The sequence below is a fragment of the Nocardia jiangxiensis NBRC 101359 genome, from assembly GCF_000308615.1.
Classification (GTDB): domain Bacteria; phylum Actinomycetota; class Actinomycetes; order Mycobacteriales; family Mycobacteriaceae; genus Nocardia; species Nocardia jiangxiensis.
In genome coordinates, this window is the sequence record NZ_BAGB01000046.1 from 57,672 (window position 1) to 173,014 (window position 115,343).

General features: G+C 67.9%; 102 protein-coding genes (1 of these 102 only partly in view). 39 read left to right on the forward strand and 63 right to left on the reverse strand.

Annotated elements, in window-relative coordinates; all coding sequences use genetic code 11:
• Window positions 1-38 precede the first annotated feature (38 nt).
• From ON40_RS54700 to ON40_RS19850, 9 genes are all read right to left on the reverse strand, one after another.
• On the reverse strand, window positions 39-2,834 hold the full coding sequence (locus tag ON40_RS54700; RefSeq protein ID WP_245567902.1) for a hypothetical protein: 2,796 nt from the start codon (window positions 2,832-2,834) through the stop codon (window positions 39-41).
• A 6-nt stretch (window positions 2,835-2,840) separates the two neighbouring features.
• Window positions 2,841-4,331, reverse strand: coding sequence for an SCO6880 family protein (locus ON40_RS19815; RefSeq protein WP_040825044.1), 1,491 nt, complete (start codon window positions 4,329-4,331; stop codon window positions 2,841-2,843).
• Complete coding sequence (locus ON40_RS19820; protein ID WP_245567903.1) at window positions 4,328-5,803, reverse strand: conjugal transfer protein TraG N-terminal domain-containing protein; 1,476 nt, start codon at window positions 5,801-5,803, stop codon at window positions 4,328-4,330. The genes ON40_RS19815 and ON40_RS19820 overlap by 4 nt, the downstream gene beginning before the upstream one ends.
• 95 nt (window positions 5,804-5,898) lie before the next feature.
• Complete coding sequence (locus ON40_RS19825) at window positions 5,899-6,738, reverse strand: DUF8175 domain-containg protein (RefSeq protein WP_040825045.1); 840 nt, start codon at window positions 6,736-6,738, stop codon at window positions 5,899-5,901.
• Entirely contained in the window at window positions 6,735-6,989 is a 255-nt protein-coding gene (locus ON40_RS19830) for a hypothetical protein (RefSeq protein ID WP_245567904.1), read from the reverse strand. The genes ON40_RS19825 and ON40_RS19830 overlap by 4 nt, the downstream gene beginning before the upstream one ends.
• Before the next feature lie 4 nt (window positions 6,990-6,993).
• On the reverse strand, window positions 6,994-7,290 hold the full coding sequence (locus ON40_RS19835) for a hypothetical protein (RefSeq protein WP_040825046.1): 297 nt from the start codon (window positions 7,288-7,290) through the stop codon (window positions 6,994-6,996).
• Between the two features lie 106 nt (window positions 7,291-7,396).
• Window positions 7,397-8,071, reverse strand: a complete 675-nt coding sequence (locus ON40_RS19840; protein ID WP_040825048.1) for a hypothetical protein — start codon at window positions 8,069-8,071, stop codon at window positions 7,397-7,399.
• Window positions 8,068-8,943, reverse strand: a complete 876-nt coding sequence (locus ON40_RS19845; protein ID WP_040825049.1) for a MinD/ParA family ATP-binding protein — start codon at window positions 8,941-8,943, stop codon at window positions 8,068-8,070. The genes ON40_RS19840 and ON40_RS19845 overlap by 4 nt, the downstream gene beginning before the upstream one ends.
• Before the next feature lie 16 nt (window positions 8,944-8,959).
• Complete coding sequence (locus ON40_RS19850) at window positions 8,960-10,141, reverse strand: DUF8176 domain-containing protein (RefSeq protein ID WP_040825050.1); 1,182 nt, start codon at window positions 10,139-10,141, stop codon at window positions 8,960-8,962.
• Window positions 10,142-11,294: 1,153 nt separating this feature from the next.
• Here ON40_RS19850 and ON40_RS19860 point away from each other — a divergent pair.
• A complete protein-coding gene (locus ON40_RS19860; protein ID WP_040825053.1) occupies window positions 11,295-12,164 on the forward strand; it encodes a DMT family transporter in 870 nt (289 codons plus the stop codon).
• A gap of 42 nt (window positions 12,165-12,206) precedes the next feature.
• On the opposite strand, the gene ON40_RS19865 is transcribed toward ON40_RS19860, so the two are convergent.
• Window positions 12,207-14,498 (reverse strand): RelA/SpoT family protein, encoded by a 2,292-nt coding sequence (locus ON40_RS19865; RefSeq protein ID WP_235747711.1) that lies wholly within the window; start codon window positions 14,496-14,498, stop codon window positions 12,207-12,209.
• 382 nt (window positions 14,499-14,880) lie between these two features.
• A complete protein-coding gene (locus ON40_RS19870) occupies window positions 14,881-16,467 on the reverse strand; it encodes an ABC-F family ATP-binding cassette domain-containing protein (protein WP_040825181.1) in 1,587 nt (528 codons plus the stop codon).
• A 261-nt stretch (window positions 16,468-16,728) separates the two neighbouring features.
• Between ON40_RS19870 and ON40_RS19875 the strand changes: the two genes are divergently transcribed.
• Window positions 16,729-17,025 carry a hypothetical protein gene (locus ON40_RS19875; protein ID WP_051193321.1) on the forward strand — a complete coding sequence of 99 codons (297 nt, stop codon included), beginning with the start codon at window positions 16,729-16,731 and terminating at the stop codon, window positions 17,023-17,025.
• 27 nt (window positions 17,026-17,052) lie between these two features.
• On the opposite strand, the gene ON40_RS19880 is transcribed toward ON40_RS19875, so the two are convergent.
• The 7 genes from ON40_RS19880 to ON40_RS19910 form a co-directional block, all read right to left on the reverse strand.
• Window positions 17,053-17,466 carry a hypothetical protein gene (locus tag ON40_RS19880; RefSeq protein ID WP_040825056.1) on the reverse strand — a complete coding sequence of 138 codons (414 nt, stop codon included), beginning with the start codon at window positions 17,464-17,466 and terminating at the stop codon, window positions 17,053-17,055.
• A gap of 145 nt (window positions 17,467-17,611) precedes the next feature.
• Complete coding sequence (locus ON40_RS19885; protein WP_051193322.1) at window positions 17,612-18,184, reverse strand: adenine phosphoribosyltransferase; 573 nt, start codon at window positions 18,182-18,184, stop codon at window positions 17,612-17,614.
• A gap of 60 nt (window positions 18,185-18,244) precedes the next feature.
• The gene (locus ON40_RS19890; protein ID WP_040825058.1) at window positions 18,245-19,942 is read right to left on the reverse strand and encodes an ABC transporter substrate-binding protein; all 1,698 of its coding nucleotides are present in this window, start codon (window positions 19,940-19,942) and stop codon (window positions 18,245-18,247) included.
• Window positions 19,943-20,053: 111 nt separating this feature from the next.
• Window positions 20,054-21,268: a protein translocase subunit SecF gene (gene secF / locus ON40_RS19895; RefSeq protein WP_040825059.1), complete on the reverse strand. Its 1,215-nt coding sequence runs from the start codon at window positions 21,266-21,268 to the stop codon at window positions 20,054-20,056.
• Window positions 21,268-23,103: a protein translocase subunit SecD gene (gene secD / locus ON40_RS19900; RefSeq protein WP_040825184.1), complete on the reverse strand. Its 1,836-nt coding sequence runs from the start codon at window positions 23,101-23,103 to the stop codon at window positions 21,268-21,270. The genes secF and secD overlap by 1 nt, the downstream gene beginning before the upstream one ends.
• 136 nt (window positions 23,104-23,239) lie before the next feature.
• Window positions 23,240-23,659, reverse strand: coding sequence for a preprotein translocase subunit YajC (gene yajC, locus ON40_RS19905; protein WP_040825061.1), 420 nt, complete (start codon window positions 23,657-23,659; stop codon window positions 23,240-23,242).
• A 243-nt stretch (window positions 23,660-23,902) separates the two neighbouring features.
• Window positions 23,903-25,390 (reverse strand): flavin-containing monooxygenase, encoded by a 1,488-nt coding sequence (locus tag ON40_RS19910; RefSeq protein ID WP_040825063.1) that lies wholly within the window; start codon window positions 25,388-25,390, stop codon window positions 23,903-23,905.
• A gap of 149 nt (window positions 25,391-25,539) precedes the next feature.
• On the opposite strand from ON40_RS19910, the gene ON40_RS19915 reads away from it, so the two are divergent.
• Together ON40_RS19915 and ON40_RS19920 are read left to right on the forward strand one after the other, a co-directional pair.
• Window positions 25,540-26,097 (forward strand): DivIVA domain-containing protein, encoded by a 558-nt coding sequence (locus ON40_RS19915; RefSeq protein ID WP_083895798.1) that lies wholly within the window; start codon window positions 25,540-25,542, stop codon window positions 26,095-26,097.
• A gap of 44 nt (window positions 26,098-26,141) precedes the next feature.
• Entirely contained in the window at window positions 26,142-27,194 is a 1,053-nt protein-coding gene (locus ON40_RS19920) for a hypothetical protein (RefSeq protein ID WP_040825064.1), read from the forward strand.
• A 257-nt stretch (window positions 27,195-27,451) separates the two neighbouring features.
• Here ON40_RS19920 and ON40_RS19925 read toward each other — a convergent pair whose 3' ends face one another.
• Window positions 27,452-27,997 (reverse strand): DUF8020 domain-containing protein, encoded by a 546-nt coding sequence (locus ON40_RS19925; RefSeq protein WP_040825066.1) that lies wholly within the window; start codon window positions 27,995-27,997, stop codon window positions 27,452-27,454.
• Window positions 27,998-28,293: 296 nt separating this feature from the next.
• Window positions 28,294-28,725 (reverse strand): DUF1707 SHOCT-like domain-containing protein, encoded by a 432-nt coding sequence (locus tag ON40_RS19930; protein WP_063713050.1) that lies wholly within the window; start codon window positions 28,723-28,725, stop codon window positions 28,294-28,296.
• A 405-nt stretch (window positions 28,726-29,130) separates the two neighbouring features.
• Here ON40_RS19930 and ON40_RS19935 point away from each other — a divergent pair, with 405 nt between their 5' ends.
• From ON40_RS19935 to ON40_RS19945, 3 genes are all read left to right on the forward strand, one after another.
• Window positions 29,131-30,525, forward strand: a complete 1,395-nt coding sequence (locus ON40_RS19935; RefSeq protein WP_040825067.1) for an ATP-binding protein — start codon at window positions 29,131-29,133, stop codon at window positions 30,523-30,525.
• A gap of 28 nt (window positions 30,526-30,553) precedes the next feature.
• Window positions 30,554-32,506: a vWA domain-containing protein gene (locus ON40_RS19940; RefSeq protein WP_040825069.1), complete on the forward strand. Its 1,953-nt coding sequence runs from the start codon at window positions 30,554-30,556 to the stop codon at window positions 32,504-32,506.
• Window positions 32,507-32,740: 234 nt separating this feature from the next.
• Window positions 32,741-33,370 carry a DUF4352 domain-containing protein gene (locus ON40_RS19945; protein WP_083895799.1) on the forward strand — a complete coding sequence of 210 codons (630 nt, stop codon included), beginning with the start codon at window positions 32,741-32,743 and terminating at the stop codon, window positions 33,368-33,370.
• 34 nt (window positions 33,371-33,404) lie between these two features.
• Here ON40_RS19945 and ruvB read toward each other — a convergent pair whose 3' ends face one another.
• The 4 genes from ruvB to ON40_RS19965 form a co-directional block, all read right to left on the reverse strand.
• Window positions 33,405-34,490, reverse strand: coding sequence for a Holliday junction branch migration DNA helicase RuvB (gene ruvB / locus ON40_RS19950; protein ID WP_040825071.1), 1,086 nt, complete (start codon window positions 34,488-34,490; stop codon window positions 33,405-33,407).
• A gap of 6 nt (window positions 34,491-34,496) precedes the next feature.
• A complete protein-coding gene (gene ruvA / locus ON40_RS19955; RefSeq protein ID WP_040825073.1) occupies window positions 34,497-35,102 on the reverse strand; it encodes a Holliday junction branch migration protein RuvA in 606 nt (201 codons plus the stop codon).
• Entirely contained in the window at window positions 35,099-35,668 is a 570-nt protein-coding gene (gene ruvC, locus ON40_RS19960; protein WP_040825074.1) for a crossover junction endodeoxyribonuclease RuvC, read from the reverse strand. The genes ruvA and ruvC overlap by 4 nt, the downstream gene beginning before the upstream one ends.
• 170 nt (window positions 35,669-35,838) lie before the next feature.
• Window positions 35,839-36,348 (reverse strand): O-acetyl-ADP-ribose deacetylase, encoded by a 510-nt coding sequence (locus ON40_RS19965; RefSeq protein ID WP_040825076.1) that lies wholly within the window; start codon window positions 36,346-36,348, stop codon window positions 35,839-35,841.
• Between the two features lie 75 nt (window positions 36,349-36,423).
• On the opposite strand from ON40_RS19965, the gene ON40_RS19970 reads away from it, so the two are divergent.
• A complete protein-coding gene (locus tag ON40_RS19970) occupies window positions 36,424-36,738 on the forward strand; it encodes a DMT family transporter (protein WP_040825188.1) in 315 nt (104 codons plus the stop codon).
• 61 nt (window positions 36,739-36,799) lie between these two features.
• On the opposite strand, the gene ON40_RS19975 is transcribed toward ON40_RS19970, so the two are convergent.
• Both ON40_RS19975 and ON40_RS19980 read right to left on the reverse strand, forming a co-directional pair.
• The gene (locus ON40_RS19975) at window positions 36,800-37,387 is read right to left on the reverse strand and encodes a hypothetical protein (RefSeq protein ID WP_245567905.1); all 588 of its coding nucleotides are present in this window, start codon (window positions 37,385-37,387) and stop codon (window positions 36,800-36,802) included.
• A gap of 76 nt (window positions 37,388-37,463) precedes the next feature.
• Window positions 37,464-38,921, reverse strand: a complete 1,458-nt coding sequence (locus tag ON40_RS19980) for a mannitol dehydrogenase family protein (protein WP_051193345.1) — start codon at window positions 38,919-38,921, stop codon at window positions 37,464-37,466.
• 49 nt (window positions 38,922-38,970) lie between these two features.
• Here ON40_RS19980 and ON40_RS19985 point away from each other — a divergent pair, with 49 nt between their 5' ends.
• The 6 genes from ON40_RS19985 to ON40_RS20010 all read left to right on the forward strand — a co-directional run bounded on the left by ON40_RS19985 (window position 38,971) and on the right by ON40_RS20010 (window position 46,006).
• On the forward strand, window positions 38,971-39,972 hold the full coding sequence (locus ON40_RS19985; RefSeq protein WP_040825077.1) for a sugar-binding transcriptional regulator: 1,002 nt from the start codon (window positions 38,971-38,973) through the stop codon (window positions 39,970-39,972).
• Entirely contained in the window at window positions 39,969-41,357 is a 1,389-nt protein-coding gene (locus tag ON40_RS19990) for an ABC transporter substrate-binding protein (RefSeq protein ID WP_245567906.1), read from the forward strand. The genes ON40_RS19985 and ON40_RS19990 overlap by 4 nt, the downstream gene beginning before the upstream one ends.
• 2 nt (window positions 41,358-41,359) lie before the next feature.
• Window positions 41,360-42,310 carry a carbohydrate ABC transporter permease gene (locus ON40_RS19995; protein WP_040825078.1) on the forward strand — a complete coding sequence of 317 codons (951 nt, stop codon included), beginning with the start codon at window positions 41,360-41,362 and terminating at the stop codon, window positions 42,308-42,310.
• A complete protein-coding gene (locus ON40_RS20000; RefSeq protein ID WP_040825080.1) occupies window positions 42,307-43,182 on the forward strand; it encodes a carbohydrate ABC transporter permease in 876 nt (291 codons plus the stop codon). The genes ON40_RS19995 and ON40_RS20000 overlap by 4 nt, the downstream gene beginning before the upstream one ends.
• 23 nt (window positions 43,183-43,205) lie before the next feature.
• Complete coding sequence (locus ON40_RS20005) at window positions 43,206-44,318, forward strand: ABC transporter ATP-binding protein (RefSeq protein ID WP_040825082.1); 1,113 nt, start codon at window positions 43,206-43,208, stop codon at window positions 44,316-44,318.
• 284 nt (window positions 44,319-44,602) lie between these two features.
• Complete coding sequence (locus ON40_RS20010) at window positions 44,603-46,006, forward strand: alpha/beta hydrolase-fold protein (protein ID WP_176572811.1); 1,404 nt, start codon at window positions 44,603-44,605, stop codon at window positions 46,004-46,006.
• 61 nt (window positions 46,007-46,067) lie between these two features.
• On the opposite strand, the gene ON40_RS20015 is transcribed toward ON40_RS20010, so the two are convergent.
• A complete protein-coding gene (locus ON40_RS20015; RefSeq protein ID WP_040825084.1) occupies window positions 46,068-46,349 on the reverse strand; it encodes a hypothetical protein in 282 nt (93 codons plus the stop codon).
• Between the two features lie 151 nt (window positions 46,350-46,500).
• On the opposite strand from ON40_RS20015, the gene ON40_RS20020 reads away from it, so the two are divergent.
• Window positions 46,501-48,018 (forward strand): MutS-related protein, encoded by a 1,518-nt coding sequence (locus tag ON40_RS20020; RefSeq protein WP_051193325.1) that lies wholly within the window; start codon window positions 46,501-46,503, stop codon window positions 48,016-48,018.
• The gene (locus ON40_RS20025; protein WP_040825086.1) at window positions 48,015-49,526 is read left to right on the forward strand and encodes a MutS-related protein; all 1,512 of its coding nucleotides are present in this window, start codon (window positions 48,015-48,017) and stop codon (window positions 49,524-49,526) included. Before ON40_RS20020 ends, ON40_RS20025 begins: the two co-directional genes overlap by 4 nt.
• A gap of 331 nt (window positions 49,527-49,857) precedes the next feature.
• Here the strand turns inward: ON40_RS20025 and ON40_RS51935 are convergent, their stop codons facing one another.
• Window positions 49,858-50,622 carry a hypothetical protein gene (locus ON40_RS51935; protein WP_157186350.1) on the reverse strand — a complete coding sequence of 255 codons (765 nt, stop codon included), beginning with the start codon at window positions 50,620-50,622 and terminating at the stop codon, window positions 49,858-49,860.
• Window positions 50,623-51,051: 429 nt separating this feature from the next.
• Here ON40_RS51935 and ON40_RS20035 point away from each other — a divergent pair, with 429 nt between their 5' ends.
• The gene (locus tag ON40_RS20035) at window positions 51,052-51,702 is read left to right on the forward strand and encodes a TMEM175 family protein (RefSeq protein WP_063713053.1); all 651 of its coding nucleotides are present in this window, start codon (window positions 51,052-51,054) and stop codon (window positions 51,700-51,702) included.
• Between the two features lie 58 nt (window positions 51,703-51,760).
• On the opposite strand, the gene ON40_RS20040 is transcribed toward ON40_RS20035, so the two are convergent.
• Entirely contained in the window at window positions 51,761-52,513 is a 753-nt protein-coding gene (locus tag ON40_RS20040) for a YebC/PmpR family DNA-binding transcriptional regulator (protein WP_040825091.1), read from the reverse strand.
• A 135-nt stretch (window positions 52,514-52,648) separates the two neighbouring features.
• On the reverse strand, window positions 52,649-53,269 hold the full coding sequence (gene pdxT / locus ON40_RS20045; protein WP_040825196.1) for a pyridoxal 5'-phosphate synthase glutaminase subunit PdxT: 621 nt from the start codon (window positions 53,267-53,269) through the stop codon (window positions 52,649-52,651).
• Between the two features lie 127 nt (window positions 53,270-53,396).
• Between pdxT and ON40_RS20050 the strand changes: the two genes are divergently transcribed.
• Window positions 53,397-55,202, forward strand: coding sequence for an APC family permease (locus tag ON40_RS20050; RefSeq protein ID WP_373281943.1), 1,806 nt, complete (start codon window positions 53,397-53,399; stop codon window positions 55,200-55,202).
• 19 nt (window positions 55,203-55,221) lie between these two features.
• Here ON40_RS20050 and ON40_RS20055 read toward each other — a convergent pair whose 3' ends face one another.
• The gene (locus tag ON40_RS20055; protein ID WP_040825094.1) at window positions 55,222-56,043 is read right to left on the reverse strand and encodes an acyl-CoA thioesterase; all 822 of its coding nucleotides are present in this window, start codon (window positions 56,041-56,043) and stop codon (window positions 55,222-55,224) included.
• 100 nt (window positions 56,044-56,143) lie between these two features.
• Here ON40_RS20055 and ON40_RS20060 point away from each other — a divergent pair, with 100 nt between their 5' ends.
• Entirely contained in the window at window positions 56,144-56,761 is a 618-nt protein-coding gene (locus tag ON40_RS20060; RefSeq protein ID WP_040825095.1) for a nucleoside/nucleotide kinase family protein, read from the forward strand.
• 37 nt (window positions 56,762-56,798) lie between these two features.
• Here the strand turns inward: ON40_RS20060 and ON40_RS20065 are convergent, their stop codons facing one another.
• Window positions 56,799-57,698: an LLM class flavin-dependent oxidoreductase gene (locus tag ON40_RS20065; protein WP_040825096.1), complete on the reverse strand. Its 900-nt coding sequence runs from the start codon at window positions 57,696-57,698 to the stop codon at window positions 56,799-56,801.
• A 179-nt stretch (window positions 57,699-57,877) separates the two neighbouring features.
• Window positions 57,878-58,780: a pyridoxal 5'-phosphate synthase lyase subunit PdxS gene (pdxS, locus tag ON40_RS20070; protein WP_040825198.1), complete on the reverse strand. Its 903-nt coding sequence runs from the start codon at window positions 58,778-58,780 to the stop codon at window positions 57,878-57,880.
• A 524-nt stretch (window positions 58,781-59,304) separates the two neighbouring features.
• On the opposite strand from pdxS, the gene ON40_RS49980 reads away from it, so the two are divergent.
• Window positions 59,305-60,432, forward strand: coding sequence for an MspA family porin (locus ON40_RS49980; RefSeq protein WP_083895791.1), 1,128 nt, complete (start codon window positions 59,305-59,307; stop codon window positions 60,430-60,432).
• Here the strand turns inward: ON40_RS49980 and trpB are convergent.
• From trpB to ON40_RS20140, 12 genes are all read right to left on the reverse strand, one after another.
• Window positions 60,422-61,675 (reverse strand): tryptophan synthase subunit beta, encoded by a 1,254-nt coding sequence (gene trpB, locus ON40_RS20085; protein ID WP_051193347.1) that lies wholly within the window; start codon window positions 61,673-61,675, stop codon window positions 60,422-60,424. The two genes, ON40_RS49980 and trpB, sit on opposite strands and share 11 nt — an antisense overlap.
• Window positions 61,676-61,822: 147 nt before the next feature.
• Entirely contained in the window at window positions 61,823-62,866 is a 1,044-nt protein-coding gene (locus ON40_RS20090) for an NUDIX hydrolase (RefSeq protein ID WP_040825201.1), read from the reverse strand.
• On the reverse strand, window positions 62,866-63,990 hold the full coding sequence (locus ON40_RS20095; RefSeq protein ID WP_040825098.1) for a glycosyltransferase family 4 protein: 1,125 nt from the start codon (window positions 63,988-63,990) through the stop codon (window positions 62,866-62,868). The genes ON40_RS20090 and ON40_RS20095 overlap by 1 nt, the downstream gene beginning before the upstream one ends.
• The gene (locus ON40_RS20100; RefSeq protein WP_051193328.1) at window positions 63,987-65,003 is read right to left on the reverse strand and encodes a phosphatidylinositol mannoside acyltransferase; all 1,017 of its coding nucleotides are present in this window, start codon (window positions 65,001-65,003) and stop codon (window positions 63,987-63,989) included. Before ON40_RS20100 ends, ON40_RS20095 begins: the two co-directional genes overlap by 4 nt.
• A gap of 8 nt (window positions 65,004-65,011) precedes the next feature.
• Window positions 65,012-65,704 (reverse strand): phosphatidylinositol phosphate synthase, encoded by a 693-nt coding sequence (gene pgsA / locus ON40_RS20105; protein WP_040825100.1) that lies wholly within the window; start codon window positions 65,702-65,704, stop codon window positions 65,012-65,014.
• A 1-nt stretch (window position 65,705) separates the two neighbouring features.
• Window positions 65,706-66,287, reverse strand: coding sequence for an ATP adenylyltransferase (locus ON40_RS20110; RefSeq protein ID WP_040825203.1), 582 nt, complete (start codon window positions 66,285-66,287; stop codon window positions 65,706-65,708).
• An 11-nt stretch (window positions 66,288-66,298) separates the two neighbouring features.
• The gene (thrS, locus tag ON40_RS20115) at window positions 66,299-68,356 is read right to left on the reverse strand and encodes a threonine--tRNA ligase (RefSeq protein ID WP_040825204.1); all 2,058 of its coding nucleotides are present in this window, start codon (window positions 68,354-68,356) and stop codon (window positions 66,299-66,301) included.
• 189 nt (window positions 68,357-68,545) lie between these two features.
• Complete coding sequence (locus tag ON40_RS20120; protein ID WP_040825205.1) at window positions 68,546-69,259, reverse strand: (2Fe-2S)-binding protein; 714 nt, start codon at window positions 69,257-69,259, stop codon at window positions 68,546-68,548.
• 408 nt (window positions 69,260-69,667) lie between these two features.
• Entirely contained in the window at window positions 69,668-71,899 is a 2,232-nt protein-coding gene (locus ON40_RS20125) for a SulP family inorganic anion transporter (RefSeq protein ID WP_040825206.1), read from the reverse strand.
• A gap of 191 nt (window positions 71,900-72,090) precedes the next feature.
• The gene (locus ON40_RS20130; protein WP_051193329.1) at window positions 72,091-74,319 is read right to left on the reverse strand and encodes a SulP family inorganic anion transporter; all 2,229 of its coding nucleotides are present in this window, start codon (window positions 74,317-74,319) and stop codon (window positions 72,091-72,093) included.
• A 371-nt stretch (window positions 74,320-74,690) separates the two neighbouring features.
• Entirely contained in the window at window positions 74,691-76,406 is a 1,716-nt protein-coding gene (locus ON40_RS20135) for a DUF3556 domain-containing protein (protein WP_040825101.1), read from the reverse strand.
• Window positions 76,407-76,527: 121 nt separating this feature from the next.
• The gene (locus ON40_RS20140) at window positions 76,528-77,562 is read right to left on the reverse strand and encodes a LysR family transcriptional regulator (RefSeq protein WP_245567907.1); all 1,035 of its coding nucleotides are present in this window, start codon (window positions 77,560-77,562) and stop codon (window positions 76,528-76,530) included.
• A gap of 291 nt (window positions 77,563-77,853) precedes the next feature.
• On the opposite strand from ON40_RS20140, the gene ON40_RS20145 reads away from it, so the two are divergent.
• Together ON40_RS20145 and ON40_RS20150 are read left to right on the forward strand one after the other, a co-directional pair.
• Complete coding sequence (locus tag ON40_RS20145; protein ID WP_040825209.1) at window positions 77,854-78,987, forward strand: 3-ketosteroid-9-alpha-monooxygenase, oxygenase component; 1,134 nt, start codon at window positions 77,854-77,856, stop codon at window positions 78,985-78,987.
• A gap of 35 nt (window positions 78,988-79,022) precedes the next feature.
• Window positions 79,023-79,271, forward strand: coding sequence for a hypothetical protein (locus ON40_RS20150; RefSeq protein ID WP_051193348.1), 249 nt, complete (start codon window positions 79,023-79,025; stop codon window positions 79,269-79,271).
• Between the two features lie 38 nt (window positions 79,272-79,309).
• On the opposite strand, the gene ON40_RS20155 is transcribed toward ON40_RS20150, so the two are convergent.
• Window positions 79,310-79,801 carry a DUF6508 domain-containing protein gene (locus ON40_RS20155; protein ID WP_157186351.1) on the reverse strand — a complete coding sequence of 164 codons (492 nt, stop codon included), beginning with the start codon at window positions 79,799-79,801 and terminating at the stop codon, window positions 79,310-79,312.
• Between the two features lie 201 nt (window positions 79,802-80,002).
• A complete protein-coding gene (locus tag ON40_RS20160; RefSeq protein WP_305082377.1) occupies window positions 80,003-81,148 on the reverse strand; it encodes an FAD-dependent monooxygenase in 1,146 nt (381 codons plus the stop codon).
• A gap of 58 nt (window positions 81,149-81,206) precedes the next feature.
• Here ON40_RS20160 and ON40_RS20165 point away from each other — a divergent pair, with 58 nt between their 5' ends.
• Window positions 81,207-82,112 (forward strand): LysR family transcriptional regulator, encoded by a 906-nt coding sequence (locus ON40_RS20165; protein ID WP_040825108.1) that lies wholly within the window; start codon window positions 81,207-81,209, stop codon window positions 82,110-82,112.
• 48 nt (window positions 82,113-82,160) lie between these two features.
• On the opposite strand, the gene proS is transcribed toward ON40_RS20165, so the two are convergent.
• Complete coding sequence (gene proS / locus ON40_RS20170) at window positions 82,161-83,600, reverse strand: proline--tRNA ligase (protein WP_040825110.1); 1,440 nt, start codon at window positions 83,598-83,600, stop codon at window positions 82,161-82,163.
• A 246-nt stretch (window positions 83,601-83,846) separates the two neighbouring features.
• Between proS and hpnE the strand changes: the two genes are divergently transcribed.
• Window positions 83,847-85,193 (forward strand): hydroxysqualene dehydroxylase HpnE, encoded by a 1,347-nt coding sequence (gene hpnE, locus ON40_RS20175; RefSeq protein WP_040825112.1) that lies wholly within the window; start codon window positions 83,847-83,849, stop codon window positions 85,191-85,193.
• A 26-nt stretch (window positions 85,194-85,219) separates the two neighbouring features.
• On the opposite strand, the gene ON40_RS20180 is transcribed toward hpnE, so the two are convergent.
• Window positions 85,220-87,415, reverse strand: coding sequence for a molybdopterin oxidoreductase family protein (locus tag ON40_RS20180; RefSeq protein ID WP_040825114.1), 2,196 nt, complete (start codon window positions 87,413-87,415; stop codon window positions 85,220-85,222).
• A gap of 2 nt (window positions 87,416-87,417) precedes the next feature.
• A complete protein-coding gene (locus ON40_RS20185; RefSeq protein WP_051193331.1) occupies window positions 87,418-88,236 on the reverse strand; it encodes an NAD(P)/FAD-dependent oxidoreductase in 819 nt (272 codons plus the stop codon).
• Window positions 88,237-88,559: 323 nt separating this feature from the next.
• Between ON40_RS20185 and ON40_RS54705 the strand changes: the two genes are divergently transcribed.
• The 3 genes from ON40_RS54705 to ON40_RS20195 all read left to right on the forward strand — a co-directional run bounded on the left by ON40_RS54705 (window position 88,560) and on the right by ON40_RS20195 (window position 90,082).
• Window positions 88,560-88,835, forward strand: coding sequence for a helix-turn-helix domain-containing protein (locus ON40_RS54705; RefSeq protein ID WP_245567908.1), 276 nt, complete (start codon window positions 88,560-88,562; stop codon window positions 88,833-88,835).
• Window positions 88,796-89,209, forward strand: a complete 414-nt coding sequence (locus tag ON40_RS54710) for a hypothetical protein (protein WP_245567909.1) — start codon at window positions 88,796-88,798, stop codon at window positions 89,207-89,209. The genes ON40_RS54705 and ON40_RS54710 overlap by 40 nt, the downstream gene beginning before the upstream one ends.
• A gap of 150 nt (window positions 89,210-89,359) precedes the next feature.
• Window positions 89,360-90,082, forward strand: coding sequence for an SDR family oxidoreductase (locus tag ON40_RS20195; protein ID WP_245567910.1), 723 nt, complete (start codon window positions 89,360-89,362; stop codon window positions 90,080-90,082).
• 73 nt (window positions 90,083-90,155) lie between these two features.
• Here ON40_RS20195 and ON40_RS20200 read toward each other — a convergent pair whose 3' ends face one another.
• On the reverse strand, window positions 90,156-91,781 hold the full coding sequence (locus ON40_RS20200; protein ID WP_051193334.1) for an acyl-CoA synthetase: 1,626 nt from the start codon (window positions 91,779-91,781) through the stop codon (window positions 90,156-90,158).
• Window positions 91,782-91,919: 138 nt separating this feature from the next.
• On the opposite strand from ON40_RS20200, the gene ON40_RS20205 reads away from it, so the two are divergent.
• Entirely contained in the window at window positions 91,920-92,702 is a 783-nt protein-coding gene (locus ON40_RS20205; RefSeq protein WP_040825115.1) for a tyrosine-protein phosphatase, read from the forward strand.
• A 24-nt stretch (window positions 92,703-92,726) separates the two neighbouring features.
• Here ON40_RS20205 and ON40_RS20210 read toward each other — a convergent pair whose 3' ends face one another.
• Both ON40_RS20210 and ON40_RS20215 read right to left on the reverse strand, forming a co-directional pair.
• Complete coding sequence (locus tag ON40_RS20210; RefSeq protein ID WP_051193335.1) at window positions 92,727-93,128, reverse strand: hypothetical protein; 402 nt, start codon at window positions 93,126-93,128, stop codon at window positions 92,727-92,729.
• Window positions 93,125-93,688 carry a peroxiredoxin-like family protein gene (locus ON40_RS20215; protein ID WP_040825117.1) on the reverse strand — a complete coding sequence of 188 codons (564 nt, stop codon included), beginning with the start codon at window positions 93,686-93,688 and terminating at the stop codon, window positions 93,125-93,127. The genes ON40_RS20210 and ON40_RS20215 overlap by 4 nt, the downstream gene beginning before the upstream one ends.
• Before the next feature lie 71 nt (window positions 93,689-93,759).
• Between ON40_RS20215 and ON40_RS20220 the strand changes: the two genes are divergently transcribed.
• Window positions 93,760-94,386: a TetR/AcrR family transcriptional regulator gene (locus tag ON40_RS20220; protein WP_040825119.1), complete on the forward strand. Its 627-nt coding sequence runs from the start codon at window positions 93,760-93,762 to the stop codon at window positions 94,384-94,386.
• 136 nt (window positions 94,387-94,522) lie between these two features.
• On the opposite strand, the gene ON40_RS20225 is transcribed toward ON40_RS20220, so the two are convergent.
• From ON40_RS20225 to ON40_RS20245, 5 genes are all read right to left on the reverse strand, one after another.
• Window positions 94,523-95,665: a thiolase family protein gene (locus tag ON40_RS20225; protein WP_040825121.1), complete on the reverse strand. Its 1,143-nt coding sequence runs from the start codon at window positions 95,663-95,665 to the stop codon at window positions 94,523-94,525.
• A gap of 11 nt (window positions 95,666-95,676) precedes the next feature.
• Window positions 95,677-96,093 (reverse strand): Zn-ribbon domain-containing OB-fold protein, encoded by a 417-nt coding sequence (locus ON40_RS20230; protein WP_040825122.1) that lies wholly within the window; start codon window positions 96,091-96,093, stop codon window positions 95,677-95,679.
• Between the two features lie 87 nt (window positions 96,094-96,180).
• Window positions 96,181-97,095: a methylmalonyl Co-A mutase-associated GTPase MeaB gene (gene meaB / locus ON40_RS20235; protein ID WP_051193336.1), complete on the reverse strand. Its 915-nt coding sequence runs from the start codon at window positions 97,093-97,095 to the stop codon at window positions 96,181-96,183.
• Window positions 97,096-97,109: 14 nt separating this feature from the next.
• The gene (locus ON40_RS20240) at window positions 97,110-98,255 is read right to left on the reverse strand and encodes a thiolase family protein (protein ID WP_040825124.1); all 1,146 of its coding nucleotides are present in this window, start codon (window positions 98,253-98,255) and stop codon (window positions 97,110-97,112) included.
• Window positions 98,248-99,702, reverse strand: a complete 1,455-nt coding sequence (locus tag ON40_RS20245) for a class I adenylate-forming enzyme family protein (protein ID WP_040825125.1) — start codon at window positions 99,700-99,702, stop codon at window positions 98,248-98,250. The genes ON40_RS20240 and ON40_RS20245 overlap by 8 nt, the downstream gene beginning before the upstream one ends.
• A gap of 53 nt (window positions 99,703-99,755) precedes the next feature.
• Here ON40_RS20245 and ON40_RS20250 point away from each other — a divergent pair, with 53 nt between their 5' ends.
• Window positions 99,756-100,520, forward strand: coding sequence for an SDR family NAD(P)-dependent oxidoreductase (locus ON40_RS20250; protein ID WP_040825127.1), 765 nt, complete (start codon window positions 99,756-99,758; stop codon window positions 100,518-100,520).
• The gene (locus ON40_RS20255) at window positions 100,517-101,317 is read left to right on the forward strand and encodes an SDR family NAD(P)-dependent oxidoreductase (RefSeq protein WP_051193337.1); all 801 of its coding nucleotides are present in this window, start codon (window positions 100,517-100,519) and stop codon (window positions 101,315-101,317) included. Before ON40_RS20250 ends, ON40_RS20255 begins: the two co-directional genes overlap by 4 nt.
• Before the next feature lie 156 nt (window positions 101,318-101,473).
• On the opposite strand, the gene ON40_RS20260 is transcribed toward ON40_RS20255, so the two are convergent.
• The 3 genes from ON40_RS20260 to ON40_RS20270 all read right to left on the reverse strand — a co-directional run bounded on the left by ON40_RS20260 (window position 101,474) and on the right by ON40_RS20270 (window position 104,422).
• Complete coding sequence (locus tag ON40_RS20260; RefSeq protein WP_040825129.1) at window positions 101,474-102,952, reverse strand: acyl-CoA synthetase; 1,479 nt, start codon at window positions 102,950-102,952, stop codon at window positions 101,474-101,476.
• Window positions 102,953-102,993: 41 nt separating this feature from the next.
• Window positions 102,994-103,839 carry a p-hydroxycinnamoyl CoA hydratase/lyase gene (locus ON40_RS20265; protein ID WP_040825131.1) on the reverse strand — a complete coding sequence of 282 codons (846 nt, stop codon included), beginning with the start codon at window positions 103,837-103,839 and terminating at the stop codon, window positions 102,994-102,996.
• A gap of 79 nt (window positions 103,840-103,918) precedes the next feature.
• On the reverse strand, window positions 103,919-104,422 hold the full coding sequence (locus ON40_RS20270) for a MarR family winged helix-turn-helix transcriptional regulator (RefSeq protein ID WP_040825132.1): 504 nt from the start codon (window positions 104,420-104,422) through the stop codon (window positions 103,919-103,921).
• 72 nt (window positions 104,423-104,494) lie between these two features.
• On the opposite strand from ON40_RS20270, the gene ON40_RS20275 reads away from it, so the two are divergent.
• From ON40_RS20275 to pcaG, 5 genes are all read left to right on the forward strand, one after another.
• Complete coding sequence (locus ON40_RS20275) at window positions 104,495-105,247, forward strand: IclR family transcriptional regulator (RefSeq protein WP_040825134.1); 753 nt, start codon at window positions 104,495-104,497, stop codon at window positions 105,245-105,247.
• 135 nt (window positions 105,248-105,382) lie between these two features.
• A complete protein-coding gene (locus ON40_RS20280) occupies window positions 105,383-106,843 on the forward strand; it encodes an aldehyde dehydrogenase family protein (RefSeq protein ID WP_040825216.1) in 1,461 nt (486 codons plus the stop codon).
• 29 nt (window positions 106,844-106,872) lie between these two features.
• Complete coding sequence (locus tag ON40_RS20285) at window positions 106,873-108,048, forward strand: 4-hydroxybenzoate 3-monooxygenase (RefSeq protein WP_040825135.1); 1,176 nt, start codon at window positions 106,873-106,875, stop codon at window positions 108,046-108,048.
• Entirely contained in the window at window positions 108,045-108,755 is a 711-nt protein-coding gene (gene pcaH / locus ON40_RS20290; protein ID WP_040825138.1) for a protocatechuate 3,4-dioxygenase subunit beta, read from the forward strand. Before ON40_RS20285 ends, pcaH begins: the two co-directional genes overlap by 4 nt.
• The gene (gene pcaG / locus ON40_RS20295) at window positions 108,752-109,342 is read left to right on the forward strand and encodes a protocatechuate 3,4-dioxygenase subunit alpha (RefSeq protein WP_051193338.1); all 591 of its coding nucleotides are present in this window, start codon (window positions 108,752-108,754) and stop codon (window positions 109,340-109,342) included. Before pcaH ends, pcaG begins: the two co-directional genes overlap by 4 nt.
• A gap of 29 nt (window positions 109,343-109,371) precedes the next feature.
• Here pcaG and ON40_RS20300 read toward each other — a convergent pair whose 3' ends face one another.
• Window positions 109,372-110,115: an SDR family oxidoreductase gene (locus ON40_RS20300; protein WP_040825218.1), complete on the reverse strand. Its 744-nt coding sequence runs from the start codon at window positions 110,113-110,115 to the stop codon at window positions 109,372-109,374.
• A gap of 127 nt (window positions 110,116-110,242) precedes the next feature.
• Here ON40_RS20300 and ON40_RS20305 point away from each other — a divergent pair, with 127 nt between their 5' ends.
• Complete coding sequence (locus ON40_RS20305) at window positions 110,243-110,857, forward strand: TetR/AcrR family transcriptional regulator (protein WP_040825140.1); 615 nt, start codon at window positions 110,243-110,245, stop codon at window positions 110,855-110,857.
• Between the two features lie 9 nt (window positions 110,858-110,866).
• Window positions 110,867-112,417, forward strand: a complete 1,551-nt coding sequence (locus ON40_RS20310; protein WP_040825141.1) for a mucoidy inhibitor MuiA family protein — start codon at window positions 110,867-110,869, stop codon at window positions 112,415-112,417.
• Window positions 112,418-112,439: 22 nt separating this feature from the next.
• On the opposite strand, the gene ON40_RS20315 is transcribed toward ON40_RS20310, so the two are convergent.
• Window positions 112,440-113,966: an amidase gene (locus ON40_RS20315; protein ID WP_051193349.1), complete on the reverse strand. Its 1,527-nt coding sequence runs from the start codon at window positions 113,964-113,966 to the stop codon at window positions 112,440-112,442.
• Between the two features lie 432 nt (window positions 113,967-114,398).
• On the opposite strand from ON40_RS20315, the gene ON40_RS20320 reads away from it, so the two are divergent.
• On the forward strand, window positions 114,399-115,343 hold the 5' end (the start) of the coding sequence (locus ON40_RS20320) for an FHA domain-containing protein (RefSeq protein ID WP_063713051.1). Its footprint extends 1,512 nt past the window's final position; only the first 945 of its 2,457 coding nucleotides appear in the window; it begins with the start codon at window positions 114,399-114,401; its stop codon lies beyond the right edge, outside the window.

Below are 115,343 nucleotides of genomic sequence, written 5' to 3' on the forward strand. Positions count from 1 at the left end.
AATCCGCGAAGGCGCCTGCGCCACCGCCCGGTTCGCTCTCACGCAGCACTCCCCTCGTCGCCGCTCGGCGCGGCGTCCTCACCGCGGCGCGCGGTGGATTCGGTGAATTCGCTGAAACGCTGGTTGGTTTCGTGGATTCCGCTTTCCCTCTCCGAGATCGTGAATTCCATGTGGAACGGTATGCCGGGACGGCGATCCTCGCCGATCTTCAGCAGGAATTTACCGGTACCGGGTGCGGGTGGTCGGGCCTGTCCGGGCTTGAGCGCCTCACCGGTCAACGCCTGCGGCGCAGACCATCCGGTCACCATCTCCTCCTCGGCGGCGGTGAACGGAATCGTGGAATCCAGACGTTTGATCTCCTCCGGCGGCAGTGCGCCGAAGATCTTCGCGCGGGCGCGCTCGAGGAAACCGATCGCCTTCGCGATCGCGGCCTCCGAACCGAGCGACTGCAGATCCTTGATGGTGTGGCTGATCATGATCAGCGAGGTGGCCAGACCACGCTGCAGACGGGTCAGCTCGTCGACGCGATCGACCATGAAGTCGCCCAGGCCCAGCACCTGCCACAGCTCGTCCATGACCACCTGGAAGTAGCGCTGCGCGCCCATTTCGGCGTCGGCGAGCACGTGGGCGGCCTCGACGGAGGCGAATCCGTCTGCCCAGCAGGCCAACATGACCGCGGCCTTGAGCTTCTTGTCGCCGGTCGGGATGTGCGAGACATCGATGCAGACCGCGACCGAGGTGGTGTCGATCGGTGTGGTGGTCTGCCCGTTGAACACCGCGCCGAACGGCCCCTGGGTCAGCGCGCGCAGCGAGCGGCGCAGGCCCTTGATGGATTCGTGGTACTCCTCGGGGCTGTCCGCGCCTGCGTCCAGCATCAGCTGATCGCCGCCCTCGACGATGACCTCGAGCAGATTCTCCATGATCGGCGGATTCTCCGGGGCGAAGCCGCTGCCCTCGCGGTACAGGATGCTCAGCCCGGTCGAGATGAGCGTCTCCTCGTAGTCGCGCACGCGCGCGCCGCGCACCAGTTCGACCAGACCTGCGATCAGGGTGACCTGGCGGGCCCGCAACTCCTGCGTCACCTGGATCTGCAGGGCGGGTAGACCGTTCAGCAGCGGCACGACCGCGCCCAGGACGCCACCGGCCAGCGGGTTGACCTTGCCGTGGCCGTACCCCAGGTCGATGACCTGCCCGCCGACCATCTCCACGAGTTTGCGGTAGTCGGGTTTGACGTCGGCCAGGATCAGCGGCGTGATGCCCTGCGCGACACCGCCCAGCACGATCCGCCGCACCAGCGAGGACTTACCGAATCCGTTGAGCCCCAGCACGAACAGGCTGGGCGCGGTGATGAAACTGCCGCGCATGAACCAGTTCATCGGGTCGAAGCAGACCGGCGCACCGGTGTGCAGATGCGAACCCAGCGGGGTGCCGATCAGCGGCGCGCCCGCACCGACCGACCACGGCCACAGGCCCGCGACCTGCGCTGTGGTGGCCCGGTATTCGACCGGACGCCCGATGACGTTCATCCGGCCGCCGCCCGCGCCGAGATAGCCGCGATCGGTCAATTGCGCTGTGGTGCGGTCGAATCCGTCCTCCTGCGCGGTATCCAGGCGGGCCGCGGCGTTCATCCGGCGCAGATCGTCGGTGCGGATGCGGAAGGCCGCCCAGGCCGCGCGCAGACCGGCGCCCTCGCGCACGGTCATCTCCAGCCGGGCCCGGGTCAGCTCGTCCAGCAGCGGCGGGCCCTGTTTGGTCTGCTTGCCGCCCTTACCCTTTCGGGCCGAGGACTTCGACCTGGCCACCGGCGCCGTTCGCTCCGGGCGCCGGGGTGTGGTGCGGGCGGTGTCACCACCGTTGCGATCGGTCACCCGGCGGCGGTTGCGTTCGGACATCGGGGCGCGACTGCGGGTCAGGTGTCCCGCGTCCGCGCGCTGCGGGTCCGGATGGGAGCCGTTGCCGGACAACGCATCCGGTTCCGGATGCGACCGCGTGGCACGGGGGTCGGGCGGACCGACTTGCTTGGGTAACTCCTGCGGCGGGCGCTGACGCCGACCGCCCTGCCCGTATCGCATGTCCTCACGACCTCTCGTGCGCTGTTCGGTCCCCCGGGCCGCACCGCCCGACCGGTCGGCTGTCTGCTGCTGGTCACGTTCCCGGGCCGTCGGCGGACGGGAAGTGGTGTTGCGCGTACTCGAATCGGCTGTCGCTTCGGCCGCCCCGCGGCCCGTGGCGACCTGACCCGAATCATCGGCGACGGGCGTCCGCGCCGCAGCGGATTCGGTCTGGTTCGATGCCGAGGTGCCGTTCGCCGATGTCGTGCCGTTCGCGGCGGGCGCATCCAGCGCGGGAATGGCACCGGCGCGCGAGGTGGAATGCTCCCGCGTGGTGACCGATTGCTCACGGGCAGTGGTGGATTCGATCGCGAGACGATCGGAGGTGGTGTCCTCGCGCACCGGACGGCGATCGCGCGGCGGCGCGACGTCCCGGGAACGCGAGCGCGCTTCGGTGTCGGCCGCGCGTCCGGCCCGAGCCGCCGCGCCCCGATCCTCTTCGGTACGACGGGGCCGACGTTCCGGGGGCGTGCTCGAACGGTCACGCCCGGAACCGAGTCCGGGCGTGCCGCGGCGGGCGGGACGAACGGGGGCGTCGTCCCAGTCGGCAGGCATGGCGGTACGCGGCTGGCCGGGCGTGTACGCCTCGATGTTCCAGTCGTCCTCACGGCGCAACCCGCGCCCACCGCCGGGCAGCGGATTGCTCGTGTCCACCACGCGCTCGCGGTACCGCGGTGGCTCGCCGCGGGAGCGGATCGGCGCGTCGCCGTCATCACCTGCCATGAAGGATCACCCCGCCAATGCTTTCGGAATGCTCGCGTGCTCCGGCAGAATCACCCCGCACCCGAGCGAGGCCGCGAAGCCCGCCGCCTGATAGCGGTAACACCGCCGGATCTTCAAGCGCGCCTGCGTGGACAGATCGCGCGTAATGGCCTCGATACGCGGCAGATCGCCGCGCAGGGGCTCGGTGATCGTCACCAGCGCCCCGAAGCGGGTCACGCCGTGACCGCGCGCCTGCTCCTCGCGGGCCTGCTGCGTCGCGCCCACCCGCAGGGTGGCCGCCGCCGAGACGACACCGCGCTCGCTCTGCTGTGCCACCAGCGCGTTCTTGTAGTCGTCGTCGACGATCTCGGCGGCGTCGGCCGCCGAGTGCGGACGGTACACGATCGCCACACGTTTGCGCGGCACTTCGGGATTCGGTGCGAGCAGCCGCTGCAGCACCCGCTCGTCCACCGCGCCCTCCGGGGCGGTGTCCATCTCCCAGGTCACCGAGCGACCGCCGTCGTGCAGGAAGTGATCCCAGCGCTCCTCGTGCGAGACCGGCCCGGCATCGGCCCAGTCCAGACCGTGGCCGCCGGGTTCACCGACCGCGACCTCGAGATCGGCCTGCGCGGCCGGATCGTAGCTGCGCCGGATGAACGCGATCACCTCGTCCGCGGACATCGGCTGAGCCCGCACACCCGCCTCGGCCAGGGCCGCACAGATGCCCGGCAGCCGACGGCCGATCTCCACCGCCTCCTCCGCGGGATTCTTGCGGCGCTCGGCAGTGGTCGCCTTGAACGTGATCGCCACGCGCGGCAGCAATTGCACACGCTCCTGGGGCAATTCGGTGGCCAGCTCGTACATCACCTGCTGCGCCAGATCCGGCGCCTGCGGATGGGTGATCGTGGAGACCTCGGTCAGCAGGCGGTTACCGGTCTCGGGAACGGTATCGATGACCGGCACCACCGCGATGATGTCGGAGGTCTGCCCCAGCGAGGCCAGGAAGGTGCCCCAGGCCGCGACCCAGCGATCGATCACCGGCTGATCCACCGCCTCGTGGCCCTGCGGCCAGGCCCGCAGCACGACCGTGTACTGGCCGAACTGCGGTAGGTGGATCATGCCGAAGCTGTAGCCTCCGGCGTCGATCCCCTCGTACAACTTGGACGGCGCCATCAGCCCGGGCAGCCGGGCGACCCCGCCGGGGATCCGGGAGAACCGCCCGCCCCGGTAGACGTGCTCGCCCCGGTTTCGACCGCGTAGCCAATGGAACATCATCAATCCCGTCTCGTAGCCGGAGCGGCCCCCCGACCGCCACACCAGTGGAACCATCACCACGACGCCGATCCCGGCGACGAAGAACGCCGGTTTCGGACCGGCCACCAGCGCTGTCAGCAGCGCACCGATGACCACGACGAAGCCGAGCACCGTCTCGCCCCAGCGCAGGCCGAAAAGACCTGCGCTGCGCGGCTTCTGCCAGAGCCCGTACGAGCGCCGCTCATAGGATTCGGTCGTCGTCATCGTGGAATGGTGCTCCTGCCGAGGTCGGGTGAACGGTTGCCCCAGCCGTCGCCGGCGATGTCGCCCATCGCCGACTCACCGCGGTTGAGACTGGCCGCGGCCGCGCGGGCGTTGGCGATTCGGTTCATCGCGCGGGCCGGGCCGGACGGCGTCGTGGCCGATCCGCTGGCCGTCGGCGGACTCGCGGCCGCCGAGGCGCCGCTACCGCCGCCGCGCGGCGGGGGCACGGGACGGTTACCGCCGCTACCGCGACCACCGGCGCCGCCCGGCGGACGCGGCCCGCGCCCGCCGACGAATCCGGGCGCGCCCGAGGCCGCGGTACCGCGCATGGCGACCGCCTTGGTACCGACCGCGCCCAGGGCCATCGCGCCCAGGACCACGCCACCGGTGGCAGCCAGACCCGAACCGCCGTTGCCGACCATGCCGACCGCCGGAGCCACCAGGCGCATCAGCACCGGCAGAACGAAGGCGACACTGCCAAGCAGCACGATCGCGACCAGCATCCGCTGTGCCTGATCCGCGTCGGGAAGTCCTGCGGTGGAGGTACTTTCGTCGGTGTTCCCGGCGGCCAGGAAGGCGATCATGTAGACGATCGCCGCCACCGGTTTCCACAGCATGAACGCGATGATCCAGCTCAACAGCTTCGAGTAGGACTGCTTGCCGATACTCGTGCCCGACGCCGCGGCGGCCAACGGCAGCACACCCGCGGCGACGACCAGCATGCCCTGACGCACGATGGCGAGCACGATCTGCGCCAGCGCGCCGAGTAGACCTACGATCGCGATGATCAGCACCAGACCCGGCGAGAACGCCTGCAACTTACTGGTTTTCACCATCAACTCGGCGATGTTCTTCGCCTGGCCGTTGGTGGCGTCCTGAATCACCCACGCGGAGAAGCGATCCGAAGCCTGCGTGCCCGCGACGATCACCGCGCCGAGCATCCAGGAACTGAATATCACCCGCGCGAACATCCGGAACGATTCGGCCGCTTCGGATATCAGCGCACCGCGTCTGGCCTCGGCGAGTCTGACCCCGGACAGGATGATCGACACGATCAGCAGCAGGATCTGCGCCTGATAGGTGTAGTCGTTGATCTTCTGGAACAGCTGGCCGCCGTTGCTGAGCCGCTCGTTGGGCACCTTCATCCAGAAGGTGAGCGCCATGATCAGCGCCTGCCCCAAACCGCTCATCAGCGAGTCGACCACCTTGCCGAAGGTGGAATCCCATGCCTTGTCGCGCACCGCGTTGCCGGCGCTGTCGGGATGGGTCGCGGCATTGGCGCCCTTACAGGCCGCCGAGGCGGCATCGCCCAGGGACACCCCGGGCAGTCCCATGTTGTCGAGGTCGTCGTGAATCTGGTTGCAGGTCTGGTCGAATCCGTAGGTCTGGCCGTATGCCACGGTCGGCGTGGCGATCACGACGGTGAAGACCACCGCGAGAATCGTGACCAAGCGCCTGATCAAATGGCTCACCCCTCGATCCGTCGAAGTGCCGCGATGGAATTCGGCCCTGTCGGCCCGAAGCACTGTGGTCAACGTCCCATCACATCCCCTGCTCGCCGCTGCGCTCACCATTTCGTCCACCCATCCAGCGAGTCCACATACTCGGTCTGCGACCCCGAGGCGTCGGTCGGCTTCAGCCGCCAATCCCCGTTGTCCCACACCATGACCAGGCGGACCGCCGCCCAGAGTTGTTTGCCGTCGTTCGTCGGACCGCGCGCGGCCAGCCGCACGATGGCCATGTCGTCGGCATAGTTCTCGATCTGAAATGCGTCCGGCGCCACCAGATATCGGGTCACCTGCTCGGGCTGCTGCTGGGGCAGCCGTCCCGCCGAACGCGCCTTGTCGTAGGCGGCGAGCTGCTGAGCACTGGCCTTGACCTGATGGACGTACAGATCCCGATCGGCCGGACGCGCGTTGAGCCGGTAGGTGATCTGCGCCGCCGCCAGCACCGCGCCTTGCGGGGTGTGCGAATACCCGGTGGCCAGGCCGTCGGCGATCCGGGTCGGACCGTCGCTGGTGGAGAACGGCACCGAGGCGCCGAACACCCGCTGCCAGCCGTGCTGTGCGGTGATACCGGTCGGAGCCGCGGTCAGCCAGTCCTGATCGCTCGCCCTGTGTTCCTTGCCCGGATCCTGCGGAAGTACCTGTCCGGCAGGGTTGTTCGGTACATCCACCCGGCGGCCGAACACGTCCACCGCGGGCGCGGCGAAACCTGTCGCATCCGAGGACCCCGCCGCCGGGGACGGTGCACCGGGAGCAGCGGTCCCACCGCCGCCACCACTGTGCGAACCGCCGTGATTGACGTACATGAACACCCCGACGACCACGATCAGCGCCAGCACCGCCGCGGAGGCGATGCCGCCGAAGGAGATTCCGCGGTCCGAGTCCGCATCCTTGTCCTTCATGTCGGCAGGAAGGCCAGGGCGATCGCGCTTGCGGACGATGCCACGATCGCACCGACCAGGCTCATCACGATGCCGTGCGAAGCGTCGTTGATCGCCATGTCGTCGCGAATCGCGGACCAGAAGCGCCCGGCCGAGATGATCAGCCAGGCAAGGCAGAACAACAGCACCACCCAGAGCAGCCAATCGATCAGCTGCATCAGCGGCGCGAGGACGTCGGCCGGCATCTGTTTATAGGCAAGCACGGGCGCCACGCCCCTATGATCCGATGGCGGCGTTCATGATGGTCCCGGCGCTGGTGGCGATGATTCCGCCGATCATGGCGCCGGCCACCATCTTCGGCGACTCGAGACCCCCGCCGGTCCACTTCTCCCACGCGAAGCGGCCGCCCGCATAGGTGATGCCCATGATGCCGGACAGCAACACGAACCAGGTGAAGTAGCGGACCAGTTTCAACAATTTGTCCGAGGCGGGCGGGGCCTCCGGGGTCGGATTCCCGACCTGGGCGAGCACAGCGCTGTACGTCTCGTGCACAGCGAGCAGGATGGTACTCATCGAGCGTCCTTCTCAATAGGTGAACCGAAAACAAAGCCGTGTACCGGGAGTACACCGTCAGTTACGCCAGGTCGCCGCCCGCCCAGCGGCGGTCGAGAGTGCACGGTCATCGCATGCCCTCTTCCTCGAAATGTGAAGCGTTGCTTACCTTTTCACGAATCAGAGCCACTATACCCGCACCGAGCTGGTCCACGTCGTGCGGAACCTCCTGCAGCGGATCGAGTTTGCGTTTGCGCTGCTGCGGCGGCGGATCGTTGGGCGACCACACCGGCAGTTGCTCGGGTTCGACCAGAGTCCACTCCTCGTACCACGGCACCTGCCAGACCGGTCCGGCCAGCGAGCCCACCAGATCGCGATAGCGGCGGATCTCCGCCGGGATGCGGCCCGGCCGCGCGGCCACCGTGATCAATCCGAGCACCTCGCACGATCCGGCCAGGCCCGCATGATGCTGGCGCAGCAGGTCGTGCGCCCGAGTCAGTCCCGAAATAGTCTCGCGCGCAAGCAGAACCACATAGGGGGATTCGCGCTCGAAAACGCCCGGCCAGCGTCGATGCGAGTCCGCGGCGGGCGCGAGCACATGCGCGAGAGTACTGGCGCCGGCGCCGCCGTGCACACCGAGCAACCACACCAGCGGCGCGCGTCCGGCGCCGGGCACGGGCCGGTCCCAGATGGGTGCGCGACGATTCTCCGGCGGTGCGACGACGCCCGCAGCCCCCGTCGGCTGGTCCGCCGGTTCGGGGTTTTCCGATGGGTTGCGATTTTCCTTCATGGCCGCGGTCATGATGCCACCCCCGCCAGCAGGGTGCGATAAGCCTTGCGCGTTTCGGCGGCAAGTGTGTTGTGTCGCACCAGTTCTCCGCGTGCCAGATGCTGGTCGTAGGGAATCTCGCGGATGTCCCGGACCCACCCGTTGAGATGTTCGCGCAGATGTTTCGCGACCGGAGCACTGTCACCGGGCAGCTGATGGGACACCACGATCGTGGTGTCCCCGACGATCCCGCCGCCCTGCCCCTCGGTCTGCCCGCCGAATTCGTCGTCCAGCCATTCCAGCGTCACCCGCAGCCGGTTGGCCGCGTCGGCGCGCGCCGGAATCGCCAGCACCAGCGCGATATCGGCGTCCTCGAGCAGCGGCCGCAGATGACGCGCGCCGATCGGGCTGCCGCCGTCGTAGACCGGAGTGTGACCGGCGTCGGCGATCGCCCGCGCGACGGTCAGGTAGGTGGCCCGGCGGCGCAGCGGCGCGGAGTCGCGCCACAGCAGCCCGATGCCCGAACTCGCCTGGGACAGACACTCCTTCAGCGGTGCGGGCTCGTCGTCGCCGCGGCCGTACAGCCAGGACTGCAGGCTGATCGGGCTCAGATGTTCGTCCGCGCCGCGCAGGGCCAGATCGCTGCCCGATGCCGTCGCGTCCACCGCGACCGTCGGCAGACCGCCCGATCCCAGTTCCGCGGCCAGACCCAGAGCCGTCGTCGTGGTACCCGCTCCGCCGCAGCCGCCGACCACCAGAATCGGCCGCGGCAGCAGATCACCCTCACCGTTCTCGCGCCGGCTCCGGCGTAACCGCACCACCGGAGCCCTGTCGCGCGTGCGCGAACCCGCCGGGTCGCCCGTCTCGGGCGTCTCGTCGAGCCACTGGCTCCAGTCCTGTCCCATCGTCTCAGCTCTCCTCTTAACCGGCCGTGATTCCCGTGATCAGGGTGCGGCCGCCGACGACCTCGGTGGTCACCGTCTGCCGGCCGTAGGTCGCGGGCGCGCCCCCTGGCCGTTGTTCGGTGACCTCCACCGAATACCTGGAATCCCCGGACGGCGCCACTCGCACGCAGTACAGGGTCCCCACGGGTACCGAGTCGATGCCGCGCTGAATCACTTCCGCCGCAGGCAGACTCGCGTCGGGTGCGACGACCTCGCGGGCGCGCTCGGCGGAACGGTCGACGTAATAGGCGTGCTGGAACCACATGATCGCGTCGGGCCCGGAGCCGGTGCCGCCCGGCTCCGCCCCGCGCACCACATCACCGATGCGCTCGGTCGGACAGGTCAGGACGGTGCCGGTGGTCGCCCCGGTGAGCCGAATCTCCGAAATCACCGGACGCGCCGAATGTGCGGCACCGCCACGAGCATGAAGCAAATACACAGCGAACATCGCGGCACCGGCCAGCAGCAGCACCGCAACCGCCAGGACGATCGCGACGCGCAGACTCCCGGCCCCGGCCTGCTGACGCAGACTGCGCGGCGCGGTCGCCGCGCCGGGACCGCCCCGCCGACGGCCGGTGCGACGCCGCGGAATCCAGCTCCGGCGCGCACTCTCCCCGCGCCCGCCGCCGCTCGAATCGGGCCAGTCGTCGAGCCAGTCGGCGGAGTTGCCCGGCCAGTCGTCCTCGTCGTGCGGGGCGGGAGAGCGGCGCGCACGCGGATCCTCGTCCTGGCGCGCGGACTCCTCGGTGGCGGAACCACTCCGCGAACCGCGCTCCCGCGGTCCTACGGCGTCAGCCGCATCGTCGGCCCGCGATCGACGGGGGCGGCGGGCCGGGGCCTGCGCCTCCTCGTCCCACGGGAACTGCACCAGCTCGGCGTCGCGCACGGGATAGTCGTCGTCCGGGCCGGGAGCGTGATCACCCGCGACCCAATCCGACCAGCCGCCGACGAATTCGGCGCGACGCGTACCGGCCTCCCCGGCGAACGGGACCTCGAACGGTTCGGGCTCGGTCTCCCGGATGTAGTGCGGGTACTGACCCGCACCCCCTTCGCTCAGCGCCTGCTCGATCTCGGGATCGGCGGCCTTCGGCGATGCCGCGGCGTCCCGCGGCTCGAGGGCCGGGAACCAGTGCTGCACATCTTTGTACGAGTTCAACATTCCCCCATCCCCGCAGAGCCAGGCACCTCGTGCGACATCGTCGGACCCTCTCGGCGATCAGTTCGTGGTGAACGGGTAGTCGGTGTCGAAATCGTCGATGGGCACGACCGTCGCCACGCCACCAGGGGCGGCACAGCCGCGGTCTGTCCCGAACGGAAATTCTCCCGTACCCGACGAATTCGGCGAACTCGACGCGCCGCATGCGGCGGCCGAGATTCCGCCGACCAGGCTTTTCACATTCTCACACCGGCCCCGAACGTGGCGATTCACGCAGGTCGCGCCCGTGCAGCGGGACGCGGATTCACCGGGCAGGAAGACCCGATGCCGCACCTCGCACCGGAGGGCCGAAAAGTGAAACGATGACGGACCAACAACCACGGCGGTAACGCGAGGTAGATCCGGTCGAATGTCCAAGGCGGACAACGTCGCAGCGACACCGTTGCCGAGGGGGTTCGGGAGGGTTGGCACCAGCTGCGGATACGCCTGCGCTCGCGTGGTGCTCGCCGAAGCGTCACCCGCGATCGCGACCAGCCTGCTCGAGGTTGTGCGCGCGGTCAGCATCGTCCGACCCCCTTAACCAGCTGTGTGCAAGGCGTTCGGAGGGCCGAGAGCCGCGGCGAGCGAGAGCAGTCGGTGATCGGTTCGAGTTGCCGCCGTTGCCGTGTGAGCCCCGAAACGCAATAGACCGTAACAGAATCCGGCGAACTCTGCAGTGCATCCTGCGGGATGCGACCTCGAGACGGGAAGGATCCTCGCGTCGGACATCGCCGCACCGGAAGAATTTTCGAGGTCGCGCCCACGAGACGCCGACATTGGCAACAGCTCAGCTATCGAAGCCCGCTACCGAACGAAGCGAATCGGACAGCAAAGAACCCGCGCCGCAACCGAATTGCACGCCGGAAAATTGCCAGCATTCGCACGTTCATGCACAAACTCTCGAATTGCCGCGTAGACAACGCTAATTCGCATTCGCGAAAGTTTCGCCGGTTGTGATTTCGGCGTGCGAACCGGCGGGCACTCGCGGGCCACACCCGATCCACAGCGGACGTGGACAGCGACCCTCACGATGTCGCGGACGCACACCGTCCGCCCCCGAAGGCGCTCGCCGGGGGGCTCGAGCGAGTTGCCAGGATGGTCCGGGCAGACTGAGCACGTGGCTCAACTACCCCTGGCAGCCGTGGGCTGCGCATTCATCGGCGCGGTGATGTTCGCCGTGTCCGCAGTGGCGCAGCAGCGGGCGGCGGCCGACGTGCCCGAGGGCGACGCCCTGCTCGCCCGATTGATCCGCAATCCGCGCTGGTGGGCGGGGATCGTCGGCGATGCGGGCGGATTCGGTTTCCAGGTGGCGGCCCTGGCCATGGGTTCGGTGCTGGTCGTCCAGCCGATCCTGGTGACCTCCCTGGTCTTCGCACTTCCGCTCGCCGCGCACTACAGCGGGCGGCGAGTGACGCCGATGATGTGGGCGCAGGCCGCCGCGCTGTCGGCCGCGCTGGCGGTCTTCCTCGTCGTCGGAGATCCGACCGAGGGCCACACCGACGCACCCTGGCATCGCTGGATCGGCCCGCTGGGTCTGCTGGGCGGACTGATCGTGGTAGGCATCGTGGTCGCCACCGCGGTCCGCATTCCCGCCTTGCAGGCGCTGCTGCTCGGCACCGCCGCCGGTCTGCTGTTCGGCATCTCCGCCGCCCTGACCGAACATGTCACCGAGCTGTTCGGCCAGGGGCTGGGCCCGGTGCTGACCAGCTGGCAGCCCTACACGCTGGTCGCCGCCGGAATCGCGGGACTCTACCTGCAACAACGCGGCTACCAGGTCGGGCCGCTGTCCGCCTCACTCCCCGCGTTCACCGTGGCCGAACCGCTCGGGGCGGCGTTCATCGGACTCACCGTCCTGGACGAACGCCTGCGCAGCGGTCCGGTCGGCACGGGTTTCGTGTTGGTCTCGGTGATCGTGATGTGCGTGGGCGCGGTCCTGCTGTCCCGGGCACAGGCGGCCGGCACGGTCTCGGAGGCCGTGGCCGGGTGACCACCGCTCCCCCGCGACCGTCACCGGCCGCCGGGAGCCCGATCACGCCGCCGAGGTCACCCGGTACACGTCGTAGACGCCCTCGACATTGCGCACCACGTTCAGCAGGTGGCCGAGGTGTTTGGGATCGCCCATCTCGAAGGTGAACTTGCTGATCGCGACGCGGTCGCCCGAGGTCATCACCGAGGCCGAGAGGATGTTCACCTTCTCGTCGGCGAGCACCTTGGTCACATCCGAGAGCAGGCGGGTGCGGTCCAGCGCCTCGATCTGGATGGCGACCAGGAATACCGAGGACGGCGACGGCGCCCAGGTGACCTCGATGATCCGTTCCTGTTGTGCCTGAAGCGAATCGGCGTTCGTGCAGTCGGTGCGATGCACGCTCACCGCGCCGCCGCGGGTGACGAAACCCATGATCTCGTCACCGGGAACCGGGGTGCAGCACTTCGCGAGTTTCGCGACAGTGCCCGGCGCACCGGGGATCTCGACCCCGGCGTCGCCACCGGACCGCTGACGCAGCGGCAGTGTGGAGGGCGTACTGCGTTCGGCCAGTTCGTTTTCCACGTCACCGACGCCGCCGAGTTGCGCCATCAGACGCTGCACGACGTGATGCGCGGACACCTGGTTCTCACCCACCGCCGCGTACAGCGCGGAGATGTCCGAGTAGTGCAGCTCATGGGCCAGCGCGGTCATCGCGTCGACGCTCATCAAACGCTGGAGCGGCAGGCCGGACCGGCGGACCTCCTTGGAGATCTGCTCCTTCCCCGCTTCGAGCGCCTCCTCACGACGTTCCTTGGCGAACCACTGGCGGATCTTGGCCTTCGCGCGCGGCGAGACGACGAAGTTCTGCCAGTCGCGGCTGGGCCCGGCGTTCTGTGCCTTGGAGGTGAAGATCTCGACGACCTCGCCGTTCTCCAGCTGCCGTTCCAGCGCGACCAGACGCCCGTTCACCCGCGCGCCGATGCATTTGTGCCCGACCTCGGTGTGCACCGCGTACGCGAAATCGACCGGAGTCGACTTCTGCGGCAACGTGATCACATCCCCCTTCGGGGTGAACACGAAGATCTCCGGCGACTTCAGGTCGAAGCGCAGCGACTCGAGGAACTCCGCCGGATCCGCGGCCTCCCGCTGCCAGTCCAGCAGCTGGCGCATCCAGGCCATATCGTCGACCTCGCCGAGATCGCCGGAGTGCTTACCCTTGGTCTCCTTGTAGCGCCAGTGCGCCGCGATGCCGAATTCGGCGGTGCGGTGCATGTCGCGGGTACGGATCTGCACCTCGAGCGGTTTACCGTCCGGACCCACGACGGTGGTGTGCAGCGACTGGTACACCCCGTAGCGCGGCTGGGCGATGTAGTCCTTGAACCGGCCCGCCATCGGCTGCCACAGCGAGTGCACCACACCGACCGCGGCGTAGCAGTCGCGCACCTCCTCGCACAGGATGCGGATGCCGACCAGGTCGTGGATGTCGTCGAAGTCCTTACCCTTGACGATCATCTTCTGATAGATCGACCAGTAGTGCTTCGGACGACCCTCGACACTGGCGTTGATCCGGCTCGCGGCCAGAGTGTTCACGATCTCGGCCCGAACCCTGGCCAGGTAGGTGTCGCGCGAGGGTGCGCGGTCGGCGACCAGACGCACGATCTCGTCGTACTTCTTCGGGTGCAGGATCGCGAACGCGAGATCCTCCAGCTCCCACTTGACCGTGGCCATACCCAGTCGATGGGCCAGCGGCGCAATGACTTCCAGCGTTTCGCGCGCCTTCTTGGCCTGCTTCTCCGGCGGCAGGAAGCGCATCGTGCGCATATTGTGCAGGCGGTCGGCGACCTTGATGACCAGCACGCGCGGATCGCGCGCCATCGCGATGATCATCTTGCGGATGGTCTCGGCCTCGGCGGCCGCACCCAGGTTGACCTTGTCGAGTTTGGTGACGCCGTCGACCAGGTGGGCGACCTCCTGGCCGAATTCCTCGGTCAGCTCGTCCAGGGAGTAGCCGGTGTCCTCGACCGTGTCGTGCAGCAGTGCGGCGACCAGGGTGGTGGTATCCATCCCGAGCTCGGCCAGGATATTGGCCACGGCCAGCGGGTGGGTGATGTACGGATCACCGGACTTGCGGAACTGGTGCGAATGCTTCTCGTCGGCGACGTCGAACGCGCGCTGCAACAGTTGCAGATTGGCCTTCGGATACAGCTCGCGATGCACCGTGGCCAGCGGCTCGAGCACCGGCTTGACCGCCGCGATACCGCGCTGACCGGTCATCCGGCGGGCCAGCCGGGCACGCACCCGGCGCGAGGCCGAGGTCGACACGACCGCCGGACTGCCCGGCTGACGTGGCGGCATGGCGCGCGGCGTCGGCGCAGGTGCGGGTGGCTCGGGAGAAGGCGCTACGCGATCGCCAGCGATCGTTTGCTCGGCATTCGCCTTTTCCAGATGCTGAGTCATGCCACCACCTCTCCCGCCTCGACCGGAACACCATATCCGATGCGCCGGTGGGGCTCAGACCACCAACTTTAATCCCCGTCGCCGACGACCGCCGCTTCCTGGGAAATGCGCCCGATTCCGGGGCGCACACGGCATCGGTGGACCGTCCGGCGGCCGGTCGAAACAGGCGTTCTATCTAGAACGCGAAGCGAGACCGGACAGTTCCCGCGCGATGCCACGAGTTCGCGGACGACCTGGCGGTGATCACGCACGCGCCGCGGCGCTGACCACCGCCCGCCCGTCACGGATCCTCCAGCAGTCCCTCCTCGGTGAGTTCCAGCCGACGGGTCACCCCGATCTCGTCGAGGAATCGCTGATCGTGGCTGACCACGATCAGCGCGCCCTCGAATCCGGTGAGCGCCTCGGTGAGATGGGCCAGGCTGGGCAGGTCCAGGTTGTTGGTCGGCTCGTCCAGGAGCAGCAGCCGGGGTGCGGGATCGGCCAACAGCAGCATCGCCAGCGCCGCACGCAGACGTTCCCCGCCCGAGAGCGCACCCGCCGCGACGTCGGCGTCCGCGCCGCGGAACAGGAAGCGGGCCAGCTGAGCACGCACCCGCTCGGCGGTGGCGTGCGGCGTTGCCGCCGAGACGTTCTCGAACACCGACCGCTGCTCGTCGAACACATCGAGCCGCTGCGGCAGCATTCGCCACGGCACCTTCGGCGGTTCCGCGGCGATCCGGCGCAGCAGCGTGGTCTTGCCCGCACCGTTGCGTCCCGTCAGAGCAATCCGCTCCGGGCCGTTCACCCGCAGGGAGACCACCGGGCCGTTGGCCAGCCGCACCTGGTCCAGCTCGATGACGTCCTGTCCCGGATACAGCCGCGTCCCGGGCAGATCCACCCGGATCTCCCGATCGTCGCGCAACTGATCCTGCGCCCGGTCCAGGCTCTGCCGCGCCTGCTCCACCTTGGCGATGTGGTTGTTGCGCAACTTGCCCGCGGAGACCTGGGCCTGCCGTTTGCGTTCGCCCATCACGATTTTCGGCTCGCGCTTCTGCTCGAACATCTTCTGCCCGTACCGCTGACGCCGATCCAGTTTGATCCGGGCCTCCACCAACTCGCGCGATTGTTTGCGAACATCGCTGCGCGCGTCGCGAATCGCCGCGCGGGCGGTCTCCTGCTCGGCCTCGATGATCTCCTCGTAGGCCGCGAAATTCCCGCCGAACAAACGGATCTCACCGCGCCGCAGTTCGGCGATGCCGCCCATCCGGTCGAGCAGTTCGCGATCGTGGCTGACGATCAGCACGGTGCCGGAGAACTGGTCGACGACCTCGTAGAGCCGTTGGCGCGCATGGCGATCCAGGTTGTTGGTGGGTTCGTCCAGCAGCAGGACCTCGGGTTCGCGCAACAGTTCGGCGACCAGGCCGAGCAGAATCGTCTCCCCACCCGACAGCGTGTCCAGGCGGCGATCCAGCTGCACGACGTCCCCGGCCAGGTAGTCCAGACCCAGGCGGCCCAGCAGCGCGACCGCGGACTCCTCGACATCCCAGCGGCCGCCGACGGCGTCGAAGTCCGCCTCGGTCCCCTCCCCCGATTCGATCCGGTGCAGCGCCCGCCGCACCCGATCGATACCGAGCACCTCATCCACCCGTTGACCTGCGGCCAGGCCGAGATCCTGGTGGAGATATCCGAGCCTGCCGCCGACGGTGATCGAACCGCGCGCGGGGCGCAGTTCACCGGCGATCAAGCGGAGCAGAGTGGACTTCCCGACGCCGTTGCTGCCGACCAGGCCGAGGTGACCGGGCCCGAGGACGGTATCCACACCGTCGAACACCGGGGTGCCGTCGGGCCAGGAGAAAGCGAGATCGGACAGCGAAACAGAAGTAGACATGTGCACGCTCCTGAGAGGTCGCGAGAATGCGGCGCGCGGGATGCGGGCCACTCGACGGCTACCTCAGAAGAGCAACGGCACGACTCCGATCAACGGAAACAAGACCCGGCTACGTTAGCCGACCGGCCCGATCCGCGCAAGGGATTCTTCGCCGACCCCTGCGTGCACAGCAACACGCCTCGACGCCGCACGGATCGATGTAGACTCGACTTATCAAGGGGCCTAACGGTTTCAGCGATTCGGCGATGGGATTCGCGCAGTATGAACAGCTATCGCAGACCCCATCGCCGTGGTCCGGTGGGCGCACTGGTCAGCGCCATCGGCAGCATCTTCGCTCTCATCGAGATCGTGCACATGCTGATGCTGCTGTTCGGGGTGAATTCGATGAACCGACTCGTCTCCGTCATCACATCCCTGGCCGAATCGCTGGCGCTGTTCTTCCCGGGCCTGTTCGACACCGGCAATCACGAGCTCAACATCGTCGTGGGTTACGGTCTGGCCGCGGCGTTCTGGCTGCTCGTGGCCGGGATCGTCGCCCGCGTACTGGGCCGATTCTGAGCTGTGCGCGCCGAGCGGCGCGCGTGATCAGTGCTCGCGCGGGGTGAGGAATTCGAGCCGGTGATGCTGGAGGAATTCGAAGGCCGGCGCCCACTGCCCGGTGAAGACGTCCTGCTCGTGCCCGACCGTATGCACCGAGGCTGCGCCGACCCGCGGGTTCTCACACACCACCCGCGCATCGTGCCGCCCGTGCCGCACCGGCCCGCTGTCCAGGCGCACCGTGCCGTCGCCGTTGACCGGCCGCCAGGGCGTCTCGACACCCGTGGCCGCGATCCGGCAGGAGTGTCCCGGCTTCTCGCCGGAGACCTGTGCGGTGATGGTGTTCCCGCCGTGCACGTCCACCGACGGTGCGGCCGAGGCGGTCGCGGCACCGACCGCGAAGACGACCCCCACCGCGCCCACGGCGGCGACGCTGATTCTGGTGTGCTGCGCTCGGCTCATGAGTCTGATTGTGAATCCGGATCCCTGTGAAATCGCTGAAGGTCAGCGACGATGTCGGCGTGTCCGCGAACGACCCGGCATCCGGCCGCGCCGCCGCGGCACGAGCATAACCACCCACCCGGCAACTCACAACCGCAGCCGGGAACTACAGGCGCACAATCGAAGTCAGCGGATAGTCGCCCTGATGCTTGCGGCCGTCCAGGAAACCGAGTTCGAGTACCACCGCGGCGGCCGTCACCTCCGCACCGGCCTCGGCGAACAGGCCCGCCGCCGCGGCCAGGGTGCCGCCGGTGGCCAGCACGTCGTCCAGCAACAGGACCTTGCGACCCTTCAGATCGATGCCGTCGGCGGGGATCTCCAGTGCGGCCGAACCGTATTCGAGGGTGTACTCGCGCGAGAGCACCGGCGGCGGGAGCTTACCGGCCTTGCGGACCGCGACGACGCCGGTACCCAGTGCCGCCGCGACGCCAGCGCCCAGCAGGAAGCCGCGCGCGTCCACCCCGGCCACCAGATCCGCGTCCGGTGCGCACGCGCCCAGGCAATCGATCACCGCGTGGAATCCGTCGGCGTCCGCGAACACCGGGGTCAGATCGGCGAAACGCACACCGGGAGTGGGGAAGTCGTCATGCCATCGGGTCAACCGCTGCACCGCTTCGGCGGCCCGCGCGACGCGCTCCCCCACCGTGTCGGCCGACTCGGCCATGCCGTGTTTACTCATCCACACCCACTCCACTCATCCGACGCCCGGCATCCCGGGGCCGCGCCACACCGGCCACGCTCACCGCCGCAACACCCAGCGATCCATATTCCATCCCGCACCGGACTCGGTGGGGTTCACGACTCCGCTCTGCATACCGTTGCCGAAGGCGATCGTCCGCGGTGTGTCGAACAGCGGAATCGTCGGCATCTCGTTCCACAGCAGATTCTCGCCCTCGGTGTCCAGATTCAGCACGTTGGTCGAATCGTCGTCCGCCGCAAGCTGATCGGTGATCGCATCGTAACGGCCGTTGCCGTAGTGACCGAAATTCAGGCCCTGGCCGGTGTACAGCGCCGCGGCGGCGCCGATGCCGGACAGCGACCCGGCCGGACCGGGCGCACCGGCGGTACTGCCCAGCACCGCGTCCACGCCGGCGCCGAGCTGAGTCGGCACGAAGGTCGGCGAACCCGCGTCCACCACCGTGATCCCGGCCGCCCGGCAGGCGTCGGCGATCATCGCGACGGTCTGCGCCCGCCGATCGTCCGGTGCGCGATAGCCGACGCGCACGGTCGGATTGCTCACCCCCGCCGAACTCAGGGCCGGCTGCGCCCCGGCGGTGTCACCGCCGGGGTACTTGCCCGCAGCACCGGTACTCGGTGCGTAGTACAGCGAATCCGCCTGTGTCGTACGGGAATTCAACGGACCCGAGCCCAGGCCCGATTTCTGGTCGAATCCCGGATGTCCCAGCTTGTCGAACAACGTCTTGCGCGGAACGCACAGCGCGAAAGCACGGCGCGCGTCGGACGAGGCGAAAACTCCCGACGTGGCCAGCACCAGCTGCTCCGCGCCCCGACCGGGCACCTGGTTCACCGAGAATCCGCTCAGATCCAGATCCTTGACCGAACCCGCGCCGATGTCGACGACGCCGACCGCCTTGTCGGACATCTTCTGCTTCAGGTCGGTGTTCTTGGGCCACACCACGATTCGCGGCGTGCGCGGCGGCAGACCCCACCACTTCTCGTTCTTGACCAGGACCAGACCATCGGTGGCGCTGTAGGAATCGATCCGGTACGGCCCCGAGGACGGGAAGAGTTTGGTGTCGAGCTTGTCGGGCGTGAGATTCCAGCCGGTATTCCAGAACTGCGCCAGTTTGTCCATCACGGTGGGATCGGCGGTCTGCACCGCCGAGACCACACTCGGCACCCCCGCGGACTGCGCCGCGATGTGCGCGGGCATCAGATTCGCGGCGCCGAAAAGGGTCTGCCAGGGCAGGAAGTGCCGCCCCGGGCGGAAGACCACCGTCGCATCCTTCGAACCGGGCTGGCATTCGACCTTCTCGATATCGCGATAGCCCGCGGTGGAGGCCGCATCGAACATCGGCACCTGACCACCGGCCCCGGCCTTGGTGAACCGGCCGCTGCGTGCGGCCCACTCCAACACCAGATCGTCACAGGAGGTGGGCACCCCGTCGGAGTACACGCCGTCCGGATTCAGCCGGTACTGGATGGTCTGCACATCACCCGGCACCTGCTTGGCGGTGCCGTAGTCGGTGTCCGCGACCGGCTGACCGTCCGGACCGGTGTAGAAGAATCCGGTCGACACCCGCGAGAAGATCGCTGCCGCACCGCCGTTCGCACCCGACGTGGTGCCGCCGTTGTAGCTCAGCGGTACCGCGTCGACCGCATAGCCGATGGACGGCACCTGATTCTTCGCCGAACATCCGGCCAGAGCGCCACCGACGAGCGCACCCGCCGACAGCACCCCGATCGTTTGCCGCATCCACCGACGGCGCGTGCCGACCCCTCCGTGGTTACGCACGCTGCCCTCCGTCGTTACGCAAGCTTCCTCCGCTGAATTCGCTGCGACTGCGCGAGGGCAGCGCCCGCATGATCAGTGCCTGTTCTTCTGCCGCTTTCCGGTCGGCCGCGCACCCGGCCTCGGCGCGGCGGACCGGGGCGCATCGCCCGACGGTTCACGACGGCGGGGTGCGGTGCCCGCGGGCGCCGCGCGACGCGGAGCCGCCGCCTCGTCTTCGGCGGCCCGAGCAGCCCGGCCCGCCCGCTTGTCGAGCACCTTCTTCGTGTGCGCGGCCACCGGCCCCCAGCGCTCCTTGATCGAGACCAGCAGCGGCACCGCGAAGAAGATCGAGGAGTACGCGCCGACGACCATACCGATGAGCTGCACCAGCGCCAGATCCTTCAGCGTGCCGACGCCCAGCAGCCACACCGCGATGACCAGCATGCCGATGATCGGCAGAATGCCGATGATGGTGGTGTTGATCGAACGCATCAGCGTCTGGTTGGCCGCGAGGTTCGCGAATTCGGCATACGTGCGGTTGGTGCGGTGCAGCACACCCCGGGTGTTCTCCTCGACCTTGTCGAAGACGACGACGTTGTCGTAGAGCACGTATCCGAGGATGGTCAGCAGGCCGATCACCGCGGCCGGGGTCACCTCGAAGCCGACGATCGAGTAGAGCCCGGCGGTCACGATCAGGTTGAAGAACAGCGAGGCGATCGCGGCGATGGACATATCGCGTTCGAACCGGATCGCGATGTAGATCATCGTCAGCAGGACGAACACGCCCAGCGCGATGAGCGCCTTGCGGGTGACCTGGCCACCCCAGGTCGAACTGATCTCCGCGATGCTGATCGCGTTGCGACTGACCGTTCCGGTCGAATCCTTCGGATGGAAGGCGTCGAACAGCGCGGTCTGCACCTTGTCCTGCTGCGTGGCATCCAGTGTGTCCGAACGGATCTCGTACGAGGCCGCGGCGCCGGAGCCGACCTTCTGCACGGTGACCGGATCGTGCCCGAGCGCCTTGGCATAGGCATCGGTGACCTGCGAGGTGCCGGTCCCGGCGACGGCGGGCAGCTGGATCCGGGTGCCCCCGGCGAAGTCGATGCCGAGGGTGAACCCGCGCAGCCCGATACTCAGCAGCGCGATCAGGATCAGCAGCGCGGCGATCACGTAGTACATCCGGCGTCGCCCGACGATCCGGAATCCACCGGTACCGGTGTACAGCCGTTCGAAGAATCCGTGTTTGGGCGCGGCAGCGGCCTGATCGTTCACGGTGTCGGTCTCCATGACGGAACTCGGGTTGCTCATCACGCCTCCTTACCGGCCGGGACGCCGGCGGCGGCCTTGCGTTCACGGGCGTACTGCGCCACCGCGCCCAGGCCGTTCACCGAGGGCTTGGCCCAGAACGGCGAGCGCGAGGCCAGCATCATCAGCGGCGAGGTGACCAGGTACAGCACGATGACGTCGAGCACGGTGGTCAGACCGAGGGTGAAGGCGAAGCCCTTCACCTGACCGGCGGCCAGGATGTACAGCACCGCCGAGGCGATCAGGCTGACCGTCTTACCCGACAGGTTCGTACGCTGGGCTCGCGACCAGCCGCGTGGCACCGCCGAACGGAAACTTCGGCCCTCGCGCATCTCGTCCTTGATGCGTTCGAAGAACACCACGAACGAGTCCGCGGTCATACCGATACCGATGATCAGACCCGCGATACCGGCCAGGTCCAGGGTGAAATTGATCCACCGGCCCAGCAGCACGATGATCCCGTACACCGCGAAACCCGAAGCGACGAGCGAGAATCCGGCGAGGAAGCCGAGCATCCGGTAGTAGAGCAGGCAGTACAGCAGCACCGCGATCAGACCGATCGCACCGGCGATCAGACCCGCGTGCAGCGAGGACAGGCCCAGCGTCGCGGAGACCGTCTCGGCCTCCGAGGTGGCGAAGGACAGCGGCAGCGAACCGTACTTCAGCTGGTTCGCCAGATCCTTGGCGGTGGTGGCGTTGAAGTGCCCGGTGATCGAGGTGGTGCCGCCCTCCTGCGGGCCCTGCTGCACCACCGGTGCGCTGACGACCTTCGAGTCGAGGACGAATGCGACCTGCTGGTTCACGTAGTCGCCGGTGAGCTTGGCCCACGGATCGGAGTGCTTGAAGGTCAGGTCCACCGACCACTGCGACTGCTGCTGGTTGAACGAGGCGCTGGCGTCCTTGATGTCCTGGCCGTCGATGCGGCTCTTGTCCAGCAGGTAGGTGCCGGTGCCGTCGGTCGCACAGGTGACCAGCGGCAGATTCGGGTCGTCGTTACCGGCCAGCGGATCGGGCTTGCTGCAATCCAGGGTCGCCAGCGCGTACTGCTGGATCTGCTGGTCGGTGCTCTGCCGGATCAGCTTGGCTTCGGCGATGGCCTTCTTGGTCTGCTCGGCCGGGCTGAGCGTATTCGCCGGGGCCGGGGCCGAGGTGGTCGGAGCCGGAGTGCCGGGCTTCGGTGTCGTCGACGGCGTGGGCTTCTTCGGCGTGGCCGGCGGCGTGGTCGGGGCCTGCTGGTGGTTCAGATCCTGCGCCAGCGGCACCTGGTAATCCGCCGGGAAAACGCGGTTCTGCGGCGCGTGGTTGGCCGTCGCGGGCTTCTGCGCACCCGGCGCGGGTGTGGCCTTACCCGGTGTCGCATTGCCCGGCTGCTGCGTGCCCGGCGGCGTCACGCCCGGCAGCGGCAGTCCGGGAGTGACGTTGCCGGTGGGGCCGCCCGGAAGTCCGCCCGCGGCGTTCTGCTGACCGGACTGCAGGACCGGACGGATGTAGAGCTTGGCGGTGGTGGCCAGCGACTTGGCCTGCTGACCGTTCTGTCCGGGCACCGTGATCACCAGGTTGTCACCGTCGATGACGACCTCCGACCCGGCGACACCGAGGCCGTTCACTCGGGACTCGATGATCTGCTGGGCCTGTTTGAGGCTGTCCTGACTCGGCTTGTTGCCATCCGGCGTGCGCGCGCTCAGCGTCACGCGCGTGCCGCCTTGCAGGTCGATACCGAGTTTGGCCGCTGCGGTCTTCGCATCGGTGAAGAACACCAGGCCGTAGATCACGATCAGCAGCAGCGCATAGACGCCGAGCAGCCGCAGCGGATGCCCCGTTCCCTTGGAAGGTGGCACAGTTCTTATCTCCTGGACGGTGTTGGGCCGGGCAGTGGACAGGGTGAGCAGGCGGATGCCGGTCGAGCGGTCGACTGCGGACATGCCGCAGCGCCGTCGCACACGGCCGGTGCGGCCGGGCGACGACGCGGGTGGGTCATTCCTTGGTCAGCCGGGCGTTGGTGTCCTCGACGGACTCCTCCACGGTGGCGCCGTCGACCGCGGTGTGCGGCGGCTGCGCCTCGGTAGTGGCGGAGCCCTCCGGCTCGGTCGCCTCGACCTCGGAGTCGTGCGGCTCGAACTCGGCCGACCCCGGGGCATCGTCGGTGCGCACCTCGCGCACGGCGGCACGCAGCCAGGTGGTCACGACGTCCTCGGCGATCTCCAGGTCGATGGTCGTCTCGTCGAGATCGACCACGGTGCCGAGCAGGCCCGAGGTGGTGGTGACCCGATCGCCGACCTTCAGGTTCTCCTGCATGGAGGTAGTGTTGGCGGCCTCGCGCTTCTGTCGGCGGACGCCGAGGAACATCGGCACCAGCAGGGCTACCAGCAGCAGGGGAAACAGCAGTTGAGCCATCGTTGTCGTCGGTCCTAGGTCTGTCGATGGAAGCGGTCCGGCGGACGCCGAACTGCCAGCGTAGTACCCCAGTCTGCCATCAGCTCGCCGTTACCGCCCACGGCGGTCGCTTCGAGCACCCGTACCGACGCCGACGCCGTCGCGACCGGGCGGCCGTCCCCGGGGTCGGGCGAACACTACCCCACCACGCGACCCGCGGGCCGCGCGGCCACCGAGCGAACGCGGCGAGGGCGACGAAGCGGACTACGCGTGTTCGTAGAGGTAGTCGTCCAGCGGGAAGCTGACCGCCTCACGATGAGCGTTCAGGGTGCTTGTCGGACGCAGCAGTGCGGCCTCGCCGTGCTGGTTGAAGTAGTAGCTGCGCGCGGTCGAGCAGTGCCCGTCGTAGAACACCGAGGACTCCAGCTTCTCGGTGACCCGGTCCAGGAATTCGGTGTTGGCCCGCTCGGTCACCTCGAACACCTGGGCGTCGCGCCGGAACATCTCCCCGAACAACCGGCCCATATGTTTCATCTGCGCCTCGATGGTGGTGAAGTACGACAGGCCGCTGTAGGAGTACGGGCTGTTCAGGCTCAGGAAGTTCGGGAACTTCGGCACCGTGATGCCCTCGTACGCCTGGAATCGGTTGTCCCGCCAGAACTTTCCGAGATCCACTCCGTCGCGGCCGATGATCTCGATGGCCGGGAAGTTCACGTCCCACAGATTGAAGCCGGTGGCCAGGATCAACGTATCGATCTCGGTGGTGTGGCCGTCGGCGGTGACGATGCCGCCCGGCTCGACGCGTTCGATCGAGTTCGTCTCCAGATGCACGTGCGGTTCGTTGAACGTCCGGAAATAGCTGTTCGAGAACGTCGGCCGCTTACAGCCGAAGTCGTAGTGCGGGGTGAGCTCACGCCGGGTCTCCGCATCGCGCACCTGGGTCCGCAGATGCGCCTTCGCCAGCAGGCCCGCGCCCCGGTTCAGCAGTTTCGCCTGCCGGAAGTGCAGGACGCCGATCACCATCAGCGCCTCGAGCGCGGTGGTATTGGCCAGGCGGGCGGCCTGCTGGGTGAGCGGCACCCGATCGAAGAGGTTCTGCACCACCGGCGGGATCGGCATATCGATCTTGGGCACGACCCAGATCGGGGTGCGCTGGAACACCGTCAGCTCGTTCACCACGCGCGCGACTTCGGGCACCAGTTGCACCGCGGTCGCGCCGGTGCCGATGATCGCGGCCCGGCGGCCGGTCAGGTCGTAGTCCTGATCCCAGGCGGTGGTGTGAATGATCTTGCCCGCGAAGGTCTCGATGCCCGGGAATGGCGGGGTGTACGGCTGGGACAGGAAACCGGTCGCGGTGAGCAGATACCGGGCGGTCAGCGGTTGACCGCCCTCGATGTTCACCACCCACTGGTTGTGTTCGGCGTCCCAGCGGGCGCCAGAGACGACGGTGTCGAACCGCATCCGCCGACGCAGATCGTATTTGTCCGCGACGTGTTCGGCGTACCGCTTCAGCTCCGCACCCGGCGCGAACAGTCGCGACCAGTGCGGATTGGGTTCGAAGGAGTACGAGTAGGTGACCGAGGCGATGTCCACCGCGAGTCCGGGATAGCGGTTCACATGCCAGGTCCCGCCCAGATCGCTCTCGCGCTCCAGGATCACGAAATCACCGAGTCCGAGCCGGTCGAGCTCGATGCCCGCACCCATGCCACCGAACCCGGCTCCGACCACGATCGCATCGAATCGAGGCGCCACGACGAACCTCCCGTTACGCAAAGTATCTGATACAGAATGACACATTATTCACCGCAGGCACACCCACCATCGAACCCCTTGCACGAGACCCGATCGAATTATTGTGACCCGCACTACATTCGCGTCGATCCGTAGTAAGAATGTTCGGTGTGACGACCGAGGACGAGCGGATGGCCCGCTTCGCCAGAACCCCCGCGGGCCAGCGCGGCTACGACGCGGCCGAGGTGGACGCCTTCTGCGAGCGGATCGCCGCGGCGTTCCAGGGCTCCACGATGCTCACCGCCGCGCAGATCCGCGAACACGAATTCGCCGCTGCCGCATTCGGGCACCATGGCTACGATCGCGACCAGGTGGACGATTATTTGGATCGCGCCTGCGTGGATCTCGAATACGCGCGCCGCGGGGACTCACCGCACCCCGGCCCCGAGCGGCTGAGCCCGCGCGATGTCCAGCGGCTGCGGTTCTCCGCGCCACCGCCCGGACGTGACGGCTATGCCGCCGCCGAGGTCGACACCTTCCTCGACGTCGTCGCCGCCACTCTCGCGCATGCCGGACCCACCGGCCTGAGCAGCCAGGACGCACGGGCGATCGACTTCTGCCCGGCCGAACCCGGCGGCCCGTCCTATTACGCCGACGAGGTGGACGCCTTTCTGGACGTCGTCGTGCGGACGCTGACCGAGCAGGAGCAGAAGCACACCGCATCGTGAGTAGTGTGGGCACCCGATCCGGCCTGCCGAGCGGAAGGTGATGCATGCACTGGGATCAGATGACGGCTACACCGAACGACCTGCGCAAGCGGGCAACTCGCCTGCGACGGGGCGTCGGGCAACTCGGCGTCATCGAGTCGATCCTCGACGCCGCGGACGGGCCGTGGCTGGGCGTGATGGACGCCGACGGCCGCGGCACCGCGGAACTGCGCATGCATCTGGCGGGCCGCTACCGCCTGACCGCGGTGGTGACCAGCGCCGGAAAATTGAGCATGGTGCAGATGCACGCGCCCGAGGTCGGCGAACGGGTGATCTCGGGTAAACCCGCACTGCGGCAGGGCTGGGACGAGACCGTGACCATGCCCAAACAACCCGACTGGCTGGACTACGTCATCGATTGGGTAGGCGCGGCCAGCGCCGACGTGGACCGCCGCACCGTCATCGCCTGGCAACTCCAGGGCGCCGACCGCCGCCTGGCCGCCATGGACGACACCCTCGAGGGTATGCGCGCCAGCCTCGCCGAACGCGAACAACTCCGCGACGAACTCGCCGCCGAGATCGACCTTCTCCGTAGCGAGTTCGACTCCCTGCCCGAACGTCCGGGCGACACAACCAACCTCCCTGCCGGACCCGGCACGGACGTGCCCGAAATCCCCCGCAGCAATCGCCCCGCCGAACCTGACACGGCTGCACCCGGAACTCCCGGCAGCAATCTCCCCACCGAATCCCACACAGTCGCACCCGAATTCTCCACCGACAATCGCCCCACCGAACTCGGCACGAGCACACCCGATCTGCCCGGCGGCAATTCCCCCACCGAATCCCACACAGTCGCACCCGAATTCTCCACCGACAATCGCCCCACCGAACTCGGCACGAGCACACCCGATCTGCCCGGCGACGATCTCCCCGCAGACGATCGCCTCCCCGAACTCGGCGCAGGCGTGCATGACATCCCCGGCGCGCCCGGAGCTTGCGAACCAGGCAATCCCGCGGATGATCAAATCCCCCGGCCGAACACGCTCCCACAGGAGAATCCGGCCGTCATGTCCGCCCCGACCGATATTTCACGAGTCGACGCGAACACACAGATCTGAGTTTCAGCGCGAGTCAAGCAGATTCGAAAGCTCGGTGATATATCCGCATGATGCGTTCGTCGCGGCGACATCTTCGCGATGACAGGCGTATCCGCCCGTGCCGATGTCGTCCATGACGCTCCGACAGCGGCGCTCCGACTGTGGGCACATCCCGGATCGGGCCCGTAACACAACGCAGCGTCGTCCGGGGCGGATGCCCGAACGACGCTGCGCGAGGAGAGATCTCGTCCGGTGAATACCGGCCGGGTGATTTCGAACTACGGGGTGGAGTAACCGATCAGGGCGCCGATGCCGGCACCGAGCGGGATGGTCACCAGGGCGCCGACGCCGCCGAGGAAGAAGCCGATCACCGCACCGATACCGGCACCGATCAGGGCGCCCACACCAGCGTTGTACTGCTTGCGCGCGGTCGTGTCCGCCTCGTCGATCGACTGCACGACGTTCGACGACGCGGATTGCGGTGTGAGGGTGAGGGTTCGGCCGTCGTTGGCGATGCGCGGGGTCAGGCCGACGATTCCGGCGGCGGACTGCAGGCCCAGCGGAACCGTGGCCACGACCGCGCCCGAGGCATTGGTGAGCGTGACCGACCGGGCATCGGGCGCCAGGGCGAACCGGCCCGCCGCGACGGTCGTGGCCACACCGGTGTCGTCCGCGGTCGGCGCGACCGAATACTGCACGCCGTGATCGGCCCCCTGAATGGCGGTGGCGGCGGGCGTGACAGGCCGTGCTTGCACGACACCCGCGGTGACGCCGGTGGCGCCGATCGCGAGTAGCGCGGTAGCAGCGAACTTCTTGGCTCTCATATGCATTCCCCTCAAATCCGTCGGTTGTTTCACCGACACGTCCGACCCCCGACGTTTCGACCGCATCCATTCTGGCGGAAGCCTCGCGGGGGCGGTCGCTTTTGGATCACATTGCCTGACAAGGTTTCCCCCGATGAGAGTGCCCGGAACCGCTGCGGTGCGCCACCCCTGCCGGGTGCATACCGCCAGTACTGCGGACAACCAGCAGGTGAACCACTTCGGTGAGATGGATCACGATATCGCCGAGGTGTGGGAAACCGTTGTGCGCCAGGTGGATAGCCCGTCCGGCGAACGGATCACATCCGGGAGTACCGCCGCGGCCCGCGATACTGCTGCGCCCAGCCCCGACGGCCACGCAGGAAGATGAAGAACAGCACCGGGAACACGAAGAACGGGACGACGTGGATCGTCACAGCGAGGACGACGGCGAGTATCAGCACGGCGAACACGACCACCGGGATCAACGACCTGGGCGCCCGAGCAGGCGCGGGCTGTGCCGACTGCGGCACCACCGGGCTCGGCAGATCACTGAACAGCACCGCGAGGTCCGCGGCCGTCTTCGCGGCATACGCCCGCGCCACCCGATCGTCGTATTCGTCGACCTCCAGCCGGCCCGCCGCGAAATGTTCGCCCAGCGATGCGGCCGCCTGCTCACGTTCCGCCGTGCCGATCCGCACGGTGCGCGATGTCGGGGACGCCCCGAAGCCCACGGAGTCTGATTCGGCCATCTCTACCGCCTCACCGGAAAATACGACAATCGAGCTGCCACCAGGGTAGATCGCACTCGGTCCGGCGCGCCTGCGCCGTGCTGCGTATTCGCGGCTACGCCCGGCGACGCAGTCCGCGGCATTCGGTGCGCGTATCCCCGGGCCGGTCGAATGCCGGTGCGCGCCCGCCATTTCCACATATCCGGCCGCATTGTGCGACACAGTCGGGCGAGCAGATGTTCGCGCAGAGCCGAATTCGCTGGCCGCAGGGCACAGAAACCGGCCTTGGCCAGCCATTTCCCGAAATGCCACGAAAGCGGCAGTTCGTACGATATCCGAGGATGCACACCTGTCAACTTGTTTTCCGGCCGACATCGCAGGTCGGTTGCGTCGACGGGACCGCAAGATCGTCGTAGCGTCGATACGGTGACCGCACCGGAGAACCTCCCCACCACCGCGGGCGAACTGCGCGACGCCGGATATCTGCCGCGCAGCGTCAAGTCCGAGATCCGCGAGAATCTGCTGGCCCTGCTCAGCTCCGGCGGCGACGCGTGGCCCGGCATCGTCGGCTTCGACCGAACCGTCCTGCCGCAACTCGAGCGCGCGCTGCTGGCCGGACACGACGTCGTCCTGCTCGGTGAGCGCGGCCAGGGCAAGACCCGGCTGCTGCGTACGCTGATCGGCCTGCTCGACGAGTGGACGCCCGTCATCGCGGGCGCCGAACTCGGCGAACATCCGCTCGACCCGATCAGTCCGGCCGGACGACGCCTGGCCGCCGAACTCGGCGATGATCTGCCGGTCGCCTGGCGGCACCGCTCCGAGCGCTATGCCGAGAAGCTGGCCACCCCCGACACCTCGGTCGGTGACCTGATCGGTGACGTCGACCCGGTCAAGGTCGCGGAGGGCCGCAGCCTGGGCGATCCGGAGACCATCCACTTCGGGCTCGTCCCGCGCGCGCATCGCGGCATCGTCGCGGTGAACGAGCTGCCCGATCTGGCCGAACGCATCCAGGTCGCGTTGCTGAACGTCATGGAGGAGCGCGATATCCAGGTCCGCGGCTACACGCTGCGCCTGCCGCTGGACGTGCTGCTCGTCGCGACGGCCAATCCGGAGGACTACACCAACCGCGGCCGCATCATCACCCCGCTCAAGGACCGCTTCGGCGCGGAGATCCGCACCCACTACCCGCTCGACGTGGAAGCCGAGGTGGACCTGGTCCGCCAGGAGGCCGAACTGGTCGCGGAGGTCGGCGATCCGCTGATCGAGGTGCTCGCCCGGTTCGTGCGGCAACTGCGCGAATCGCCCGCGATCGACCAGCGTTCGGGTGTGTCGGCGCGCTTCGCCGTCGCCGCGGCCGAAACCGTGGCCGCGGCGGCCCTGCGCCGGTCCGCGATCACCGGGGAGAGCCCCGCGGTCGCGCGTCCGGTCGATCTCGAGTCGGTGCCCGCGGTGTTGCGCGGCAAGCTGGAGTTCGAATCCGGTGAGGAGGGCCGCGAACAGGAACATCTCACCCATCTGATGCGCCGCGCGTTCTCCGAGACCGCCCGCGCCCGCCTGGGCGGGGTGAACCTGCGACCGCTGGCCACGGCGGTCGGCGACGGCAACATGGTCACCACCGGTGAACGCATCCCCGGCAAGGACGTGCTGTCCGCACTGCCGGAACTGCCGGTCCTGCACGAGGTCGCCGAACGCCTCGGCGTCGACCCCACCGAACCGCCCACCCGGATCGCGGCCGCCGTGGAATTCGCCCTCGAGGCGCTGTTCCTGGCCCGGCAGGTCGCCAAGGACACCGACGACGGCATGGCGGTCTACGGTTCGTGACCGCCGTCGAACCCTCTTGTGAGAGACCATGACTGCCCCTGATCGCTACTCCTACGGCCCCTATCACGACGGCCCCGATCCGCTCGCGCCGCCACTGGATCTGCGCGATGCCCTGGATCAGATCGGGCGCGAGGTGATGGAGGGCAGCTCGCCCCGGCGCGCGCTGGAGGAGCTGCTGCGCCGCGGCATGCGCGATATGCGCGGCCTGGACGAGCTGACCCGGCAGGTCTGGCAGCGCCGCGCCGACATCACTCGCCGCAACCGGCTCGACGGCACCCTGCAAGAGGTGCGCAGGCTGCTGGACGAGGCGCTCGACGCCGAACGCCGGGCACTGTTCCCCGATCCCTCCGACGACGCCCGCTTCGCCGAGGCCCAGCTCGACGCGTTGCCGCCGAGCACCGCGGCCGCGGTGGGCGAACTGTCCGAATACGACTGGCGTTCGGAAACCGGCCGGGAGAACTACCAGAAGATCCGCGACATGCTCGGCCAGGAACTGCTCGAATCGCGCTTCCAGGGGATGAAGCAGGCGCTGCAGAGCACCACGCCCGAGGATGTCGAACGCATCAAGCGGATGATGTCCGATCTGAACGATCTGCTGGCCGCGCATGCCCGCGGCGAGGACACCGAACAGCAGTTCGCCGAGTTCATGGCCGAGCACGGCGAATTCTTCCCGGAAAATCCGCGCGATACCGATGAACTCATCGATGCGCTCGCCGCGCGTTCGGCTGCCGCGCAACGCATGCTCAACTCGATGTCCGAACAGCAGCGCGCCGAACTGTCCGACCTGATCGGGCAGGCATTCGGCGATCCGGACGTCGCCGCGCAGGTCGCCGCGCTGGACGCGAATCTGCGGACGTTGCGTCCGGGTGAGGACTGGGAGTCCGCGCAGCGATTCCGCGGACAGGATCCGCTGGGCATGGGCGAGGGCGCGCAGGCCATGCAGGATCTGGCCGAACTCGACGCCCTGGCCGAACAGCTCGGCCAGTCCTATCCGGGTGCGCGGCTCGAGGACATCGATCTCGACGCGCTCACCCGCCAGCTCGGTGACGAGGCTCGCGTCGACGCCCGGCGTCTGGCCGAACTCGAGCGTGAGCTGCGCCGCCAGGGTTTGTTCGAACGCGCGCCGGACGGCTCACTGCGCTTGACGCCCAAGGCATTACGCCGATTGGGTGAAACCGCGTTGCGCGCGGTCGTCGGGCAGCTGCGATCGCGGCGCGGCGAGCGGGACACCGCGCTGGCGGGTGCGGCGGGCGAGCCCACGGGCGCGTCGCGGCTGTGGCGGTTCGGCGACACGGAGCCCTGGGACGTCTCGCGAACCGTGCGCAATGCGGTGCTGCGTTCGGCCTCGGCGGGCAGCCGCACCGTGCGGCTGGACGTCTCCGATGTCGAGATCGTCGAGACCGAACAGCGCTCGCGGGCCGCGGTGGCGTTGTGCGTGGACACCTCCTGGTCGATGGTGCAGGAGGGTCGGTGGGTGCCGATGAAGCGCACCGCGCTGGCGCTGCATCAGCTGATCAGCACCCGATTCCGTTCCGACGCACTGGAAGTGATCACTTTCGGCCGCCACGCGGGATCGGTGGACGTCTCGGAATTGACCGCGCTGGAAGGGGTGTGGGAGCAGGGCACGAATCTGCACCACGCCCTGCTGCTGGCCGCGCGGCATCTGCGCCGGCATCCCGATGCGGTCCCGGTGGTCCTGGTCGTCACCGACGGCGAGCCCACCGCCCATCTGGAATCCGACGGTGAGGCGTACTTCAACTGGCCGCCCCAGCCGCGAACTCTGGCCGTCACCATGACCCAGGTCGACGCCCTGGCCAAACTGGGCGCCTCCATCACGGTCTTCATGCTCGGCGACGAACCTCGCCTGGCCGCCTTCGTCGATCTGGTGGCCCGCCGCAGCGGCGGCCGCGTCATCGCCCCCGACCTCGACGGCCTCGGCGCAGCCGTGGTCAGCGACTACCTGCACGGCCGCCGCCGCTGACCGTCCGCGGGCCTACACCGGGCCCGTGGGACGGGCAAGTGGCACAAAGTCCCGCAGTATCGGGATGATCCGCACCCGTCTGTTCTCGAATGTCATCTCCCAGAGCATCTTTCCGTCTTCGATGTGATCCCGGCGCAAGACTGTTCATCCGCCGGAGGTTTCGGTTGTCCCCTCCGGACATGCCGAGCGAGCTTCCGATTCATCGATCACGAAAAAGCAGGAGGGGTGATCACGATGTCGAATGTGCCTCCGCCGCACGGTGTCCAGTCCCCGGGCCCGTACCGGCAGCCGCCTTACGGCGGGTACCGGCCGCAGCCGCCCAGGAAGCGCCGCACCTGGCCCTGGGTCCTGGGTGCGTTCGTCGTGGTCTTCGTGGTGATCGTCGGCGGCTGCGGCGCGCTGCTCACCAGTGCCACCAACAAGGTCGCCCAGGAAGCCCGGAACGGAACGCCCACCAGTGCCATGGACAGTGCGGCCGCGCCGGGCACGCAGGTCCGCGACGGAAAGTTCGGCTTCACCGTCACCCGGGTCGATCCACCGACGAAAACCGTTGGGACCGACGAAATCACCAAGCGGGACGCACAGGGTGAGTACATTCTCGTCCACGTCGACATCACCAACACCGCGGCTGCGCCCCAGATCTATTTCGCCGACAACCAGAAGCTGATCGACAGCCAGGGCAAGGTCTACAGCGACGATTCGACCGCCGAAGTGAATCTCAACCCGAATCTCGCGACCACGATCAATCCCGGCAACCACATCTCCGTGATTCTGGCCTACGACGTGCCTGCGGGAACGACACCGGCCGTCATGGACTTTCACGATTCGGCGTTCTCCGGTGGCACGAAGGTTGCCCTCAACTGAACGAGCTGTGCGCCGGGAACACCCGGCGCACAGCTCATTCGAACAGATCCAGAGTGGGGTGGGGTTCGCGACCGCGGACCTCGATCGAGCCGAAGACGAGGTCCGGGGGCGGGACCAGGCCCAGATGCTCCCAGGCGGCTGCGGTGGCGACGCGGCCGCGGGGGGTGCGGGCGACCATTCCGGCGCGGACCAGGAAGGGTTCGCACACCTCCTCGACCGTTGCGGCCTCCTCACCGACGGCCACGGCCAACGTCGAAACGCCCACGGGGCCACCGCTGAAGCTGCGGACCAGGGCGCCCAGTACGGCGCGGTCCAGGCGGTCCAGGCCGAGGGCGTCGACGTCGTAGACGGCCAGGGCGGCCTCGGCGATGTCGACGGTGATCACGCCGTCGGCGCGAACCTCGGCGTAGTCGCGCACGCGGCGCAGCAGTCGGTTGGCGATACGCGGGGTGCCGCGCGACCGTCCGGCGATCTCGCTCGCGGCATCCGATTCGAGGCGCACGCCCAGAATCCGCGCCGAACGTTCCAGAATGCTCTGCAGCTCATCGGATTCGTAGAAATCCATATGTCCGGTGAAGCCGAACCGGTCGCGCAGCGGACCGGTCAGCGCACCCGAACGCGTGGTCGCGCCGACGAGCGTGAACGGCGCGATATCCAGCGGGATCGAGGTCGCCCCGGGGCCCTTGCCGACCACGATGTCCACCCGGAAATCCTCCATCGCCAGATAGAGCATCTCCTCCGCCGGGCGGGCCATGCGGTGGATCTCATCGATGAACAGCACATCGCCCTCGACCAGATTGCTCAGCATCGCGGCCAGATCACCGGCCCGCTCGAGCGCCGGACCGGAGGTGATGCGCAGCGCCGAGCCGAGTTCCCCGGCGATGATCATCGCCATACTGGTCTTGCCCAGTCCGGGCGGACCGGACAACAGCACATGGTCGGGCGTGCCGCCGCGCAGTTTCGCGCCGCGCAACACCAGCGCCAGCTGTTCCCGCACCCGGGGCTGACCGATGAAGTCATCCAGGGATTTGGGCCGCAGACTCGCCTCGACATCACCGTCCGAGCTGAGATAGCTTGCGGTGACCGGAGATTGCTCCTCGTCCTCGAACTCCTCGCTCATCCGCCGCTACCGGTTCTTCCCGAGCATGCCCAGCGCCGCGCGCAACGTCTTCGAGGTGTCCAGCCCCGGATCCTCGGCCAGGACGGTGTCCACCGCCGGTTCGGCCTGTTTGAGTCCGAACCCGAGTCCGACGAGGGCCTCGATCACCTGATCTCGCACCGGCGTGACCACCGGAACGGGCGTCACCCCGGGCGGACCCGACTGCACCGGAACCAGATTCACCTTGTCGCGCAGCTCGACCACCATGCGCTCGGCCCCGCGCTTGCCGATACCCGGCACGCGGGTCAGCGCGGCCACATTGCTCTCGGCCAGGGCCTTGCGCAGCGCTTCGGGTTCGAGCACCGCCAGCACTGCCATCGCCAACCGGGGCCCCACGCCGGAGACGGTCTGCAACAGACCGAACAGATCCCGTGCCTCGGTGTCGGCGAAGCCGAACAGGGTCATCGAATCCTCGCGCACGATCATCGCGGTGAACAGCCGCGATTCCTCGCCGCGCGTCAGCGTGGACAGCGTCGCGGGTGTGGCATTGAGCCGGTAGCCGACCCCGGCGGCCTCGATCACCACATGGTCGAGGCCGATCTCGAGCACCTCTCCGCGTACCGACGCGATCACCGGTTCACCGCCTTCCGTTGCCGGGCAAGTCGTTCCGCATATCTGCGCCGCTGTTCTTCGGCCATGGCCTCCGCCTTGGCCATCCGCTCCTGCATCGGCGCCCGCCAACAATGACAGATCGCCAGGGCGAGCGCATCGGCGGCATCCGCCGGTTTCGGCGCGGTCGCCAACCCGAGAATCCTGGTCACCATCACGGTCACCTGCGCTTTGTCGGCGGACCCGTTACCGGTGACCGCCGCCTTCACCTGACTCGGCGTGTGGAATGCCACCGGGATGCCGCGCCGCGCCGCGGCCAGCGCGATCACGCCACCGGCCTGCGCGGTGCCCATCGCGGTGCGCACATTGTGCTGGGAGAACACCCGCTCGATCGCGACCGCCTCGGGCCGGTGCGTATCCATCCACTGCTCGGCCGCATCGGAAACCGCCAGCAACCGATGTGCGAGGTCCATCTCCGGCGGCGTCCGCACCACATCCACCCCGACGGCGCTCACCTGCCGCCCCAACCCGCCGTCGACGACACTCAGACCACACCGGGTGAGCCCGGGGTCCACACCCATCACCCGCACGTAAGCACCCCTACCCGATTCGCGAACAGTTGTTCGAAGTGTAGAGGACGCGCGGCAACCGCCCCGATACCGACACGGACCCGGGCCCCGGACCTGATCGGGGACGATTCCTCCGAGTTCGCCACGGTCCAGCTGTAGCAGAGACCACCGACGTATTCCCGCGAAAGCGTTCAGACCAGCGCTTTCTCGAATGTCGTGTACCCGTCGGGCGTGAACAGCACGAAGCTGACCCGCCGCACGTCCGTATGCGCCGAACGCACTGTCGCGATCGCGATTCGGGCGCCGTCGTCCATCGGCCAGCCGAAGATTCCGGTGGATATCGCCGGGAAGGCCACCGTCTCCGCGCCCAGTTCGTCGGCGACGGCGAGCGATTCGCGATAGCAGGAGGCGAGCAACTCCGAACGATCGTCGCGGGCCGACCACACCGGGCCGACGGTATGAATCACCCAGCGCGCGGGCAGATTTCCGGCGGTGGTGGCCACCGCGGCGCCGGTCGGCAGCCCTTTGCCGTAGCGGGACGCGCGCAGATCCCGACATTCCGCGAGGATGGCCGGACCGCCCTTGCGATGGATCGCGCCGTCCACTCCCCCGCCGCCGAGCAGGGCGGAGTTCGCCGCGTTCACCACCGCGTCGACGGCCTGTTCGGTGATGTCGCCCTGCACCAGTACGAGTTCGACCATGCCGCCATTGTGCTCCGCCGCACATCCGGCCGGAGCGGTGCCGGAGAGAACCGGACGGTCGCATACGGTACGAGCATGGCCTGGATACTGTTGATCGTCTCGGGATTCATGGAGACCGCATGGGCGATCTCGCTGGAGAAGTCCGAGGGATTCAGCAGACTGTGGCCCAGCATCGGCTTCCTGGTTGCCCTGGCGCTGAGCATGGCGGGGCTCGGATACGCGTTGCGCACGATTCCCGTCGGCACCGGTTACGCGGTCTGGGTCGGCATCGGCGCGGTCGGCACGGCGCTGGTCGGCATGCTCTGGCTGGGTGAATCCGCCGCCGTGAGCCGTATCGTCTGCCTACTGCTGATCGTCGCGGGAGTGGTGGGGCTCAAGGCATTTCACTGACACACCGCGACGCCGGACGTACCGTGGCTCGCACCGGCCGCCGGTGCGAGCCACGAAAGTCTCAGCAGTACTGGCAGATTCCGGTGGCCGGCAGCTGAATGAAGCACTGCTGGCACACCGCCGGAGCCGCCACGGGATCGGGCTCCGGCTCGGCCGGACGCGCGGCGACCGTGCGCCGCCGGGCCGCGACCTTCGGCGTCAGCGGCGGCACGCCACCGTCTGCCGGAATCTCCGCACCGTAGGTCTGGTAGCACTGCCAACGCGCGTATGCCGCATGCAGTTCCAGATCCTCCGGCGTCGGCAGCCCGGCAAGTTCGAGGACGTATTTGTAGCTGTCGCCGACGGTGTGGTTGGCTCGCACGCACAATGCGGTCAGCGGGGGTTCTCCCGCGCTGTGGCAGCGGCGCGCGACCTTACGCAGAATCGCGTCCATCCACGTGCGGGTCGGGGCGTCGGTACGCACGCCCGACATCTCCTGCACCCGATCGGCCAACTCTTCGACGGTCACGAAATGTCCATAGCCGGTAGCGGTTTCGGCGAGGACCTCATGGGCGGCCAGCGCCCATGCGACGGCGGCGTCACGGAACGACACGGCCGTGTCGTCGCCCGCGCGCCATGCTCCTGAAATTGTGGTGGCGGCAGTTTTCATAGCCCTGTAAAAGTAACCCTCGGGCCTCGTCCGCCGAGCACCGACCCACCTTTTCGGCGACATAGTAGTCGGCGATTCACTCCTGCCCGGCAAGATCGGCCAGTGTGGCCCGCGCCCCCTTGGTGTGCAGCGATTCCAGAGCGGCCAGATAGGGGCGCACGAACCGTGGCTCGTCGATCAGATCGCCGAATACCGAACGGTCGCACAGGAATGCGGTCGGGTCGGTGCGCTGCCGCTGCGCCAGCGGCACCAGCCGATCGCGCAGCCGATCCACCACCTCGATGGGCTCTCCCTGCTCGTCGACCCCCTCGGCGTAGCGGGCCCAGCTCGCTACGATGGCCGCGGCGCAGTCGATCTCACCGCCCGCCGCCAGCCGCTCCCGGATGACCGGCAGCACCCACTTCGGAATCCGGTCCGAGGATTCGGCGCACAACCGGGCGATGGTGTCACCGATCGCCGGATTCCCGAAACGTTCGATCAGGGTGCGTTTGTAGCTGTCCAGATCGACGCCCGGAACCGGGCGCAACGTCGGCGTGGCCTCGAAATCCATGTACCGCATGAGGAATCGGTCGAACAGCGGATCCCGCGCGGCATCGTGGACCATCCGGTAGCCGCACAGGTGCCCGAAGTAGGCGATACCCTGGTGACCGGCGTTGAGCAGGCGCAGTTTCATCAGTTCGTACGGGGTGACGTCCTCGACCACCTGCACGCCGACCTCCTCGTAGGCCGGACGGCCGAGGGTGAAGGAATCCTCGAGCACCCACTGCGTGAACGGCTCGGTGATCACCGGCCACCAGTCCGTGATTCCGGTGCGGCGCAAAACCTCCGCCTCGGCCTCCGGCGGCGTGACCGGTGTGATCCGGTCCACCATCGAATTGGGGAAGCGCACCTCCCGGTCGATCCACTCGCCCAGGTCCGCGTCGCGCAAGCGCGCGAACGTGCCGAACACCCGCCGCGCCACCTCGCCGTTGCCCTGGATGTTGTCGCAGGACATCACCGTGAAGGGCGCGATGCCCGCCGCCCGCCGCCGTGCGAGCGCCTCGACCACGAGGCCGAATACCGTGCGCGGCACCGCATCCGGCGCCAGATCCGCCGCGACGGACGGCTCGGCGGCGTCGAATTCGCCTGTGGTCGCGTCGATTCCGTAACCGCCCTCGGTGATCGTGAGCGAGATGATGCGCGTCGCCGGATCGGCCAGTTTCGCCAGCACCGCCTCCGGATCGTCCGGGGCGTAGAGATATTCGATGATCGAGCCGATCACCCGGGTTTCCCAGACGCCGTCGGCGCCCACGACCGAGAGTGTGTACCGCCCGTCCTGCGCGGCGAGCACATCGCGCATGCGGCGATCACCCGGCAGGACGCCGACGCCGCAGATGGCCCACTCCTTCGATCCACCCTGCGCGAGTAGCCGGTCGATGTACATCGCCTGGTGCGCACGATGGAATCCGCCGACTCCGAAGTGCACGATGCCGGCCGTCAGCCCGCTGCGGTCATAGGTCGATGACGAAAGTGTTGTGTGCGTCACATGCCCGATGGTACCGTGTTCCGAGCAATAGATCACCCCGTGAGCAGATGATCATTCGATGAGGAGCACCGTGGCCCCCGAACCCCGGCCCAGCAATCCGGAGGACGTCCGGATGGCGCTGCGTGCCGCGCGGCTCTACCACTTCGAGGGCGCCACGCAGGCCGAAATCGCTGCCGTACTGGGTGTTTCACGCCCGACCGCCGGGCGGCTCATCGCCCGAGCCCGCGCCCAGGGTCTGGTCCGCATCGAGATCGTGGTCCCGGACGAGCTGCGCGCCACGGTGCACACCGATCTGGAGCGCGAGCTCGAGGCGGCCTACGGGCTCACCGAGGCGGTGGTACTCGGCGAAGCGCCCGACGACTCCCCCGCGAGCCTGGCCCCGCTGGCCCGAGCCGCGGTCTCGGTCCTCGGACGACGGCTGCGGCCGCAGGCCACCCTCGGATTCACCTGGGGTCCGGAAACCATCGCCGTGGCCACCGAACTCGGACCGCATTCGGCGCGCTGCGCCACCGTCGTCCAGCTCGACGGTTCGCTGACCTCCTCGGACTACCAGACCGGCGTCGAATTCACCCTCGGTCGCTGCGCCACCCAACTACAGGCCGCCCCGGTCCGGTTGCACGCACCGCTGTACGCCGATGCCGCGACGGTGACCGCGCTGGAACAGGATTCGGTCCTGGGCCTCGCCATCGCGCTGGGCCGCGACGCCGAGGTGATGATGTTCGGCGTCGGCACGGTCTCCACCGCGACCACCCTGTTCGAGGGCAGCTATCTGGACACCGCCCTACTCGACGAGCTGCGCGGCCTCGGCGCCGTCGGCGAGATCGGCGGCCGGTTCTTCCGCGCCGACGGCACCGATCTGCCCGGATCCCTTGCCGCGCGCACGGTCTCGGTCGGTCTCGACGCGATCCGCGCCTGCGGATGCACGGTGCTGATCTCCGGCGGCGAGTCCAAACACCAGGCCGTCCTCGGCGCGTTGCGCGGCGGTCTGGCCACGATCCTGGTCACCGACATCGAGTGCGCGCGGTGGCTGCTGGAAAAGAAGGAGGGCGCAGGCCCATGACAACGCCCATGAACAAGAACGGCCCCGGCCGCACCAGGCGACGCGCGAAAGGTCTGGCAGCACTGGCACTCTCGGCGGTGCTGGCGCTGAGCGGCTGCGCGGGCGCGGGCTCGTTCACCTCCGGCGGCGGCCGCACGGTCACCATCGCGATGGTCTCCAATTCGCAGATGCAGGACGCGATCAAGCTCTCCGGCGAATTCGAGCGCGCCAATCCCGGCATCAAGCTCAAATTCGTCTCGCTGTCGGAGAACGAAGCGCGCGCCAAGATCACCTCCTCGGTCGCCACCGGCGGCGGCGAATTCGACGTGGTGATGGTCAGCAACTACGAGACGCCGCAGTGGGCCGCGGACGGCTGGCTGACCAACCTCGCCCCCTACCAGGCGAAAACCCCCGGCTACGACGCGGCCGACTTCATCTCCTCCTTGCGAAACTCCCTGTCCTACAAGGGCGATATGTACTCGGTGCCGTTCTACGGCGAGTCCTCGTTCCTGATGTATCGCAAGGATCTGTTCCAGCAGGCCGGTCTGACCATGCCCGATCAGCCCACCTGGGATCAGGTGGCGCAGTTCGCCGGCAAACTGGACGATCCGGCACACGGGCATTCCGGGATCTGCCTGCGCGGCGACCCGGGCTGGGGTGAGACCCTCGCCCCGCTGGACACCGTGATCAACACCTTCGGCGGACGCTGGTTCGACGAGAACTGGCACGCCCAGCTCACCAGCCCGCAGGTGGTGAAGGCGGTGAACTTCTACGTCGACCTGGTCCGCAAATACGGCGAACCCGGCGCGGCGACAAGCGGTTTCAGCGAATGCGCGACACAGTTGTCCCAGGGCGACACCGCCATGTGGTACGACGCCACCTCCGCGGTCGGCGTGCTCGAGGATCCCTCGGCGAGCAAGGTGGTCGGCAAGATCGGCTACGTGCTGGCTCCGGTCGCGCAGAAACCGAACTCCGGCTGGCTGTACACCTGGTCGCTGGGCATTCCCAAGACCAGCCACAATCCCGATGCCGCATGGAAATTCATCTCCTGGATGACGAGTAAGGAGTACATCCAGCACGTCGGTGAGAAGCTGGGCTGGTCGCACGTGCCGCCGGGTAGTCGCAACTCCACCTACCAGATCCCGGAGTACGCCGAGGCCGCCAAGGCGTACGGTCCGGTCACCCTGCAGGCGATGTCGACCGCGGATCCGGAACATCCCACGGTGCAACCGGTTCCGTACACCGGCGTCCAGTTCCTTGCCATTCCGGAGTTCCAGGATCTGGGTACCCGGGTGAGCCAGCAGATCAGTGCGGCGATCGCCGGGCGGGAGAGCGTGCAGACCGCACTCGAGCAATCCCAGGAGTATGCCGAGACAGTCGGCAGGTCGTATCGAGGGAATCAGTAGCCATGTCCGTAACCACCACGGCCCCCGCGGCCACCCCACCGTCGGAGATCGTCCGACGCGCCCAGAGCGTCTCCCGTGCCGAGGGCTGGCGCAAGCGCGGTCCGCTGCTGCCCGCCCTGATCTTCATGATCGTGGTCACGCAGATCCCGTTCGTGTTCACCCTGTATTACTCGACGCAGTCCTGGAACCTGGTCCGGCCCGGTTCACGGCATTTCGTCGGGCTGGGCAACTACGCGGATGTGTTCCGGGACAACCAGTTCTGGTCGGTCACGCTCAATACGATCATCCTGATCGTCGGCACCGTGATCGTCTCGGTGGTCCTGGGCCTGCTGCTGGCGCTGCTGCTCGATCGCACCTTCCTCGGCCGCGGCGTGGTGCGCACCCTGCTGATCACGCCGTTCCTGGTCACACCGGTCGCCGCCGCGTTGATCTGGAAGACCACCATGCTCGATCCGGTGTTCGGCCTGGTCAACTTCATCCTCAAACCGTTCGGGGTCGGTCAGACCGACTGGGTGAGCAAATTCCCGTTGCCCGCGGTGATGGCCGACATGGTCTGGCAGTGGACGCCGTTCATGATGCTGTTGATCCTCGCGGGCCTGCAGTCCATGCCGCGCGACATCACCGAGGCCGCGCGAGTGGACGGGGCGAATTCGTTCCAGGTGTTCCGCGAACTCACCCTGCCGCATCTGCGCCGCTTCATCGAACTGGGTACCGTGCTCGGCGCGATCTACCTGGTCAACACATTCGACTCGGTGTACATGATGACCCAGGGCGGGCCCGGCATCGCCAGCTCCAACCTGCCGTTCTACATCTATCAGCGCGCCTTCCTGGGCTTCGACATCGGCCAAGCCGCGGCCATGGGCGTGGTCACCGTCATCGGCACGACGGTCATCGCGACGTTCGCGCTGCGATTGCTGTTCACCTCGTTCACCGGCAAGGAGGAGACGGCATGACCACGACGACCGCTCCCGCGACCACATCATCCGCGACGCAACAGGTTCCGGTGCGCCGCCGCCGCAATCGGGCCGGTATCGGCTGGGGCATTCTGGCCTGGGTCGTCGGTATCGGGATGTTCTTCCCGGTGCTGTGGATGGTGCTCACGGCGTTCAAGCAGGAGGGCGACGCCTACACCAACACCCCCAAGCTGTTCTTCGTCCCCACGCTGGACCAGTTCTCGGCGGTGTTCTCCAGCGGTGTCGGCACGCCGCTGCTCAACTCCGCCTTCGCCACCATCGTCTCGGCGATTCTGGTTCTGGTACTGGGCATTCCGGCGGCGTTCGCGCTCTCGCTGCGCCCGATCACGCGCACCCGTGATGCGCTGATGTTCTTCATCGGCACGAAGATGCTGCCCATCGTGGCCGCGATCATCCCGCTGTACGTGATCGTCGGCGATCTGGGCATGCTGGACAACATCTGGACGCTGGTCATCCTCTACACCGCGATGAATCTGCCGATCGCGGTGTGGATGATGCGGTCGTTCTTCCTGGAGGTCCCGGGCGAACTGCTCGAGGCGGCCAGTATGGACGGTGCGAGCCTGTGGACCGCGATGCGCGAGGTGATCCTGCCACTGGTCTCCCCCGGTATCGCCGCCACCGCGCTGATCTGCGTGATCTTCTCCTGGAACGAATTCTTCTTCGCGGTCAACCTGACCGCCGTGCAGGCCCAGACCATGCCGGTGTTCCTGGTCGGTTTCATCACCGGCGAGGGCCTGTACTGGGCCCGGCTGTCCGCCGCGGCGACCCTGGCCGCCCTGCCCGTCGTCCTGGCCGGTTGGTTCGCGCAGAACAAGCTGGTGCGCGGGCTGTCCTTCGGCGCCATCAAATAAGAGCTCGAGTGAGGTAAACGACAATGGCCACCATTCAATACGACAGGGCCTCGTGCGTGTACGCGGGCGCCGAGACGCTCGCGGTCGACTCGCTCGACCTGGACATCGCCGACGGCGAGTTCATCGTCCTGGTCGGACCCTCGGGTTCGGGCAAGTCGACCGCGCTGCGCATGCTCGCCGGACTCGAGGAGATCGACGGCGGCACCATCCGCATCGACGGTCAGGACATGGTCGGTGTCCCGTCCAAGGACCGCGATATCGCCATGGTGTTCCAGAACTACGCGCTGTACCCGAACAAAACCGTCGGCGAGAACATGGGTTTCGCGCTCAAGATGATGAAGGTCCCGCTGGCCGAGCGCAAGCGCCGGGTCGCCGATGCCGCCGAATTGCTCGGGCTCACACCGTATCTGGATCGCAAGCCGGCCAAACTGTCCGGCGGTCAGCGCCAGCGCGTCGCGATGGGCCGCGCCATCGTGCGCGAGCCGCGCGTGTTCTGCATGGATGAGCCGCTGAGCAATCTGGACGCCAAACTGCGCGTGCAGACCCGCACCCAGATCGCGGCGCTGCAGCGTCGCCTCGGCACGACCACGGTCTACGTCACCCACGATCAGGTGGAGGCGATGACGATGGGTGACCGGGTCGCGGTGCTGCGCGACGGCCAGTTGCAGCAGTTCAGCACCCCCGCCACGCTGTACGACCACCCGGCCAACGCGTTCGTCGCCGGATTCATCGGCTCACCCTCGATGAATCTGTGCACCGTGCCGCTGACCGAGGGCGGGGTCGACATCGCCGGGACCACGGTGGAACTGCCGCGCGAACGGATGACCCGCCTCGGCGAAGCGAAGCTGGATTCGGTCACCCTCGGCATCCGTCCCGAACATCTCGAATTGCGCCGCGACGGAACGGGTTTCACCGCCACGGTCGAACTGGTCGAGGAACTCGGCAGCGAGTCGTACGTCTACACCCGGATCCCCGGCGACCCGGTCTCCGGACTCGAGGGCACTCCGGTCACCTTCGTGGCCCGCTCCCCCCAGCGCGCCCCGGCCCGCCTCGCCGAATCGATCGCCCTGCACATCACCGATCCCGCCGCGGTCCACCTGTTCCACCCCGAAACCGGTGACCGCATCGGCGACTGACCGCATCCGCTCGAACGCCGCCCCGCATCGTGTCGCCCGTGAATATGCGGCCGGTGCGGGGCGACGCCCGTCTGCCCTGATCAGGCTCGTGATCAGGGCATCCTCGTCGGCGATGGCCGACGAAGCGGAGATTCCGTCCGCTCCGTTCACTCCACTCGTAGGCCCCTCACAGCAAACCTCGAGGTAGACCCCCGAGAATTACGGCCGTGTTTCCTGTGCAGACGGACGTCACGACAACGCCCACCCCGACACCGGCCGGCGTGGCGCCGCCACCGGCTCCGACGATGCCGTCGGCGAAGCTCAATCCCTACGAGATGAACTTCCATCACGGGACGTCGCTGCTGCACGGGTGGTTGCCGCTGACCATCGAGATCATCGCGATCGTGCTGCTGCTGATCGCGATCGTGCGGCTCACCCGACGTTGGTGGCTGATCCGGATCCCGATCGCGGTGGTGCTCGGCGTCGCGGGCGCGCTGGGCGCCTGGGCGTACACGAACGATCAGGGGCTCGCCTCGGATCCCGCCCCGGTCCTGCTGTGGATCTGTGTGGGCGCGATGGTCGCGGCGCTGGTCGTCGTGGTGATCGGCTGGCCGGGTGCGCGCTGGTGGCAGCGCGTGGCAGCCATCCTCGCGCTGCCGTTCGCGATCGCCAGCACCGGCGTGGTGCTCAATCAGTGGGTCGGCTACTACCCGACCGTGCAGTCGGCCTGGAGCGCGCTGACCGCCGGTCCACTGCCGCATCAGACCACCACGGATGCACTCGCGGGCCTGCGCGGCACGAATCCGAAGACCGGCGTGGTGGTCCCGGTGGACATCCCGAGCAACGGCAGCGGCTTCAACCATCGCACCGAATACGTCTACCTGCCTCCGGCCTGGTTCGCCGGAAAGACCCCGCCGTCCCTGCCCGTGGTGATGATGATCGGCGGCGAGTTCAACACCCCGGGCGACTGGCTGCGCAGCGGGCAGATCATGCCGGAGATCGATAAGTTCACCGCGGCGAACAACGGCCAAGCGCCCATCCTGGTGTTCGTCGACTCGAGCGGCAGCTTCAACAACGACACCGAATGCGTCAACGGGCCGCGCGGCAACGCCGCCGACCATCTCACCAAAGACGTTGTCCCGTATGTGGAATCGAAGTTCAACGCGTCCTCCGATCCGGCGCACTGGGCGGTGGTCGGCTGGTCCATGGGCGGCACCTGCGCCGTGGACCTGACGGTGATGCATCCCGAGCTGTTCCACACCTTCGTCGATATCGCCGGTGACGCCGGACCCGATTCGGGCACCAAAGCGCAGACCGTCCAACGTCTCTACGGCGGCAGTACCGAGCAGTGGGAGCACTTCGACCCGGTCACGGTGATGGACAAGCACGGGCCCTACACCGGGATCGCGGGCCTGTTCGATGATCTGACCGCCCCGCAGCACGACGGTAAGCACGGTATGCCGAAGGGCTTCAAGATGCCGAAGGTCAGCGAGGATCAGATCGGCAAGGGCGGTCAGGACGCATTCGAGGGTTCGAGTGAGGTCGGCGCGGCCGAGAAGTTGTGTACCACAGGCAAGAAGGTCGGCATCGACTGCACGATCCACACCACGAAGGGCGGGCACACCTGGCAGTTCGCCTCGGCCGCGTTCAGCTCGTCACTGGCCTGGGTGAGCGCGCGGGTCGGCCTGCCGGTACCGGCGAGCACCTGAGTATCGCGAGACGACGTCCCGGGGTGCGCCACACGGCTCGCCCCGGGATTTTCGTTGTCGGTCAGTCGAGTTCGCGATACGCCGCGGGCGCAGCGGCCAGTTCCGGATGTTCGTGCGCGTACCGCTCACCGTGAATCCGCAGCATCGCCCAATGCCACGCCTCGTCGTGGAAGATCAGTCCGCGATGCGGTACGTCGGCCTGTTCGTACGGATACCGTCGCATCGCACTCGATTCCGCCTCCACCTGCGTCATTCCCCCGTACCGCCGCATCACCCAGGCGAAACGATGACGCTCACCCCACAGATACTCGAGGTACTCGCCTTCGCGCCAATCCCGATCCACTCGCGCAGGGTAAACCCGATCTGATCACCTGACCACTCGAACGGACCGGCGTCCGGAGGCATCTCATTACTTGACGGCCGGTAAGTAATGCTTCTAGCCTTCGATGACAGCGTGACCGCGCGAACACCGGCAGCGCACGTGGGGAGGCGAGGTGCAGGATTTCAGCATCGTCCGGCCGGATCCGGTCGCGGTCGCGGTGGATCGCACGGCGCGTACCGATCTCAATATCGACCAGGTGCTCGCCAGTGTGCTGCGCGGGGATGCCGAATACGATCTGGGCCCGCTGTATCTGCGGCCGGTCCGCGATCTGGACACCGTGAGCTATCGACGCGAGGTGTTCGCTGATCTCGACGATCTCGAGTTGCGCGCGGCCTTCCACGAATTCGCGGCCGGTATGCGCGCGATTCGCCGCGCACTCGCGCAGAGTGCCCACCTGGAACAGCCGCACCAGCGCCGCCGCCGGCAGCTCGATGCCACCGAGAACTATCTGCTGATTCTCACGCGACTGTCCGAGGAGATCTCCGGCCTGCCGATCCACTCGCGCGGGCTGCGCGAATGGCGCGAACTGCTCGATGGACACCTTCGCGAACCACGGATCACCGCGCTCGCCGACGCGATACGACAGGTCCGCGCGGAATTGGACACGGTCCGCTACAGCCTCCGGATCGTGGGTCGCACGATCGAGGTCGGATTCGACGAGGGCGTAGCGGATTACAGCGCCGCGATCGCGAATCTGTTCGCGCGCTTCGGATGTGCCGCGCCTTCCGCCTCCCCGCCTGGAGCACAGTGGGCAGATATGAACCAGACCGAGGAGCAGATCCTGTGGGAGGTCGCGCAGCTGCATCCCGGTCCGTTCGCGCGGCTCGAACAATTCTGCCTCGACCATCCGGACTTCCTCGATCCGGTGGTGGTGCGGTTCGATCGCGAAATCCAGTTCTATCTGGTCTATCTCGCATTCGGTCGCAACCTCGCCGCCCAGGGGCACCCGCTGTGCCTGCCCGAGACGGCCGCGCCCGGTGAGGACGTGTACGCCTACGGCGCATTCGATCTCGCACTCGCCATCCGACCGCGCCGGGCAAACCACCTGGTGTGCAACGATTTCCAATTGTCCGGCCCGGAACGAGTGCTGATGGTGACCGGACCGAACCAGGGCGGGAAGACCACCTTCGCCCGAATGTTCGGGCAGCTGCTGTATTTCGCCGCGCTCGGCTGCCCGGTTCCGGCCCGCGAGGCCCGCCTGCCGTTGCCGGATGCGATCTTCACCCATTTCGAACATGCCGAGGATCCCGGGGATCCGGACGGCCGACTGCTCGGTGAACTCACCCGGATGCGCGACACCCTCGACCGCGTCACGGCCGACAGCGTGATCGTGATGAACGAAAGTTTCAGCTCGACAAGTACTTCCGATGCGTTGCGGATCGGCGGTGACATCCTCGGCCGGATCATCGACCGGGGCGCAATTGCGCTGTGGGTCACCTTCTTCGAGAAACTGTCCCGCACTTCACCGGCGGTGGTGAGTATGGTCGCGGTCACCGAATCGAGCCAGGACACCACCCGGCGCACCTTCCGCATCGAGCGCAGACCGCCCGGCGGACAGCTCCACGCCCTCGAACTCGCCGGTCGGCACGGGCTGACCTACGACCGGGTGACCGCCAGGATCCGCCGATGAGACTCGCTCTGCTGCAACCGCCCGGCGTCACGGTCCGGACCGTCACCACCGAACAGCGCACCCTCGCGGATCTCGGTCTGGATGCCCTGTGCACGGCCATGGCACACGACGACGAGTACGGCGAGGATCCGGCGGTCACCGAGGCGGTGCGGGCGATCCTGCCCGCGAGCGTCGCCGACCCCGAAGTGATCCGCTACCGTCACGCCGTCCTCGCCGACTGCTGCGCCCACCCGTCGTCGGTTCGCGAGCTCTACCGGATTGCCACGGAGGCAACCCGAGTCAAACGCTGGCAGGTCGGCCCGAGACATCGTCCGAACGGCAAGCTGTTACTCGCTCTGGAACCCCTGCGAGAACTGCTCGGCTGTCTGCGCGAGCTGCGGACGGCGTGCGCGCACCATGCCCCGTCGTTCGAATCCGCCGGATTCGCCGATCTGGTCGCGACGGTCGCCGCGGAACTCGACGAGCCGTATCTGGTATCGGTCGAACAGCAGCTCGCCGCACTGGATTTCGAGCACGGGCTGCATTTCACCGCGGGCCTGGGCCCTGGCAACAAGATCGCCGGAATTCGCCTCCACGCACCGATCCGCCGACGCCGATTCGGCCTCGATCGCCGCACCGGGCGAACGTTCGAGGCCATCGACGATCCGGAGACCGAATCCAATCCCGTTGTCCAGCTCCAGAATCCGGCTTTGCAGATCATCGCCGACGTGGTGAGCGATGCCGCCGATCATGTGCAGCACTTCTTCGCACAGCTGCGCACTCAGCTGGCGTTCTACCTGGGCTGCGTCACCCTGCACCGCAGACTGACACGGGATCGCGTGCCGGTCTGCCTGCCGACCGTCCATCCCCCGGGCGCACCGCGCCTGCGCAGCACCGGATTACGCGATATCGGGTTGTGTCTGGCGGGCGTTCGACCAGTTGTCGGCAACGACCTCGACGCCGACGGTCGCTCGCTCATCATCGTCACCGGGGCCAACAACGGCGGCAAATCCACGTTCCTGCGCGCGGTCGGCGCGGCCCAGTTGATGGCGCACGCCGGGATGTTCGTCGCCGCAGAGAGTTTCGACACCGACGTGCACGGCGGAATTTTCACCCACTTCGCCGCCGACGAAGACCGCACCATGTCACACGGCAAACTGGTCGAGGAACTGGCCAGGATGAGCGACCTCGTCGACCGCATGAACCCCGATTCCCTCCTGCTGTGCAACGAATCCTTCGCCTCGACCGACGCTCGTGACGCCGAACAGATAGCCGAGCCACTGCTGAGCGCCCTCCTGGACACCGGCGTCTCCATCGTCTTCGTCACCCACCTGACCGAATTCGCTTGCCGCCGTGCCGCATCCGCCCACCTCGCTGACCTGTTCCTGCGCGCCGAACGCCTCCCCGACGGCACCCGGACCTTCCACCTCATCCCCGGCTCCCCCGAATCCGGCAGCCACGCCGACGATATCTTCCGAAAAATCTTCGCCGGCACCCCACAACCTCAACCCATCCCCCCGGACGAGTAGCAGCCGCCACCCCGGCCATCACCGGAATATCCACCGCTACAACAGATTGCATTCTCACACACCCGGTGGCCATATCCGGCACTCCGAAAAATTCGGCACCCCAGATATCGCCACAGGCGGACCGCCGAACTCCACATTGCGGCGGATTCGTCTGTGCCACAATCCCTCTCGCACACAGCGCGGTAAACCGCTCCCCCGCCCCACGGGCACCCGGGACCCAATACAGCAAGGCTGATGGCCACCAACAGCGCGCCACCCAGCGACATCCATGTCAGCGCACCACCTGACGAGGCACCGGCACCGACGAAAGCCACACCAGGACAGGTTGACCTCAGAACTGCGGCGGATTCCCCTGTGCCGCAGGCCCTGTCACAGGCGGCGCGGAGAACTGTTGCCCAGGCTGCTGGTATCCCGGATTCGACGCGGGAGGCTGATTATTGTCCAATGGCACACCGCCCAGCGGCATCCCCTGTCGAAACACCCCGGGTTGCGGCATCGGCGCTGACGGCATCGCCTGTTGCGGCATTCCCGGCTGCGGGACGATGCCCGGCGGACCTTGCTGCTGCACAATCGTTTCCGGTGCGATGCCCTGCTGCGGGACTCCGGATTGCGGCATCCCCTGATACTGCATCTGCCCCTGTGGACCACCCTGCTGTGGCACGCCTCCCTGAACCATCCCTGGCTGAGGCATACCGAACTGCGGCATCGCGTGCGGCGGCATCCCTTGCGGCGCGAACGTTCGCGCAGGCACAGCCGACGGACGTGCGGCAAGCCCGGCGGAACGATTGCCGATCACTATTGCGACAACCGCAACCAGGGATAGTACGAAATCCAGGACGAGCAGCCAGTTCAGGCCGATCGAGTACACCGGTCGCGCCGCAGGCACAGCGGCCGAATGCAAGCAGAACATTCCCCCGATACCGAGCGTCGCCACTGTCCGCGCCGTCGGCGAGCGGTGCCCAATGACCATGAGCAGAATCGCGCCCACGACGGTCGCCAACTGACAGACCCACAGCGCGATGTTGCCCGCATCGAGAAAGAAGTACGCCCTGTGGATTTCGAACCAGAAGGGATTGCCTTCCAGAATGGACCGCACAATCTGAACAATCACCACGAGGAGGGCCGCGATGCCGGCAACCAGATGATCCGCCCCACATACATGCGCCGACCCTCCGTTGCCGTCAGCGTTCTACGCGCGGATCGCCGCCAAGGTCCGCACCCCGCAGGCAGTCTTATTCCGCCGACCGAACTCTGCCCGCTGTACATCTGGATACCTCCGCAATCCATGCGCTCTCGAACGCGAACAACCCGCTGCCCAGCCACTTCGCCCCGCGCATCTCGCCGAGGACGACGCATCCGAACCGAAGCCCCGGGAGATCGGTAGGTAGTTCGAACCGCACGGACAGTCGTGATTCCGCTGCGCCACAACGCATTCGTCTATTCCAGGCACAACAGAGCCGCCGACCGGCATTCTGCCCTCGATGACCGCCGAGCCCAGCGCGGCGCGACTCGGTACGCTCGTGCGGTGAGCGAGTACAGCACCGATACAGCGACCACTGCCCAACCCCGGACCGAGCGGGGGCTCGAACGGGTGATCTTCTTCAGTGACGCCGTGGTGGCCATCGCCATTACGCTGATCGTGTTGCCGCTGGTCGACAGTGCCCGGGAGGTCGAGCACAGCACGACGTCGAAGTTCTTGTCCGACAACATCTATACGCTGATCGCGGCTGCGGTGACCTTCGCGGTGATCGGCGTGTTCTGGCGTGACCACCACCGCCTGTTCGAGCGGGCGACCGGGTACACACCGCTGCTGGTGCGGACGAATATGCTGTGGCTGCTCGGGATCGTGGCATTGCCGCTGGCGACGGTACTGGACGAGTTCACCCATCGGGATCGGTTGGCGCTCGGAATCTACCTGGGCGTCATCGTGTTCACGATGGTGATGCTGCGGCTCGAGGAACTGCTGCTGTATCGGGCGAATCTGCTCTCGGATCCGCATCGCGCCACCTCGGCCGAACTCGTGACGCGCTGGCTCCAGGTGGCCGCGGCATTTGTCGCACTGATCATCGCGGTGACCTGGCCCGAGATCGGCCTGTGGGCACTGCTGCTCCTGGCCGTCACGGGTCCGCTAGAGACGTTCCTGCAGCAGCGCATCCGCACGAACCTGGCCTCCTGATCGAAAACCGAAGGCCGCCTACAGCATTTGCTGCGGGCGGCCTTCGCGCGAGACGAAACTACGCGTCGAGTTCGGCGAGCACCTCGTCGCTGACGTCCACATTGGTGTAGACGTCCTGCACATCGTCGCTGTCCTCGAGGGCGTCGACGAGTTTGAACACCCTGCGGGCCCCGTCGGCATCGACCGCGACCGAGACCGACGGCTGGAAACCCGAATCGGCCGAGTCGTATTCGATACCGGCCTCCTGCAGCGCGGTACGCACGGCGACCAGATCGCCGGGCTCGCTGATGATCTCGAACGAGTCGCCCAGATCGTTGACCTCTTCGGCGCCCGCGTCCAGCACGGCCATCAGGACGTCGTCCTCGCTCAGGCCGTTCTTCTCCAGCGTGATCACGCCCTTGCGGTGGAACAGGTACGCCACCGAACCCGGATCGGCCATATTGCCGCCGTTGCGGGTCATCGCCACGCGCACCTCACCGGCGGCGCGGTTGCGGTTGTCGGTGAGGCATTCGATCAGCACGGCGACCCCGTTCGGGCCGTACCCCTCGTACGTGATGGTCTGCCAGTCCGCGCCGCCGGCCTCTTCACCGCTGCCGCGCTTGCGGGCGCGCTCGATGTTGTCGTTCGGGACCGAGGATTTCTTCGCCTTCTGGATGGCGTCGTACAGAGTCGGGTTTCCTCCAGGGTCCCCACCACCCGTACGCGCCGCGACCTCGATGTTCTTGATCAGCTTGGCAAACATCTTGCCACGCTTCGCATCGATGACGGCCTTCTTGTGCTTGGTGGTGGCCCATTTGGAGTGGCCGCTCATTCCCCTACTTCCTTCACGTCGGTGTGCTCGAGATTCGCGCAGCTAACCGTGTCAGTCTACTGCCCGGTGTCTCAGGTCATACCGGACGCCCACCAACGCCCCGAGGGGAACGTTCGCGGCGCCCGGACCGGCGGCTCAGCCGAGCCGAGCGGCCGTCCGCTCGCGAACCATGTCCACGAACATGCCGTGCACCCGCAGATCGCCGGTCACCTCCGGATGGAACGAGGTGGCCAGCACGCTGCCCTGGCGCACCGCCACGATCCGGCCTGCCGCGGGCCCCGACGGTACCGTCGCCAGAACCCGCACCCCCTCACCGACACGCTCGACCCACGGCGCGCGGATGAACACCGCGCGCACCGGATCACCCTCGATGCCCTCGAAGTCCAGATCGGTCTCGAACGAATCCACCTGACGGCCGAAAGCGTTGCGCCGCACGGTCATATCGATGCCCGACAGCGACTTCGCATCGGGCCGGGTGTCCAGGACCGTATCGGCGAGCAGGATCATTCCCGCACACGAGCCGTAGGCGGGAAGTCCGTCGCGCAGCCGTTGCCGCAGGGGTTCGAGCAGCCCGAAGACCTCGAGCAACTTGCTGATCGCGGTGGATTCGCCGCCCGGCAGCACCAGGCCGTCGACGGCGGCCAGTTCGGATTCACGGCGCACGTTCACCGGTTCGGCGCCGCAGGCGGCGAGGGCGTGGAAATGCTCGCGCACGTCACCCTGCAACGCCAGCACTCCGATGATCGGTTTCACCAGTCGAGCATACGAGCACGCGGGAGGGGACCTCGTGCGACCGGGCGCGGATGTGGTTCTGGTCACCCGTCCGTCAAAACTTCGCAAGTGCGCTGTTACAAACGGGCCGCGCGGGGGAACACTCGCGCAGGTGACTGACGTACTGCCCGATACCGCGCCCGCGCCCGGCGGGCCGGTGGACACCTCGTCGCCCCGGCGCGGTCTGACCGTGGCGACCGGACTGGCGGGGTTGTCCCTGGATGCGATGGCCTCGGTGGCGTACGGCCCCGAATCCATCGTGCTGGTGCTGGCGGCGGCCGGTAGCGCGGGACTGGGGATGACCCTGCCGGTGACGGTGGCCATCGTGGTGCTGCTGACCGTGCTGATCGCCTCCTACCGCCAGGTGATCGCGGCCTTCCCCAACGGCGGCGGGGCATACGCCGTGGCCCGCGCACATCTGGGTCATCGGACCGGTCTGGTCGCGGCGGCCTCGTTGATCGTGGATTACGTGCTGAACGTCGCGGTCTCCATCGCCGCGGGCGTCGCGGCGCTCACCTCGGCGATTCCCGCGTTGCTGCCGTACACCGTGTGGATCTGCCTGGCGGTCCTGCTGGGCATCACGGCGTTGAACCTGGCGGGCATCCGGGAGAGCGCACGGGCGTTCATGGCCCCGACGGCGGTGTTCGTGGTCGGCGTCCTGGTGGTGATCGTGGCCGGGTTGCTGCGGTCGGAACCTGCCGTGGCGGGCACCGCCGCGACCACGGTCACCAGCGCCCGGACCATCGGAATCCTGTTGCTGCTCAAGGCATTCTCCAGCGGCTGCTCCGCGCTGACCGGGGTGGAGGCGATCGCCAACGCGGTGCCCAGTTTCGAGCAGCCGCGCGTGCGCAAGGCGCAGCGGGCCGAGGTCGCCCTCGGTGTCCTGCTGGGTGTGATGCTGCTCGGCCTGGCGACGCTGATCGGCAAGTTCGCCATCCACCCGGTGGACGGGACCACGGTGCTGTCCCAGCTGACCGCGGCCGCGCTCGGTCACGGAATCGCCTACTACATCGTGCAATTCGACACTGTCGTCCTACTGGCGCTGGCCGCCAACACCTCCTACGGCGGCCTGCCGACCCTGGCCAAGATCCTCGCCGAGGACAACTGCCTGCCGCACCGGTTCGCGGTGGCTACCCCGCGTCAGGTCTACCGTTACGGCGTTCTGGCCCTGGGCATTTCATCTGCGGTCCTGCTGATCGCCGCGAACGGCAATATGAACGCGCTGGTTCCGCTGTTCGCGATCGGCGTCTTCGTCGGATTCACCATCGCACAGGCCGGTATGGTCCGGCACTGGCTGGGCGATCACGTGCACGGCTGGCGATGGCGGTTGGCGCTCAACGGTTTCGGCGCGGTGCTCACCCTGGTCGCCGCGATCGTCACCACCGCGATGAAATTCACCTCCGGCGCCTGGCTCATCGTGTTCGTACTGCCGCTGCTGGTCCTGGTGATGGAACGAATTCGCAAGCAGTACAACCGGATCGACGGCTGCCGCGGGACCGGATGTCTGCCCGCGCCGCCGCGGGCCACCGGCACCGTCATCGTGGTGCCGGTCTCGGAGGTCTCGGAACTGAGCCGCGAGGCGCTGTCCGCGGCGCTGTCGCTCGGCCACGACATCGTCGCGGTGCACGTCTGCCTGCCCGGGGAGAACACCACCGTGTTCACCAAGGCGTGGGAGGCGTGGCATCCGGAGGTGCGTCTGGAGATCATCGACGCCGGGGACTGCAGCGTCGGCGCTCCGGTGGCTCGCTACGTCCGGGACAACTTCGACGGACGCCGCAAGGTGGTGCTGATCGCGGAAGTGGACCCGCCCGCCGGATGGGGCCGGTTACTGCCCAGCCACCGCAGCGACGAACTGGAGCGCCAGCTGCGCCGCCTACCCGACACGGTCGTGTGCCACCTGCGCGTCCAGCCCGCCTGAGCGCCGAACAGATCGCCGATCAGTCCACGCGAAGGGTGCGGATGAGCCCCTCCTGGACCACCGCCGCCACCAATTCGCCCTGCCGCGTGAAGATCCGGCCGCCGGTCAACGCGCGACCGAATCCGGCCGACGGTGAATTCTGGTCGTAGAGCAGCCAATCGTCGGCGCGGAACGGCCGCAGGAACCACATGGCGTGATCGAGCGACGCGTTCTGGGTCGGCTCGTCCGGATGGGTGACCTTGGAGGAGCCCAGCAGGGTCATATCGCTCATGTAGGCGAGCGTGCAGACGTGGAACAGCGGATCGTCCGGCAGCGGGTGGCGGTAGCGAAACCACACCTGCTGCTGGGAGATCAGCCCGTCGCGCTGAGCGACCTGGTCGATCGGGATGGGGCGGATGTCCCAGTGCTCCCATTCGCGCATGGCCCACATACGTTCCGGGCTCATCGATTTCTCCGCGTCCGGCAGGTCGTCCGGCGGCGGCACCTGCGGCATGATGTCCTGATGCTGCGGCCCCTCGTCCCCGACGTGGAACGAGGCCGACATGGTGAAGATCGCCTGACCGTCCTGGATCCCGGTCACCCGGCGCGTGCAGAACGAGCGACCGTCCCGGATCCGCTCGACCTCGTAGACCGTCGGTTCGGTCGGCCGACCGGGGCGCAGGAAGTATCCGTGCAGCGAATGCACCTGATACTTGGGCTCCACCGTGCGCACCGCCGACACCAGCGCCTGTCCGGCAACCTGCCCGCCGAATGTGCGAGGCAGTTGGGTCTTGAGCGATGCGCCACGGAAGATGTCCCGCTCGAGCCGCTCGAGCTCCAACGCCTCTTCGATCGTCGCCATGATCCGTCCTTCCGCAAGTCGCCGTGCTCAGGCTAAGCGATGGCGAACCCGCGCCGATGGCCGACTCTCCGCGAAACCCGCCGCCCGGCATGATGGTCCGGTGCCGAGTTTCTCCCCTGTCACCGTGGACGCGCTGGTCGAGGTCGTGCTGGACCGCGCCCTCGCACTGCCGGGATACACGGTCGTCGCCGTGGACGGGGCCGATCCGGCGGATCCGCTGAGTTTCGCCGAGACCGTCGCCGACCGGATCCGCACCCGCGGCCGGGCCTGTGCGACGGTGTCACTGCACGACTATGTCCGTCCGGCGTCATTGCGCCTGGAGTTCGGTCGCGACGAGATGTCCTACCGCACAGCCTGGTTCGACTATGCTGGCCTGAATCGCGAAGTGCTGCAAGCGCTGCGCGAGCACGGCCGCTGGCTGCCCGCCCTCTGGGACGAGAGCACCGACCGATCCGCCCGCGCCACAACGATTTCCGCGAACCCGGAGACGATTCTGCTCGTCGCGGGACCGATGCTGCTGAATCGCGGGCTGAGTTTCGATCTGACGGTCGAACTCCGCCTGTCCGAGGGCGCGCTGCGCCGCGCCGAGGCAGAGCCGTTCATCGTCGCGGCGCTGCTGCGGCACCGCCGCGACGCGCACGAGGAACCGGACATCCTGGTCGCCTGGGATCACCGCGATCGTCCGGCCCTGCAGGTCCGAGACCAGAATTCCAGGTGAAACAAGTTCCGGCACAGACCATCTCGAAAGGGGCCGATCAGGCACCAGTCGGCGCGGCCACCTCGGCACGCGACCCGATGATCTCCTCGGCGATCCAGCGTGCGACTCCGGCCGGATAGGGATTCGAGAGCCCCAGCACGATATGCCCGAAGCCCGCCTCGAGCGCCTCGTCGACCGCGGCCCGGGTGAGTTCGGGGTGGTCATAGGACACGGGCAGGAAGATCGAGCGGGTGATCGCGGCCGGATCCCGGCCGAGCTCGGTGCAGTAGCGGTCCAGCAGGGCGCTGCGCTGGACGGCATCGGCGATATCGCCCCCGGGGATGTTCCACAGATCGGCGTGCTCGGCGGCCACGCGCAGGGTCGCGGCCGCACGGCCGCCGATCATGATCGGCGGATGCGGGCGCTGCACGGGCCTGGGATTGCCCAGCGCCCCACTCAGTTCGATGTACTCACCCTCGAAGTCGAACGGCTCGTCCTCGGTCCACAGCCGCCGGATCACCGTGCACGCCTCCGCGAAACTCCCGACGGCGTGCGCGGTGTCGTAGTACGGCAGGCCGTGCCCGTCGTATTCGCGTCGGGCCGTGGGGATGTCGGGCCGCGAGCCGACTCCGATGCCGAAGTCCAGGCGGCCGCCCGAGACGATATCCACCGTCGTGGCGATCTTGGCCAGTACGGCCGGCGGCCGGAACCTGTTGCTGGTCACCAGCAGCCCCAGCCGCAGCCGGGAGGTCTGCGCGGCCAGTGCGGACAGCAGTGTCCAGCCTTCGAAGATCGGGCCGTCCGGATCTCCGGCGATGGGCATGAAGTGGTCGAACAGCCAGGCATGCTCGATCTGCTCGATCCCGTCCGCCTCCCGCCACACTCGCTGGATGTCCGAATAGTCCACCTGTTGCGGAGCGGTCATGATTCCGAAGCTCGGGCGGGTCGTCTGCGACATCGTTCATCGGTCCTTTCGGCATCTTTCGATAAAGCGGAACCTCGCTCCGTTAACGATACGGATCACCGTTCCGCTTGACAAGCGGATCGATCAGAAACGCGCTGAACAGGCCAGATGACAGCAAAGAGCCCCGGCCCACACGGGGCCGGGGCTCGATGAGAACCGGATCAGATCGCCGATCACCAACCGCGTTCGGCGAGGCGGTGCGGCTCGGGGATCTCCTCGACGTTGATGCCGACCATAGCCTCACCCAGACCGCGCGACACCTTGGCCAGCACATCCGGATCGTCGTGGAAGGTCGTCGCCTTGACGATGGCCGCCGCGCGCTGCGCCGGATCGCCCGACTTGAAGATGCCCGAGCCGACGAACACGCCTTCCGCGCCCAGCTGCATCATCATCGCGGCATCGGCCGGGGTGGCGATACCGCCCGCGGTGAACAGCACCACCGGCAGCTCGCCGGTCTCGGCGACCTCACGGACCAGCTCGTACGGGGCCTGCAGTTCCTTCGCGGCCACGAACAGCTCGTCCTCGGGCAGCGAGCTCAGCCGCCGCAGTTCGTCGCGGATCTTGCGCATATGCGTGGTGGCATTGGACACATCGCCCGTGCCGGCCTCACCCTTGGAGCGAATCATGGCCGCCCCCTCGGTGATTCGCCGCAACGCCTCGCCGAGGTTGGTCGCGCCGCACACGAACGGGACGGTGAAGTTCCACTTGTCGATGTGGTGCGAGTAGTCCGCGGGGGTCAGCACCTCGGACTCGTCGATGTAGTCCACGCCGAGGCTCTGCAGGATCTGCGCCTCCACGAAATGGCCGATCCGGACCTTGGCCATCACCGGAATGGACACGGCGTTGACGATGCCGTCGATCATGTCCGGATCGCTCATCCGGGACACGCCGCCCTGGGCGCGGATATCGGCGGGAACCCGCTCGAGCGCCATCACGGCCACCGCGCCGGCATCCTCGGCGATCTTGGCCTGGTCCGGCGTGACCACGTCCATGATCACCCCGCCCTTGAGCATCTCGGCCATACCGCGCTTCACGCGGGCGGTACCGGTCGTCGGGGCGGATTCGGGCGTCGTCACGGCTAACTCCTGAGTGCTGGGCGAATCGGATCGTTCATGATCGAACGACACGATTCTAGGCGGCCCGATCAGGCCACTTCATAGCCAGTCGGAGACCACTGGACTGCCCAACCGGCCCCTGAGCCGAATCCGGCTACCGCGTCGTTACGCGATCACCCCGCCGGATCGATGACGAACAGCGTCGCCCAGTAGGTCGCGGCTTCCTCACCGAGGTACGGCAACAGGAAGTCGTGCAGCAGATATGACATGGTCACGGCGTTCACCTCCACACATCCGATTCACCGCCGTGCGGCGAACGGCGAACCGCGCCTCGACCCTAGCGGAAGATGAGGCATCTCACAGATTTCCATCCGCCGGGGCGCGAGCGGCCGTGGCGCCGGCGGACAGGAATCGGCCTCCGGCGCGCCCGTCCACCACCAGGGATTTACCGCTCGAGTCACCTATGATTTCCAGCTGATAGCAGCACGCCTCGCTCTCCGAAAGACCGCATTTGTGCACGTCCGCTTCGAGAACAGGATCCCGCTATGCGACGCTCCGCCACCCTTGCCGCGGCAAGTGTGTTGGCGCTCGGCCTGTGGGCCGGTGGCGCCCGGCTCGGAAACGCGCAGACCACCACCGCTGACGTCGATGGATCGGGTTTACATCTGCATGCCTCGGTCGATCGCATCGGAGTAGCCCCGCCGGGCGATCGGACCCCCAGTTACCTCATGACGTTCTCGCACGCCACCCAGGTGAGCGGGAACTACTCGGTCGCGGTCACCGGTGTTCCGATCATCTCCGGCAGTGCGGTCGCGGGATTCCTGCTGGGCTGCGGGATCAGCACGGCCGGGGGCGTCCAGGTGGGTATCGAGCCCAATCAGGCCCTGACCGCCGGCATCACCCCGAGCCTCACGATCAACAGCCCGTCCAACGCGGCAGCCCGGAGAATCGGGAGCAACCCACCCGCCGCGAGCCCGGCACCCGCCACGAGCGCAGCAGCCACCACGAGCCCGACACCCACTACAAGCGCAGCAGCCACCACGAGCCCGACACCCACCGCGAGCGCAGCAGCCGCCGCAGCACCAGCGCCCACTACAAGCGCAGCAGCCACCACGAGCCCGGCACCCACTACAAGCGCAGCAGCCACCACAGCACCAGCGCCGACTACAAGCGCAGCGCCCAACGCGAGCCCGGCACCCACCACAAGCTCGGCACCCACCGCGAGCGCAGCAGCCACCACAAGCGCAGCGCCCACCACGAGCGCAGCAGCCACCACAAGCGCAGCGCCCACCACGAGCGCAGCAGCCACCACAAGCTCAGCGCCCACCACGAGCGCAGCAGAGACCACGACCCCGACACCCACCACGACCTCGCCGCCCACCAACAGCAGCTCGTCCGCCGTGGGCATCGCACCCAATGTCGCCGGTCTGCTCGGCGTACAAGAGGTCCTGCAAGCGACCATCGCGCCCGGCCAGGTCACCACGGCGACCACCGCGACCGCCGCCCTGGACAACAACACCCGGTTTCCCTACCATCTGACCTTCTCCAACGCCGCGGTGAACGTCGCCCAGTGCGCCTCACCCGTCGAGGCGGTCCCGTTCGTGACCACCACGGTCGCCACGCCGCAGGGCAGCGTGCAGACCACCGCCTACGGCAACAAGTTCACGTTCTGAGATCCGGTTCGGGAGCATCCAGCCCGGCGGCGGCGATGTGCAGATCCTTGTCGCCGCGGCCGGACAGGCACACCAGGACCACCGAATCCGGGGGCAGCTCACCGCGTTCGGCCACGTCCAGCAGATAGCCGAGGGCGTGCGCGGATTCCAGGGCGGGCAGGATCCCCTCGGTGCGGCTCAGCGCGCGCAGACCGCGCAACGCCTGCGCGTCGGTGGCAGTGCCGAACACGGCCCGGCCCGCGTCCTTGAGATGGCTCAGCTCGGGCCCGACGCCGGGATAGTCCAGACCCGCGGCAATGCTGTGAGTGCGGCTGATCTGACCGTCCTCGTCCTGCAGCAGATAGCTGTACGAGCCGTCGACCTCGCCCGGACGACCGAAATTCAACGTCGCCGCATGCTCGTGCCCGCCGCGCCCGGCGGCCTCCACTCCGATCAGCCGCACGCCCGGATCGTCCACGAACGGATGGAACATGCCGACCGCATTGCTCCCGCCGCCGACGCAGGCCAGCACGTAATCCGGCAGTCGCCCTTCGGATTTCAGGATCTGGGCACGCGATTCCCGGCCGATCACCGTCTGGAATTCGCGCACGATCCACGGATAGGGAGCGGGCCCGGCCGCGGTACCGAACACGTAGTGACTCGTGTCCAGATTCGCCACCCAGTCGCGCACCGATTCGCTGACCGCCTCCTTCAGGCCGCGGCCGCCGGTGCTCACCGCACGCACCTCGGCGCCGAGCAGCCGCATCCGCACGACGTTCGACTCCTGCCTCGCCATATCGTCCGCGCCCATGTAGACCACACAGCTCAGACCGAGCATCGCGCACACGGTTGCCACCGCGACGCCGTGCTGCCCGGCACCGGTCTCGGCAATGATCCGGCATTTGCCCATCCGCCGGGCCAGCAGCGCCTGCCCGATCGCATTGTTGATCTTGTGCGCGCCGGTGTGCGTCATATCCTCGCGCTTGAGATAGACCCGCACACCGGGCACCCGCAACGCTCCGGCGAACCGCGGAATCTGGTGCAGCAGAGTCGGTCTCCCCACTCGGTTGCGCAGCAACTCGTCGAGTTCGGCGATGAAACGCGGATCGTTCCTGGCCGCCAGATAGGTTCGTTCCAGATCCAGCAGTGCGGCCATCAGTCCCTCGGGGACATACCGCCCGCCGTACCGCCCGAACCGGCCGCGCTCATCCGGTAACACTCCGCCGAGCCGATGGCTCCGCGCAATTCCGTGGTCAATCACCATGTCCACCGACAACTCTCACTACCCACACGATCCGACTGCCACACAGTGTCCTGCGGACGTGAGCGCGAACATAATGGGTATCACCACGGCTGGTTAACACTCCGTGAGCAGTTGCCGCCCCCGGTCGGCGCGCGAGTGCCGGGCGGCCTAGCGGATGGAGCGGACCTCGGGATCGGTCATCGCGGAGGATGCGGTGATCGCCTCGGGCAGCAGCTGATCCAGGTGGAAGGGGTACACCGCTTCGCCCTGGCGGTCCAGTTCGGCGATGTCCTCGGGCGTGCACCACTTGTCGGCGGTCACGCAGTGCCGTTCCCAGGTCGTGGGATCGGCCGCCGACGGGGTGAAATTCTTGGCGCGCGCGACGAAGAACAACTCCTCGGAGCGGATCAGCTCACCGTCGAACGGGAACACCGCCACCCGCCGCCACAGCGGGCCGCGCAGCAGCGAGGAGTCCAGCGCGAATCCGGTCTCCTCCCACAGTTCGCGGACCGCGGCGGTGCGCAGGGTCTCCCCCGGCTCGATACCGCCGCCGACGGTGAACCAGAACGGCATGTCCGGCGTCCGCGGGTCGTGACCGCGCAGCAGCAGCACCCGATCCTGTTCGTCCAGCAGGATCACCCGGGCGGAGGTGCGCACGGTGTCCACATCCAGTCCGGTGGTCGCCGCGGGCGTGACGCGCTCGGCGATCTCGAAGTAGGTCGGCAGCGGCGCGGTACCGCCCAGGTGCAGCAGCCGCACCGGACGGCGGGTGCGCAGGGCCAGGGTGTCGCGCACCGCGTCGTTGTGGAAACGTCGCGCGATCAGCACCCGCGCCTCGGCGTCGGCCAACTCGGCCACCAGCTGTGGGCGCAACTGCGTGATGTCCAGCGCCGACAATGCCGCGGCGAGCTGATTCTCCGCGGTCTCGCGGGTGCGCCAGTCCGCGCGTTCGGCCCGATCCGCCAGGGCGGCAAGCCGTTTGGACCGCTCGGTCACCGCCGGATCGGCCGCTGGTCCGGCCATCGAGATCGCCACGGTGCGGGCCACCACCGCACGTCGTGACAGGGCCGCCTCGAGCGCGTCGCGCGCCTGATCGCCACGCACGTGCAGCCGGTCCAGGCGATTTGCCGTGGAGTACGCCCACACGCCCGCGGCGACGATCAGCGCAGCGATCAGCGCGAGGACGAGAATCGTGGTGGCGGAGAAGGTGATCATCCGGCGGTCCTGACTCGGGTGTCGCCGACCGTGACCGTCTCGTACACCCGCAGAATCTGTTCGGCCACGACAGGCCAATCATATTCCCCGACGACCTGATTCGCCGCGCGCACCAGTTCCTGCCGACGGCGCCGGTCACCGAGCAGTTCGTTCAGCGCGTCGGCGAGCGCCGTCGAATCACCCACCGGGACCAGCCTGCCCGCGGCGCCGTCGCGCAGCACTCGGCGGAAGGCGTCCAATTCGCTTGCCACCACGGCGGTTCCGGCGGCCATCGCCTCCACCAGCACGATGCCGAAACTCTCGCCGCCGAGGTTCGGCGCGCAGTACACGTCCGCACTGCGCATCGCCGAGGCTTTGTCCTCATCCGAGACCTGACCGAGGAACCGCAGATGCGAGGCGTGTTCCCCGGCCTCGCGCCGCAAGCGTTCCTCGTCGCCGCGCCCGACGATCAGGATCTGCACTCCCGGATGCCGCCGCACCAGCGCGGACAACGCACCCAACAGCACCGCGATCCCCTTGCGCGGTTCGTCGTAACGGCCCAGGAACAGCACGGTCCCGCCCTCGCGCGGATACCCGCCCAGCAGCGGCGCGTGCGCGAACGCGGGCACGTCCACGCCGTTGGGGATCTCCACCGCGTCCCCGCCGAGCGCCTCCACCTGCCAGCGGCGAGCCAGCTCCGAGACCGCGATCCGGCCGCTGATCTTCTCGTGATACGGCCGCAGCACACCCTGAAAGGTGCTCAGCACAAGGGATTTCGTAGTCGAGGTGTGGAAGGTCGCCACGATCGGTCCCTCGGCGACCTTCAGCGCCAGCATCGACAGACTGGGCGCATTGGGCTCGTGGATGTGCAGCACGTCGAAATCACCCTCGGCGATCCAGCGCCGCAACCGGCTGTAGGCGGTAGGCCCGAAGGACAGACGCGCCACCGAGCCGTTGTAGGGGATCGCCACCGCCTTGCCCGCCGAGACGACGAAGTCCGGCAGCTGGGTCTCCTCCGAGGCCGGGGCCAGCACACTGACCCGGTGCCCGCGCTCGATCAGTACCTGTGCCAACTCCACGACATGGGACTGCACCCCGCCCGGTACGTCGAACGAGTACGGGCAGACCATGCCGATCCTCATGACCCACCGTCGCCGGGCACCGCGTCCTGTGCCGCGCGATCCTCCCTGTGCCGCACCGGATCCGCGGTACGTCCGGCCTGCGCCGCCGCGATGCGGGCCAGCCGGGCCTCGGAGAGGTCGGCCTCCCACAGCGGCTGGAGCATGTGCCAGTCGGCGGGATGCTCGGCGATATTGGCCGCGAACCGATCCGCCAGCGCCTGGGTGGCCGCCGCGACGCCGCCCGAAGTGTCCAGTGCCGTTTCGGTTTTCATCCCCCAGGACTCGCGGCCGGACTCGTCGGTGGTGAACCAGCAGTGCACCGGGATCAGGGCGGCCCCCGTCTCGATGGCAAGCTTGGCAGCGCCCGCGGGCAGCCAGGTGCGTTCGCCGAACATGGTCACCGGAACTCCCTTGCCGGTCAGGTCGCGCTCACCCATCAGGCACACCACCCCGTTGTGCCGCAGGCGATCCGCGAGCTGCGCGAACGGCGGCTGCTCACCTCCGGTGAGCGGGAACACCTCGAACCCGAGGCTCTCCCGGTACGCCACGAAGCGCTCGAACAGGGACTCCGGTTCGAGCCGCTCGGCCACCGTGGCGAAGGTGCCGTTGTTCTGCACCAGCCACACCCCGGCCATATCCCAGTTGCCCGAATGCGGCAGCGCGAGCACCACACCGCGGCCGCGGGCCAGCGCTGCGTGCAGGTTCTCCACCTGCTCGACGAGCAGTGATCCCAGAGCCGCATGATCCATACTCGGCAACCGGAACGCCTCGCGCCAGTACCGAGCGTATGAGCGCATGCTCGCGCGGATCAACTCGTCGGGGACCGCGGCCGGGGCGACGCCGAGCACCCGGGCCAGGTTGCGGCGCAACTGATTCGGGTCGCCGGTGCGGTGCGCGGCCCGGTTCGCGCGGTTACCTGCCCAGTTGCCGCCACGGTCGAACCACCGGCGCGCCGTGCCCTCGGGAAGAGCCCGGACCAGTCGCCATCCGGCCGCGTACGCCTTGTCGGTCAGCGCGGACTTCAGATCCGTCATGCGGCCCCCTATTTCGCCGGGCCGGATTCGGCCGCGCCCGGCTGCGTTCCACCGGCGCCCTTGGACACGAGCAGATCGCGCGCACCCGAGGAATTGCGCACCGCCAGCACCCGCTGGAACACCGTGACCACGCTCAGCACCGCCAGGATGTACATCGCGACATACACCGCGTAGACCAGCCAGCCGATGCCGAAATACTGCCCGATTCCGGTGAATCCGGCGCCGACCAGCACGATTACCAGTCGGTCCGGCCGCTCGATGAGGCCGCCGTCGGCGGTCAGGCCGCTGGCCTCCGCACGCGCCTTCACATACGAGATCACCTGCGAGGTCACCAGCACCACGAGCGTCGCTGCGAACAGATGCTTGCTGTGCTGGTTGTACACCGACCACCAGGCAAGCGCGCCGAAGATCGCCCCGTCGGCCACCCGGTCGCAGGAGGCGTCCAGCACCGCGCCGTATTTCGTGCCGCCGCCGCGGGCGCGGGCCATCGCCCCGTCGAGCATGTCGAACATGACGAACAGCCAGATCACCATCGTGCCCCAGAACAGGTGATCCAGCGGAAAGAGCGTCACCGCGGCGATGATCGACGCCGCGGTGCCGATCAACGTCATGGCATCGGGCGTGAGCCCGGTACTCACCAGCGCTTTGCCCAGCGGCGCAGTCGCTTTGGCGAATGTCTCACGACCGAAGAAGCTCAGCACGCTACGAGTCTTCCTTCCATGCGCCCGCCAGCAGGGCCCGGGTCTCCCGCAACAGCTGCGGCATCACCTTCACCCCGCCGACAACGGTGATGAAATTGGCGTCCCCACCCCAGCGGGGCACGATGTGCTGATGCAGGTGGTCCGCGAGCGACCCGCCCGCGACACCACCCAGATTCAGCCCGACGTTGAAACCCTCGGGCCGGGACACCTTCTTCATCACCCGGATCGCCTGCTGTGTGAAGGCCATCAGCTCGGTGCTCTCCTCGAGGGTGAGCGCCTCGAGATCGGCCACCCGCCGATACGGCACGACCATCATGTGCCCGGGATTGTAGGGATACAGGTTCAACACCGCGTAAACCCATTCCCCACGGGCGATGACCAGACCGTCCTCATCGGACATCTTGGGGATCTCGATGAACGGATGTCCGGGCGCGGACCGCTCGCCCGGTTCCGTCGTCTCACGCTCGCGCGCCTCGCGATCCCCGACCGCACCGGTGATGTAGGACATCCGGTAGGGAGTCCACAGCCGTTGCAGCCGGTCCGGGTCGCCCGCGCCGGTATCCACGATCTGTTCCGAATCCATGGCGGGTCCGATCACACCCCACCGGTCCGGATCTCGAATCCGTCCGCGGTGGGTGAGGGGTTCTCGCGACGTTCGATCCAGTCCGCGACCGTGGCCACGGCGTCGGCGACCGGGACGCCGTTGACCTGGGTTCCGTCGCGGAACCGGAAGCTCACCGCGTCGGCGGCGACGTCCCGTTCCCCGGCCAGCAGCATGAACGGCACCTTCTGCGCGGTGTTGTTGAAGATCTTCTTCTGCATGCGGTCGTCACTGCGGTCGACCTGGGCGCGCACACCCTGGTCGTGCAGCTGTTCGATCACCCGATCCAGGTGCGGCGCAAAGGCTTCCGCCACCGGAATGCCGACCACCTGCACCGGCGCCAGCCACGCCGGGAACGCGCCCGCGTAGTGCTCGGTCAGCACACCGAAGAAGCGCTCGATGGAACCGAACAGGGCGCGGTGGATCATCACCGGCCGCTGCTTGGTGCCGTCGGAGGCGGTGTACTCCAGGTTGAACCGCTCGGGCAGATTGAAATCGAGCTGGATGGTCGACATCTGCCAGGTGCGCCCCAGCGCGTCCTTGGCCTGCACCGAGATCTTCGGGCCGTAGAACGCCGCGCCGCCCGGATCGGGCACCAACTCCAGGCCCGAGGCTCCGGCGACCTTCTCGAGAGTTTCGGTGGCCTCTTCCCAGATCTCATCCGAGCCGACGAACTTCTGCGGGTCCTTGGTGGACAACTCCAGGTAGAAGTCGTCCAGGCCGTAGTCCTTCAGCAGGGAGAGCACGAAGTTCAGCGTGTTGGTCAGCTCCGCGTGCATCTGCTCCTTGGTGCAGTAGATGTGCGCGTCGTCCTGGGTCATCCCGCGAACCCGGGTCAGGCCGTGGACCACACCGGACTTCTCGTACCGGTACACCGAGCCGAATTCGAACAGCCGCAGCGGCAGCTCACGGTAGGACCTGCCGCGCGCCCGGAAGATCAGGTTGTGCATCGGGCAGTTCATCGGCTTGACGTAGTAGTCCTGGCCGGGTTTGCGGACGCTGCCGTCCTCGTTGTACTCCGCGTCCAGGTGCATGGCCGGGAACATGCCGTCCCGATACCAGTCCAGGTGGCCGGAGACCTCGAACAGATGCCCCTTGGTGATGTGCGGGGTGTTCACGAACTCGTAGCCCGCGTCGATGTGCCGCTGGCGCGAGTACTCCTCGAGCTCCTTGCGGATGATGCCGCCCTTGGGGTGGAACACCGGCAGGCCCGAGCCGAGCTCGTCCGGGAACGAGAACAGGTCCAGTTCCAGGCCGAGTTTGCGGTGATCACGCTTCTCCGCCTCGGCGAGCAGGGCGAGGTGGGCATCCAGGGCCTCCTGCGATTCCCATGCGGTGCCGTAGACGCGCTGCAGATCCTCGCGGGACTGATCACCCCGCCAGTAGGCAGCGGAGGATCGGGTCAGCTTGAACGCGGGAATGAACTTGGTGGTCGGAATGTGCGGTCCCCGGCACAGGTCCCCCCATACCCGCTCCCCGCTTCGCGGATCCAGGTTGTCGTAGATGGTCAGCTCCTTGCCGCCGACCTCCATGACCTCCGGATCGTCGATTCCGGACTTGTCGCTGATCAGTTCCAGCTTGAACGGCTCGCCGGCGAGTTCGACGCGCGCGTCCTCGACCTCCACCACACGCCGCGAAAACCGCTGCGCGCCTTTGACGATCTTCTTCATCCGGGATTCCAGCTTGGCCAGATCCTCGGGGGTGAAGGGACGATCGACCTGGAAGTCGTAGTAGAAGCCGTCCTTGATCGGCGGGCCGATGCCGAGCTTGGCCTCCGGGAATTCCTGCTGCACGGCCTGGGCCAGCACGTGTGCGGCCGAGTGCCGGATGACGCTGCGGCCGTCCTCGGTGTCGGCGGCGACGGGCACGACCTCGACGTCCTCGTCGGGGGTCCAGGACAGATCCTTGAGGTTGCCCTCCGGGTCGCGCACGACCACGACGGTGTCGGGGCCCTTCGTCGGCAGACCCGCCTCACGCACCGCGGCGCCCGCCGTCGTCCCGGCCGGCACCCGAACGAGGGCGGCTGGGGTTATGCGGGCTGAGATGGTCACGGCTGCGCTCTCCTTGGCGTCGTCTTCGCGGGCGGTTGCCCGCACAATGTCGGTTGCGGGGAATTCCCGCGAGTGGACCTGGGTCCAGCCGGTACGCGGATGCGGCCCGGCGCGACCATGCTATCGGGAGCCCGCCGTGCTCGCGCCGATGGACCGGCCTGCGGGCCCGGATCGCAGGCGGGCCCGGCCTCAGCCGCGTGCGGCCAGTGCGCTGAGTAGTTCCTGTCGTTCGGCGGCTGGGCGCTTCGGGCAGCTGGTGCACATCTGGCAGTTGGGTACCTCGAACACCAGGCAGCAGGAGATTCGCCGGACGAACGTGCGCTCGCCGATATCGATGAATCGCGGCACCGGCAGCCGCCCCGCGACCTGTGCTGCCAGCCGCGCCCCGGCCTCGGCATCGCCCGCGTCGATCGCCCGATTACCGATGGCGTCGGCGACGATCGCCCACAGCGCGGCCACTCCCGCCCCGGAGACTTCGGCGACTGCGGGGATGATCCGCGCCAACGTCTCCCGGAGGTTCCGCGCGACACTCTCGGCACCAACGGGATCGATTTCAGCGCAACAACTTCCACGGTCTTCCCGGGAATGATCAGCGACCGAGCCCGACCCCGCCGCCGAATCCCCCGACGTCGCAGCCGGGAACACCCGCTCGATTCCGCCGTCCGGCCGGACTTCGCACAGCAGATGCTCCAGAATCATGTCCGGCGCGGTCAGCCCGGATGCGTAAGCGGCCACGACCGGATCGATCAGCGAGGATGCGGCCATACACCACCACAACGTGCCGGAGACCCGCGTATCGCCGGTACCCCACGAGATCCCCATATCGGAGATTCGCTCCGCCAGCCATTCCGGGCGCGTCAGCACGACACCGGGCACCACCGTCCCCGCCGAAACCGCAACCATGTCCGTTCGACTCCGATCCACCGAATTTGTCATCTACCAGCCTGGCACGCCCGAGAGCCGAGGTCGATGAGGAATTCGCCCGGCCCGGACCGATGGTCCGGGTGCGCGCCGCAGACCACTGCGCCGCAGGACCTCATCAAGCCTAGGCCCCGCGACACGCGCTCTCCCGCAGGCACGCTCGACGCGCGCGCCGCCGGACCGGCGCCGGAGCAGATCCGCTCCGACCGAGCCCCACATGCTCGGCGCTTCCCGGCCTGCCGCGCGCGCCGAGTCGTGACGACGGCCCCGCGCTCGCGAGATATTCCGCGAGCGCGGGGCCGTCGCCGCACATCAGGCATCGGGCGCGCGAGCCACGGCTCTTCGAATCCCCCTGTGGCACAACCTCACCCGATGGGCCGCAGGTCGGTCCTATCCGGCGACACCGGCGCGATCGAGATCGGCGATCTCCGCGATTCCGGTCGTCGTGACCGACAGGACGCGGGCGGTGGCGATGTCGAAGTACAGGCCCGACACCACCAGGCCGCGCTCGCGCACGGCCCGCCGCACCAGCGGATGGTCGGCGAGGGTTTCCAACTGCACCGCGACGTTCACCATGCTCAGCTGGGCCACCTCGTCGTAGCCGGCGGCCGCCGCGGCGGCGGCGACCGGATGTCCGGCACGGTAGCGGTCCAGACTCGGGTGAGCGTGCGCGAGCCAGTTGCTCAGGCCGCTGGCGGGCGTCGTGACCGCGTCGTCACGCAGCAGGGCCTGCATCGCACCGCAGCCGGAATGCCCGCAGACCACCACGGTCCGCACGCCGAGCTTGTCCACCGCGAACTCGAGCGCGGCCTCGGTGGACACGTCCGCACCGCGCGCGGGGACCAGGTTTCCGACATTGCGGACGGTGAACAGGTCACCCGGCCCGCTGTGCGTGATCACGTTCGGCACGATTCGCGAATCGGCGCAGGTCAGGAACAGCGAGTCGGGATCCTGCCCGTCGCGCAGTTCGTCCAGATGCGGGCGCACCACATGGGCGTGCGCGCGGTGATAGGCCGCCACACCCGCGGTGATCGCGTGCGCGCCACGGTCGCGCCAGGGCGCGAGCACCTCCTCCAGCGGTCCGCGGGCCTTGCCCCGGCGCGGCGGGCCGTCCAGCACGCCGGCCATCCGTGCGGTGCCGATCTCCGCGAATTCGACGGTGCCGCCGTTGCTTTCGTGCTGGCGAGCCCACTCCTGCAGGGCCTCGCAGGCGGCGTGGTCCAGGAAGTCCACACTCAGCTCGACGACGACGTCCGCACCCGCGGGGACCTTCGCCAGCATCGAGGACAGCTTCGGTAAGGCCAGGAATGTGCAGGTGCCGTCGATGCCGACCAGCCACCGGCCGGATTCGCCGAGCGGCGCGGCGTGCACACTCACCCGCACCACGCGCCACAGCAGCAGCGCGAAGGCCAGCACGAGCCCGATCAGCACACCCTCGAGCAGGTTCGCGAACACCACTCCCAGAATCGTGACCGCGTAGACGGCCAGGTCACCGGTGCGCCGGGCGAGCCGGATGTGGCCGATCTTGACCAGCTGGACACCCACCACGACCAGGAGTCCGGCCAGCACCGACTTCGGAATCTGCTCGACCACGCCGACCAGTACCACCGCGAACAGCAGCACCCAGAACCCGTGCATGATCGTCGAGGCGCGGCTGCGCGCTCCCGCCTGCACGTTGGTCGCGCTGCGCACGATCACACCGGTGACCGGCAGACCGCCCAGCAGACCCGAGACCAGGTTCGCACTGCCCTGGCCGACCAGCTCGCGATCGAAATCGGTGCGCGGGCCGGTGTGCATCTTGTCCACGGCCACCGCCGAGAGCAGGCTCTCGACGCTGGCGATCAGTGCGAACGTCAGCACCGTCATCGCCACCGCGCCCCAGTTGCCGTTCGGCATCTGCGGCAGCCCGATCGCGTCGAACACCGAACCGTCGATGGCCAATCGCGCGGGATTGCCCGGAAGCACCAGGGACAGCACGGTTCCCACGGCGACGGCGACCAGCGGCCCCGGAATGACCCGGACACGTTGCGGCACCCAGCGCCAGGCCACCATGATCGCGATCACGACCGCACCGACGATGAAATCGTCGCCGCTCAGATGTAATAACTGACCGGGCAGTTCGCGCAGATTCTCCGCCGCCGTGCTGTGCGAGGCGCCGCCGAGCAGCACGTGCACCTGCTGCAGTGCGATGGTGACGCCGATGCCGGCCAGCATCGCGTGCACCACGACGGGCGCGATGGCCAGCGCCGCGCGCGCAATCCTGCTGAGGCCGAAGACGATCTGCAGCAGACCGGCCGCCACCGTGATGAAACAGGTGGTCTTCCAGCCGAATTCGCTGATACTTCCGGCCACGACCACGGTCAGCCCCGCGGCCGGACCGCTGACCTGCAGCCGGGCCCCGCCGAGGGCGCCGACGACCAGCCCGCCGACCACGGCGGCGATCAGTCCGGCGGCGATGGGCGCGCCCGAGGCCACCGCTATACCGAGCGAAAGAGGAAGGGCGACAAGGAATACCACGATCGAGGCAGGCAGATCGTAGCGGATCAGAGAGGCGCGGCGCTCGGCTCGCGAGGGACCGGGCGGAGCGGTAGATCGTGGGGACGTGTCGACGGTGGTGGACATCATTCTCCTTCACCAGGCATGTACTCCAGGCATCCCAACGCACGCTGCGGACACCGTTGTCGACAGATCGCCGGAAGCTCGGCCAGACTATTGGTAAAGTCTTAGTAAAGCCTGAGAAAAAGAATTCCAGTGGGTTAACACTGCACCAGAACCGGTGAGCACGCCCCGGATTCCCCGGACCGCCGCCGGATCTACTGCGCTACAACCGGTTCTCGCCTATCCACCTCGAATCCACCTGCGGCGTCGGTGAATTCGGCGATACCCTCGGCAGTGATCTCCAATACCCGGGCAGTGGGGATGTCGAAGAACAGTCCGGACAGCACCAGACCGCGTTCGGCGACCGCACGGGCGATCCGCTCATGGCGCGCAAGGGTTTCCAGCTGCACCGCGACGTTCACCATGCCCAGTCGATCGACCTCCCCGAATCCCGCCGCCGCGGCCGCCGCCGCGACCGGGTGCCCGAGCCGGAACTGCTCCAGGGTGCCGCGCCCGTGCGCCAGCCAGTCGTCCAACCCGGATCCGGTGACCCGCTCGTGGTACAGCGCATCCATTGCGCCACAACCCGAATGCCCGCACACGACCACCGACCGGACCTCGAGTTTGTCCAGCGCGTAGACGATCGCGGCCTCGACCGAGCTGTCCTGCCCGCCCTGCGGAATCAGGTTGCCGATGTTGCGCACGGTGAACAGATCACCGGGCCCGCTGCTGGTGAACACGTTCGGGACCAGCCGGGAGTCCGAGCACGTCACGAACAGCGAATCCGGGTTCTGCACATCGTGCAGCGCGCCCAGGTGCGGCCGCATCACATGCGCGTGGCCGCGGTGGTAGGCGGTGATGCCGGCGGCGATCGGATCGACCAGCGGGGTACGCCGCCACGGGCCCAGCGTCTCGGTCAGCAGCCGCCGGGCATGTCCGCGCGCGGGCGGACCGGAGGCCAGATCGGCGATGCGGGCCGCCCCCATCTCCACGAATTCCACTGTTCCACCGGTCTTTTCGTGGTCGTTCGCCCATTCGTGCAGGGAGTCGGAGGCGGCGTGGTCGAGGAAGTCGACGGTCAGCTCCACGGTGACCGGCACGCCCGCCGGCACCCGTGCGAGCTCACCGGTCAAGCGCGGCACCGCCAGGAAGGTGCAGGTGCCGTCGATGGTGACCAGCCAGCGATCGGCTCCGCCGACCGGCTCGGCCGCGACGACCACCCGCACCACCCGCCACAGCAGCAGCGCGAAGGCCAGCACCAGCCCGGTCAGCATGCCCAGCAACAGATTCCAGAACACCACGACCAACACGGTCACCGCGTAGACGATCAGATCGCCGCTGCGCCGGGCCAGCCGGATGTGCGCCAGTTTCACCAGACCCATGCCGATGACGATCAACAGCCCGGCCAGCGCGGCCTTCGGAATCTGTTGCACCACATCGACGAACGCCACCGCGAAGATCAACACCCACACGCCGCTGAGCATCGTCGAGACGCGGGTCCGCGCGCCCGCGTTGACGTTGGTGATGCTGCGTACGATCACCGCCGCGACGGGCAGTCCGCCCAGCAGACCCGAGGTCATATTGGCCACGCCCTGGCCGAGCAGTTCCCGATCCAGATCGCAGCGCGTACCCGGCCGCAGCCTGGTCACCGCGACCGCCGACAGCAGTGTTTCGACACTCGCGATCAGCGCGATGGTGATCATCGTCAGCGCCACCGCACCCCAGCCGCCGGACGGCAGCGCGGGCAGGGAGATGTCCTGGAACAGCGGGCCGCGCAACGAGATTCGCGCGATGCTGGTCGGCACCACCTGCGCCACGGCGGTCGCGGCGACCACCGCCACCAGGGGTGCGGGCACTCGCCGGATCGCGTTCGGTAGATACCGCCAGCCCAGCAGGATGGCGATCACCAGCACGCCGACCAGCGCATCACCGGGGTGCACCGAGACCAGCTGATGCGGCAGCTGCACGATGCTGTCCCACGACGAACTCAGCGACTGTCCGCCGAGCAGCACGTGGACCTGTTGCAACGTGATGACGATGCCGATTCCGGCGAGCATGGCGTGCACCACGACCGGCGCGATCGCCAGGGCGCCACGCCCGATCCTGCTGAGCCCGAACAGGATCTGCAGCACTCCCGCACCGGCGGTGATGAAACATGTTACCGCCCAGCCGAATTGGTGAATGCTCTCGGCGACAACCACGGTGAGACTGGCCGTCGGGCCGCTGACCTGCAACGTCGATCCGCCACATAATCCGGCGACCAGGCCGCCGATCACGGCCGCGATCAGCCCGGCGGCCACGGGCGCCCCCGTGGCCACGGCGACGCCGATCGATAGTGGTAGAGCGACGAGGAACACCACGATCGAGGCAGGTAGGTCGTGGCGGAACACTTCCGACAGGCCGGGGAACGGTATCCGTCGGGCCGGATCGGTGTCGTTGGACATATGTCTCCTTCGCCGAACCGGGGCAACCGGATCGGTTCATCGGCCGAACATGTACTGGCATCGAGAGCAGGGCGGAACTGATGCGGCCCGGACACCGTCGTGTCGCGTAGCGGCCGCTGGAAGACCCCGCAGAAGCGGGTCGCGACAATCGTAAAGAATCAGCAAAGGATATGAAAAGTCATATTCCCCTGACTGGGTATCCGCTACCGAATCGTGATCTTGTTCAACGGGTGGGCGGCCGCCCGAGCCGCGGCCATCACACACGGCCAGGATGGCTGTGCCGCAACATCTTCGGCGCGTCACTCGGCGAACGCAGTCCCCACACACGGTCGGCAGGCGTTGCGTACCCCGCCCCTGCGCTCACTCCGATGTCACTCGGCCACGTGCACCGGCACGTCATCGGCCCACGGCTGCCGAGTGACCATATCGGCGACCCGGACGTATCCGCGCTCGAATTCACCTGTGGCGGCATCGACGAGGCGGTACTGCTGGGTCTGGTGATGGATGGGCTGGCCGTCGAGCAGTACGACGCGCACCTCGCCGGGTTCGAATCCGCAGCGTTCCTGCAACGCCGCGATGAGTTGTTCGTTGTGCATGTGACCGTCACCGAAATTCCAGCCGATCGCGGTACTGCAGATGCGCTCGCCGTCGGTGATCGTGTAGTCGTCCTCGTTGCCGTCGGCCATCGCCCGGTGCGCGAGGGTGAACAACGCCCGGCCGTGAGTGTTCATGGCGCGGAAGGCATAGCCGAGATACAGCGGGATCTGCGCGCGGTCCTTGCCGTAGAACTTCTCCAGCTGCGCCTGGGGCATGCTGGCGATCGCGACGATGTTCGCCCCGATCTTGGCCGAGGCCGAGGGCTGCACACACCACAGGGTGGTGTCCCAGTTGCCCGCGTAGTACCGCATGCCGGGCAGGAAGGAGATGTAGCGCGGGAACAGATTCCCCGCGACGACGATGCCCGCGATCACGAGGAAGAACAGCGCCACCGGCACGGGGTGGTGCAGACCGGCGAGCCCGCGATCGGCGTGCGCCACGAAGAGTGAGAACACCCCGAAGATCATGAAGACGTTCCACTCCAGCGGCACGCCCATCGGAATCGCGGTCAGGATTCCGAGGTGGAAACACACCATGACGGTGGCCGCGATCGCGGTCGGCACGCCGCCGTGGGTGAAGAACAGCACCACCGGCACGCACAGCTCGACCACGGTGGCACTGTGCGCCACGATCCGCGAGGCGCGTCCCGGCCGCAGGTCGTCCGGGAACTTCTCGAAGAACATCCGCTTGAGCGACCGGTGCCGGATCAGCGGATTGTTGGACATCATCGTCGAGATGACGAACGGGAAGTGCCGGTTCAGTTTCGAGACCGCCGCACCCATCCAGATCACCATGAACACCAGCTTCGCCGCGACGAACGAGTCGGCGCCGAACAGGAAGGCCAGGGTCAGCGAGCCGTAGACCTCGCCGCGCGCGGCCAGGAAGATCGCCTTGTCGCGCAGGCCGAGCACCGCCAGCAGCACCAGGATCAGCACGATCTGCCAGATCGGCAGCAGCCCGACCGTGGTGTGCAGTGCGGGCATCGGACCGGTGCCGTCGGACAGCAGCGCGATCACCGTGACCACCAGCAGCGCCGCGTACAGCGCGATATCCACCGGCGTGCGGGCCGTTCCGGCGGTCAGCGGGACCCGACGCGGCCACGGGGGCAGCCGGATCGTGCGGGGCCGCAACCAGTACAGGATCGATCCCATCGGCGGGAAGTAGCGGTTGTTCAGCGGCCCGAATCCGCAGCCGAGACCGATCACCTCGAACAGCAGCGTGTAGAGCACGACCTTCTGGAACACGATCGGCTCCGACCACCACCGGCCGACGTCGAGGAATCCGTCGATTCCCTTGGTGGACAGCACGATCAGCCAGCCGAACAGGATGTACAGCAGGATCTTGCCGACGTAGGCCAGATGCAGGACGACCGGCGTCCCGAAGCCCACCTCCGCCCAGTGCCGCGCCATCGGCCGGATCCGCTCGCCGCGCGTGCCCTTGCTCCACTCCGCCACATCGATCACCGGCAGATCCGGTTCCAGGAACCCCATCACACACTCCCGTCCGCTTTTCACCCGGATCGTCGTCGAACCCCGACCCGGGCCCAGCCACGGTGGCATGCCCGCCGTGTGCTGTCAATCATGTCCGGACATGTGTCCTGATAAGTGTGCGTCAGCCCGCCCTGTGCGCCGTCGACGCCGGAACGGGCGGCGCGGGCAGAAAGAGCGGCCGGTCCGATTCGGGAATCCAGCAGTCCGCACCGATATCGCCGTTGTAGTTCTCCCGGACGTGCGCGATCAGCGGCGGCAGCCCCGGATGCGCACCGGCGCTGGCCCACAGCAGCGCGTGCGGATAAGCGGGAGTGGGATCGAAGATCGGCAGGCGGCGGATGTGCGGATGCCACGGGAAGCGGTAACCATCACCGGCGAAGCACGCCAGCGTGTCCGAGGCCGCGAGACGTTCCAGAACGGCCTCGAGCCCGAACGGGCCGCGTCCCTTCTCGCGATCGTCCTCGCGTTCGGGCGAACCGCCCGGCACCCGGCCGGTGACGATCTCGACGCCGCTGAATTCGCTCCACTCCCGGTAGTAATCGGCCCATTCGGATGGCACCGAGGCGCCGGGCACCCAGACCGGATACGCCGCGATCTGCGCCGGCGTGACCGCCGATTGCGCGGCCAGCGGATGATCGCGGCCGACCAGTAGGTGCAGCGGTTCCAGATGAGCCGGGACGGCTCCGATTCCCGGCGGCAATGCGCGCGGTCCCCCGTGCTGCCGCGCGAACGCCGCGTCGACGCGGCCGTTCAACAGCGCGTCCCGACCGGATCGGAACGCGGTGGACATCACGATCTCGACGTCCGCCTCCGGATTGCGGTCCAGGTAGTACCGCATCGACACCGAGGCGACGTGCCGTTCCCCCTGGACCGCGACCCGCAGCGGTCGCACCTGCGCCCGCGCCGCGACCACGGTGTCCTGCGCGACCGCGAGCAACGCGCGGGCGTGCGGCAGCACCTTCGCCCCCGCGGCCGTCACCGCGCTGCCCGAGCCGAGCCGATCGAACAGGCTCACCCCGAGCTGACTCTCCAGTTTCGCGACCCGCTTGGACACGCCCTGCTGCGTGATACCCAGTACCCGCGCCGCATGACCGAACTGTCCCTCGTCCACCACGGTCACGAACGCCCGCACCGCCGCCAGATCGAGATCCGTCACCACACCTCCCGTTACTCCGGCCGGTTGTGCATCCTAGCGAGTGCGTCGGAGGCTCCGCACCCATGGGAACAACCGGTGGTTGTCGGATGCGCAACGCCCGCACGCCCTCTCGCGCACCGCGTCACGAGGTACCGACCGCCCGGATCACCGTACCCGCGACCTCCGTCCGGTCAGTGAAACTGACTGCCCGGCAAGGCAGTTGGCGGTGTTATAACCGAGGTCATGCGGATCGGCCCGAATCTGAGGGCCGTACCAGCCCACTTCCGCACGCACGCACTCCAGGAGGTTGCCATGACAACCGTGCACGACGAGGTTCGCCAGATCCAGGCCGAGGCGGCGCCGGCCAGATTCGCCCGCGGCTGGCACTGTCTGGGCCTGGTCCGGGACTTCTCCGACGGCGAACCGCACTCCATCCAGGCATTCGGCACCCGGCTCGTGGTGTTCCGCGGCGCGGACGGCACGATCAACGTCCTCGACGCCTACTGCCGGCACATGGGCGGGGATCTGTCCGACGGTGAGATCAAGGGCAACGAGATCGCCTGCCCGTTCCACGACTGGCGCTGGGGCGGCGACGGCCGCTGCAAGCAGATCCCCTACGCCCGGCGGGTGCCGCCGCTGGCTCGCACCCGCGCCTGGACCACACTCGAACAGGACGGCCTGCTGTTCGTCTGGAACGATCCGGAGGGCAAGAAGCCGCCCGCCGAGATCACCATTCCGCGCATCGATGGCGCGGGCAGCGACGAATGGACCGACTGGCACTGGTACACCACGGTGGTCAACACCAATTGCCGCGAGATCATCGACAACATCGTGGATATGGCGCACTTCTTCTACATCCACGGTTCGTTGCCGACCTACTTCCGGAACGTCTTCGAAGGACACGTCGCCACCCAGTACTTCAACGGCGGGGCACGCGACGATCTGCCCTCCCCCGAGGGCAAACCCAAACCGTTGGGCACTACCTCGGTCGCCGCGTACTACGGGCCCTCGTTCATGATCGACGATCTGGTGTACCACTTCGAGGACGGCGACTATCAGACCGTTCTGCTCAACTGCCACTATCCGATCGACGCGAATTCCTTCGTGCTGCAGTACGGCATCATCGTGAAGAAGTCCGAGACGCTGCCCGCCGACGAGGCGATGGCCACCGCGATCGCGCTGGGCAATTCGGTGAAGGCCGGGTTCGAACAGGATGTGGCGATCTGGAAACGCAAGGCGCGCATCGACAATCCGCTGCTGTGCGAGGAGGACGGCCCGGTCTATCAACTGCGCCGCTGGTATCAGCAGTTCTATGTGGACGTGGCCGAGGTGACCCCGGAGATGGTGGACCGCTTCGAATTCGAACTCGACACCACCCGCCCGGTCGAGGCGTGGCAGCAGCAGGTCCGGGAGAACCTCGCGCGACAGGCCGAGGCGGCTTCGTGACCGGACCCGCGGACGAGCGGCTGCGCACCGCGCCGATGTCACCGGTGCGGTGTGAGCAGTGCGGTGCGGGGGTGCTGGCGCGCAAGAGTACATGGGCGCAGACCAGCGTCCAGTGGAACGCCGCCGCGACCGCCGCGTGCGTGGAGCGGCATGCCGCGGCGGAGTTGTCCCGAGCGCCGCTGCCGTACTGCACCGCGATGCGTGAATCCATCCGGGCCGCAGCGCAATCCGGGGATCTGCCGGTGCTCGATCCGGCGGCGGGCCAACCCGATGAGCGGTCCTGAGCGGCATGTCCGGCCGCGACGCCGGACACGCCCCGCGCTCACGAACGTCGCCGCCGCCACCGGCTCCAGCGCCGCTCATCGGCGCGCCCGCGGCGCGCGGGCGCCAGCGCCGGCTGCTCGCGGTGCCAGGTCCGCAGGCGTTCCAGGGCTGTGGCCAGGGTGCCGTCCTCGAGCAGGTGCGCGATGGTGCCGGTGACGAAACGCTCCGAATTCATCATCATGCTCAGTACCCGAACCGATTCCGCGACCGGCGCGTCGGCCAGGCCCTGCCCGGTCTCGTACCGGCTCAGACCGTCCCACTGCCGCCAGGGGAATTCGACGACCAACCCGGCGCTATCCAGCGCGGCCAATAAGACGTTCACCTCGTCGCTGTAGCGGATGTACGGCTGCTGCCCGGAATTGAAGATCCACTCCGACTGCGGGCCTTCGGAGGCCAGCACCTTGTCCGCCGCCGACCACAGGGTGCCCCAGCAGTCGGAAGACGCCGCACGCAGCCGAGATTCGATCGCCGCGTCATCGAGAACATCCACCACGCCACCGTACCGCGCACCCGCACAGGCGATTCCCGGCCGCGGTGAGCACTCCGGCGGCTAATTCGGATATCGCGTGGCCCGCCGGGCCGAGGAACGGAGGCCGCCGCTCGCCAGCAACACATAGCTCCCTCGAACCGGTTGCGGCGGGCCGGAATTCGGCGTCCCGCCGGACGAACCGTCCGGTCTCGGTTCCGGCGTTCAGTTCTCGCGGTTGGGAGCAGTGGTCAGCATCCAGTGGCTGAACGCCGCGTATCGTTGCGCGAACTCGCCCGCGTCGGCGGCGAATTCGACTTCGGCCGAGAAGGCGCGAACCCGATCGAACCGTTCCCGGCGACGATGCTCGTACTCGCTCAGGACGCTCGCGAGATCCCCGTCGGCGGCCGAGCAGGCGCACAGCACGCCGACGTCCTCGACGCCGAGCGTGCCCCCGGCGGAGATGTGTGGTGAAAGTCCGTGCGCCGCATCGCCGATCAGCACCACGTGCGCACCGGTCCAGTGCGACAGCTCCGGGACGAGCAGGATCGGATTCTCCAGGATCGCCTCATCGGGCGTGGCCTCGATCATCCGCAGCAGATCATCGTGCCAGCCGCTCTCCGCGAGGTTGTGCGCCCGAGCCAGGGCGCGCTCGCGCGGCGTGCCGCGCAACTCCCCGACCTCGAACTGATTCACCATCCACATGGTTCGATCGCCCGACAGGCGCGAATATCCGCCGCGCGTACGGTCGCGACCGACCGTCAGCACGGTTCCCTCGGGATGTTCCGCACCCGCGGGAACCACTGCGCGCCAGGCGTAATGCCCCGGATGGCGCCGCGCTGCGCTGTCGGGTACGAGCGCGGCCCGAACCTTGGAGTGCACACCGTCCGCGCCGACGAGCAGATCCGCCTCGAGACCGCGCCCGGATTCGAGCAGCACGCGCACCTCGTCACCGGTCTCGGTGAATCCGGTGACCCGATCGCCGAGCAGGATCCGTTGCCGGCCGGTCGCATCGGCCAGCAGAACGTTCAGTTCCGGCCGCGGCACCAGCAGGAACCGGTGCTCGTAGTCGCCGTATCCCGCGGCGCGCACGGGACGACCGGACTGATCGAAGAACCACGCGTCGATCTCGTGCCCCACCGCCCGCACGGCCGCACCGATGCCGATGCGATCGAATTCGCGAAGTGCGTTCTCCCACAGCCCGATTCCCGCACCCGCGGCGCGAATCTCCGACGCCTGCTCGACGACGGTCACCTCGTGCCCCAGCCGCCCGAGCGCGGCCGCCGCCGTCAACCCGACCAGTCCGCCGCCCGCGACGACTACTCGCATGATCTTCTCCCCTTGCCGAAATCCGCTGGTGTCGAGATCAATTCAACGATCGGGAAGATATGATTGCAAATGCATCCTTTTTATCTTTACCATGCGTCACATGCATGTGGATCTGAATCTGCTCACCGCCCTGGACGTCCTGCTCGCGGAGCGCAGCGTCGGCGCGGCGGCGGATCGCATGCATCTGTCCCAACCGGCGATGAGCCGCACGCTCGCCCGGCTGCGCCGGGTGACCGGCGATCCGATCCTGGTCCGCTCGGGCCGGTCCATGCTCCCGACGCCGTACGCCGAGCAGATCCGCGACGAGTTGCACACCCTGGTCGAGCAGGCGCACTCGATCCTCACCCCGCCAACGGATTTCGATGCCGCGACCATGCAGCGCACCTTCACCGTCCAGTGCAACGACGCGCTGGCCAACGCGATGGCCGCGGATCTGCTCACCCGCCTGCGCCGGGACGCACCCGGGGTCCGGCTGCGGATCCTCGGCGAATCCGGCACGACATCGGACGAATTGCGCCAGGGGCGAATCGATGTGCGCCTGAGCGCCGACGAACCCGACGAGCCGGATCTGCGCGCCGGCGTCGTGGCCACCGACCAGCTCGCCCTGGTCCGCACCGGCTCCGACGGACCCGGCACCCTCGAGGAATTCGCGGCGATCGATCAGGTCGTGGTATCTCGGCGCGGACGCCTGCGCGACCCGATCGACGACATCCTCGAGACGCACCAATTGTCCAGGCGCGTAGTACTTTCGGTCCCGACGATCGATATCGCGCTACGCGCGGTCGCCGCGGGCGACCTCGCCACGGTCGCCCCGGCCTCGTTCGCCCGCCGCGCCGCACACCCCGGCCTGACCGTCCACCCACTCCCCTTCGCGCTGCCGCCGATCCGCGCCGTGATGTCCTGGCACGCACGCGTCGACATCGACCCGGCGCACACCTGGCTGCGCGACCTGATCGCCGCTTCTGCCGCAGCCTCGATCGGCGAAACTGCGTCGGCCCCTGGGTGATGCGCCGCTGCACAGCGTCCGGCCCCGGCAGGCGGGGCCGGACGCGGATCAGTACGCCCGGCCGAAGATGACCCGTTTCCCGTATGCCGACGGCGCATCACACCGCACGCACGTCCCGGTGGCGGGTTCGCCGTCGGTCGGGATGCAGCGCGGGGTGGCGGCGGTGGCGGATTTGATCTGCTCCTCGCATTCGCGGGTGCCACAGTGCAATGCCACCGCCCAGCCGGTCGACACGGCCTCGGTGAATTCCTCCCAGGCGTCGACGGTTCGGGTGTGCTCGTCGCGGAATACGGTGGCGCGGGCCAGCAGGTAGGACTGGAATTCCTCGAGGATCGCGGGGATCTGCAGGGGCAGGGAATCCAGCGGTAGCGCCTGTTTGCCTTCTCCGCCCAGACGTTTCACCATCATCGCGGTGCCGTTCGCCAGATCGCGCGGGCCGAGTTCGAGGCGGATCGGCACACCGCGCATCTCCCACTCGTTGTACTTGAATCCCGGGGTCAGCTGCGGACGGGCGTCGACGTGCACCCGCACGCCCACCTCGCGCAAGGCACCGGCCAGTCGTTCCGCGGCCGCGCCGACCTCGGTGTCCTCGCCCCGGACGATCGGCACGATCACCACCTGATACGGCGCGAGGCGGGGCGGGAACACCAGCCCCTTGTCGTCTCCGTGGGTCATCACGATGCCGCCGACCATCCGGGTGCTCATTCCCCAGGATGTGGTGTGGCAGAACTCTTCTCGCCCCTGCTCACCGGTGTACCGGATGCCGAAGGCGGTGGCGAAGTTCGTGCCCATGTAGTGCGAGGTCCCGGCTTGCAGGGCGCGGCCGTCGCGCATCATCCCCTCGATGGTGTAGGTCGCGACCGCACCGGCGAACCGCTCGCCCGGCGTCTTCTCCCCGGGCACCACCGGCATCGCGGCCAGGTCCTGGGCGACCTCGTGATAGATGTCCAGCGCGAGCATGGTCTCGCGCAACGCGTCCGCGCGATCCAGATGCGCCGTGTGGCCCTCCTGCCACAGGAATTCGGTGGTGCGCAGGAACATTCGCGGCCGCATCTCCCACCGGACCACATTGGACCACTGGTTCAGCAGCAGCGGCAGATCCCGGTGCGAGCCGATCCACTTGGCCATCATCTCGCCGATGATGGTCTCCGAGGTCGGCCGCACCACCAGCGGCTCGTCGAGTTCCTTACCGCCCGCGTGCGTGACGATCGCCAGCTCCGGGGAGAAACCTTCGACGTGTTCGGCCTCGCGACTGAGGTAACTCTGCGGAATCAACAAGGGGAAATAGGCATTCTCGTGACCGGTGTCCTTGATCCGCCGGTCCAGTTCGCCCTGTAGCTGCTCCCACAGTCGGTAGCCATACGGTCGGATGATCATGGTGCCCTTGGCCGGGCCTCGGTCCACGAGACCTGCCTTGAAAACCACCTCGTTGTACCAGGCGGCGAAGTCCTCACTCTGCGCTGTCACACCACGTTCATCCCGTGCCATGGTCGCTCAGGCTACCGGCCACGATCTCGGTTCCCACCATCAGCATGCCCTCGGATGTGACGAGTCGGCGGCCGGAATTGCGCTGCGCCGTCTGTGCCGCGTCACCATCGCCCGCCGATCCGGTTGGTAGTCGCCGACATCCATGGTTGCAGCAATGAAACATCAAACCTATCTTTGACGCATACTCGGAGCAGGGGTCGCCGTGATCGTCTGCCCGTTCGCATCTCTTCCACCTGGAGGTCGCAGATGGACAACACCCGCCGATACGTGGTCGTCGGTGGCGGGCTGGCCGGACTGGCCGCCGCGGTATGGCTCGCCGAGGCCGGACATCGCGTGACGTTGCTCGAGCGGCGCGCCCGGCTCGGCGGACGCACTCAGGCGCTGCGCGTGCCGGAGGTCGACGATCTGCCCGACAACGGCCAGCACGTCCTGGCCACCGGATACGAGCACCTGTTCCGCTACCTGCGCAGCGTGGGCACCGACCATCTGGTGGAATTCCCGCACGGCGGCGCCCTGCGCTGGCCCGGCGGTCGTTCGGTTCTGATACACACCAAGGGAATCCGCGCACTGCCCACACTGCTGGGGGCGCATCCCGATGCGAGCCCGCTCGAACGGTTGCGCGCGTTGCGAGCCACGCTGCGACTGGGCCGCCAAGCCCTGTTCCAGCCCGCGGATCTCGCCGACATCACCACCGAGCGGTGGTTCGAGCGAGTCGGCATGCCCGCCAAAGCCCGTGAGGCACTGTGGGATTGGCTGGCGCTGGGGATCGCGGCCGAACGGGTGGATCGCGAGTCGGCGAAGGTGTTCGCCGATGTGCTGGCAACCGGTATCCGCCAAGAGATTCGGCATCGTCACGCGGTCGGCATCGGCTATCCGGTGGTCGATCTGGACACCCTCTTCATCACCGGGGCCCAGCGGGTGTTCGAGCGCTACGGGGTCGAGGTGCGGTATCGGGCGGTGGCCGACCGCGTCGTCATCGAGGACGGCAGGGCGACCGCTGTGCGGCTGGCCGACGGCACCGTGGTTCCGGCCGACGGCGTCATCGTCGCGGTGCCGAACTCCCGCATCCACGGACTGCTCGACGGGCTGCCCGAGCACGCCGAGTTGTACGCTGCGGCAGATAAATTGGGCTACACGCCGATCGTCAGCACCAATCTCTACCTGGACCGGCCGCTGGGCACCAAGGCCGCGATGGAGGCGATCATCGGCGGGACGGGCGTCATCGACGAGGTGTTCGACCGCCAGCGCATGCATCGGCGCGTCGCGCAGGGCGCGTGGCTGTACTGCCTGACCACCAGCGGGGCCTACGAGCAGATCCACAAGAGCAACGACGAGATCATCACCGAGCAGATGGAACTGCTGCGTAAACACTATCCGGCCGCCGCCGCGGCCCGCGTCGTGCACGCGCAGGTGGTCAGGATGCCCAGAGCCACCTTCTCCCAAGCCGTCGGCACCGACGGGCTGCGCCCCGACCAGCGCACCTCGGTCCCGAACCTGGTCATCGCCGGGGACTGGACCCGCACCGACTGGTCCGCCACCATGGAGAGCGCAGCTCAGAGCGCAGCGAAAGCCGTTGTCGCACTGACGAAGTAAGCATCGGCCGCTGTACCCGGGTGCCGTCAGGCGGTCGGCGTCGGAACGTTCTCGGCGACGACTGCGGTGTCATCCTGCGCTCCGGCCGCGCCGGCGATACTGACCCAGGTGTTGTTCACCGCGGCGGTACCGGAGATCGGATCGACCAGTGCGGGATCGTGCAGCAGATTCACATTCGATCCCGGCAGTGAGGCAGCCAGCCGCCAACCGACGCCGGGTTCCCGATGACCCCAACCGTGCGGAACCGCAACGGTTCCCCGGCGGATCTCATCGCTGACCTCGAGCGTCACCACGATCGAACCGGTGCGCGAGGTGACGCTCACCTGCTCGCCGTCACCGAGACCGCGCTCGGCCGCGTCCACGGGATGCATCAGCGCGGTGCAACGGTCGCGGCCCTTCACCATCGCCGGGACGTTGTGCAGCCAGGAGTTGTTGCTGCGCAGGTGACGTCGGCCGATCAGGCGCAGATCGTAACCGTCCGCCCCGGCATCGCGATCGCGTTCGAGCAGGGCGCGCGCCGCGGCCAGGAACTCCGGCGGGGCGAGGTGCACCCGCCGATCCCGTGTGGCGATGATCGATGCCAGCCGCGGACGCAGCGGCCCGAGATCCGCCCCACCGGGCATGGCGCGCAACTTGGCGATCGTCAGGCCCTTACGCCCGCGCCGCAGCACACCGTAGGGACCGGCCGCGACAGCGGCCCCGGCCAGGCGAATCGGACTGAGCCGGGCGAACATTGCGTCCACGACCGGCGCGGTGAACCGTCGCACCGGCAGCGGCAGCACCTCGGTGATCATTCGCGCCATGATCTCCCAGTCCTCCTTGCCACCGGCCGGAGGTTCGAAGACCGCGGCGTCGTACCGCAGGTTGTTGCGCACGCTGAACACCGGGAACAGCAGGTTCACATCGGCGCGCTCGAGCGGCGAGACCGGCGGCAGGATGATGTCCGCGTGCCGGGTGGTCTCGGTGACGTACATGTCCACGGCCACATAGAAATCCAGCGAATCCAGCGCCTCGCCGAGCATCCCGCGCTGCGGCGTGGACAGCACCGGATTCCCGGCGTAGGTGACCATCGCCCGGATCTTCCCCTCGCCCTCGGTGAGGATCTCCTCGGCCAGCGCCGCCACCGGCAACTCCGTTCGGAACGACTTGTACCGGCCCGAGCGGTCGGTCCACGCGCCGTGCTTCACCCGCAGATATTTCGCGTACGGTGCCGCATCGGCAGGCGGGGTCGCGAACATCTGCCCGCCGGGCCGGTCCAGATTCCCGGTGACCGCGTTGATCGTATTCACCAGCCAGTGCGTGAGTGTCCCGGTCACCTGCTGGCACACCCCGATCCGCGCGTAGATCAGCGCGGAAGGTGCAGCGGCGTGCTCGCGTGCCAGTCGGCGAATGGTGTCCGCGTCGACGCCCGCACGCGGTGCGGCAGTCTCCGGATCACATTGCGCCGCAAGGGTCCTGAGCTCGTCCCAGCCCGTGCACCGGGCGCGCGCCCCGGCGTCACAGAGATCTTCCTCGATCATGACGTGCAACATGCCCAGCAACAGGTACACGTCCCCGCCCGGAACCACCGCCACATGCTCATCGGCCAGTCGCGCGGTCTCGGTGCGCCGCGGATCGATCACCACGACCTTCCCGCCCCGCTGCCGCACATTCTTGATGCGCTGACGGGCATTGGGCATGGTGGTGACCGATCCGTTGGACACCGCGGGGTTCGCACCCAGGATCACCAGCCGGTCGGTGCGGTCGATATCGGCGACCGGCATGAGTACGTTGGAGCCGAACATCTGCCAGGCCGCGAACTCCTGCGGAAACTGATCGATCGATGACGCGGAGTAGAAGTTCCGGGTCAGCAGCGCGATCCGCAGCAGAATCCCGTACAGCCCCGAAGTGCTGTGTGCCGCAGGGTTTCCCAGATACATCCCGACCGCGCTCGCACCGTACTCGCGGCGGATCGAGCGCAGTCGCCGACCGATCTCCGCGAACGCCTCGTCCCAGCCGATCGGTTCGAATCGATCGCCGACCCGCCGCACCGGCGTGCGCAGGCGGTCCGGATCGTGATGCAGCCCGCCCATCGCCGTGGCCTTCGGGCAGATGTAGCCACGGGACAGCACGTCGTCCGGATTGCCCTCGATTCGGGCGACGCGATCGCCCTCGACGGTGACCAGGATCCCGCAGTGCGCCTCACAAAGGGTGCACTGCCGTGCGACGGTGCGAGTATCCATGTCTATTCCTCTCGAGCAGGACTCGCCCCGAGCCTACCGGCCGCATCGCTCGCCGTATACGGCCCTCCGGCCGATTCGCCGGGCGCGGCCGGGGTGGTGCGGTAGTCGTTCAGATCCAGTCGGCGGGTTCGCCGACGGTATTCGCGCATCGACCCGGGCCAGTTGTTGGTGTTGACCGGACCGGTCGCGGTGTCGGCCACGTACCAGCTGTGGCAGCCGCCGGTATTCCACACCGTGGTCGCCAGCCGTTCCTGCGCCCGCTCGTCGAAGCGGTCCAGCGATTCCGCGCGCACCTCGAGGTACCGGATGCGCGAAAGTTGTTCCACCGCATGCACGATGTGGTTCATCTGGCTCTCCAGCATGTGCACGATCGACCCCGAGCCGACATTGGTATTGGGCCCGTACATGAGGAAGAAGTTCGGAAATCCGGGTACGGACAGCCCCGGGAACGCCCGTGGCCGCTGCTGCCACGCGTTGTCCAGATCCTGATCGTGCAGACCGACGATCCGCATCGGCGCGACGAAATCGTGCGACCGGAAACCCGTTGCGAGAACGATCGTGTCGGCACGATGCTCCCGCCCGTCGGCATCGATCACCGCTCGCGGGCCGATGTGGTCGATCGGCCGGGTGACGACACGGGTGTTCGGCCGGTTGAGCGTGTCGTAGTACTCGTTGGAGGTCAGGATGCGGTTGCAGCCGACCTCGTACCGAGGCGTCAACGCGGCCCGCAGCTCCGGATCGGACACCCGGCGCAGATTCCAGCGGCACCAGGCCCGGATCGGCGCGGACAGGATGCGCCGCCCGCGCGGAGAGATCAGCATCGGGTTCAGGACCACCCTCCATGGTGGCGAGGTCGATCTGAGACTGGTTGTAGTCCCAGATCTGCTTCTTGCCCTGCTTGTAGAGGCCCGCGTCCTGCTGCCGGATGCCGTCGAACTCCACTCCTAGTCCCGAGCACGCAACCGATCCGAGCGGCCCGGACCTTATTCTCCGGGCCGCTCGGTCGGCACGACGACGTGCACGATTGTGTTGCGCGACACCACGGTTACCGCTGAACCCGCCCCCGCGATATGGGAGGCCACAGGCCCGGCCAGTCGTGACATCACCGTTACGCAGCGAAGAAACCAATATGCACCTTCGATGCATGGCAGCAGCACGGGACGATATGGACGAACGAATTCTCGACGCGGCATTGACCCGGGTGCTGCAGGTCGGCATCCGGCGCGCGAGCCTCGACGACATCGCGCGACGCGCGGGCGTCAACCGGGTGACGATCTATCGGCGGTTCACCACCAAGGAGAACCTGATCGACGCCATGCTCGCCCGCGAGATCCAGCGCACGCTGGCCGAGGTCACCACGATCGCCACCGCCACAAGGGCGTGGACAACCAGATCGAGGAGACCATCGTCTACGTGCTGACCCAGACCCACCCCCATCCCCTGGTCACCCAGCTCCTGGATGTGGCGCCGGAGGAGATCCTCGACTTCTACACCGTGCGTGGCCAGCAGTCGGTCAAGATCGGCATCCGCTACATCGTGCAGGTCCTGGAGAACACCCGGAAAAGCGGCGCGATCGACGACTACGACACCCGCCCGGTCGCGGAACTGCTTGCCCGCCTGGCACATTCGGTGCTGCTGACCCCGGCGGGCGAGATCGATTTCCGGGACGAGGAGCAGGTGCGGGCGTTCGTGGCCACCAGCATCGTGCCGCTGGTCGAACACGGCCTGCCCACGCGCTCCGCGACCGGCGGGCAGGCCAAGTCGCGCACCAAACCCGCCGCCCGCAGCCGCTGAGCATCCGGTGCTCGAATCCGGTCGTCGGCTTCACCGAGTTCTCCCACCATGTATCAATGATACGGAATCAATCACATCGATTCACCGAGTTGTGCGGGAATTCGTCGGCGAGCCGGGTCATCCGGTCGCGGACGGGTGGCGACTAGCCTGATGATCGAACAGTCGGCACGCACCATTTCGGACAAGGAGGGCACATCGATGAAGGTGTTCCAGATCGGCGCCGCCGGGGGCGTCGGACGACCGCTGGCCGCACTGCTGCACGCGCGCGGCGACGAGGTGACCGGTATGCACCGTCGCCCCGAACAGGCCGCCGTGATCGCCGAAACCGGCGCGACCCCGCTGGCCGGCGATCTGATCGCCGACAGCGTCGACGAACTCGCCGAGAAGTTCAGCGGGCACGATGCGGTGGTGTTCTCCGCGGGCGCGCACGGCACCGGGCAGGACCAGACCACCGCGATCGACGGCGCCGGACTTGAGAAGGCGGCCGAGGCCGCTCGCCGCGCCGGGGTCGCGCGGTTCGTCCTGGTCTCGGTATTCCCCGACGCCGGGCGCGGCAGGGCGACCAGCGAGGGCTTCGAGCACTACATGCGGGTCAAGAAGACCGCCGACGTGTACCTGACGCACACCGATCTGGACTGGCTCATCGTGCGTCCGGGCACGCTGCGGGACGAACCCGGAAATGGTTGCGTCACAGCCGGTCTCGCGATCGAGTACGGCGACGTCCACCGCGACGGCGTGGCCGCGTTCATCGATGCGGCCCTGCACCGGCCCGACCTGAACCGCGTCGTCGTCGAACTCACCGACGGCCCCACTCCGGCCGCCGACGCCGTGGACGCGCTGATCGCCACCACCGGCCCCCGAACGCTGTCCTGATTCGCGCACACCCTCGAAAGGCGCTCGGCTGCTGGCGATCTCGCAGGCAACCAACCTGCGGACGCCGCACCGATCAGATTTCGGGTGACGACGACATCCGGGTCGCCCGAGTATCGGAAGTTTCGGTGGCGATGCCCGAGAACTGTTCGCGTAGTTGGCGTTTGAGGAGTTTGCCGCTCGGGTTCTTGGGCAGCTCCGCGACGATCACCACATATTTGGGGGTCTTGTAGCCCGCCAGATGGTCCCGGCAGTGGGCGATCACGGCTTCGGCGTCCAGGTCCGTGCCCGCACGGGGAACGACCGCGGCCACGACGGCCTCGATCCACTTGGGATGCGGCACACCGAACACCGCGACCTCGGCGATGTCGGCGTGCGTGTACAGCGCCTCCTCGACCTCGCGGCTGGCGACGTTCTCGCCGCCGGTCTTGATCATGTCCTTCTTGCGGTCGACCACGTACAGATAGCCGTCCTCGTCCAGGTAACCCAGATCGCCGGAGTGGAACCAGCCGCCGCTGAATGCCGCCGCGGTGCGCTCGGGATCGTTCAGATAGCCCGACATGGCGTGCGGGCTGCGATGCACGATCTCACCGATCGCGCCCGGCGGTACCGGACGGTCCCGGTCGTCGACCACCTCGGTTTCGGTGTTGAGCGAGGCAACTCCAGCCGAACCGGCATGTGCCAGTTGATCTTCCGGTTGCAGGACGGTGGCCATGGGCGCCATCTCGGTCTGGCCGTAGAAGTTCCACAACCGCACGTCGGGTAGGCGCTGCTGCAATTCGAGCAGCACCTCCCGGGGCATCGCCGATGCTCCGTAGTACCCCTTGCGCAGTGTGCTCAGATCGGCGGTGTCGAAGCGCGGCGAACGCAGCAGCGCGATCCAGACCGTCGGCGGGGCGAAGAGTTTCGTGACTCCTTCGCGCTCGATGGTGGCCAGCAGCTCGTCCGGATCGGGGCGGGACAGGATGATGCTGGTCGAGCCCAGGTAGATGTCCGGGACGAGGAAGCAGTCCAGTTGCGCGCAGTGGTACAGCGGCAGCGCGTGCACCTCGATGTCGTGGCCGTCCATTCCGCCGTCGGCCAGGATGCTCACGTACTGCCACATCAGGCTCCGGCTGGACAGCATCGCGCCCTTGGGCCGCGATTCGGTGCCGCTGGTGTACATCAGCCGCAGCACCTCGTCGTCCTCGATCACCTCGTCCGGCAGTTCGGCGCGGTCGTGGCCGGTCCACTCGGCGATATCGGTCCAGCCCTCGGCTGGCGCGCCGATCACCGCCCGGACCCGGATCGCGCTCTCCGTCGCATTCGCTGCCAGTTCGGCCTGTTCCAGGAGAACGTCCTCGGTGACGAGTCCGGCCGCCCGGCTGTGTTCGAGGATGAAGGCGATCTCGCCCGCGCCCAGCATGAAGTTGATCGGCACCACCACGATGCCCAATCGCGCCGCCGCGAACAGCACCACCGGATATTGCCAGCAGTTGTGCGACAGGATCGCCAGGCGCTCACCGCGAGTCAGGCCCACCGCAACCAGGGCCGCGGCTGTGCGATCGATGCGGTCGTCCAGTTCCGCGAAGGTCAGTCGCACCTCGCCGTCGACGAGCGCGAGTTTGTCCGGGACGCGGCGTGCGGTACGCCGGGGAATGTCGCCGAGCGTGTGCGCTCGGGCCCGCCGCAGTTCGGCATTGTCGGACTGGGTGTCGGTCATCGGCTCGTCCTGCGGTTCGGGGGCGTGGTCGCCCTAGATCATGTCCCTGGACGGGCCGGGCGGTCCCGGTTTTCGCGGGACCGGCCGCTGAACGGAAACCGATCGGCGCGGGGGCGGCGGCCCGGCTACCGTGACGGTATGAGCCTGATCGAACTGCAGGGCGCGGTCAACGTCCGGGATCTCGGCGGATTCGTCACCGCCGAGGGCCGGAGGCTGGCCGCCGGACGGCTGTTCCGCGCCGACGCACTGCACAAACTCACGGACGGCGACGTGGCGGTCCTGGCCGGGCTCGGCCTGCGCACGGTGATCGATTTCCGCAGCCCTCGGGAGATCACCGGCGCCGGACCGGATCTCCTGCCGCCCGGCGTCGACCGGATCGAACTCCCGATCGCCGGTGGGAACATCACCGCCACCCTGGGCGCGGTCGCCGACGAATTCTCCAGTGGCAAGCCGGATCTGGGCGGCGGCCGGGCAGCGGAGGTGATGCGCACGATCAACCGGCAGTTCATTACCGTGCCGGAGTACCGCGCGGCCTTCGCCCGCACCCTGCACCTGATCGCCGACCCGGATCGCGATCCCCTGCTGTTCCACTGCACCGCCGGTAAGGACCGCACCGGCTGGATGGCCGCGATCGTGCTGACCGCCCTGGGTGTCCCCCACGACGACGTCCTGGCCGACTACCTGGCCACCAACGACTACGTCTGGCCCTCCTACCAGGCATGGATCACCCGCGCCGCCGAGTCGGGCAAAATCGAGGACCCCGACGCCATGCGCGAGCTCCTCTACCAGGACCCCTCCTACATCGGCTCGGCCTTCACCGCCGTCGAATCCACCTACGGCACCTTCGACCGATTCCTCACCGACGGTCTGGATTTCGGCCCCGCCAACGTGGAGCGTCTGCGCGACGCACTACTCGAATAAGGCACGATCGATCGGCGTCACACCTCAGGTCGTGGCCAGAATGCGGGTGCACTGGTCGATATCGGTGATGCGCGCGTCCTGCGCGAGCCTGCCGACCAGGTAGATCTCGGTGGCGATGACGTGTCCGGTCCGCATCGTCGCGGTCAGGGTGTAATGGGCAGCGATTCCGTTGCCCGACAGCATCTTCGAGTGCACCTCGATATGCAGCGCCCGAGCGTTGCGGCGGGCCGGTCGGGCGTGATCGATCAGGCGTTGCCGGTCCAGGGCCAGGCCGTCGTTACGGAAGACGAAGCCGGGGGCGAACCAGCGATCGAGAATGCGGCCGGGGTCCTGGTCACCGAACGCCATCTCTTCGGGGTAGCGGGTCAGGAATTCGGTCAGATCGGCCTCGGCGTGGATACCGACCATCGCCTCGGAGGACGTCATCGCGACAACCTTGTCGGGTGGGCGGCATGGGTGAGGAGTTCGTCCACCGACCATTGGTCATCGGCGTGGGCTCCACGCTTCGCGGCGAGCACCGCACCGTCGGGGGCGATCAGGAAGTCGGCGGGCAGGCCCAAACGACCGCCTTCGGGACTGGAAGGTGGCGGCGGCTTCTCGTGGCGGCGAATCGCGCCCAGCTCGCGGGCGACGCCGCGCACGATCGCGGGCCAGGCGCGTGGATCGAGCAAGGCCCGATAGCCGGACTCCACGCCGAACTCGCGATACAGGGCGCGGCCGGGATCCGCGATCAGATCCAGCGGCACCGCGGCGCTCTGCGCACGCAATTCCGCTGCGCTGGAATGGAATACCACCACCTCGTGAATCCCCGCGGCGGCGATCTCGTCGCGGCGCAGCACGAACGAGCGCAGGTGCAGACTGCACACCGGACATCCGGCGAATCGGCGGAACTGCAGATGGACCAGGCGATCCGGATCGGGGATCCGGACCTCGGCCCCGGCAATGGTTGTCAGTGTCCGGGCGGGCACCGACGACGACAGCGACATGGCAACTCCCTTCGTAAGCGTACAAGCTACGCCTACGTCCAGTATGCGCGTATCCCGTACGCTGTCAATCCGTGCCCCGGCCCCGTTCCCTGACGACCGACGATCTCGCCACCGCCGCCCTGACGGTGATCGATCGCGACGGCCTGCCCGCGCTCACCATGCGGGCGGTGGCGAAGGAACTGCGGATGGCGACGATGGCCCTGTATCGCTACGTCTCGGATCGCGACGAGCTCGAAATCCTCGTCGCCAACCGCATTCTCGACCCCGTCGACGTATCACTCCCCCCGGACACGGACTGGCGCGAGCGCGTCGAACTCCTGCTCGATCGCCTCCGCGCCGCGGCCTCGGCACATCCCGCCGCGATCCCCCTGACTCTGCGCCACCGCCAGACCGCACCCGGCAGCCTGCGCTGGATCGAGGCCATGCTGACCGTGCTCACCGACGCCGGATTCACCGGGCCAGAGCGCGTCATCGCCCAGCGCACGATCGTCGGCTTCCTGCTCGGCTACCTCCAGAACGAGCACTATGCCTCGCTCATCGGCCCCGGAACCGCTTTGCTCGCCTCGGCCCCAGCCGACGAATTCCCCCTTCTCGCCGAAACCGCGGACCTGGCCCACACCATGACGCCCGCCGACGAATTCCGCGGCGGCACAGCAATACTCCTGGAGGGTCTGGCAGCCCGCCGCGACCGGCCCTGAGACTCGACCGATTCACATTCCGCACCGCACCGCACCGCGCCGCGGACGAATACCTCTATGCCAGAGGGGATGCGAGCACAGAATGGCCGATCGGGCAACGATATCGCCGCTGCCCGATCGGCCGGTTCGAAGCGGACTACAGGCTCAGCACGGTGGCGGCGGCTGTGCCGGGGGCGCCGTAGACCTGGGCGTAGCCGACGCGGGGGTTGCCGGGGACCTGGCGGTCGCCCGCGGTGCCGCGCAGCTGCTGGACCAGTTCGTAGACCTGGCGAATGCCGGAGGCTCCGATCGGTTCGCCGTTGGCGATGAGGCCGCCGTCGGTGTTGATCGGGAGGCGGCCGCCGATTTCGGTGGCGCCTTCGGCCAGCAGCTTCTCCTGATCGCCGTCGGCGCAGAATCCGTTCTCCGCCATATGGATCAGCTCCGCGCCCGCGTCGGTGTCCTGCAACTGGATGACGTCGACGTCCTCGGGGCCGATTCCGGCGGTTTCGAACGCCGCCCGCGAGGCGTAGACCGTGGGCGAGACGTCCTCGTCGATGGCCGCCCAGGTGCTGTGCACCTCGTACGCACCGTAGCGCCGCGTGCGAATCGCGGTGGAGCGCAGGTAGATCGGGTTCGAGGTGTACTTCCGCGCCAGATCACCCCGGCACATGATCACCGCCGCCGCGCCCTCGTCGGGCGAGCAGAACATGTACTGCGTGAGCGGATAGTTCAGCATCGTCGAGTTCAGAATCTCGTCCTCCGGAATCGGCTTGCGCCGGAAGGCATTCGGATTCAACGCGCCGTTGCGGAAGTTCTTCGCGGCGATCTTGGCCAGGGTTCGCTGGGAGATGCCGTGATCCTGGATGTAGCGATTGGCCTTGATACCGAAGAACTTCGTGGTGACGAACTGCCCGTTCTCCGCGTACCAGCCCGGCAGCCCGAGCTTGGCCGGATCGTCGGTGAACGCACCGCGCGGATGTTTGTCCATGCCGACCGCGATGCCGATGTCGTAGCGCCCCGAACGGATCGCCTCGGCGGTCTGCTCGATCGAACTGGCCGCTGTGGCACAGGCATTGAACACATTGGTGAACGGAATTCCGGTCAGCCCGACCAGCCGGGTGACCGCGTCCGGATTGCTCACCTCATAGCTTCCGCCGAAGCCGAACTGGATGTCCTTCCATTCCGCGCCCGCGTCGGTGAGCGCGAGTTGGATTGCGTCGGCGCCCATTTCGATGGCCGTTTTGGCGAACCGGCCGAACGGGTGCAGGCCGACGCCGATGATGGCAACGTCGTTCATGTCAGGCTCCTTCAGGCCGGTTGGAATGCGATGGTCACGACCTCTTCGCCGCTCTCGTCGACGTAGAGCGGGACGAAAGTCAGCTCGAGCTCCATACCGGGCTTCAAGGCGTCCGGATCGGCCGTGGTCAGCCGGGACTCCACCCGGACCTGATCGCCGAGCTGGACCAGGCCGACGCCGAACGGTTCGAAGGTGTCGGCGGTCTCCTTGCCCGCATAGGGCAGTTTCGGGACGAAACCCTGTGTCGTCCAGGCGATCAGCGTGCCGCGGGTGGGCAGCAGCACTTCGGACATATCCGGTCCGCTGCACCGCGGGCAGCGGGCCTGCCGCGGCCACGTCACCGCACTGCACGAACCGCACCGGGTGCCGACGAGCTGTGGATTGTCCGCGGGCCACGTGGATGCTTCGGGCGCGAGCGCCTTGGCCATGTGCCGTCCTCCGTCTGTCTTGTCACCCGCGACGGCGCGTCGACCCCATGGGGCAGGTGTCCGAAACCGCGGATGGAAATCTAATTCTCATTGAATGTATACGTCACTTCCGTTCGTGTGAACATCCGGGCGGTCACGAGGAGACAGCAGACGGTCCGCGGCGGTATACACATCGCACGTACCTGCGGCGACCTCGGCCGCGAGCCGGTCCAACGCGGCGTCACCACGCAATCGGCTCTGCGCCAGCGACAGGATCTGCGCCCGCGCGCGAGCACTGCGACGCTCACCGGTATCCGCGCGATGATGCGCGTCGATGGCCTCGGCCAGTTCCGCGATACCGGTGTTCTGCGCCGCGACCGCGGTCAGGATCGGCACCGAAACCTCTTGGCGCAGATCACGTACCGTCTGTTTCGCACCATCACGATCGGCCTTGTTCACCACGAGGATGTCCGCGACCTCGAGCAGACCCGCCTTGGCGGCCTGAACCGCGTCTCCCGCACCGGGATTCAGGATCACCAGCGTCGGATCGGCCACCGCCGCGATCTCGATCTCGGACTGCCCGACCCCGACCGTCTCCAGCAGGATCAGCCCGTACCCCAGCGCGCCGAGCAGCGCGATCGCCGCCGGAACCGCCGCGGCCAGCCCGCCCAGATGACCGCGCGTGGCCACCGAGCGGATCAGCACATCCGGATCATCGATGTGCTGCGCCATGCGGATCCGATCCCCCAGTAGCGCACCCCCGCTGTACGGGGAGGACGGATCCACCGCGAGCACCGCCACCCGCAGACCGCGCTCGCGATAGGCCGCGACCAGCGCGGCGATCGTGGTCGATTTGCCCGCGCCGGGCGGCCCGGTCACCCCGACCACCCGCACCGGCGCGCACTCCCCCAACTGCGCGAGAACCTCTGCCCGCCGGTCACTTTCGACCAGACTCAGCAGCCTCCCCGCGGCCCGCAACGATCCCGTGCGGGCCGCATCGATGAGTTCGGCGACGGTCTGCATGTACTACCGCTGCCTCACGGCGCGGGTACCTCGATCACCGTCGCCGAACCCATACCGCCACCCGCGCACATCGCGGCGATACCGAATCCTCCTCCGCGACGGCGCAGTTCGTGCACCAGCGTGACGATCATCCGAGCGCCCGAGGCCGCCACAGGATGCCCCAGCGAGCAGCCGCTGCCGCTGAAGTTCACCGCGTCCGGATCCAGATCCAGCGCCCGGATCGCCGCGACCGGCACCGAGGCGAACGCCTCGTTGATCTCGAACAGCTTCACCTCCGACAGCGAAATCCGCGCCTTGGCAACGGCTTTGGTGATCGCCTCGATCGGAGCCAGACCCGTCACGGCCGGATCGACGCCGACCGACGCCCAGGACCGGATGTAGCCCAGCACCGGCAGCCCGAGGCTGTCGCTGGCCACCGCGAGGGCCGCGGCACCGTCGTTGGAGCCCGACGCATTACCGGCGGTAATGCTGAAACCCTCGATCTCCGGGTGCAACACCTTCAGCCCGCCCAGCTTCTCGAGGCTGGTTTCCCGGCGCGGGTGCTCATCGACCTCGAACAGGCCGTGCGGGGTCTGAATCGGGACGATCTCCTCCTTGAACCGGCCCTCGTCGATCGCCGCGATCGCATTGCGATGCGACCGCAACGCCCATTCGTCCATATCCGCGCGGGTCAGTCCCGCCTTGACCGCGGTGTTCCAGCCGACCGTGATCGACATGTCCAGGGTCGGCGCGTCCGGACGTTCGGGATGCGACGGCGAAACCCACCGCTCGTTCCACTCGTTTTCGCCGACCTTCCACTTGGCCTGCGGCGCAGTGGATTCCGAGTTCACCCCACCGGCGATGACCAGATCGTTCATTCCGGCCCGGATACCGGCCGCGGCGGTCTGCACCGCGGACATCCCGGCCGCGCAGTGCCGGTTCAGCGCCATACCCGAGGCCGGGGTCAGCCCGGCGGTGATCGCCGCGTGCCGGGCGATCACACCGCCGCCGTAGCGGCCCTCGCCGAGGATCACGTCCTCGACGCGGTCCGCCTCGACCTCCCCGGCGACCGCGGACACCACGTGATGGGCGAGGTCGAAGGCGTTGGTGTCGCGCAGGGTGCCTTTGCGGGCGGTCCCGATCGGGGCGCGCAGCGCGGACACGATGACGGCTTCAGGCATGAGTGTTCTCCAATTCGGCGACCAGGGTGCGGCGCACCAGTTTTCCGGTTTCTGTCTTGGGCAGCTCGGCCCGGAACACGATGGTGTCCGGGGTCTTGGACGAGCGCAGCCGCGAGCGCACCCATCCCTTGATCTCCTCGGGATCGCCCTGGCCCACCAGCACGGCCACCAGGCGCTGACCCCATTCCGGATCGGGCACGCCGATCACCGCGGCCTCGCGGATGCCCGGATGATCCAGCAGCACGTCCTCGATCTCGGCGGGTGCGATGTTCTCCCCGCCGCGGATGATGGTGTCGTCGGCGCGACCCTCGATGAACAGGTAGCCCTCGGCGTCCAGGCGGCCCAGATCACGGGTCGGGAACCAGCCCTCGGCGTCCAGCGCGCTGCGTCCGCCGTACTCCCCCGAGATCTGCTCGCCCCGCACGAAGACCAGACCCGATTCGCCCGCGGGAACGGGATCACCTGTCTCACTGCGGATCTCGATCTCGATACCGGGCAGTGCGCGCCCCACCGAGCCGAGCCGGTCCCGCACGGCCGGATCCTGCGACGCGAACGCCTCGCGGTGATCCTCCGGGCCCAGGACCGCCACCGAGGAGGCGGTTTCGGTGAGTCCGTAGGCGTTGACGAATCCGGTGTCGGGGAACACCTTCAGGGCGCGTTCGAGCACGGGACGCGGGGTGCGCGAACCGCCGTAGGCCAGGCTGGCCAGTCCGGGCGTGGCCGCATCCTCTCCGTCGACCGCGCCGACGATGCGCGCGAGCATGGTGGGCACCAGCATCGCGTGCGTGATCTTCTCCTCGCGGACCGTGGCGAGCCAGCGTTCGGCGTCGAAGGCCGGCAGGTACACCACCCGGCGGCCGGAGTACAGGTTGGACAGCAGATTCGTCAGGCCCGCGATGTGGTACGGCGGGACCGACACCAGGGAGGCGTGCCCGGGTTCGGAGCCGCCGAACTCCATGGTGTTGAACAGATACGCCATCAGGTGCCGATGACGCAGCAGCGCGGCCTTGGGTTCGGAGGTGGTGCCGCTGGTGTAGATGATCGCGGCGACGGCGTTCTCGTCCCACGGCGCGTCGAGCTCGTCCTGCTCCGCGGGGAGTTCGCCCTCGACCAGTGCGTCCAGATCCTCCTGGCGCAGGACCAGCGCACCCGGATGTTTGTCCAGCAGGGCCGAGAGCTGCTGTTCGCCGAGCCGGTAGTTGAGCGGGACGAACGGCACCCCGGCCAGGGCCGCGCCGAACAGGGCGACCGGATAGGCCAGATGACTCGAGCCCAGGTACAGCACCGCGGGGCGGTCCCGGACCCGGTCGGTCAGCCGCCGGGCATACGCGCGCAGTTCCTGCGCGCTCATCGAGCGGTCCCCGACCGTGATCACCGGTCGGGGCCCGGGTTCTGTGGCTTCGGTCTCCGCGGAGACGGCCATGTCTAGGATCATGCTGATGTTCATGAGAACATTATTCTCTTAGTCAGAGAGTAGTGATTTCAAGAGAGGGTAACGACATGCAGATCAGTGGAAGCTCAGCGATCGTGGTCGGCGGCACCGGTGGCCTCGGCGAGGCGACCGTCCGGCGGTTACACGCGGCGGGGGCGAAGGTGGTCGTCGCCGACGTCGCCGACGACAAGGGCAAGGAGCTGGCCACCGAGCTCGGCATCCGTTACGTGCACACCGACGCCACCGACGAGGATTCCGTGCTGGCGGCCATCGCCGAGGCCGAATCGCTGGGGCCCCTTCGCATTTCGGTCGACACTCACGGCGGCCCGGCCAGCGGCGGACGGCTCGTCGGCAAGGACGGGTCCCCGCTGGGCCTGGACGGGTTCCGCACGACCATCGAGTTCTATCTGACCGCGGTGTTCAACGTGCTGCGACTGTCCGCCGCGGCGATCGCCCGGACCGAACCGCTCGAGGAGGGTGGCCGCGGCGTGATCGTCAACACTGCCTCGATCGCCGGCTACGAAGGCCAGATCGGACAGCTGCCGTACTCCGCGGCCAAGGGTGGCGTACTGGGTATGACGCTGGTCGCCGCGCGCGATCTGTCGCCGCTGGGCATCCGGGTCGTGACCATCGCCCCCGGCACCGTCAACACACCCGCCTACGGCAAGTCCGCCGACAAGCTCGAGCAGTACTGGGGCCCGCAGGTGCCCTTCCCCAAGCGGATGGGCCGCTCCACCGAATACGCCCAGCTGGCACAGTCGATCATCGAGAACGACTACCTCAACGGGGAGACCATCCGGCTCGACGGCGCGCTGCGCTTCCCGCCGAAGTGAGCGTCACCGAATCCGGCACCCGCGGCCCCGGCGACGACCGTGGTCCGGGTGCGCCGCTCGCGGGCAAGGTGGCCTTCGTCGCGGGTGCGAGCCGAGGCATCGGGGCGGCCATCGCCGAGGGACTCGCGGCCGCCGGGGCATCGGTGGCCGTCGCCGCACGCTCGGAGACCGAGGGACGGCTGCCCGGCACGATCGGCGCGGTCACCGAGCGGATCGAGGCCGCGGGTGGGCGAGCGTTGCCGGTCCCGTGCGACGTGTCGAACGAGGAGTCGGTCGAACAGGCCGTCGCCACAACGGTTTCCGCGTTCGGCGGTATCGACGTCCTGGTCGCCAACGCCGGTGTGCTGTGGATGGGGCCGATCGAGACGACGCCGTTGCAGCGCTGGCAGCGCTGCCTGGACGTCAACGTGACCGGCGTATTCCTGGTGACCAAGGCCGTCATCCCGCATCTGAAGGCGCGCGGGGGAGGCTCGCTCATGGCGATCACCACCACCGGCGTGGACATGATCGATCGCGGCGCGAACGCCTACTGGGTGTCCAAGGCCGCGGCCGAACGCCTCTACCTGGGCCTGGCTTCGGATCTTCGCGGCGACAACATCGCGGTGAACTGCCTGAGCCCGTCCCGGGTCGTGCTGACCGAGGGCTGGCAGGCCGCGGGCGGTGGCCGGGAGATCCCGGAGAGCATGATCGAACCTCCGGAGACGATCGCCCGCGCGGCGGTTCTGCTGGCCGGACAGGATGCGTCCGGGATCACCGGGACCGTTCAGCGCTCGGAATCGCTCGTCCCGCAGAGCTGAATCAGCGCGGCGGCCGCCAGACATCCGGATCGGCGGCCGCCACGGGCTCACTCGCATCCGGGCCGGTCGGTCGATCGCACCCGATTCCCAAGCGAGCCGGGCAGTTCGGTCGAACCGCCGACCCAGCCGGACCACGTCGAGCCGGTTCGTGAGCGATCACCCGTAAAGGTCGCGCACCACCGACTTCAGCACCTTGCCCGATCCACCTCTGGGCAGTTCGCCGACGAAGTGGACGGATCGGGGCACTTTGTATCCGGCGAGCCGCTCGCGGGCGAAGGTGAGCAGCGTCTGCGGATCCACCTCCTGTCCATCCGCGAGAACGACGACGGCACGGCCGATCTCGCCCCAGCGCTCGTCCGGGACGCCGATCACCGCGCAGGACGCCACGGCCGGATGCGCGGTCAGCACGTTCTCCACCTCGGCGGGATAGATGTTCTCCCCGCCGGAGATGATGACGTCCTTCATCCGGTCCACGATGTACACGTAGCCGTCCGCGTCGACGGTGGCGACGTCGCCGGAGTGGAACCAGCCCTCCCGCAACACTTCCGCGGTCTCGGCGGGGCGATTCCAGTAGCCGGACATCACATTGGGTCCGCTGACGATCACCTCGCCGCGTTCCCCGTCCGCGACCGGCTCGCCCCGCTCGTCGACCACCCGCACGTCACTGAAGAACGAAGGCACACCGGCGGATCCGGCCTTGGTCTGCGCATGTGCGGGGTCCAGCAGTAGCGCGCCCGGTGACGCCTCGGTCATCCCGTATCCCTGCACGAAGGTCAGCCCGCGCGTCAGATAGCGCCGAATGGTGTTGTGCGGCACCGGCGCTCCGCCGCACAGCAGTACCCGGATACTGGACAGATCCGCGGTGTCCCAACGATCGAGCGCGGCCAGCGCGTCGTACATGGCGGGCACGCCGAACATCCGCGTCACCCGATGACGTTCGAGGGCATCGAAAACCACTGCGGGATCGAACTTCTCCAGCAGCACGACGCAGCCGCCCTTGAGCAGCACGGGCAGGCACAGCATGCCCAGTGCGGCGGCATGGAACAGCGGCGCGGACACCAACGCCACCTCGTCCGCGGCGATATCCGATTCGACCAGGACATTGAGGCAGTTCCAGGTCAGGTTGCCGTGCGTGAGCACCGCACCCTTGGGCCGCCCGGTGGTGCCCGAGGTGTACATGATGATGCAGGGATCCTCGAGGTCGATCGGCTCGTCGGGAACGAGCGCATCGTCCTCGAGCACCTCGTCGGCAGCTACACAGATCGTCCGGACCTCGACGGTCAACTCCCCCACGACGTCCCGGTACGGCTCGGTGTGACACAGCACCCGCGCACCGCAATCGCCGAGGATGTAATCGATTTCCGTTGCGGCACTGCGGAAGTTCACCGGGACGAAGACCGCGCCCAACGCCCCGGCGGCGAACAGCAGTTCCAGATAGGCCGGATGATTCGGGCCCAGATAGACGATCCGGTCACCGGCGCGCACCCCCGCGGCCCGCAGTTCACCGCAGACCCGCGCCACCCGGCGGTACAACTGCGCGAAGGTGATCGACCGGCCCGCGCCGATCACCGCCACCGCATCCGGCGTCATCCGGGCCCGCCGGGCGGGCCACGAGCCGAGTCCCCGATTCCGCACGATCCATCCTGTCTCGGTCGATGCCGTTTCGGCTGTGGCCGTTACTGTTTGGCGGAATCGAACGCGCCGAGCCCGGGTCGGTAGCTCTTGTCGTCCAGGAACTGGGACAGGCCCTTCTCCCGGCCGTGGTCCGCATCCAGGGCCCGGGTCTGATCCAGTTTGGCGTACAGATAATCCTCCGCCTGCGACCAGCTCATCTCCGCGGCGAACCGGTAGCCGACCTTCGCCGCATGCAGCACAACGGGATTGAGCCCGGCGAGCCGGGCGGCCAGTTCCCTGGTCCGTTCGCGCAGACGATCGGCCGGAACCGCCTCGTTGACCAGCCGCATCTGCGCGGCCCGCGCACCGTCGAAGGTCTCGCCGGTCATGATGAAGTAGAGCGCGTCGCGCTGCGGCACCGTGGCGGCCAGTGCCTTGGTGACCACGCTGCCCGGCGGAATGCCCCAGTTCACCTCGGACAGACCGAATTTCGCGGTCTCGTCGGCGATCGCGAGATCACAGGCCACCAGCGGAGTGAAGGCCCCGCCGAAGCACCAGCCGTTCACCATCGCGATGGTCGGCTTGGCGAAGTAGGCCAGGCGCTTCCACTGCCATTCGTTGCTCTCCCGGCGCACCCGATACTGCAGCGCCAGATCCCCGGTCGCCTCGACGTCGCGGAAGTACTCCTTCAGATCCATTCCGGCGGAGAAGGATTCGCCGGCGCCGGTGAGCACCAGCACCCGGCAGCGCGGATCGGCCTCCAGATGGTCCAGCACCCGGCACATCTCGGTGTTGAGGGCCGGATTCATCGCATTGCGCTTGTCCGGACGGTTCAGCGTGACCCAGGCGATGCCCTCCTCGAACTCCACACTCACGGTCTCGCCCCAGGGCTCGGTCGCTGTCGTCATCGGCGCTCCATTATCAGTATTGCTGATGATTCGACTCCTATGGTGCCGCCGGATCCGTTCGCCGTCAACAGTTCCCGGACTACTCGTCGGCGGGTGTCGTCGCAGAGACGCCGCGCGCGGCGGCCTCGGCGGTCAGCGAGGCCACGCCCTGTCGCAACGCGGCACGGAATTCCGCCCCGCGCCGCGCGCTCATATCCGCGAGCAGACCGGATTCGATCTGCTCGATATGCGGCGCGACCCGATTCAGCAGCTCACGTCCGCGGTCGGTCAGCGCGGCCACCAGCACCCTGCGGTTGCCCGGATTTCGGTCCCGGCTGATCAGCCCGCGCTCCTCCAGCGTGCGCACCATGACGTGCATGGTCTGGGGCCGCAGGAACGCTCGGCGCGCCAGTTGCGCCGAGGACAGCCCGCCACGTCGCTCGAGCACGGTCAACGCCGTGTACTGCAACGTGGTCAACCCCAGCGGGCGCAGGGCGTCGTCCATCACCGCGCGCACCGCCAACTCCAGCTGTTTGATCAGGTACAGCGTCGAGGGCGGGGCGGCCGCTTCGGGATCGTCGTCGGCTGCGGTCACGAACGTCATCTTCGCATCGGGCCCCGGCGGCTAGGGTGGCCGTATGGCGCAGGAGCCGATCGGCCGGGGCGCGGGCGGCTGATGGCCAGATCACCCAGCGGCGAATCCGTACTGTCCCGGGCGGTGCGGATCTTCGAGGCGTTCGACGCCGATATGCCCGCCATCGGGGTTTCCGAACTGGCCCGTCGCACCGGCCTGCCGGTGGCGACCACCTCACGCCTGGTCAACGAGCTGATCGGCTACGGCTGGCTGCGCCGGGACGCCGATCGCCGGATCCGGATCGGCGTGCGGATCTGGGAACTGGTCTCGCGCGCCTCGCCCACCCTGGGCCTGCGCGAGATGGCGATGCCGTTCATGCAGGATCTGCACGCGGTGATCGGCAATCACGTGCAACTGGCCGTTCTGCAGGACAGCGAGGTGCTCTACATCGAACGCCTGTCCGCCCCCGGATCGGTGCGCAATCTGAGCCGATACGCCGGACGACTGCCGCTGCACGCCTCGGCTCCGGGGTTGGTGCTGCTGGCCAACGGCCCACTCGAACTCCAGGATTCGATCCTCACCCGACCGCTCACCCGATACACCCCGCACACCGTCACCGACCCGAAGGCGTTGCGCGCCTTGCTCGGCGAGGTCCGTCGAACCGGAATCGCCTTCTGCCCGGGACATCTCGACGAGACGACCACATCCATCGCCGCGCCCGTGCGCACGGTCCGCGGACTCGTCGTCGCCGCGCTCACGGCCATCGTCCCCAACGACGACGCCGCCCGCAGCATCGCACCCGCTGTGCAGGCCACCGCCCGCGGCATCTCCCGGGCACTCGGCGCGGACCATTGAATCTCATCCACTGAATGGAAATGCGGTAGTGGCGCGGGACACATCATCGTCAGGCTGTCACCGATAACGACGCCGAACCAGTGCGGTGTGCCCACAGCCGGTCTCGGCGACCGCGCAGTACCGAATCGAGACATCATGACCTTCGCCCGTGACCTGATCATCGGCGGCGCGGACCTGCCCGCGCGAGGCGGCCGGACCGTCTCCGTCACGACCCCGCACACCGGGGCCGTGCACGCCACCGTCGCCGCGGCCGATCCCGCGGACGTGACCGCCGCGATCACCGCAGCCGACAACGCATTCCCGGACTGGGCCGCGCTGAGCCCCTTCGAACGACGCGCGATATTCCTGCGCGCCGCCGATCTGCTCGAGGCGCAGGCCGAGCAGGCCACCCGGATCATGGCGGGCGAGGTGGGCGCTACGGCCGGATGGGCCGGGTTCAACGTGTGGCTGGCCGCGAACACCCTGCGCGAGGCCGCCGCCGCGATCACCGCACCGCGCGGTGAGGTGCTCACCGCTCAGCAACCCGGCGTCCTGGGCATGGCGGTGCGTCAGCCGGTCGGCGTGGTCGCGGCCTTCGCACCCTGGAACGCCCCGATCATCCTGGGTGTGCGCGCCCTGGCCGCACCGCTGGCGGCCGGAAATACCCTGGTGCTCAAGCCCAGTGAGGCCGCGCCGATGTCCAGCGGACTGTTCCTGGCCGACATCCTGCGCGAGGCCGGACTGCCCGACGGCGTGCTCGACGTGATCACCAACGACCCCGCCGACGCTCCCGTGATCGCCGAGACGCTGATCGCCGACGACCGCGTGCGCGCGGTGAACTTCACCGGCTCCACCGCCGTCGGCCGGATCATCGGAACCCTTGCCGCACAACACCTCAAGCCCGCGGTGCTCGAACTCGGCGGCAAGAATTCGCTGATCGTGCTTGCGGACGCCGATGTGGACTACGCCGTGGCCGCGGCCGCGTTCTCCATATGCCTCAACTCCGGACAGATCTGCATGTCCGCCGATCGCCTGCTGGTGCACGAATCCCTCGCCGAGGAGTTCGGCGCCAAGCTCGCCGCCGCACTCACCGCACTTCCGGCGGGCGATCCGACCGACCCTGCGGTCGCGCTCGGCCCCCTGATGAGCGCCGCAGCCGCGTCCCGGGTGGCCGGACTCGTCGCCGACGCGGTCGCCGATGGCGCGAAACTCCTTGCCGGAGGCGGAGATCCGACCGGAGCGCACTATCCGGCGACACTGCTGAGCGACGTGCCCGCGCACGCGCGACTGCACTACACCGAATCCTTCGGCCCGGTCTGCGTGATCGATACCTTCACCACCGACGACGAGGCCGTCGCCAAGGCCAACGACACCGAGAACGGTCTGTCCGCGGGCGTGATCACCGAGAACGCCACCCACGGCCTGCGCGTGGCCACACGTCTGAAGACCGGCATCGTGCACATCAACGACCAGACCATCATGGACGAACCCCAGGCTCCCTTCGGCGGATTCAAGGCCTCCGGCTACGGCCGTTTCGGCGGACGCTGGGGCATCGAAGCCTTCTCCAACACCCGATGGGTCACCGTGGCCACCGAACACGCACAGTTCCCGGGGTGAACCGTGCCGTCCGAGTGAGAGGACAATCCATGCGCACTCGCGTAGCGATCATCGGCGCGGGACCGGCCGGACTGTTGCTGGCGCAACTGCTCGACGCGGCCGGAATCGACTCCGTGCTCGTGGAGCAGCGCAGCGCCGAGTACGTGAAATCCCGTATCCGCGCGGGCATTCTGGAATCCGGGAGCGTGCAGTTGCTGCGGGAGGCCGGTGTCGGGGACCGGATCGAGCGCGCCGGTTTCGAACATCGCGGGATCCACTTGCAGTGGCCGGGTGAGCGGCATCATCTGGATTTCGTCGACCTGGCCGGGAAATCGGTGTGGGTGTACGGGCAGACCGAGGTGACCAAGGATCTGATGGCCACGCGCGAGCGTGCGGGACAGCTGTCGTTCTACGAGGCGACCGATGTCGAATTGCACGATGTGGACTCCGATTCGCCCGCGGTGACGTTCACCGATGCGGACGGCCGCGCCCAGCGGATCGAGGCCGCGATCGTCGCGGGCTGCGACGGATCACACGGTCCCAGTAGACATTTCGTCCCGGAACGGCATCGCCGCACCTGGGAGCGCACCTACCCGTTCGCCTGGCTCGGCATCCTCGCCGACGTCGCCCCCTCGACCGACGAGCTGATCTACGCCTGGCATCCGGACGGTTTCGCACTGCACAGCATGCGCTCGGACGCCGTGAGCCGCTTCTACCTTCAGGTCGAGCCCGACGAGGATCTCACCGCCTGGAGCGACGACCGGATCTGGGACGCACTGGCCACCCGCTTCGCCCTGGACGGCTGGACGCTCACCACCGGTGCGATCACCGACCGCAGCGTACTGCCGATGCGCAGCATGGTGACCTCGCCGATGCGGCACGGCCGGCTGTTCCTGGCCGGTGACGCGGCGCACACCGTCCCGCCGACCGGTGCGAAGGGACTCAATCTCGCGATCGCCGATGTGGCCCTGCTCGCCCGCGCAATCGTCACCTGGCTCGCCGACGGCGACACCCGGCTCGCCGACGCCTACTCCGATATCGCCCTGCGGCGGGTGTGGCGCTGCACCCACTTCTCCTGGTGGATGACCACGATGCTGCACCGGCACGGCGACGACTTCGACGCCCGTCTGCAACTCGCGCAATTGCAGCGCGTCGTGCAATCCGATTCCGCGGCAACCGAACTCGCCGACAACTACGCCGGAATTCCGATCGAAGGACTGTCATGAGTATCGACGTCGCCGGATACCGGGCCGATCCGCCCGGCACCCATCCCCCGCTCGACTCCCCCGATTACCGGTCGACCGCGCGGCGGCACCCCCGGGAACCGCTGATCCTGTTGCCGCACACGCTGACCGAGATCACCGGTCCGGTCCTGGGCCACGATGCGGTGCAACCCGGGGAGCACGATCTGACCTTCCGGCATCGCGGAGATCCGATCGGGCAGAAGATCATCGTGTTCGGGCGGCTGCTCGACGGGAACGGCCGGGCGATTCCGGATTCGCTGATCGAGATCTGGCAGGCCAACGCCGCGGGCCGCTACCGGCACATCGGGGATCGCTGGGACGCGCCGCTGGACCCGAATTTCGACGGCGTCGGCCGCACCCTGACCGATAAACACGGCCGCTACGAATTCGTCACCATCCAGCCCGGCGCGTACCCCTGGGGTAATCACCACAACGCCTGGCGGCCCGCGCACATCCACTTCTCGGTCTTCGGCCGCGCGTTCACCCAGCGTCTGGTCACCCAGATGTACTTTCCCGGCGATCCGCTGTTCGCCCAGGACCCCATCTTCAATGCGACCCCGGAATCCGCACGGCCCCGGCTGATTTCACGCTTCAGCCTGGAACGCACGCGGCCGAACTGGGCGCTGGCCTTCGAATTCGACATCGTGCTGCGCGGGCGCGAGCAGACCCCCGTTCGAGGAGCCCCATGACTGAGCGCACCGACTCCACCCTGAACGACACCGTCGAACTGCCCGGCACGCCGTCGCAGACCGTCGGTCCGTTCCTGACCATCGGCCTGGACTGGGGCCGCGCCGGGCGCATGGTCGTGCCCGACGGCACGCCCGGAGCGTTCTGGATCCGCGGCGAAATCCTCGACGGCGCCGGTGATCCGATTCCCGACGCCCTCGTGGAAACCTGGCAGGCCGCCCCCGACGGACGTTTCGACCACCCCGACGACCCGCGCGGACGTCACCCGGGCTGGCGCGGCCTGGGGCGCAGCGACACCCGCCTCGGCGAATATGCCGTGCACACCGTCCTGCCCGGCCCCGTCCCCACCCGCGAGGGCCGCACGCAGGCCCCGCACATCGACGTGTCGGTCTTCGCCCGGGGCATGCTGCACCGCGTCGTCACCAGGATCTATTTCCCCGACCACGCCGCAACCAACGCCACGGACCCCATCCTGGCGACCGTCCCGCAGGACCGCCGCTGCACCCTGTGCGCCACCACATCCCCCGACGGCTATCGCTTCGACATCCGCCTACAGGGGCCGGGAGAGACGGTCTTCTTCGACGTCTGAGTGCGCGGAATACCCGAAAGCGGTGACACTCAGCCGATGCCGCCGTTGGTGAAGACGACCTGACCGTTCACCCAGCGGCCGGGACCGGCGAGGAAGGCCACGGATTCGGCGATGTCCTCGGGTGTGCCCAGGCGCTCCAGCGGCGGCGCCGCGGCGAGCCGATCGACCTGCTCGGCACTCTTGCCGTCCAGGAACAGCGGGGTCGCGGTCGGCCCCGGAGCCACCGCGTTCACCGTGACGTCTCGTCCGCGCATCTCCCGCGCCAGGATCAGCGTCATCGCTTCCACCGCACCCTTCGTCGCCGCGTACGCGGCGTAGGCCGGCGCCTGCAGCCGGGTGATCGAGGTGGAGAAATTGATCAGCGCACCACCGGGCCGCAGCCTGCGCGCCGCCTGCTGGGAGACCACGAAGGTGCCCCGCACGTTGACCCGCTGCATGCGGTCGAACGCGTCCAGATCCATCTCGGCCACCGGTGCGAGCAGCATGATTCCGGCGGTGTTGACCACCACGTCGACGCCGCCGAACCGCTCCTGCACGGTATCGAACAGCTGCTCCATCTCGGCGGCATCGGCGACGTCACCGCGCAGGGCGATCGCGATGCCGCCTGTCGCGGTGATGGATTCGACGACCTCCTGTGCACGCGCGGCGCTCCCGGCGTAGTGCACGACGACCGTCATCCCGTCGGCGGCCAGGCGGCGCGCCACCGCACCGCCGATGCCGCCCGAACCTCCGGTCACGATGGCGACTCGTTCCGTTGCCTGCCCTATGGTCATGACCTTCTCCTCGAGCATGTGTACGTCTCGTACACTAATGCCAAATGAACGAGTTGTCCATATACTTAGTTGTGTCGTCGGATACGACCCGCCGGAGCAGACGAACGAGAAGGCATTCGGAGCACCCATGACACGACAGACCCCACCGCGCCTCACCCCTGGACGCGGTCGCCGCCCGGCACCGGAGGTGCGCCGCGCGACCCTGGCCGCCGCAGCGGATCTGCTGTTCTCCCAAGGCATTCGGAGTGTCACCTTCGAGAAGGTCGCCGCCCGCGCGGGCGCCAGCAAGGTCACCCTCTACAAGTGGTGGCCCTCACCGGGCGCGCTGGCGTTCGAGGCATATTTCGAGGCCGTCCAGGACACGCTCGCCTTCCCCGACACCGGCGACATCCGCCGCGACCTGACCACCCAACTGCACGCGTTCGTCGACCTGCTGCATCGCAACGGCTCGGTCGTCGCCGAGATCATCGGTGCCGCACAGAGTGATCCGGGCCTGGCGACGGCCCTGTCCGAGCAGTACACCCGTCCCCGCCGCGACCTCGCTGTCGAACGTCTCACCCGCGCCCGCGAGGCGGGCCAGATCCGCGAGGGCGTCCATCTCGAGGTCGTCGTCGACCAGCTCTGGGGCGCCTGCTACCACCGCCTCCTCCTCCCCGCCGAACCTCTGACCACGGATTTCGCCGATGCGTTGATCGCCAACCTGTTCCTCGCCATCACCCCCACGACGCACCGAGCACGGTAGCCTCGCGGAATGAGCATGGTGGACGCCCCGATCGTGGCCGTGACCGTCTATCCCGGACAGGCGCGAATCACCCGGCGCACGACCGTCATCGTGGAGGCCGGGGAGCAGTCGGTGGAGGTCGGCGGGCTGCCATTGGGGCTGGTCCGGGACTCGGTGCGGGTGAGCGGGCGCGGGGCGGCCTCGGTCCTCGGGGTCGATGTGGCGATGCAGCGCAATCCCCGCTCGCCCGACGCGGTCGTCCAGGAGCTCGAGCAACGCGCCGAACAGATCCGGTCCGGACTCGCGGAACTGGCCGACGCCCGCACCGTCGAGGACAGCCGGATGGAATTGCTCACCAACCTCGGGCGCCGCTCCGGCAACGCGTTCGCCAAGGCGCTCGCATCGGGTGACATCGAACCGGATCGGGTTGCGGGGCTGAGTGATTCGCTCGCCCAGCAGCTCGGCGCGACGCTCGCGCGGCAGCGGGAGCTGCACGGGCAGCACGAGCGTCGGGAGGAGGAGTTGCGCGCGGTGGAACGCGATCTCGCCGAACATCACCGGCAGCGCACTCCGGATCGTCAGCAGGTGGCGGTCTCCCTCGACGTGCACGAGGCCGGGGAACTCGAACTCGAACTGTCCTACGTCGTCGACGACGCGCGCTGGGTCTCGACCTACGACATCCGGTTGCGCGGTGAAGGACTCACCCTCGGCTGGTACGCGGAGATCGCCCAGAACACCGGCGAGGACTGGCCCCCGTGCGAACTGGCTCTGTCCACCGCCCGCCCGGCGATCTCGGCGCGACTGCCCGAGCCGGAGCCGTGGTTCCTGGATCGCCTGCGACCGCCCGAACCGGTGGCCTACGGCGCTCCGGCCGGTGGACCGCCAGAACCCGGAATGATGCCGAGCGCAAAGGTATTGCATGCTGCGATGGCCGAACCGGCAGCCCCCGCAATCGAACACGGAGCCGCGGCGACCACCTACCGTCCGCCCCAGCGGATCGCCGTCCCGAGCGATGCGACCGCACACCGCACCACGGTGGCCGTCCTGGATCTGGATGCCACCCTCGATCACATCACCGCACCCGCGCAGAGTCAGGAAGTGTATCTGCGGGCCACCACGGTCAACACCTCCGAGCACACGCTGCGGCCGGGCCGCGCCTCGGTGTTCCACGACTCGGAGTTCGTCGGCACGACGACCCTGGAGATCTGGGCGCCCGGCGAGGAGATCGAGCTGAATCTCGGTGTGGACGAACGGATCCGGGCCGAACGCGAACTGGTGCGCCGCACCGCCGGAAAGGGCGTCATCGGCAGTGCGACCCGGCGTGAGGTCCGCTACCGCATCACCGTCGGCAACTACGGCCGCCGCGCCACCACCGTCACCGTCCTGGACCGTATCCCGGTCTCACGCGACGAGGCCATCGTGGTCCGCGACGTCACCTGCCGCCCCGATCCACACCACCGCACCGACCTGGGCGGGCTGACCTGGCGACTCCCCCTGGAACCCGAAGCGACAGCGGAGATTTCACTCGGGTTCCGGGTCGACACCGCCAAGGGCGTCGAACTCAGCGGCTGGCGCGAGTAGTCCGCACCCGCGCGTCCGACACTCACCGCGGTGTCCGCTCCGCGGAAGCACCCGCTCCGAGGAGTTCGGATTCGGGTGGGTGGCGGTCGAACCACGGTCGGGCCGTTTCGATTTCGGCGGCGAGTTGCAGGAGCAGATACTCGCTGTCGAAGCCGCCCACGAACTGCGTGCCCAGCGGCAGACCGTCCGCGGTCCAGTGCGTCGGCACGCTCATGGCGGGACGGCCGGTGATGTTCGCCAGCTGGGTGAACGGGACCGCTGCCAGGTTGGCGGTGACCAGGTCCCGGTAGACTACGGTGCGGGACAATATCTTTCCCACACCCAGGCGCAGCAGCGGGGGCAGCACGGCATCGGCGATCGCGGGGGTGCGGTTCTGGCCGATGCGCAGCGGTGGTTCGGCCAGGGACGGCGTCAGCAACAGGTCGTAGGTCTCGTGGAAATCGGCCAGGGCCCGGGTGTATTCGGTCCAACGGGCTTGCGCGAGCAGCAGTTCCGTGGACGACACCGCACGACCGGCCGCCGCGAGCACCTGGGTGTCGATATCGAAATCGGCGGCGGACGCGCCCGTTTCGCGACAGGCTTCGGCGAGTTCCGCGGCGCACCAGGCGGTCCAGACGGTCATGAAGTCCATCCCCAGACGCCGCCCGTCGATACTCGGAGCGGCCGGTTCCACGGTGTGTCCCAGCGATTCCAGCAGGGTGGCCGCATCCTCGACCGCGGCGACCGCTTCGGGATCGACCGGCGTGCCCTGCGGAGCCGTATGCGTGAATCCGATCCGCAGACGACGCACGGGATCCTGCACCGCGTCGAGATACGGGCGTTCGGACCGCTGAACCAGATAGGGCGCACCGGGATCGGGTGCGCCGAGTATGTCGAGCATGGCCGCGCTGTCTCGCACGCTGCGCGTGAGCACGCCCTGGCTGACCGCCCCGAACAGCGGATCCCCCAGCCCCGGACCGCTGGGAATCAGTCCGCGCCCGGGTTTGAGCCCGAACAGTCCGGTGCAGGCGGCGGGAATGCGAATGGAACCGCCGCCGTCGCTCGCACCCGCCACCGGCACGATGCCCGCGGCGACCGCCGCGGCCGCCCCACCCGAGGATCCACCCGGCGTGCGTTCGGTATTCCACGGATTGCGGGTCACACCGAAGGTCCTGGTCTCGGTGACGCCCTTGGTGCCGAATTCCGGGGTCGTGGTCTTGCCGAAGATCACCAGCCCGGCGTCCAGCCAGCGACGCACCGCGAGACTGTGCTCGGTCGCGGGCACCGACCGCAGCGGCCCGGTGCCCGCCGAGGTCGGATATCCGGCGTAATCCTGTGCCAGGTCCTTGATGAGGAACGGCACCCCGGCGAACGGCCCCGTGAGATCTCCCCGCCCGGCCAGTCGCCGACCGTTCTCCTGCATGAGCAGACTCACCGCGTTGATCGCCGGATCGACCTGCGCACAACGTTCCAACGCCAACTCGAGCAATTCGGCCGCGCGCACCTCCCCACGAGCGATCAGCTCGGCGAGCCCGATCGCGTCGTGAGCCCGGTATTCGTCGTACCGCATCGTCACCTCCTCATCAGCGGCTTGCGTCCCGAGTATGTCGACGATAGTTCGCCGGCGCCGCGTCCGGACAGGTTGCCACAGTGACCTGGCGTCGGCTCGCCGGATGTCCCGGGTCAGCCGTAATACCGATATTTCGGGGTGGGAATTTGCGCATTCGCGAACCGATTCGGTTACCTACAAATGTATTTTGTCGAAGCGTCCGACACCATCCCGCAGGCCGAGACGGGTACACGAACATAAATGGCAACCGATTACAAGATGTGAAAGTCCCCGGAAGGGCACTGAATCATGTTCGGCGCAGTCGCCGTATCGACGAGAAGGCGCGGACCAGCACGTCACAGGGCGCAATGGCAACCTCCGTACCAGCGAGGTTGTTCCTGAAAGCACGAGATTTTCCGCGACGGGCTCGCCGCGCGGTCGTATACTCCACCTATGGCGGATAAGCAGTCTTCCACCGAATTCGCCGAGTCAGCGGTTCTTGTGGTGCAGACGAGAGAACGCGTCTATCGACTACGCGCCGGAGGCGCATATAACGTCGGCCGCGATCCCGGAGCCGATATCGTTGTGAGCGATCCGCGAGTGTCTTCTCTGCACGCCGTCCTGGAACGGGGATCGGGCGGTTGGGAAATCGAGGACGCGAGCAGCCTCAACGGCACCTTCTTCGACGGACACCGCGTCGAGCGGATGATCATCGACCACGACGAGACGTTCCAGCTCGGCCACGCGGTGGACGGCGAGAAGCTGGCCTGTTCGGTGGAGGTGCCCGAGACGCGACCTGCGCACGATCCCGGCGGCGATATCGGTGAAGCGACGATGATCGTCCCGGATCCCGGCTACGACCTCGACGACGAGGCAACCTTCACGCTGCGCCCATCGGATCGCGGGATTTCGCGATCGTCGGCTCCCGCTGCCCACCCCGGCGCGGTCGTCCGGATCACGGGAACGCTGCGCGTCGGCCGCGCCGCCGACAACGACATCGTCGTGCCAGATCTGATGGTCTCGCGCCATCATGCCGAAGTGCGGGTGATCGGCGAGGGCAAGTATCGGGTCGTCGACCTCGACAGTCACAACGGCACCTACGTCAACGGCGCCCGGGTCGATGTCGCGGATCTGTCCGAAGGCGACTCGATCGGTATGGGGCACACCACCTATCGGCTGGTCGGCGAGGAGCTGCGCGAGTCGGTCGACACCGGTGACGTCTCGGTCTCGGTGCAGAACCTCATCGTGCGGACCGAGGATGGCAAGGTGCTGCTCGACGAGGTGAGCTTCCCGATCCCGCAGCGCTCGCTCGTCGGCGTCATCGGCCCCAGTGGGGCGGGCAAGTCGACGTTGCTCGGCGCGGTCACCGGATTGCGGCCCGCGACCGAGGGGACGGTC

What these genes read in the sequence shown, in the direction of transcription:
- ON40_RS54700 (WP_245567902.1), bottom strand. Translation starts at nt 2,834, where the DNA reads ATGGCAGGTGATGACGGCGACGCGCCGATCCGCTCCCGCGGCGAGCCA.
- ON40_RS19815 (WP_040825044.1), bottom strand. Translation starts at nt 4,331, where the DNA reads ATGACGACGACCGAATCCTATGAGCGGCGCTCGTACGGGCTCTGGCAG.
- ON40_RS19825 (WP_040825045.1), bottom strand. Translation starts at nt 6,738, where the DNA reads ATGAAGGACAAGGATGCGGACTCGGACCGCGGAATCTCCTTCGGCGGC.
- ON40_RS19835 (WP_040825046.1), bottom strand. Translation starts at nt 7,290, where the DNA reads ATGAGTACCATCCTGCTCGCTGTGCACGAGACGTACAGCGCTGTGCTC.
- ON40_RS19840 (WP_040825048.1), bottom strand. Translation starts at nt 8,071, where the DNA reads ATGACCGCGGCCATGAAGGAAAATCGCAACCCATCGGAAAACCCCGAA.
- ON40_RS19845 (WP_040825049.1), bottom strand. Translation starts at nt 8,943, where the DNA reads ATGGGACAGGACTGGAGCCAGTGGCTCGACGAGACGCCCGAGACGGGC.
- ON40_RS19850 (WP_040825050.1), bottom strand. Translation starts at nt 10,141, where the DNA reads ATGTTGAACTCGTACAAAGATGTGCAGCACTGGTTCCCGGCCCTCGAG.
- ON40_RS19865 (WP_235747711.1), bottom strand. Translation starts at nt 14,498, where the DNA reads ATGCCGCCACGTCAGCCGGGCAGTCCGGCGGTCGTGTCGACCTCGGCC.
- ON40_RS19870 (WP_040825181.1), bottom strand. Translation starts at nt 16,467, where the DNA reads ATGTCTACTTCTGTTTCGCTGTCCGATCTCGCTTTCTCCTGGCCCGAC.
- ON40_RS19875 (WP_051193321.1), top strand. Translation starts at nt 16,729, where the DNA reads ATGAACAGCTATCGCAGACCCCATCGCCGTGGTCCGGTGGGCGCACTG.
- ON40_RS19880 (WP_040825056.1), bottom strand. Translation starts at nt 17,466, where the DNA reads ATGAGCCGAGCGCAGCACACCAGAATCAGCGTCGCCGCCGTGGGCGCG.
- ON40_RS19885 (WP_051193322.1), bottom strand. Translation starts at nt 18,184, where the DNA reads ATGAGTAAACACGGCATGGCCGAGTCGGCCGACACGGTGGGGGAGCGC.
- ON40_RS19890 (WP_040825058.1), bottom strand. Translation starts at nt 19,942, where the DNA reads ATGCGGCAAACGATCGGGGTGCTGTCGGCGGGTGCGCTCGTCGGTGGC.
- secF (WP_040825059.1), bottom strand. Translation starts at nt 21,268, where the DNA reads ATGAGCAACCCGAGTTCCGTCATGGAGACCGACACCGTGAACGATCAG.
- yajC (WP_040825061.1), bottom strand. Translation starts at nt 23,659, where the DNA reads ATGGCTCAACTGCTGTTTCCCCTGCTGCTGGTAGCCCTGCTGGTGCCG.
- ON40_RS19920 (WP_040825064.1), top strand. Translation starts at nt 26,142, where the DNA reads ATGCACTGGGATCAGATGACGGCTACACCGAACGACCTGCGCAAGCGG.
- ON40_RS19925 (WP_040825066.1), bottom strand. Translation starts at nt 27,997, where the DNA reads ATGAGAGCCAAGAAGTTCGCTGCTACCGCGCTACTCGCGATCGGCGCC.
- ON40_RS19930 (WP_063713050.1), bottom strand. Translation starts at nt 28,725, where the DNA reads ATGGCCGAATCAGACTCCGTGGGCTTCGGGGCGTCCCCGACATCGCGC.
- ON40_RS19940 (WP_040825069.1), top strand. Translation starts at nt 30,554, where the DNA reads ATGACTGCCCCTGATCGCTACTCCTACGGCCCCTATCACGACGGCCCC.
- ON40_RS19945 (WP_083895799.1), top strand. Translation starts at nt 32,741, where the DNA reads ATGTCGAATGTGCCTCCGCCGCACGGTGTCCAGTCCCCGGGCCCGTAC.
- ruvB (WP_040825071.1), bottom strand. Translation starts at nt 34,490, where the DNA reads ATGAGCGAGGAGTTCGAGGACGAGGAGCAATCTCCGGTCACCGCAAGC.
- ON40_RS19965 (WP_040825076.1), bottom strand. Translation starts at nt 36,348, where the DNA reads ATGGTCGAACTCGTACTGGTGCAGGGCGACATCACCGAACAGGCCGTC.
- ON40_RS19970 (WP_040825188.1), top strand. Translation starts at nt 36,424, where the DNA reads ATGGCCTGGATACTGTTGATCGTCTCGGGATTCATGGAGACCGCATGG.
- ON40_RS19975 (WP_245567905.1), bottom strand. Translation starts at nt 37,387, where the DNA reads ATGAAAACTGCCGCCACCACAATTTCAGGAGCATGGCGCGCGGGCGAC.
- ON40_RS19985 (WP_040825077.1), top strand. Translation starts at nt 38,971, where the DNA reads ATGAGGAGCACCGTGGCCCCCGAACCCCGGCCCAGCAATCCGGAGGAC.
- ON40_RS19990 (WP_245567906.1), top strand. Translation starts at nt 39,969, where the DNA reads ATGACAACGCCCATGAACAAGAACGGCCCCGGCCGCACCAGGCGACGC.
- ON40_RS19995 (WP_040825078.1), top strand. Translation starts at nt 41,360, where the DNA reads ATGTCCGTAACCACCACGGCCCCCGCGGCCACCCCACCGTCGGAGATC.
- ON40_RS20000 (WP_040825080.1), top strand. Translation starts at nt 42,307, where the DNA reads ATGACCACGACGACCGCTCCCGCGACCACATCATCCGCGACGCAACAG.
- ON40_RS20005 (WP_040825082.1), top strand. Translation starts at nt 43,206, where the DNA reads ATGGCCACCATTCAATACGACAGGGCCTCGTGCGTGTACGCGGGCGCC.
- ON40_RS20010 (WP_176572811.1), top strand. Translation starts at nt 44,603, where the DNA reads ATGCCGTCGGCGAAGCTCAATCCCTACGAGATGAACTTCCATCACGGG.
- ON40_RS20025 (WP_040825086.1), top strand. Translation starts at nt 48,015, where the DNA reads ATGAGACTCGCTCTGCTGCAACCGCCCGGCGTCACGGTCCGGACCGTC.
- ON40_RS20040 (WP_040825091.1), bottom strand. Translation starts at nt 52,513, where the DNA reads ATGAGCGGCCACTCCAAATGGGCCACCACCAAGCACAAGAAGGCCGTC.
- ON40_RS20055 (WP_040825094.1), bottom strand. Translation starts at nt 56,043, where the DNA reads ATGGCGACGATCGAAGAGGCGTTGGAGCTCGAGCGGCTCGAGCGGGAC.
- ON40_RS20065 (WP_040825096.1), bottom strand. Translation starts at nt 57,698, where the DNA reads ATGTCGCAGACGACCCGCCCGAGCTTCGGAATCATGACCGCTCCGCAA.
- ON40_RS49980 (WP_083895791.1), top strand. Translation starts at nt 59,305, where the DNA reads ATGCGACGCTCCGCCACCCTTGCCGCGGCAAGTGTGTTGGCGCTCGGC.
- trpB (WP_051193347.1), bottom strand. Translation starts at nt 61,675, where the DNA reads ATGGTGATTGACCACGGAATTGCGCGGAGCCATCGGCTCGGCGGAGTG.
- ON40_RS20095 (WP_040825098.1), bottom strand. Translation starts at nt 63,990, where the DNA reads ATGAGGATCGGCATGGTCTGCCCGTACTCGTTCGACGTACCGGGCGGG.
- ON40_RS20100 (WP_051193328.1), bottom strand. Translation starts at nt 65,003, where the DNA reads ATGACGGATCTGAAGTCCGCGCTGACCGACAAGGCGTACGCGGCCGGA.
- ON40_RS20110 (WP_040825203.1), bottom strand. Translation starts at nt 66,287, where the DNA reads ATGGATTCGGAACAGATCGTGGATACCGGCGCGGGCGACCCGGACCGG.
- ON40_RS20120 (WP_040825205.1), bottom strand. Translation starts at nt 69,259, where the DNA reads ATGGTTGCGGTTTCGGCGGGGACGGTGGTGCCCGGTGTCGTGCTGACG.
- ON40_RS20125 (WP_040825206.1), bottom strand. Translation starts at nt 71,899, where the DNA reads ATGTCCACCACCGTCGACACGTCCCCACGATCTACCGCTCCGCCCGGT.
- ON40_RS20130 (WP_051193329.1), bottom strand. Translation starts at nt 74,319, where the DNA reads ATGTCCAACGACACCGATCCGGCCCGACGGATACCGTTCCCCGGCCTG.
- ON40_RS20135 (WP_040825101.1), bottom strand. Translation starts at nt 76,406, where the DNA reads ATGGGGTTCCTGGAACCGGATCTGCCGGTGATCGATGTGGCGGAGTGG.
- ON40_RS20145 (WP_040825209.1), top strand. Translation starts at nt 77,854, where the DNA reads ATGACAACCGTGCACGACGAGGTTCGCCAGATCCAGGCCGAGGCGGCG.
- ON40_RS20150 (WP_051193348.1), top strand. Translation starts at nt 79,023, where the DNA reads ATGTCACCGGTGCGGTGTGAGCAGTGCGGTGCGGGGGTGCTGGCGCGC.
- ON40_RS20165 (WP_040825108.1), top strand. Translation starts at nt 81,207, where the DNA reads ATGCATGTGGATCTGAATCTGCTCACCGCCCTGGACGTCCTGCTCGCG.
- proS (WP_040825110.1), bottom strand. Translation starts at nt 83,600, where the DNA reads ATGGCACGGGATGAACGTGGTGTGACAGCGCAGAGTGAGGACTTCGCC.
- hpnE (WP_040825112.1), top strand. Translation starts at nt 83,847, where the DNA reads ATGGACAACACCCGCCGATACGTGGTCGTCGGTGGCGGGCTGGCCGGA.
- ON40_RS20180 (WP_040825114.1), bottom strand. Translation starts at nt 87,415, where the DNA reads ATGGATACTCGCACCGTCGCACGGCAGTGCACCCTTTGTGAGGCGCAC.
- ON40_RS20185 (WP_051193331.1), bottom strand. Translation starts at nt 88,236, where the DNA reads ATGCTGATCTCTCCGCGCGGGCGGCGCATCCTGTCCGCGCCGATCCGG.
- ON40_RS54705 (WP_245567908.1), top strand. Translation starts at nt 88,560, where the DNA reads ATGGCAGCAGCACGGGACGATATGGACGAACGAATTCTCGACGCGGCA.
- ON40_RS20195 (WP_245567910.1), top strand. Translation starts at nt 89,360, where the DNA reads ATGATCGAACAGTCGGCACGCACCATTTCGGACAAGGAGGGCACATCG.
- ON40_RS20200 (WP_051193334.1), bottom strand. Translation starts at nt 91,781, where the DNA reads ATGACCGACACCCAGTCCGACAATGCCGAACTGCGGCGGGCCCGAGCG.
- ON40_RS20205 (WP_040825115.1), top strand. Translation starts at nt 91,920, where the DNA reads ATGAGCCTGATCGAACTGCAGGGCGCGGTCAACGTCCGGGATCTCGGC.
- ON40_RS20210 (WP_051193335.1), bottom strand. Translation starts at nt 93,128, where the DNA reads ATGACGTCCTCCGAGGCGATGGTCGGTATCCACGCCGAGGCCGATCTG.
- ON40_RS20215 (WP_040825117.1), bottom strand. Translation starts at nt 93,688, where the DNA reads ATGTCGCTGTCGTCGTCGGTGCCCGCCCGGACACTGACAACCATTGCC.
- ON40_RS20225 (WP_040825121.1), bottom strand. Translation starts at nt 95,665, where the DNA reads ATGAACGACGTTGCCATCATCGGCGTCGGCCTGCACCCGTTCGGCCGG.
- ON40_RS20230 (WP_040825122.1), bottom strand. Translation starts at nt 96,093, where the DNA reads ATGGCCAAGGCGCTCGCGCCCGAAGCATCCACGTGGCCCGCGGACAAT.
- meaB (WP_051193336.1), bottom strand. Translation starts at nt 97,095, where the DNA reads ATGCAGACCGTCGCCGAACTCATCGATGCGGCCCGCACGGGATCGTTG.
- ON40_RS20240 (WP_040825124.1), bottom strand. Translation starts at nt 98,255, where the DNA reads ATGCCTGAAGCCGTCATCGTGTCCGCGCTGCGCGCCCCGATCGGGACC.
- ON40_RS20245 (WP_040825125.1), bottom strand. Translation starts at nt 99,702, where the DNA reads ATGAACATCAGCATGATCCTAGACATGGCCGTCTCCGCGGAGACCGAA.
- ON40_RS20250 (WP_040825127.1), top strand. Translation starts at nt 99,756, where the DNA reads ATGCAGATCAGTGGAAGCTCAGCGATCGTGGTCGGCGGCACCGGTGGC.
- ON40_RS20265 (WP_040825131.1), bottom strand. Translation starts at nt 103,839, where the DNA reads ATGACGACAGCGACCGAGCCCTGGGGCGAGACCGTGAGTGTGGAGTTC.
- ON40_RS20270 (WP_040825132.1), bottom strand. Translation starts at nt 104,422, where the DNA reads ATGACGTTCGTGACCGCAGCCGACGACGATCCCGAAGCGGCCGCCCCG.
- ON40_RS20275 (WP_040825134.1), top strand. Translation starts at nt 104,495, where the DNA reads ATGGCCAGATCACCCAGCGGCGAATCCGTACTGTCCCGGGCGGTGCGG.
- ON40_RS20280 (WP_040825216.1), top strand. Translation starts at nt 105,383, where the DNA reads ATGACCTTCGCCCGTGACCTGATCATCGGCGGCGCGGACCTGCCCGCG.
- ON40_RS20285 (WP_040825135.1), top strand. Translation starts at nt 106,873, where the DNA reads ATGCGCACTCGCGTAGCGATCATCGGCGCGGGACCGGCCGGACTGTTG.
- pcaH (WP_040825138.1), top strand. Translation starts at nt 108,045, where the DNA reads ATGAGTATCGACGTCGCCGGATACCGGGCCGATCCGCCCGGCACCCAT.
- pcaG (WP_051193338.1), top strand. Translation starts at nt 108,752, where the DNA reads ATGACTGAGCGCACCGACTCCACCCTGAACGACACCGTCGAACTGCCC.
- ON40_RS20300 (WP_040825218.1), bottom strand. Translation starts at nt 110,115, where the DNA reads ATGACCATAGGGCAGGCAACGGAACGAGTCGCCATCGTGACCGGAGGT.
- ON40_RS20305 (WP_040825140.1), top strand. Translation starts at nt 110,243, where the DNA reads ATGACACGACAGACCCCACCGCGCCTCACCCCTGGACGCGGTCGCCGC.
- ON40_RS20310 (WP_040825141.1), top strand. Translation starts at nt 110,867, where the DNA reads ATGAGCATGGTGGACGCCCCGATCGTGGCCGTGACCGTCTATCCCGGA.
- ON40_RS20315 (WP_051193349.1), bottom strand. Translation starts at nt 113,966, where the DNA reads ATGCGGTACGACGAATACCGGGCTCACGACGCGATCGGGCTCGCCGAG.